This window comes from Leucobacter celer subsp. astrifaciens (assembly GCF_001273835.1).
Lineage (GTDB): Bacteria > Actinomycetota > Actinomycetes > Actinomycetales > Microbacteriaceae > Leucobacter > Leucobacter celer.
The window spans coordinates 111661-225017 of the sequence record NZ_JHEI01000134.1 but is presented as its reverse complement, the minus strand read 5'-3'; the positions used below and the strand labels follow the sequence as shown (position 1 = coordinate 225017).

The following is a 113357-nucleotide window of genomic DNA, read 5'->3' as shown; positions in this document are numbered from 1 at the left end:
TCTTCTTGGCGTCATCGTTCGCGGCACCGATCACGCCAAGGTCGCGCACATCGACCTGTTCACCCCAGGTTGCTTTGAACCCATCGAACGCTGTAACGCGCACCTTCGCCGTAACGTCGCGCACTGTCTCAGCGACATCGGCAGGAGCATCAGCGGGAAGGCGAGTCAGGACGTGCACATGTTGAGTGCCGCGCAGTTGCAGCTCGCGCATCGACACATAGGCAAACTCAGGTAAAGCACGCCGCAGATAGGTGAGCGTGTAACGCCAGAGTTCCCCGCCAGACTCTCGCTTCCAACGAGCCTGCGAACGATAGTCATATCTCTTACTGTCTACCGGGACGCCGCGTAAGTGTCGCTCACGGGAACTATGCACCCGCCTACACCGCAGCGTGCGGGCCGATCATCCCGGCGAGATGGGATGCGGTGAACCCAACCAAATGACGGTGCTGTGAAGGTTGCGAAGAGCAGCCGTGCAGGCGAAGGAAGATCGGTCACTCCGTCTGCGATGATTTGCGACCAGTCGCGTCTGAAGATCAGGGCGCAGTGAGGGCAGGCGAAGAACGAGCGTGTGCGACACGACACCGACGCGCTAGAGGGGGTCAGATACGGACGCACACACCGCGAGGCCGCAACCTCACGAGCGGCGGCCACGCGGGCAGGGGGGAGCGAGTTATCCTGAGGCATGACGTCCCCAGTCGCGCCACCTGAAATACGAAAGGTGAGCGCGAGACAGCCCCCCATCGTGACAACAAACTGACAACACTTCGCGGGGAATTGCCGGAATCGAGGGGCGTTCAAGTCACTGAGGAACGACGTAATCACGCGGCAGAATGACTAAGCCGAGACGATGCATAGGGCCGGGTTCGAGTTCGATTCTCCCAGGATCCACCGACACCGTGAAGACCCCCGCCTCGGCGGGGGTCTTCACGTCTTTCCGGGGGTGTCGCCGCCGGGAGCGGCGAAGCCTGAGACTTCTGCCGGCCCCGCTCGGATCCGATTTACAATGAAGTCATGAGGGCTCAGCGGAGTGGCGGTGCGGTCCTCGCCGCGCTCGCGCTGACCGCGCCAGTGCTCCTCTCCGCCTGCACGAGCAATACTCCCCGCAATGAGCAGGGAGGGATCGAGGGCACCGTCGAGAGTCTTCGCGAAGACTCCCTTGTCCTCCGCGTCGGCGATGACACGATCCGCGTCGACACCTGGGCGGTCTGCGGCGACGACACCCGCAGGCACATCTCGGAGGGTGATCAGATCACCGTCTTCGGCGAACTCGACGTGATCACCTACGACGCCTCGGAGATCCTTGACGCCGTCGGCGAGTCGGCCTGCCCCTGAGCGTCAGGTCACCCGGATCACCGGAGCACCGGTTCACCGGATCACCCGGAGCGCCGGGCCCCTACGGGTGCGGCAGGTATTCCTCCGCCCACCCCAGTGCGGTCCGGCACGTGGCGAGACCGTACTGCAGCGTCGCCAGCTGGAACCGGGCGACGTCCTCGAACCCGCCGGGCACCTCGGCGCGCGAAACCTGAGCTTCGAGATGCTCCAAGCGGCCGAGCTCATCCCGAATGCGATCTCGGATGTGGGCGGCGACGATCGGTCGCTCAGCAGCATCCAGCAGCCCGAGGAAGAACGCGCGGGCGAGCATCGCGGTCTCGGCATCGCTCCCGGACAGGTCGTCGAGCATCCAGCGGCGGAACTCGGCCCGTCCCGCATCCGTGACCGCGTACACCTTCTTGCCCCGGCGCCCGCCCGAGGACTCGACGGCGATCCGCTCATCCGCGAGCAGACGGTCGATCGCACGTTTGATGCTCCCGGTGCTGGCGCTGTAGAACAGCGAGACTCCCGCCTCGAAGTTCTTCGTCAGCTCGTAGAGGCTCTGCGGCCACAGCATGAGAAGTCCGAGAATGACGTGGGCCATACGGTCGAGTCTAGTTCTTGACGTCGCTCGCACTATCTACTAGACATATCTATGAGATATATAACCATCGAGGATCGCCGCGAGGTCGCCATGAACATCGAAGCTCCCATCGTCCCTGCCGGAGTGAGGCTGCCGTGAGTGTCGATGCCGCCATCCGGAAGTCGCTCGAGCGGATACAGCGGCCGGTCGGCCGAGGCTTCCCCGTCCCGCCCATCGCGCTCGTGACCGGCCCGAGGCTCGAGCTGGTCGCCGGCGATCCCGACCAGCCGTTCTGGATCGCGAGCATCGACAAGGTATTCATCGCGACCCTCATCGCGCAGCTGTTCGACGACGGGCACTGCCACCCGGACACGCCGCTCGGCGAGCTCCTGCCCGCAGACGAGGTCGCTCCGCTCCCAGCGGCGGCCGGTATCGACAATGCGCGTGACGTGACGGTGCAGCACCTGCTCTCGCACACCTCCGGCCTGCCCGATGTCATGCTTCCGCCGCGCGGGTTCACTACGGAGTGCTCGATCGACGCGGTGGGGGCGAACCCCGCCCGGGTGTGGACCGTCCCGGAGTTCCTGAGACAGGCCGATCATCTCCCGCCGTTCGCCAGACCGGGGGAGCGGTTCCTCTACAGCGACACCGCCTACCTGCTGCTGATCCGGATCATCGAGGAGGCGCGAGGCGGCGGTTTCGGGGAGCAGCTGCGGGACCGGATCCTCGATCCCTGCGGGATGGCCGATTCCGCTGCGTGGGTGGACGCCGGCGCCGAGGAGATCGACGATCTCGTTCCGAGGCTCGCGCCGTTCTGGCTCGGGGATCCCGGACGCGACGACCGGCGAGCGTTCGCGCCCAGCCTCACCTGGGGGAGCGGCATGGGCGGCCCGTCGACGGCGAACGATCTCGTGCGGTTCCAGCGCGAGCTGCACGGCGGACGGCTCTGCGATCCCGCGTGGATCCGTCTCTTCGGGGCGCCGCGCAGCAGGTTCCGCCCCGGCATCCACTACGGGACGGGAATGGTCGCCCTGCGATTCGGGGGTTTCTTCCCGCTGCTGCGCGGCTACCCGGAACCCGTGGGCGGCCTGGGGTACACGGCCACGCACATGTTCTACTACCCGGAGCAGCAGACCCACGTGGTGCTGAACTACCACGCCCATCGGAGGATGCAGGCGAGCTTCCAGACCCACATCCGCCTCGCGGGCATCATCAACCGCTACGGATAGCCCGCCTTCGTCACGCCGACCGAGCCCGGTGGCGCCGCACCGCAGCCCTGTTCGCGCATCGCACCGAGCAGTAGCGTTGCCGGCCGTTGCGGGTGACATCGACCACGACGGCCGAACAGGGATCCCCCGGATCCTCGCCCGCCGCGCAGCGCGCCAGGCGGTGCATGCCGCGGGTGGCGAGGTGCAGCGAGGTGCCGACGCTGATGACGGCTGAGAGCACGTGCGCCAGGGAGCGCGCGTCGTCGTCGCGGTAGTGCAGGTGCCATCCCTCGTCGTCGTGGTCGGTCAGGCGGGGGTAGGCGGCGGCCTCGGCCATGAGCGCGTTCAGGATGCGGGCCCGCTCGCGGGGCTCCGCGGCGTCCACGGCACCGAGCCAGTCGTCGATGACACGGCGTACGCGATCGTGATCCTCGGGCTCCTCGGGGAACCCCACCGTCATGCCGAACTCGCGCGTGCGGGCGACGATGCCGCCGCGGTCGGCGGGCCAGTCGTTGGCGAGGGAGGCTGCCAGGAGCACGGCGTACTCTCCGTAAGGGTTGAGATGCATAAGACCATTACAGCACAGTGGAAGCATGATCAGGAGAGACAGCGATTCCCGTCACCGCGGCAGTGTCGTTGCCGGAACCCACGAGCACGGCTGGTACGTCGAGTCGCGGCACGCCACTTCGACCGGATACGTGCTCTACGTGCGCTGCGGCGACTGCGGCACACGACGCGTCGACGTCCAGGAGCGTTTCGAGGCGCCCCCAGGGGCGCTCAGCGTCGAACTGCGGTCGCTCGGCTGACCCTCACGCGAAAGCCCGCTTGAGGTGCAGCAGATGCGAGCGACTCAGGGCCATCGCGCGATGCGCATCGCGGTCGGCGATCGCCCGGGCCAGGTCGGCGTGCAGATCGTGATCGGCGTCGTCGGCGTGATCTGCGCGGAAGCGGAGCAGATCCATCATCGCCTGACGCAGCCGAGGCGTGAACCCGTCGAACAGCTCGGCGAGGATCGGGTTATGCGCAGCGGCGACGATCGCGCGGTGGAAGGCGGTGTCGGCGTCGACGAGACCCTCGGATTCCGTGCGCAGCCGATCCCGGTGCTCGAGTGCGCGACGGATCGCCCGGAGATCGGCGGGGGTGCGCCGATCCGCGGCGAGACCCGCAGCCTCGGTCTCGATGGCGATCCGCGCCTCGATCACCGCCACGATGTCGGCCCTGCGCAGCACGGCGTCCCAGTCCTCCGGGGCGTCGAGCGCGGTGACGAACACCCCGGACCCCTGGCGGGAGGCGAGCACACCGCGCCCGGCGAGCTGGCGAACGGCCTCGCGGAGCGTGGAGCGGCCGACGCCGAGCTGGGGGGCGAGCGTCGTCTCGCCGGGAAGCCGCTCGCCGAGGGCCCACTCGCCGGCCCTGATGCGCTCCAGAAGCAGATCCGCCGCCTGGTCCGCCAGGGGTGCCCGCACCACTCGACTCATCATCCCGCCCGTCCACTCGCGCATCCGTCTGCCTCAACTCATCAGCTTGTCTGAGGAGTTGTGTTACAGTCTAGCCGTGATCTCATTCGGGTTCCTCCTTCTTCGCCGCCACGGCGGGGCGTAGCCAGACCGGCTCCCCGACGTGGAGTCGAAGCCTGTGCCGGTCGCACGAATCGAACTCGAAGGAATCGCCTTGACCGTCACCGCTTCTCACACCGCCCACACCGCTTCGCCCGCTGCCGCGGCTGCCCACGCCGGCGCTGCCTCGCCGCCCCACGCGGCTCCGTTCTGGAACGGGCAGCGCCCCTCTCGGATGCCCTCGCACCGCTACTCGGATGTCTACTCCCGAGTCGAGGTGCCGCTGGTCGACCGCGCCTGGCCGACCCGCAGACTCGACGCCGCGCCCCTGTGGGTGCCGGTCGACCTGCGCGACGGCAACCAGGCGCTCGCCGAGCCGATGGACCCGGCGCGCAAGCGCCGCTTCTTCGAACTCATGGTCGCGATGGGGTACAAGGAGATCGAGGTCGGGTATCCCTCGGCCTCCCGCACCGACTACGACTTCGTGCGCTTGATCGCCGAGACGGATATCGCCCCCGAGGACGTCACGATCGTGGTGTTCACCCCGGCACGGCGCGACCTCATCGAGCGGACGGTCGCCTCGATCCGGGGCATCCGCAACCCCGTCGTGATCCACATGTACACCGCGACCGCGCCGCTCTGGCGGAGTCTCGTGCTGGGACGGGATCGCGAGGAGCTGCTGGAGCTGATCCTCGCGGGCGGACGCGACGTGCTCGAGTTCGCCGGTGACCTGGACCGCGTGCGCTTCGAGTTCAGCCCGGAGGTGTTCAACCTCACGGAGCCCGACTTCGCACTCGAGGTGTGCGATGCGATGACCGGGCTCTGGGAGGCGACGCCCGAACGGCCGGTCATCGTGAACCTCCCCGCCACGGTCGAGATCGCCACGCCGAACGTGTACGCCGATCAGATCGAGTACATGCACCGCAACCTGGCGCGTCGGGACGGTGTGATCCTCTCGGTGCATCCTCACAACGATCGAGGGACGGGGATCGCGTGCGCCGAGCTGGCCGTGCTGGCCGGAGCGCAGCGCGTGGAGGGCTGCATCTTCGGCAACGGGGAGCGCACCGGCAACGTCGACATCGCCACGCTCGCGCTCAATCTGCACGCGCAGGGGATCGACCCGATGATCGACTTCTCCGACATCGACGAGGTGCGTCGCACGGTCGAGTACTGCAACCGGATCGAGGTGCACCCGCGTCACCCCTACGTCGGCGATCTCGTGCACACCGCGTTCAGCGGCACCCACCAGGACGCCATCAAGAAGGGCTTCGCCGCCCACCGGCGTCGCGCGGCCTCGGAGGGACGCGAGGAGCGGGAGATCACCTGGGACGTGCCCTATCTGCCTATCGACCCCGCGGACATCGGTCGCGACTACGAGGCCGTCATCCGGGTGAACTCGCAATCGGGCAAGGGCGGCATCGCCTATCTGCTGGAGACGGAGTACGGCATCGAGCTGCCCCGTCGGCTGCAGATCGACCTCGCCGGCCGGGTCCAGGCCCACACCGACGACTCCGGCGATGAGGTCTCGGCCGCGCAGATCTGGGACATCTTCGCACGCCACTACCTGTCGGATCCGGCGGAGGCTGCCGCGGAGCTCGTCGCCTGCGAGACCTTCGAGGCGGGAGAGACCACGCGCACGCGCATCGTGCTGCGCGCACGCGGAGAGGAACGCTCCACGACGCACGAGGGGGTCGGGCCCGTGGAGGCGCTCGCCGCTGCACTGGCCGGACTCGGCATCGGGATCGAGGTGCTCGAACTGCACCAGACGAGCATCGGGCCGGGAAGCGGCAGCGAGGCGCTGACCCTGATCGAGTACCGACGGGACGGACGGACCGGCTGGGCAGCCGGTCGCGCGGGATCGGTGCTCGCCGCGAGCCTGGCCGCCCTGATGCGGGCGGCCACCGCGAGTCGCGAAGCAGGGGAGGGATCGCTCAGAGCCGGATGAGGCCGCGTTTGATCGCCGTGGCGATCGCCGTCTGGCGATTGTCGGCGCCGAGCTTGGTGAAGGCGTGGTGCAGGTGCGTCTTGACGGTGGCCTCGCTCACCAGCAGCGTTCGTGCGAGGTCCCGGTTCGACAAGCCGGAGGCCGCGAGCTCGAGCACCTCCAGCTCGCGAGCCGTGAGGGCGTCGTCGGGGCGCTGCAGCCGCTCGAGAAGCCGCGCCGCGATGGGGCCGGCGATCGCGGCGGATCCGCCCGCCGCCGACCGGATCGCGCTGAAGAGCGCGGCCGGTCGGCTGTCCTTCACGAGGTAGCCGACGGCACCCGCCTCGACCATCCGCACGATGTCGGCGTCGGAGTCGAACGCCGTGAACGCGATGATCCGCGCTTCGGGACGTGCGCGCAGGATCAGTCTCGTCGTCGCCGCGCCGTCCTCCTGGTCGGGCCCGAGGTCGAGATCGATGAGCACCACCTCGGCGCGCTGTTCGACGGCGAGTTCGACGGCCTCGCGCGGATCCCCCGTTTCAGCGACGACCTCCAGATCGGGTTGGGTGTCGAGCAGCGCCCGAATGCCGTGGCGCAGCACGGGATGATCGTCGACGAGCAGGATCCGGATCATTCGGCGCCCCCGGGCGATGGCGGTGAGGAGGCTGAGGGAGCCGAGAGCGGCGAGGATCCCGGTGGCGTCGACGGCGCAGCGGGGACGACCCCGGCGATGACGGTGCCCTGTCCGGGAGCGGATTCGAGGCTGAACGAGCCACCGAGATTCTCGACCCGCCAGGCCATGGCGCGCAGGCCGTATCCGCCCGCGTCGGCGGAGAGATCCGCCGGTGCGAACCCGACGCCGTCGTCCGCGACGTCGATGCCGACCGCGTCCTCGAAGAAGGTGAGTGTCACGCGGACCGACGACGCCCGCGCGTGCTTGCCCGCGTTGACCAGCGCCTCCTGCGCGACTCGCAGCAGGGCGTGGTCGACCTCGTCACCCGGGTCGTGCTCGTCGCCGATGACCGAGAGCGTCGCCCCGTGCCGTTCGGTCAGCTCGCCGAGCGCGTCTGCGAGCGAACGGTGGTCGCTCCGGGGCCGGGAGAGCCCATGGAGCAGCCGGCGGGTCTCGGCGAGCGCCTCCCGCAGCACCTCCCGGGCCTCGGCGACGGCTGCGGGAGTGCGACCCGTCGCCTCCTCGTCCGATTCGAGCAGCAGCAGCGCGCTCGCGGTGCGCTGCACCACGGTGTCGTGCAGCTCGCCGGCGACCCGGTTGCGCTCGGCGAGGGCGCCTGCCTCGCGCTCGGAACGGGCGAGCTGCTCGCGTGCGTCGACGAGTTCCTCGATGAGGCGACGCCGGTTCTCGAGCGCTCGATCGAGTGCATCGTAGGCGAACGACAGCACGAGGCCGCCGAAGAACGGACCGAGCACGAGCCCGAGATCCTCGCCGTTCGACATGAGGAAGAGCCCCGTGCTGACGGCGACCACGATCGCGCCCGAGGCGATCGTGGCGAGTCCGCGGCGCAGCACGCGGTGCACGGCGAAGAAGAGGGCGAACGCGCACCACCCGAAGGAGGGGGCGATGACGGCGAGGGGAAGCCAGAGCCCGGTGGCCACGAGCACGCCGACGCTCCGCCTGACGGGGTGCGGCGGTCCGATCGCCGCGACGGCGTAGGCGGCACCCGATCCCAGAGCGAGTAGCAGCACCGGCACTCCGTCGTCCGCGAGAGGGTGGTAACTGAAGTACTGCGTCGCGCAGACGATCAGCAGCACTGCGAACCCGATGTCGACCGTGAGGCGCATCCACGCGAGCGGACGATCGGGAGCGACGTGATTCGGAACGGGATGAGCTGGCATTACAGCCAGTATCGTGCACGGCATCGCGGGGCGCCTCAACCGATCGATTGAATGGAGAGCAGCCGAATCGTCGATGCGCCTCGGCGCGGTGCGCGGAACGCTGGATGGTACGAGGGGCACGGCCGTCGAATCCGCGGCACCGCCCCGAACCGTATACGCAAGGAGCACCGCATGAACACCACCCGTCGTCTCGCCATCGTCCTCGCCGTCGCACTGGGCGGCGCGACCGCCCTCGCGGGCTGCACCGCGCAGTCCGGGGGTCCGGCGCCCTCCGCCGCGGCGCCTTCCGCGAAAGCGGCCGTCGAGGTGAACGAGCAGAACACCGTGGCGGCGAGCCGTCTCGCAGCCGAGACCGCGGCCACCGCCGCAGAGGCGGCGCTGGCGCAGTGCGCGGCGGACGGACTCGGTTTCGTGTCGGTGGCGGTCGTGGATCGCAACGGGGATCTGCAGGCCTTCGTGCGGGGCGACAACGCCGCGGCCCACACGATCGAGGCGGCCCGCCAGAAGGCATACACCGCCGCCGCTTTCGGCGCGAACACGAGCGACCTGGTGGAGCGAGCGGACGAGAACGGTCTGCACCGGCTGCCCGGCACGCTCTTCATGCCCGGAGGTGTCTCGGTGAAGCTCGGGGAGGCCTCGATCGCGGGGATCGGCGTGGGCGGGGCCCCGTCGGGCATGGACGATCAGACGTGCGCGGCGGCCGGTCTCGCCGCGATCGAACACGAGATCGCCGGCTGAGCATGGAGCTCAGCGGCCGTATGCGCCCGAAACCCGCTCGACGGAGCGGAGTTCGTCGCCCGGCGATTGCGGGCAGCCTCCTCATCGCGGCGGCGCTGACGCTCTCGGCCTGCGCGGCCGAGGGCCCCGGTGCACCGGTGGTGGAGGGCACAATGGAGGCACCCGCTCAGAAGGAGGATCCCCCGATGCCGCAGAACGAGCAGACCGCACCCACCGATGCCGAGCGCGACGCGGCGACCGCCGCCCTGTTCGAGGCGGTGGCGGCGGGCGATCGCGGGGCGGCTGCGGCGGCCCTCGACGCCGGCGCCGATCTCGAACGGCGAGGCGAGCTGGGGCGCACTCCGCTCGTGGCCGCGACGAAGGAGGAGCGGGTCGAGATCGCGGTGCTGCTGCTCGAGCGCGGCGCGGATCCGAACGCGCAGGACGATCTCGAGGATTCGGCCTTCCTGTACGCGGGTGCGGAGGGTCTCGACGAGATCCTCCGGGCGACCCTTGAGCGCGGTGCAGATGTGGCATCGACGAACCGCTACGGCGGTACGGCGCTGATCCCGGCCTCGGAGCACGGGCACGTGAGCACCGTCGAGATCCTCATCGCGGCGGGCGTGCCCCTGGACCACGTGAACAATCTCGGGTGGACGGCTCTGCACGAGGCGATCGTGCTGGGCACGGGCAGCGAGGATCACGTCAGCGTGGTCCGGGCTCTGCTGGAGGCGGGCGCCGACCCGACCCTTCCCGACGGCAACGGCGTCGCGCCGCGCGATCTCGCGGTCGCCCGCGGGCACTGGAATCTCGTCGGCGAGATCGATCGGGCGCTCGCCGGGTAGCCCTGGTGTCGGGAGCGGGTGGCGGGTGGCGCGGGGGTAAGGGGGCGGGGGTAGGCGGCGGAGAGCGGGTGGATCCGGATCCACCGTCTGAGCCTGTCGCGATCGGGATCCGCCGTCGCGCATCGGCCCGCGGAAGCGCGGCGGGAGCGCCTATCTGCGCGATCCCGTGCTCAGATCGAGTCGCGGGCCGGCCAGTTGTCGGCGAGTTTCACGAGCAGGCGAGCGAGTTCGTGCTGCTCGGCCTCGGTGAACCCCTCCAGCGCGCGGGTGAGCGACTCGCGCCGTCGCCCGCGCAGTCCGCTGGCGAAGCGCCGCCCGGTTTCGGTGAGCGCGATGCGGGTGCGACGGGCGTCCTCGGGATCCGCCTCGCGGCGCACGAGCTCGCGGGCGGCGCCCTGCTTCACGAGCCGAGAGGCTCTGGGCTGATCGACGCCGATCGCCTCGCCGATCGCGCTCACGCTGAGGGGGGCATCGGCGGCCGCGAGGGCTTCGAGCATGCGAACGATGGCGGGTGCTCCGGTGCCGGGTCCGGCCATGGCGGCGGCCCAGTCCGGATGCTGCGGGCCGCCCGGGGGGAGGCCGTGCGGCCCTGGGCCATGGGGGCCGGCGCCTCGCCACGGTCCGCCGCCGTGCGGCCCGCGGCCCATACCGCCGTGCCCGCGGCGCGGCCCGCGGATGCGGGAGAGGGCATTCGCGATGGCGTCCGCGGGGTCGTTCGTCTGTGGTTCCACGTGGAACATTTTACATGCCACTTGACATGCATCGGCAGTCCATGTCACTATACATATACATGTAACGTGACAAGTAAGGAACGCAGATGAACACGCAGAATACGCAGAACACGCCCCAGGACGACGAGCGAGCAGAGGATCCCGCCGACCGCGCCGAAGCGCGGCCGCTCGGATACTGGTTGCGCACGGTCGACCGACTGCTGTCGGATCGCTTCGCACGCGCTTTCGAGAGCGAGGGGCTGACCCGCCGCGACTGGCGGCTCATGAACCTCATCGATGGCACAGTGCCGGGCCGACGTCTCGGGGAGGGCCGGGGGCCGAGCCCCGATCCTGACGGCGGCCACGATCGCGACTTCCGTCGAGACTTCTCCCACGACTCCGATCACAGCCGTGGGCACCGTCGCGCGAAGCGGCTCCGGCGGCTCGCCGAGCGAGGGTGGATCGAGGAGTTCGAGGGAGACTGGCGTCTCACCGACTCCGGCCGCGAGGCCAAGAAGCGCCTCGCCGTCGAGGTGGACGGCATCCGGGCGATGGTCGCAGAGGCCGTGGGGCCCGATGACTACACGGCTACCGTGCGCTCACTCGAGCAGATCGCCGTGGCGCTCGGGTGGGATCCCGACGCCCCCGTACCGCCGCGACGCGGCACGGGCCGCAAGCACCACCCCCGGTGGGGGAGCGAGCGAGGCGGATCCTGGGGCGAGGCACCCGGCTTCGGCCGAGACCGAAACCGCGACCGCCGCGAGCGCTGGGACCACTTCGGCCACCCCGGCCTCCCCGGTTACCCCGGCGATTGCGACCGCCGAGGACCCGCCCGATTCGCGCAGCAGGCGTACGAGCGGGGTTTCGAAGCGGGCTTCACCAGCGGCCGTCGCTTCTGAGCGGAGTTGACCCTTCGCTGCCGGAGGGCACCGCGGTCCCGTTGCCGCGGTGCCCTCCGGGGCATGCCCTCCAAGGGTGTGCTTTCCCCAGTGCGTGCTTCCTCCGTGCGTGCTCTTCAGCAACGAGGCCGAGAACCCGAGCGGCAGCTCCGGCCTACTCCCGTCCCTCGGCGATCGATCGCAGGAACTCGTCTGTGCACTCGAACTCCAGCGATCGAGCACCAGCGCAGTGGCCTCGGCGTCGTAGCCGGGTCCGCTCGAGTCGATGAAGAAGCGGCCGGATCCGGGGTGGAGGAGAAGCTCGAACCCGGTACGCGAGGACGGCACGGCTCGGCCGCCGCCATGGCCGGCAGCTTGCGGCAGGGCGCCGGATCGTGCTGGGCGGCCCTGGAGCCGCTCGGCACCGCCGATAGGCTGGGCCGCATGTCTCAGCATGCTGCCGATGCGTCATCCGTCTTCCGCGGCCTGAAGTGGCCGCTGCGGACGCAGCGCCTGATCCTGCGTCCCGCCGAGCTCGACGATGCAGAGGCGCTGTGGGTGCATCGGGGCCTGCCCGAGGTGGGCCGGTGGCTGGGGTGGCACCCCGTCGACCGGGCCGACTGGCGCATCACCTATCCGGAGAAATACCGCGACTATCTCGTCGTGGAGCACGAGGGGCGTGTGATCGGCGACCTCATGCTGCGGATCGGCGACGGGTGGGGCCAGCGCGAGGTCAAGGCGCACACGGTCGGGGTGCAGGCCGAGCTGGGCTGGACCTTCGCTCCCGAAGCGGGCGGTCGCGGCTTGGCCACCGAGGCCGTCGAGGCCCTGCTCGCCGTCTGTTTCGAGGATCTGGGCCTGCGCCGCGTGGAGGCCGGCGCCTTCGCGGCGAACGAGCCGTCCTGGAAGCTGATGGAGCGTGTGGGCATGCGTCGCGAGTCCTATTCCGTGAAGGAGTCGCTGCACCGCGAACTCGGCTGGCTGGACGGGGTGCTGTACGCCCTGCTCGCCGACGAGTGGCGCGCTCGCCGCGACGCTGCTCCGGCGAACGGCGAGGGATCCCGCGCCGGCGGCACCCTCCAATAGATCGCGGTGCGTTCGGGAAACCCCGAAGGTTTCTCTCCGGGCCCCCGGCTGACCCGGGGAGTCGGCCACCGCTTAGCGTAGAGGCATGATCAGTTCAGTAGAGAACGGCGCCGCGCCGGGAGCAGCCACCGGGTCGGCCCCGGACGCCGCCCCGGTCGACGCCGCCGCGACGGCGCCCACCGTGCCGCTCGCGCCGCAGTCGTCGACCGTGCCGCTGCCGCCGCCCGCCGCGGGGCAGCCGCCCGCCGCCGCGCCGCTGCCGCCCTTCGCCGCCGGCCAGCAGCCCGCGCCGCAGCAGCCCGCGGGCGATCCGTCAGGCCCGGCCCCCGCCGCTGCCGGCGCGAAGCCGCCGTTCCGCATCCCGCTCACGATCCTGCACCTCGCGGCGCTCGGCGTGATCGGCTTCACCATCATCGGCCTGCTGTTCGCGGTGCTCGGCGCCGGGATCGGCCTCCTGTTCATCCTGGGCATCGGCTTGGTGGTGCTGGTCGCGCTCGTCTACGCCCTCTACGGCATCGCCTGGTTCGAGACCCGGCGCGTCGACGGCCTGTACCGCCTCGGCGCGACCCCGCCCCGCTGGAGCCCCCAGACCGAGCCCGGTTTCAAGGCCTGGTTGCGGTCGCTCGGCAGGCAGTCGATCGACGGCCGCATGTGGCGCGCGCTCGCCAGCTTCGGAATCGCGAGCCTGCTGGGCGCGGGAGTCCTCGGGCTCGCACAGTGGTTCGTCGGCTCGATCATCTCGATCTTCACCTCGTTCTCGGTGTGGTGGCAGCCCGGCATTCTCGGGGCCCTGCTGAGCCTGGCCGGGATCGTGGGTCTCGCGCTGCTGCACCGCGTGGTGACGGTGGCCATCATCGGCGCCGGAGCGAACGAGGCCGAGCTCACCGAGCGCGCGCAGGTCTCCGCACGGCAGCGCGAGGGAGCGGTGCGAGCCGCCGACGTGGAGCGCACGCGCATCGAGCGGGATCTGCACGACGGCGTGCAGCCGCGCCTCGTGTCGGTGGCGATGACGCTCGGGCTCGCGCAGCAGCAGATCGACACCGATCCCGACTCCGCGAAGGCGCTCATCGCCGAGGCCCACACCTCGACCAAGGCCGCCATCACTGAGCTGCGCCAGCTCGCACGCGGCATCTACGCCTCCGTACTCGACGATCGCGGCCTCGACGCCGCACTCTCGGCGCTCGCGGCCAGATCCCACATCCCCGTGCAGCTGGACGTGCGTCTGCAGCAGCGCTGCGGCCGCGACGCCGAGGCCGCGGTCTACTTCGCCATCGCGGAGTCGCTCACCAACGCGGCCAAGCACTCGCGAGCGAGCGAGTGCCGTGTGGTGGTGCGCGTGCGCGAGGACGGCATGCTCTGGGCCCGCGTGGAGGACAACGGCATCGGAGGCGCCCGGGTCACGCCCGGCGGAGGCCTCGACGGCGTGATGAACCGCGTGCTCGCCGCCGGCGGCTCCACCCGACTCGACAGCCCGCAGGGCGGGCCCACAGCGCTGGAGGTGAGTGTGCCGTGCGCATCCTGATCTGCGAGGACTCCGTGCTGCTGCGCGAGGGGCTCGTCCGCCTGCTCGAGCACGGCGGCCACGAGGTGGTCGCGGCGCTCCCCGACGCCGACGAGCTGCTGGAGCGGGTGGCCGCCACGGACCCGGAGCTCTGCATCCTCGACGTGCGCCTGCCGCCCGGCTACACCGACGAGGGGATCCGTGCGGCGCTCGAACTGCGCCGCATCCGCCCCGGGCTGCCCCTGCTCGTGCTCTCGCAGTACGTCGAGGAGCGTTACGCGAGCGAGCTCATCGCCGCCCAGGGCGGGGCCTTCGGCTATCTGCTGAAGGACCGGGTGGCCGACGTGGGCGAGTTCATCGAGTCGATCGAGCGGATCGCCTCCGGGGCCACCGTGCTCGACCCCGAGGTCGTGGCGCAGCTGCTCACGAGGCGGGGCCGCGACGACCGCATGCGATCCCTCACCGACCGCGAGCGCACCGTGCTGGCCGCACTCGCCGAGGGCCGTTCCAATCAGGCCATCGCCGCGATGCTCTACCTCTCGGAGGCGAGCGTCGAGAAGCACATCACCGCGATCTTCCAGAAGCTCGGCCTCGAGCCCGATGGGAGCGGCAACCGGCGCGTGCTGGCCGCCATCGCGCACCTCGAGAGCACGGGCGGCATACCGGCGCCGGGATCCGGTGCCGCCGATCACACCACACAGACGGGAACAGCATCATGACCACGCCAGCATCGGGCACGAGAAGCGCCGCGACCACCGCCATCGTCGTCGCCACGGCGGTGGCGGGAGGCCTCGCACTGCTCGCGGTGGGAGTGTCGACTGCGGCGCGGGCGCTCGCCCCGAGCGTCATGGAGGCCCAGGTGGAGTACGGGGACGTCGACTTCATGCCCATCGGCTCCGACTACGAACTCGTGGAGTGGGATCTGGAGGATCTCGAGGGCATCGAGATCGACGCCGCAGCGACCTCGTTCACCCTGGTCCCGGGCGATGTCGAGGAGGCGGTGCTCACCGTCAGCGGCACCGATTTCGCCGGGGAATGGTCGATGTACCGGGAGGAGGGGGAGCTCGTGATCGAGCACCCCGACCTCGCCTCGGGTGCGCGTACGGGCGGCTGCCTGTTCGGCTGCGGCCTCAACGGTTCGGCGAGCGTCACGCTGACCCTGCCGCGCAGTATCGTCGAGGGCGGTCGCCTGAACGCCGACATCTCGCTCTCCGGGGGAGAACTGCGCGGTGAGGGCAGCTTCGGCGACCTCGACCTCGACGTGAACGCCGGCAGCCTGCGCTTCACGGGAGCGGCTCGCTCGCTCGACCTCGACGTGCGCGTGGGGGATGCGAGGATCGAGCTCGCCGATGTGGGCGAGGCCGACATCGAGGTGCAGACCGGCGACGCGACGGTGACGCTCACGGGCGACGCTCCGCGGACCGTCGATGCGACGGCGAAGATGGGGGCGCTCACGCTGCAGCTGCCCGATGAGGAGTACCGCGTCGATCTGCGCGGCACGCTCGGAGAGGTGGACAACCGGCTCGCCGAGAACAAGGAGTCCCCGCACACGGTGCGCGTGCAGGCGACGGCGGCCGAGGTCGTGCTGCGCTGAGGCCCCTCGCCTCACCCCCACCCCTCGCCCCAAATCTTCGCGCGTCAGTAGATGTCACCAAACCGGCGGTGGTTTCAGGGGGTTAGTGCAACACCGGTGAGTAGTGCTTCTAGCTTCTCACGTGGTGTCGCCCATCCGAGTGTGTTGCGGGGGCGGTCGTTGAGGAGGTCCTGCATCAGAGCGATCTCTTCACCAGTGACCTGGTTGAAGTTGATGCCCTTGGGGTAGAAGTCCCGGATCAGGCCGTTGAGGTTCTCGTTCGATCCCCGTTGCCAGGGTGAGTGCGGATCACAGAAATACATCTCGCATCCCGTCGCGATGGTGAATCTGCGATGCTGCGCCATCTCTGGCCCCTGATCCCAGGTGACCGTCTTCACGAACTCGGAGGGCAAGGAACGGATCATGCGCTGCATCAACTCGATCACCGTCATCGATTCCCGTGTTCCGGGAAGCCTCCCGATCAGCGCGAACCTGGTCTGCCGCTCCACTAACGTCACCAGGCCAGAGTTCTGAGGACCGACGACGAGATCACCTTCCCAATGCCCGGGGACCGCCCGGTCTTCCACCTCAGCGGGACGATCCGATAACCGTGCTCCTGCGAGCCAGGGCCTGTTCGAACGGCGGGGAAGTTTCGACTGCGGAACCCTGCCCGTGCGCCCGGACCGGAGTGCTTTCTCAACCGTGCGCCCGGACCGGAGTGCTTTCTCAACCGTGAGCTCGTGCCGGAGCGCACCTTTGCCCTGCACGTAGAGCGCTTGATAGATCGTTTCGTGTGACACCTGCAGCTCCGGATGATCGGGATAGTCCACGCGGAGCCTGTGAGCGACTTGCTGCGGGGAGTGCTTCTGATTCAACCCTGCCACCACTCGCGCCCGTAACACAGGATCGGAGAGCTTCCCCGGACGCGGGCGCGGGCGCGCGGCAAGGGCCCGGTAATGGGCAACCTCGGCGACATACTGGCGGTCGGACCCGTGACGCACACCATGCGCGGTGATCTCTCGCGACACGGTCGAGGGAGCCACCCCCAACTCAGACGCGATCCCCCGAACCGAGAGGGGCGACGCGAGCGATCTCGCGGCCTGAATGAAGGCCCGGTCTGAGAGCGTCAACCTCCGGTACTTGCGCGACCCGTTCTCCGGCACGACACCCCTCAAATCAACCGGGTACGCTCCACCGTGATAGCCCTGAACGAATTCCATACCCACACGCTTACCCCACCCCGCGACCGTGGTCCTGGGCACACCAGTCCTACGACTGACCTCAAGCGTGGAACAGCCCTGCGCTAGAAGCTGCAAGAGCGGTTCGAGGGCAGACCAAGGCAACAACGTCATGACAGCACCTCCAGGGTAAGAGGCGTTGCGCTAACACCCTGAAACCGCCGGCCGCGAGGCAGCAACTACTGGCGCGCGTACAGAGTCTCGGAGCGCCCATTCAGGGCGCGAATCGGGGCGATCTGCGAACTACGGATCGGGTGACGGGCGTGGGGGCGACTGCGGGATGGGACCGTGGGGGTGGTCCTAGACTGGCGGTATGACGGAGTGGCGGGGGGACGTTCTCGGGTCCGGCTTCGAGTGCACCGACATCGATCTCGGCGCCGACGAGGAGGGCCCGCTCGTCGCGACCCTCGTGCGCTCCCTCCCCGCCAGGCGGCCTCTCCTCGACCGTCTGCTCGGGTGGGAGCGGACGCTCGAGAACGTCGATGTGCTCTACGTGCACGGATGGTCCGACTACTTCTTCCAGCGCGAACTCGCGGCATTCTGGACACAGCGGGGAGCCAGGTTCTTCGCCCTCGATCTGCGCAAGTACGGGCGCAGCCTGCGCGAGGGGCAGACGGCGGGCTACATCGAGGATCTCGACGACTACCACGAGGAGATCGACCGCGCGCTCGAGGTGATGGAGGAGGAGCGGCCGGCGGGGGCGCGGCGCCTCGTGCTGCTCGGCCACTCGACCGGCGGGCTCGTGCTGAGCCTGTGGGCGGACACGCACCCGGGGCGCGCGGACGCGCTCGTGCTCAACAGCCCGTGGCTCGAGTTCCAGCTGGCCAGTGCCGGCAGACAGGTGCTCATGCCGCTCATCAACCTGAGCGCGCGCTTCAACCCGCGAGAGGTGGCGCCGCAGCTCGACTACGGCTTCTACACCCGCGCTCAGCGCGAGGTCGGCCCGCAGGACGAGCTCGCCCTGGTCGACGCCGCGTGGCGGCCCGAGCGCACGCACGCGGTGCTCAACGGCTGGTTGCGGGCGATCCTCGACGGTCACGCGCGGGTGAATCGGGGGCTCGATATCGGAGCGCCGATCGAGGTGCTGCTCTCGGCCCGCTTCGCGATCCCGATGAAGTGGAGCGAGGATCTGACGAGCGCCGACACCGTGCTCGACGTCGACGAGGTGGCGAAGGCCGCGCTGAAGCTCGGTTCCACCGTGACGGTGGAGCGGATCGACGGCGCGCTGCACGACGTCTTCCTCTCGCGCGAGGGGGCGCGACGCGAGGCGTACGCCAGACTCGAGCGGTGGCTGCTGGGCTGGCAGGCCGGGGGAGGCGTCGGCCCCGTTGCAGCGGAACGAGACATGGATCGGACCTCCGGCCCGACAGGCTAGGCTCGTAACATGGATCTGAGGGTGGCTGCCTATGCGGTGGTGGAGCGGCGGGGCAAGGTCCTGCTGACGCACTGGCGCCGCGGCCACCTGCACGGATGGACGCTTCCCGGAGGCGGGATCGAGGGCGGCGAGGATCCCCGCGACGCGGTGGTGCGCGAGGTGCTCGAGGAGACCGGGCTCGAAGCGCGCGTGGGCAAGCTGCTCGGGGTCGACTCGCGGGTGATGGTGCGCGAGGAGGTGCCCGAGGGCAAGGATCCCGAGCTGCACACGATCCGGATCGTCTACCGCGCCACCGTCAAGGAGGGGCCGCTGCGCCACGAGGTCGGCGGGTCATCCGATGAGGCGCGCTGGGTGCCCATTCGCGAGATCCGGTCGCTGCGCACGCTCTCGCTCGTGCAGACCGGCCTGCGCATGGCGGGAATCAACGGCCGCCGTCCTCCCGGGAAGCAGGGCGGCAAGCCCACGGGCAAGCAGACCAAACCCCGGAAGTAGTCGCGCTGCCGCCGGTTGAGCGAAGCGGCGGAGTCGAAACCCGGTGCATGAGGCGCGGTTTCGACTCCTCGCAGGCTCGTCGCTCCACCGGCGGCGCAGAACTGCCGGAGGGTGCCGCGCCTTCCGGCTGCGGCACCCTCCGGCAATCGGCGGGGCTCCGATCAGTTCTCGGGGGCGACCCAGAGATCGTCGTCGGTGCGGAACGCCTGCCAGAGGGCGTAGCCCACCCCGGCTGCCGCGGCGATGCCGAGCCCCAGCGCGATGATGCCGCCGGCGCGCTTCTTCTTCTCGGGCTTGAGGTAGCCGGTGCGCTCGCCGAAGCCGCGCACCTGCTTGGCAGCGTCCTTGTTGTCGAGCTCGTCGAGCGTGCGGATGGTGCGTGCGAGTGCACTCGCGACGAACGGCGCGGTGAAGCGGCGCACGTTGTCCGCCGCACGGCGGGCCGAGTCCACCCCGCGATCGATCGTGGGCCGCACGGCCTCGAGGGTCTCGTCGACGCGAGGCGCCAGGTGCTCATCACTCAGGTGCCTGGCCTGGCGGCCGGCCTGGTTCAGTACGTCCCCGGCGTGACCGAGTACGAAGCGCTGCTGATCGAGCAGCTCCTGCGCATCGTTCCGCAGACGGCGGAGTTCACGGCGGCGCTTGCGTGAGAGTTTCATACCTGTCCTCCTAGCTCGGCGAGGCAATGCTCTGAGCGACATCGCTCGTACACTCCACGCTACACCGAACCGTCCGTCTCGCGCCGACCGGACGGACCCCGTTGCGAGCGATTCACAGCCTGGTAGTATCCGCGTCCGCCGTTTCGCGTGCAGCGATCGTGCTGCAGGCCCGGCCTACACTAGTGCCTATGAGCATTCACACCTCGGTAGCCACCATCCACACCAACCACGGCGACATCGTGCTGAACCTCTTCGGCAACCACGCGCCCAAGACGGTCAAGAACTTCGTCGATCTCGCTGAGAAGGGCTTCTACGACGGGGTCATCTTCCACCGCATCATTCCGAACTTCATGATCCAGGGCGGCGACCCCACCGGCACCGGCACCGGCGGCCCGGGGTACACCTTCGACGACGAGATCCACCCCGAGCTCGTCTTCAACGAGCCCTACCAGCTGGCGATGGCCAACGCGGGCAAGCGTCCCGACATGACCGGTCGCCTCGCGGGCACCAACGGCTCGCAGTTCTTCATCACCACCACCGCTCCCGACTGGCTCAACGGCAAGCACACCATCTTCGGCGTGGTGGCCGATGACGCCTCGAAGGCCGTCGTCGACGCGATCTCGGCCGTGCAGACCGCGGCGGCGGATCGCCCCGTCGAGGACGTGGTGATCTCCGGCGTAGACGTCGTCGAGGCGTAGGCAACCGGTGGCGAACGGAACGGGGCCGGCGTTCGGCGAGCGCGTCGAGTACGGGCCCGACGACGTCTGCTATCGCCACCCGCAGGTGCACAGCTTCACGCTGTGCCAGCGCTGCGGCCGCACCATCTGCCCGGACTGCCAGGTGGTGTCGGCCGTCGGCGTGCTGTGCTCGGAGTGCGTCAAGCAGACGCAGCCGGGCGCGGCGCAGCGCGCCGGACGCTCGGCCCGGGTGACGGGCCGGCGCATCGCCGCACTCGATACGCCCGTCACCTACGGCATCATGATCCTTTGCGCGATCGTGTTCGCCGCGCAGACGCTCAGCCACTACTTCGGCGCGGACGAGGTCACGCGCACGATCTGGTACGCGCCCCTGTACTCGCTGCCCGCCTCGGTGCTGCCGCCGGGTCTCGACTTCGAGCCGTGGCGCATGATCACGTCGATGTTCACGCACTCGACGGGGTTCCTGTTCCACATCCTGTTCAACATGTATGCGCTGTGGCTGTTCGGCCGCAACCTCGAGCAGATGATCGGCCGCTGGACCTTCCTGACGCTGTACCTCTTCGCCGGCGTCGGAGGCTCGCTGGGCGTCATGTTCTGGGGCTACGCGGCGCCCGAGAGCGTGCTCGTGCCGACGGTGGGCGCCTCGGGAGCGATCTTCGGCGTGCTCGCGGCGACGCTCGTGGCCTTCAAGGCGGCCAGGGTCAACATCACGTCGCTGGCGGTGCTCATCGCGATCAACTTCGGGATCGGGCTCATCCCGGGCGCGAACATCTCGTGGCAGGCCCACCTCGGCGGCATGGTGGTCGGCGCGCTCACGATGTGGCTGCTGCTCGCGACGCGCGGACCGCGTCGCAGGACGCAGCGGCTCGCCGGGCTCGTGGGCCTCGGAGCGGTGCTGGTCGCCCTCGGGTTCGCCTACTTCGTCGCGATGCCGGCGATCTTCTAACGCATTCCGCGCCGCCCGGCGCCGCGGAGCGCGTCGAAACCCGGGATCCTCGATTTCGACTCGCTCCGCTCGCTCAATCAGCGGAGAGTCGCGGTGGCGCTGCATGGCCACCCCGAGATTCCAAGAACGTCAGGCGTTCATCCTGGAGGATCCTGCGCACGCAGGATGACGAAAGCCCCGGCGGTGCCGGGGCTTTCGTCGGTTATCCACAGGCTTCTCCCCAGCTGGGGAGGAATTACACGCGTGTGATTCGCGGCGCGTCGGGACCCCGCTCGGGGCGGTTCGCGCGGCTCGGGAGCGGGCGACCGTCAGGCGGCTACTTCCACCACGGGGTCATGAGGAAGCCGACGAGCACGAGGCCGAACCCGACGAAGATGTTGGCCTGGCCGAGCGCCGGGATGGGGAGGGGCAGCGCGGTGGCGCTCGTGATGTAGTAGAGCACGATCCACACGAGGCCGAGCAGCATGAAGCCGAACATGACCGGCTTGAACCACACCGGATTGGGTGCGTCCTTACGAGCGGAAGAGATCGCGGCCTGATCCTGCGTCAGCTCCGTCGACTTGCGCTTGCTTACATTCTTCCCAGCTGCTGCCATGACTACGAGTCTACCGGGATTCCGGCCGAGTCTCAGCGCCCGAGTCGTAGAATGTGAGAGTGATGGAGTCTCGTAGCGCGCGCGGACGACGCCAGCGGGCCCGCCTGAGCCCGCTCACGGTGATCGGAGAGCTGCTGCTGCTCGGTGGACTGGGGGTCCTCGGCTACATCGTGTGGCAGCCCTGGCACACCGGCGTCACGGTGACCGCGAAGCAGACCGAGCTCTCGGCGCAGCAGTCGGCGCGCTGGGCCGAGGAGTCGAGGACGGTCGAGCCGGGCGTGATCCCCGTCACGGCGAAGCCCGCCCCGGCCGAGGCCTTCGCGGTGCTGCACGTGCCGGCCTTCGGCACGACCTACGCGAATGTCGTCGCCGAGACCACCGACTGGTGGACGGTGCTCAACCTCGACGAGAAGGGCATCGGGCGCTACGAGAGCACGCAGCTGCCGGGTGAGCCGGGCAACTTCGCGCTGGCCGGGCACCGATCCGGGCCGCTCATCAACTCCTTCCGCGAGGTGATGAACCTGCGTGTCGGCGATCCGCTCTTCGTCGAGACCGCCGACGGCTGGTACACCTACCGCTTCCGCTCGATCGAGTACGTGCTGCCCGACGCCGTCGACGTGCTCAACCCGTTCCCCCGGCTCGAGGGGGTGCCCGGCGAGGACCGGATCCTCACGCTGACCACCTGCCACCCGAAGTGGGCGGGCAGCGACGAGCGCGCCATCGCTTACTCCGTCTTCGAGGGCTTCCAGCCCCGCAGCGACGGGCCGCCCGCCGAGCTGATCGAACTCAACCCGACCATGGAGGGCACGCAGGCGCCCAGAGGGGATCAGGAAAGCTGATGTTCTCGCTGCTCTGGCGATTCTTCCCCGGCCCGGCCTGGCTCCGGGTGATCGTGCTGCTGCTCGTCGCGGCCGCGCTGGTCTACGTGCTCATCGCCTACGTGTATCCGTGGGCGGCCCTGTACTTCCAAGCAGAGGAGGCGACGGTCGGACCATGACGAACATTCTGATCATCGACAACTACGACAGCTTCGTGTACACGCTGAACGGCTACCTGCAGCAGCTGGGCGCCTCGACGCGGGTGATCCGCAACGACGAGGTGAGCACGGGAGAGCTCGAGCGCCTCGTCGCCGAATACGACGGCGTGCTCATCTCGCCGGGACCCGGCACGCCGACGGACGCGGGGGTCTCCGTGTCCATGGTCGGTATCGCGCTGCGCACCGGGGTGCCGCTGCTGGGCGTGTGCCTCGGACACCAGGCGATCGCCGAGGCGCTCGGCGCCACGGTGACCCACGCCGAGGAGCTGATGCACGGCAAGGTCTCGCGAGTGCATCACACCGACGATCCCTTCTTCGAGGGTGTCGCCTCCGAGTTCAACGCGACCCGCTACCACTCGCTGGCCGTCGTGCGCGACACGGTGCCCGAGACACTGGTCATCACCGCCGAGACGGCGAGCGGAATCGTCATGGCGCTGCGCCACCGCGAGCTGCCCATCTACGGAGTGCAGTACCATCCCGAGTCGGTGCTCACGGAGGGCGGCTACCGTCAGCTGGGCAACTGGCTGGGTGTGGTGGGCCTCGCCAACGCGGCGCAGATCGCGCAGTCGCTGTCGCCCCTCATCAAGAGCTGAGCGGGCGCGGCTGCGGAGCCGCGGGGCCGGTCTGAACGCCCGCCCCCTTCGACACGCTCAGGGGACGGGAGCGACGGCCTCGGGAGCCCGGGACGGTCGCGTCGTCAGGCGGCGCAGTACTTGACCTCGAGCGCGGCGCCCTGCTTCTGCTCGCCGACGATCGACTGCCAGGTCACCGGGTAGTTGCCCTCCGCGGGGCACTGATCGGGCGTGTAGGTGATCTCGAGTCCGCGGCCGTCGAGGAGGGATCGAGCGGCCTCGAGCGGGTGTCCCACGACCTCGGGCACCTTCACCTTGCCGCTCGCCACCTGCACGGCCACGCTCTCGCCGGAGGCGAGTTCGGTGCCGGGGCCGGGCGAGACCTCGAGCACACGGCCCTCGGGTGCGATGGGGTCGTCGACGCTGGTCTCGACCCCGACGGTGAGACCCAGATCGGCGAGCGCCTGCTTGTAGGCGTCGAGCGACATGTTGTCGGGTTCGGGTACCTTCGCGACCTCCGGCCCCGTCGAGATGTAGAGGGTGACGTTCTCGCCGACGGTGAGCACGGTGCCCTCCTCCGGGTCGCTCGAGACCACGTGCCCCGCGGCGATCTCCTCGCTGGTCTGCTCGACCGTCACCGGGAACAGCCCCTGCTTCTGCAGCAGCTCGAAGGCCTCGGTGCGCTCCATGTCGACGAGGTTCGGGATCTCGCGCGAGTTGTCGGGCACGAACTGCTGCGGGGCGAGTGTGACCAGCCAGAAGACGACGGCCACGATCACGGCTCCGACGGTGAGGATCGCCGCCCAGGTCCACATGACGGGCGGGCGGTTCTGTGTGCGTGCGGCACCCCCGCCCTCCGAGAGCTGACGCAGCGCGAGATCCGACTCGGAGACCTCTTCGCCGCCCGAGAACAGCACCGTCTCCTGCTGCTGCACCGAGAGCTTGGGCATCTTGCCGCTGGCGGCGATCCGCAGCGCCTCGCGGAACTCCGAGGCGGACTGGAAGCGCTTGGAGCGATCCTTCGCGAGCCCGTAGAGCACCACGCGGTCGAGCTCGGGCGGCACCTCGGGGTTGCGTTCGCTCGGCGGCTTCGGCCGCTCGCTCACGTGCTGGTAGGCCACGGCCACGGCCGTGTCGCCGCGGAACGGCACATCGCCCGTGAGCAGTTCGTACAGCAGCACCGACGTCGAGTAGAGGTCGGTACGCGCGTCGATCGCCTCGCCCTTGGCCTGCTCCGGCGAGAAGTAGGCCGCGGTGCCCAGAATGGCGGTGGTCTGCTGCAGGGTCGACGAGGTCTCGGAGACGGCGCGGGCGATGCCGAAGTCCATCACCTTCACCTGGCCGCCCTTGGTGATCATGATGTTCGCGGGCTTGATGTCGCGGTGCACGATGCCGGCGCGGTGCGAGTACTCGAGCGCGGTGAGCACGGAGTCGACCACGCGGCAGGCTTCAGTCTGGGACAGCCCGCCCTCGGCGACGAGCTGGCGGAGGTTGGTGCCCTCGACGTACTCCATGACGATGAAGGGCAGCCGCTTGGGGCCGTCCGCCGTCTGGATGAGGTCGTCGCCCGCGTCGAAGACGCGCACCACGGTGGGGTGCGCCATGCGCGAGGCGGACTGCGCCTCCTGCCGGAAGCGGGAGCGGAACTGCTCGTCCCCGGCGAGATCGGCCTTCATCACCTTGATGGCGACCTGGCGCCCGAGCTTCGTGTCGGTGCCGCGGTACACGGTGGCCATCCCGCCCTGACCGACGAACTCGCCGATGGCGTAGCGGCCGGCGAGGATGCGCTGCTCACCGCCGCCATCGGTCGTTTCGGGCATGATCACCTCTTCCGTGCTCAAGGATTGCCTCCAAGTTTATCGGGATCGAAGCTGGACGATCCCGTGTCCGCTAGTTGTCGTCCCCGTTGTCGTCCGGGTTCGTGTCGTTCTCCGGGGGCGCGGCGACGGTGATCGTCTTCGCGGCGGACTCGGGGGAGACCCGATCGACTCCGCTGGCCTGGCAGGTGGCCGTGTAGACGACCGTGATCGTGCCGTCGGGGTCACCCGGGTTCAGCGTTGCGGCCTGCAGATTCGCCGTCGATCCCGAGACGCTGGCAAGGCTGCCATCGCCGGTGACGGTGACCACGTATCCCTGCAGCGTGAGTCCGGCCGGGCAGATGTTGCTGGAGAGCTGCAGCGTGAACGCCTGGCCGGAGTCGACGCTGTCGACGCCGCTCGGGGCGGCCGGCGGATCCGTGATCTCGCCGAATGCCACGTTGACCGTGAGCACGATCGCCTGGTCGAAGGGCACGCGGGATCCGCTGGGGTTCACCTCGGTGACGATGTCGACGTCCTCGTCGGAGGACTGGTTGCCCGGCTGGGTGGAGACGTTCGGGAAACCGAGCTCGTTCAGGTAGGCGATCGCGTCCGCGGCTTTCTTGCCGACGATCTCGCTCCGGTCGATCGCGCCGGTCGTGGCCGGAGGCGGTGTCGTGGGCGTCTGGGTCGGCGTCGTGGGCGGCGGGGTCGTCGTCCGCACCGGATCGCCGCCGCCACCGCTCAGCAGCGCGTAGGCGGTGCCGACGCCGATGATGAGCAGCAGCGCGGCCAGCGTGATGAGCGGCCAGGTCCACGGGCTGCGCTTCTTCTTGACCGGCTCTTCGCCATCCGCGGTCTCGTCGTCCTGCGCCGGCTGCTCGGCCGTCTGGCCCGCCAGTGCGGTCGTCTGCGGCAGCGCCGTGGTCGCGGCGTCCGACACCAGCGTCTGCTGCGGCATCACCGTGGTGGCCGGCAGCGAGCCGCCGAGCACCTGCGGCACATAGCTCGCCGCCAGCTGCACGTCGCCGCGGTGCAGCGCGGTCGCGGCCTGCGCGAGCTTCGCGGCGGTCGCGGGGCGACCCGCGGCGTCCTTCGCGAGGCACGCCATCACGAGATTGCGCACCGGCTCCGGCACGTCGCTCGGCAGATCCGGCGGGGTGTCGTTGATCTGCGCCATCGCGATCGCCACCTGCGACTCGCCCGTGAACGGGCGCCTGCCCGCGAGGCACTCGTAGGCCACGACGCCGAGGGAGTAGATGTCGGTGGTCGCGGTGGCGGTGTGCCCGCTCGCCTGCTCGGGCGCGAGGTACTGCACGGTGCCCATGACCTGGCCGGTGGCGGTGAGCGGCACCTGGTCCGCGATCCGCGCAATGCCGAAGTCGGTGATCTTCACGCGCCCCTCGGGCGTGATCAGCAGGTTGCCGGGCTTGATGTCGCGGTGCACGAGGCCGGCGTCGTGCGCGGCCTGCAGCGACGTGGCGGTCTGCGCCACGATCCCGAGCACCCGGTTCGCCGGGAGACGCCCTTCGCGCTCGATGATCGCCGACAGCGGCTCACCCGGCACCAGCTCCATCACGATGTACGCGGAGCCCTGCTCCTCGCCGTAGTCGAAGACGTTCGCGATGCCCTCGTGGTTGACGAGCGCGGCGTGCCTCGCCTCGGCGCGGAAGCGCTCGAGGAAGCCCGGATCCCCCATGTACTCGTCCTTGAGGATCTTGATGGCGACGGTGCGGCCGATGATGCTGTCGGTCGCCCTCCATACCTCGCCCATGCCTCCGACGGCGATCCTCGAGCTGAGCTCGTAGCGTCCGCCGAATGTGATCCCTGCCGATGGCCTCATTCGCTCAACACCGCTTCCATTACTCGTTTTCCGACTGCCGTGGGGAGGTCGAACGACCCGCCCTCGAATCCAAATGCCTCGCCGCCGCCGTCCTCGATCACGACGGCGATGGCCACCTCGGGGTCGTCGACCGGCGCGAACCCCGTGAACCACAGCGTAAAGGGAAGGTCATTCCCGTTCTCGTCCGTACCGTTCTCGGCGGTGCCCGTCTTGCCCGCGACCCGCACCCCATCGATGCCCGCGTTCTGCGCGAGACCCTCGGGGTTGGAGACTCCGTGCTCCATCATGCCAGCGACCGCGTCCGCCGTCTTCTTCGAGATGGGCTTCGAGAACTCCTCGGGCGAGTAGTCCTTCTCGACGCGCAGATCCGGGGTGATCACGCGGTCGACGAGGTAGGGCTTCATGACGGTGCCGCCGTTGGCGATGCCGGCCGACACCATCGCGATCTGGAGCGGCGTGACGCGCACGTCGAGCTGGCCGATCGAGGAGAGCGCCACCTGCGCGTCGTCCTCGGGCAGCGGGGAGGCGCTGGGCGTGACCGTCAGCGGAACCGAGAGATCCTGGCCGAAGCCGAAGGCGTGCGCCATGTCGGGCACGGCGTTGCTGTCCATGTCCATCGCCATCTCGGCGATCGGGATGTTGCACGACAGCACGATCGCCTGCTCGAGCGTGGCCTTCGAATCGGGGCCGCAGGTGGTGCGCGAGGCGTTCTGCATCTCGTGTGTCGACTGCGGCAGCTTGAGCCGGTCGGGGTTCGCGTACTCGGTGGAGGGGGTGGCCTCGCCCGCCTCGATCGCGGCCGCCGCGGCGACGAGCTTGTAGACGGATCCCGGGTGGTACAGATCGCCCGCGATGGCGCGGTTCTGCAGCGGCTGCGAGGGATCCTCCTCGAGCTGGCGGTAGTTCGCGATGATCTCCGCGTCGCTGTTCGTCGAGAGCACGTTGGGGTCGAAGCTGGGGGTCGAGACGAGCGCCAGGATCTTGCCGGTCTTGGGCGCGATGGCCACCACGGCCCCTTCGAAGCCGCTCTCGGTCATCGCCGCCTCCGCGGCCGCCTGCGCCGCGGGGTCGATCGTGGTCTGCACGGAGCTGCCCTGGGGCGCGACGCCGTTGAGGGTGTTCATGATCCGGGTGAAGAACTGCGCGTTGCCGATGCCGGAGAGATCCTGGTTCATCGCGGCCTCGAGCCCGGTCATGCCCTGCGTGTGCGAGAAGTAGCCGGTGATCGGGGCGTAGAGGGGGCCGTCGGAGTACTGCCGCACGAAGCGGAACGAGTCGCCCGTGGGGGTGGAGTACGCCACGGGATCCCCGTCGACGAGGATCGATCCTCGTTCCACCTTGTAGCCGTTCTTCACCGTGCGGCCGTTCAGCTCGTTGGCGCGGAGGTCGTCGGCCGACACGAACTGGATCATGGTGACGGCGAAGAACAGCACCAGGAACATGGCGAACACGGTGCGGGTGAGGAACTTCAGCTGCTTGTTCATGTGCGGATCACCAGCTTCGGTCGATTGCGCACCGAGTTGGAGAGCAGGATGAGCAGGGCGATGATGATCCAGTTCGAGACGAGCGAGGATCCGCCTGCGGCGAGGAAGGGTGCGGTGAGGCCGGTGAGCGGGATCACGCGGGTCACGCCGCCGACCACGATGAACACCTGCAGCGCGATGGCGAAGGCGAGGCCCGAGGCGAGCAGCTTGCCGAAGTCGTCCTGCCCGGCGAAGCCGATGCGCAGGCCGCGGCCCACGAGCAGCAGGTAGGCCGCGAGGATCACGAACAGCCCGATGAGCCCGAGCTCCTCGCCGAGGCTCGCGAAGATGTAGTCGCTGCGCGACTCGGGGGTGTCGAACGGATAGCCCTGGCCGAGGCCCGTGCCGGTCATGCCGCCGTTGGCCATGCCGAACAGCCCCTGCACCATCTGGTAGCTGCCGCCGTGCGGATCGGCGAAGGGATCGAGCCAGTTCGCGAAGCGCACGTTGACGTAGGCGAGGGTCTGGCTCGCCACGAGCCCGCCCACGACGAACAGCCCGACGCCCAGGATGATCCAGCCGATGCGCCCCGTCGCGAGGTAGAGCATCGACAGGAAGAGCCCGAAGTACAGCAGGGAGGTGCCGAGATCGCGCTGGAACACGAGCACCGACATCGCCGCGAGCCAGAACACGAGCAGCGGGCCGAGATCCCGTGCGCGCGGGAACCGGATGCCCAGGATCTTCTTGCCCACCATGGCGAGCGAATCCCGATTGCGCACGAGGTAGCCGGCGAAGAAGATCGCGAGCAGGATCTTCGCGATCTCACCCGGCTGGAACGAGAAGCCGCCGACGTGGATCCAGACGCGCGCGCCGTTGATGGTCTGGCCGATGCCCGGGAGCATCGGCAGCAGCAGCAGGATCACGGCGCCGAGTCCGGCGAGGTAGGTGTAGCGGAACAGCACCATGTGATTGCGGATCACGAGCAGCACCACGATCGCCGCGACCACGGCGATCGTCGACCAGACCAGCTGGCGCACGGCCCACGCATCCCAGCCCGAGAGCTCCTGGGCGAGGTCGATGCGGTAGATCATGGCGATGCCGATGACGTTCAGGAACGCCGCGATCGGCATGATCAGCGGATCGCCGTCCGGGGCGATGCGCCGGATGGCGATGTGCAGGGCGAACAGGGCGATGACGAACAGCGCGCCTGTTGGCGCCAACGCCGTGGTGGGCTCGCCCACCACGGTCAGGTCGATGATGACGACCGCGGCGATGCCCACGGCGATCGAGAAGAGCAGCAGCGACAGCTCGAGTCCCAGCAGCTTGCGGGGGGCGCGCAGCGCGGTGATGCGCTGCAGCACCGTTTCGCTGGTGCGGGTCTTGTCGAAGGTGCGGGCGTCGCCGTTCTGGGGGCTAGTCATCGTGCACCCCCAGTCGCAGCACGATCTCGCGGGCCTCCTCGATCGAGCCGGCGCCGAGGGTGCGCTTCACCTGGCGCTGCTCGAGGCCGTCGAGCTCGGAGAGCGGGATCTCGGTGTCCTCGGCGACCGAGTGCAGCGAGATGGAGCCGATGTTCTGCTGCACGCCGCGGTAGATGATGACGGTCTCGCCGTCGGTTCCGACGAAGTAGCGGCTCTGCGTCCACTGGTAGCCGAAGAGCAGGGTGCCGCCGATCGCGAGCAGCACGGCCACCACGCCGAGCGCCCACAGCAGGCGGCGGCGGCGATTGCGTCGGCGGGTCTCGGCGATGAGCTCGGCCAGGTACTCGTCGACGCGGGGCTCGAACTGGCTCTCGGCGACCACCGGCGGGCGGCGCACGAGCCGGCGGCGGCCCATGAGGCGGGTGCGGGCGGTCGAGGTGTCGCCGTCCCGCAGATCCGGGGTGGTGGCGGCCGAACCGGCGAACCGGCGGTTCGGCGGCTCGGGCAGCTCGCTGGTGGAGTGCGGATCGGACTCGGGGGCGAGCTCGGTCTCCACGAGCACGACCGTGACGTTGTCGGGCGCTCCGTGGGCGAGGCTCTTGTCGATGAGCGAGTCCACCGCGCCCTGCAGCGACGTGCGGCGGCGCAGGATCTTCTCGATGTCGTGGTCCTCGACGTAGCCGCAGAGGCCGTCGGAGCAGAGCAGCCAGACGTCGCCCGGCCGGGTGTCGAGCACGTCGGTGTCGACCTGCGGCGAGGAGTCGACGTCGCCCAGCACGCGCATCAGCACCGAACGGCGGGGGTGGGTCTTCGCCTCCTCCTCGGTGATCTTGCCGCTGTCGACGAGGCGCTGCACGAAGGTGTGATCCTTGGTGATCTGCTGCAGATGGTTGTCGCGCAGCAGGTAGAGGCGCGAGTCGCCGATGTGGGCGAGGGCGAGCCGGTCGCCGACCGGGATGAAACCGGTGAAGGTGGTGCCGAGGCCCGCGAGCTCCGGGCGGTCCTTGACGGTGCCGCGCAGCTTCGCGTTGGTCTCGAGGATCGCCGTGCGCAGCGTGTTGGTGGTGGCCTCGGGGCTGCTGGTCGGCGGTACGTCGAGCGCGGCCATCTCCTTGGCGGCGATCGCGGAGGCGACGTCGCCTCCCGCGTGTCCGCCCATGCCGTCGGCGACGAGGAAGAGGTGTGCGCCTGCGAAGCCGGAGTCCTGGTTGTTCGAGCGCACCATGCCGACGTGGGAGCCGATGGCGCTGTCGTACTTCACCCGCACGCTCAGGGCCTCAACTCGAAGGTGGTCGTGCCGATGGTGACGGGCGTGAACGGCGGAACCGGGGTCGGTTTCGAGATGCGCTCGCCGTCGACGCGGGTGCCGTTGGTCGAGTCGAGGTCGGTGAGGATCCACTGCTCGCCGCTGCGGGAGAGGCGCGCGTGGTAGGTGGAGGTGTAGTCGTCGACGATGACGAGTGTCGAGTCGCTGCTGCGGCCGATCGTGATCAGGTCGTCGTCGAGGTTGATCGAGGTGCCGTCGGCGACGCCGGAGGTGATGACGAGGTGGCGGACTCCGCCGGCTCCGCCCACTCCGCCTGCCGATGGGAGCGCGCCGCCGCTCGGGGTGATGGTGGGGCCGGAGTGCGTCTGGGCCGGGGCGCTCGGGGGCGAGACCACGGCCGAGACCTGTGGCGCCGCCTGCGGCGCCGATCCGGCATCGCCGCCGTTGCGCAGACGCCGCACGGGGGCGCCGAAGAGATCGCTGCGCAGCGCGTACACGATGGCGAAGATGAAGAACCAGAGCAGCAGAAGGAATCCGCTGCGCAGGATGAGCAGGGTGAGTTCGCTCACAGCCCCCTCCAGAAGTCCTGGTCGATGCTCGGAGGATCTCCGGGCGTCGAGGTCTGCGCCGGGTAGGCGCGTGTCGGCGGTGTGGTGGGTCTGTTCGTGGCCGCGGGAGGCTGGGGGGTGCGGTTGCGCCCCGGCACGAGCTGGAAGCTGAGTGCGGTCTGCCCGATGGTGATGACGATGCCGGGGGCGAGTGCGGCCTCGCGGAAGCGCTCCCCGTTGATCTTGGAGCCGTTGGTCGATCCGAGGTCGCGCGCGATGCCGGCGCCGCCGTCCCAGATGATCTCGAGGTGCTTGCGAGACGCGGCGTTGTCGGTGATGCGGATGCCGCAGTCGCTGCCGCGCCCCACCGTGGTGGTGCCGCGGCGCAGCTCGTGGCGGGTGCCGTCGACGTCGATCACCGCGACCCAGTCGACCGCTCCCTCCACGCGGGAGGAATCGATCTCGAGCACACCGACGGTGAGCGACTGGTCGGCGCGGATCTCGACGTCGGGATCGCCCAGCAGCTGGTAGTTCTGGCGCTTCGCGTGCTTCACCACGACGCCGCGCAGCTCCTGCTCCAGCGTCTCGCCGAGGCTGCGCAGGCGATCCGCGTCCTTGGACGCCACGCGCACCGTGAAGCGGTTGGGGGCGAGCACCCGGTCGCGGTCGACGATGACGGCGCCGATGTCGAGCTCGCGCTTCAGCGCCGAGGCGATCTCGACAGGCTGCACGCCGGATCGGAACGTGCGGGCGAAAGCGCCGTTGACGGCGCGCTCGAGCCCGCGCTCGACGCTGTCCAGAATGCCCACGTGCCGTCCCTTCCTCTTCTGCTCGGTTTCTCGCTGCTACTGCCCGCGCGTCGAATCGGCACGCGGCTACGGCTTTAGTTTAGCCAGCAGTTTAGCCCGCTTTGGTGTGAGGGCTCCCGTGCTGCTAAGCTTGTGGAGTTGTCTGGTGCTCCGGTGCCGGACGGCGACTCGCGCGAGTGGCGGAATTGGCAGACGCGCTGGCTTCAGGTGCCAGTGCCCGCAAGGGCGTGGGGGTTCAAGTCCCCCCTCGCGCACGCGAACGAAATGGCCCCTGACCTGGGATTTTATCTCTCAGGTTGGGGGTCTTTCGCATCGGAAGTGCTAGAAAAAGTGCTAAGCCTTGCCGAACTGGGCGGCGAAACGGTCTACTGCCGACCTCTGCATGGTCGGCGTGACGTGGGAGTAGATGTTCATCGTCGTCGTGATCGTTGAGTGACCAAGGCGCTCTTGGACGACCTTGGGGTGCTCGCCGAGTTCGAGCAGCAGGGTCGCGTGGGTGTGACGCAGCCCCTTGATGGTGACGCGGGTCATGCTGTCGTACTTCGCGGTGATCCATTTGAGGCGGCGATCCCATCTGCTCGTCATGGCATCGGGTGAGCGCAGCTTCCCGTCGTCGTCTCCAAAAACGTAGGCATCGGCTTTCGCCAGCTCGAACGACACTTCGGCGCGGGCAACCTTGTACGAGGCGAGTACCTTCAACGTCTCGGCGTCCACGTCGATGACGCGGGCTTGCCCGGTCTTGGTGGTCTTCGTCTTCGTCCAGTCGTCGGTATCGACGGCGCGGCGGATGCTGATCCGCATCGTCTTCGTGTTGATATCCGACCACTTGAGAGCGAGCGCTTCGGAGCGGCGCATGCCGGTGTAGGCGATGAGTCGCCATAGCGGGAACAGTTCGTCTTCCAGTTCGTCGCGGTTCCAGGTGAGGAAGGTCTGCAACTGGTCGGCTGTCCACGTCGCAATCTCGGGCTTCTGCGCCCGCACCTCGCTCGTGGTCGGTGCTTTGACGGTGCGCTTCTTCTTCGCCGGGTTCACGGTCAAGTGCCCGTCGTCTATCGCGGCGTCGAGGACCACACCGAGCACGACATGCACCTTGTGAACCGAGTTCGCAGACAGCGGCTTGCCCTTGCCGTAGGTGTCTTTGCGGCCGGACTTCTCCAAGTCGCGGTAGTGGCGGGCAATCCTCGTGGCGGTGAGCTTGTCGAGCCGGATGCTGCCGAGCTGCGGCTTGATGTGGTTGCGGATGATCTTCTTGTAGCCCTTGATCGTGGACGCCGCGAGCTTCAATCCTGCCGCCCATTCGTCGGCGTATGCGCCGAGCGTGGGTATCTTGTTCCCGAACTTCTCGTTCTGCTTGCGCTGCTTCAACGCCTCCTGCAAGGCATCGTTCGCCTCGTCGGTGCTGGTAAACCCGGAGCGGGTGAGGCGGCGCATTCCCATCTCGGGGTACTCAGGGTCTTTCAGGACGTAGATCTGGAACCGCCACCGCTTCCCCTTGTCGGTGTCGTAGCCCTGGATTGAACCGGGCTGCCGGGAGCGCGAGCGCCGCTGTTGCTTCTCACCCCCGTCGCTGTGTTCGGCGGGCTGCTTGGTCGTGGTCATGACAGGCTGCCCCTTGCCGTGGGCTTGCCGGGCTGGTGGGTCTGGGCGTAGTTGTCGATGTAGTCGGCGGCGTTGAACACGCGCCCCTCGGGATCGAGCTGCACACCCCGTTCTCGGATCACCCGCGCGCGTGCCCGCGCCGTATCCAAACGCTCTTGATAGGCGGCGATGGTCTTGGGATGCGCCTGAGTCTTCTCGGGATCGTCCTTGCTCGGTGCGGTCATGCCCGCGAGGGTGGTTTCGAGGTAGTGAATACGGTCGGTGCAGATCACCCATTCTTGCTGCCAGTAGTTGAACAACCCCTCGTCGGTGAGGACGAGTTCCCCACGCATCCACCGGTCGATCTCTTCCGGCTCGTACCCCTCGGGCACGCCCGTGAGGGTCGTCTGTTCGTCCGGCGGGGTCAGGAGGGCGGCCGGGGTGGTGCGCAGGAGGTAGGCGATGACGGTGAGGTCGTCCACGTCGACGCGGCGATCCCCGGCTTCGAGTTTGCTGATCCCTGACGGGGAGAGCTTCCGCCCGGTGGCGGCGATTCCGTCGGAGAGGGTGCGCAAGTCCATGCCGATCGCCTGGCGGGCGGTGCGGATGTTGTTCGCGACGTGCGTGTTCGTGATTCCTGCGGGGTTGCCCCGCACCCGTTTTGTTTCCATAGAAGAAATCTACAACGCGGTGATTGACATCGCAAGCCCCGTCGTTCTATCTTGGTATGCACCCCTCGCGCGCGTAACTGGAACGGATGGTGTGATGATGCGGCAGAGCACTCTCGATATGGAAGACCTGCGCAGGCGGCGCAGCCTGGTCATCACCCGCAAGGAAGCCGCCGAAGCCCTCGGCGTCGATCCGCGCACGATCACCACGAGCATCAACGAGGGCACCATCCCGCATGTGAAGCTCGGCCGTCGCATCGTGATCCCGCGCGAGAAGTTCCTCGCCCTGTTCGCCGACACCGCACCCGAGAACGACGGGTCGTAGGCGGCGCTCTGCGGCGGTGCCGATTCGGCACCCCCGTGCCGAGTTCCCGGAGGAATGTCGGCGGCACGACGTAGACTAAACCCACCGACGCCGACCACAAGGAGGCACCCCGCATGGCTACGAAGACTCGCGTATCTGAGGCGCACGTTCAGCGCGTCATCGCGGAAGTGCAGGCCGGGCAGCAGACCGCGGGCGAGGAAATGACCCCCGAGGGCGTGGAGCTGTTGGCTCGCCAGGTGCGCGGTGAAATCACGGTAGACGAAGCCGTTGAAGTGATCGCCGCTCGTACCCGCGCACGCCTGGCTGCTCGCACCGTCTGAACCCAGTAGCGCCTCTATGCCTGATCGGTACACCTACCCGGGCAGCGATGTTCTCGTCAACAAGTTCGGCGTTACCGACTACGACGACTGGAAAGACGCCGAGGCGGACTTCATCGGTGCACGCATGGGTGCCTTGCGTGAGCATCCGATCCTCGGCCGGTACGACCTTGAACACCTGCAAGCCATTCACGCCTATTTGACGCAGGACATGTACTCGTGGGGCGGCGAGATACGCGACACCGACACCCACCCCGGCGGTACCGGGATCGCGCACTGTCGCCCACCGTTCATCGTGCCCGAGGCTGAGCGCGTCTCCGGCATGCTTGCTGGGCGCAACTATCTGCGCCGCTTGGATGCGGACGAGTTCTCTGAGGGGCTGGCCTGGGTGTGGGGCGAGACGACCGCGATCCACCCGTTCCGCGACGTGAATACGAGAACCCAGCATGTCTTCTTCAATCAGCTCGCCCGCGATGCCGGATGGGTCATCGACTGGTCACAGATTCCCGGCGACGTGTTCGCCCACGCCCGCACCCTCGCCATCGTTCAAGACCCCTCGGGCCTGGACGCGCTGATCCGCCCGAACCTCGTCACCGTCGAGGACGCCGCACAGCACGACCGACTGATGGGGCTATTGGACGAGCACGCTCGGGGCTTCACGACACGCCAGACCGTCCGGGATCCTGCGGTGCTCGACCGGGAGCTGGACGCCGCGCGCGAACGCCGCCGTGCCCTGCCTCCGCTGGATGCGTTCGGATACGATGCCCCGCCCGGCGGCGACCGGGGCAGCCCGAGTCTCGGTCTGTAACGGTTGAACAAGCGCCGGGCTTTATTCTGCGAGGGCGCTGAGTTCCTAGGCCTTACCTGAGACCTGCGATAATGAGCATATGCAGTCTCCGTCGCGTCTCCCGCACTTGGTGCGCGGATCGAGCGCGGCCGGGATTGCGACGTTCGCGGCATTGTTCTCGCATGTCGTCGGCGGTGGCGCGATGCCTGGGCCGCTGGGTATCGCTGTGCCGTTGCTGCTGTCGTTGATGGTGTGCATCCTGCTTGCTGGGCGGAAGCTGTCGCTTGCTCGGCTGTCGGTGTCGGTGGTCGCGAGCCAGATGCTGTTTCACACGCTTTTCGTGCTTGGCACCCCTACCGCGGGCGCGCAGATGAATATGTCCGCCGGTCACCATCACGGTCACGGGATGATGCAGATGCCGGTGGTGTCGGAGCAGACGATCACGCTGGTGCATGGCGATGCCACGATGTGGGTGTCGCACTTCATCGGTGCCGCCGTCACCGTCTTCTTCCTGTACCGGGGCGAGCAGGCGATTCATCGTCTCCGCGCCTTGGCGGAGCAGTTCGTCGCATGGGTGCGGCATCGTCTCGTGGTGCCGCTGCGTCTCCCGGCCGCGACGGCCCCGGCGCGGGTGCCGGTCACCGTTGAGACGAGCGGTTGGTCGGTGCTGTCGCAGCTTCACGCATCGACGCTGAGCAGGCGCGGCCCGCCTCGTGTCTTTCGGATCGCTCACTAACTCTCCCAGTGTCGCCGCTTTCCGGCTGGCGATTCGTGTGCTGTAGCCGGCTGTCGCCGCCCACGCACGCATATCCTGCGTGCGCTGTCGCTTGCGTGAACCCTGCGGCCGCGTAGCAAAGAGCGTTCGAGCGTTTCCGTACGGCAGTTCGTATTGATCTGACCGCATCCCCGTACAGGCGGGTGCGGTGCCGACCCCGCGCACGAGTGCGCCTGGTGGTCGGGAGTATGCATGTTTGAGAGGCACAAGAAACCAATGATGAAGATTCGCAATCGCGCCGCGCGCGCCGGGGCCGTGTTCGGGGTGGCGCTGCTGGCGCTGACCGGATGCGCGACCGGGGCCACCGGCGGCACGAACACGCAGCAGGAGGAATCTGCCGCGCAGGTGACCCAGGCGGACTCGGTCACGATCGAGGACGCGTGGGTGAAGACCGCGACGCCGGGCGAGATGACGGCCGCGTTCGGCACGCTCGAGAACGCCTCAGACCAGGACGTGACGGTGGTGTCGGTGGAATCGTCGGCGTCGCCGATGATGGAACTCCACGAGACCGTCGAGAACGATTCGGGGCAGATGGTGATGCGGGAGGTCGAGGGCGGCTTCACGATCCCCGCGAACGACCACCTGCACCTGGAACCCGGCGGGAACCATCTCATGCTGATGGAACTCCCGGAGGCGATCCAGGCCGGTCAAGAGGTGACGTTCACCCTCACGTTCTCCGACGGCTCCACGTTCGAGTTCACGGCCGTCGCGAAGGACTACGCGGGCGCAAACGAGACGTATGAGGGCGACATGGATCATGGCGACATGAACCACGACGACGCCGACCACAGCGAGCACTGATGAGCGCCCCCGACCGGGGCGAGCCGTCCGGCAAGGCGTCGTCGACCCGGCGGCAGTTTCTCCTCGGAGGGGCCGCCGCCGGGGTCGGTGCGGCCGCCGCACTCGGCATCGACTACGCCCTCACCCCACGCGGCGGTGATGCGCCTGCGTTGATGCCGCTGAACGGTAGCGAGAGGGTGCCGTTCTACGGTGCACATCAGGCCGGGGTGGATACCGATGCGCAGGCGCACGCCATGTTCATCGGCCTCGACCTACGCCCCGAGACTGACCGGGATGGGCTGCGGCGCATGATGGGAATCCTCACGGATGATGCGGCACGGCTCACACAGGGTGTGCCGCCGCTCGCGGATTCCGAACCGGAACTCGCGGTCGCACCGGCCCGCCTGACGGTGACGTTCGGGTTCGGGCCGGGCCTCGTCGCCCGCGCGGGCGGCCCCAGCCCAGAGTGGTTGGGGCCGTTGCCCGCGTTCGGCATCGACCAGCTCCAACCGGAGTACGGTGACGGGGATCTGCTGATCCAGGTCGCCTCGGACGACCCGGTCACGGTCGCGCACGCGACCCGGATGCTCCTCAAGGACACGCGCAGCTTCGCGGCTGTGCGGTGGACGCAGGCCGGGTTCCGGCGCGCGCACGGTTCGGTGAAGCCGGGCACGACGATGCGGAACCTGTTCGGGCAGGTCGACGGCACCACCAACCCCGCCCCCGGTACCGCCGACTTCGACGAGGTCGTGTGGGCCACGGGGGGCTGGCTTTCAGGCGGCACGGGGGCGGTGATCCGTAGGATCCGGATGGATCTGGACAAGTGGGATCGTCTCGACCGTTCCGGACGCGACCAATCCATCGGCCGGTTCCAGTCCAACGGCGCACCGCTCACGAGCAGCCCGCACGGGGCGGCGGCTGAGTTCGATGAACCTGACTTCGAGGCGAAGACCCCGATCGGGTTCACGGTGATCCCGGAGTTCTCCCATATGGCGAGGGCCCGCCCGGTCGAGGCTCACGAGCGGATCTTCCGTCGTGCCTACAACTATCAGGGCCCGCCTGCGGGTGATGAGCTGTCGGAGTCGGGGTTGATCTTCGTCTCCTACCAGGCCGACGTGGAGCGGCAGTTCGTGCCGATCCAGCGCCGTCTGGACGAGCTCGATCTGCTCAACGAGTGGACGACCCCGATCGGGTCGGCGGTGTTCGCGATCCCGCCCGGCTGTGCGGAGGGCGGCTTCATCGGCGATACCCTGCTGCGCTGACCCATGGCGGCATCTCCGCGAGGTCGCAGCGCACCAAGAATACACATCACACACATCATTTGAAAGAAAGAAATCATGAACATGAACACCAACACCGATTCCAAGAAGCGCCCCCTCCTCGTGAGCGGTGCGGCCCTGCTCGGCGCAGTCGCGCTCACGCTCGGGGGCGCGGCAAGTGCTCACGCGCATGTCGGTGCGAGCCCGAACACGAACGAGGCAGGCGCATACGCGGTCGTGACCCTCAGCGTTCCTCACGGCTGCGACGCCTCGCCGACGACGAAGGTTGCGATCCAGATCCCGGACGGGATCAACGCGGTCACCCCGACCCGCAACAGCTTCTACACGGTCGAGAAGACCATGGAGCAGTTGGACACCCCGATCACCGACGCGCACGGCAACGAGGTCACCGAGCGGGTCGCCGAGGTCGTCTACACGGCCTCGACGCCGCTGCCTGCCGATCAGCGCGACGTGTTCGAGCTGTCGCTGCAGCTCCCCGAGGAGGCGGCAGGTTCGATGCTGTATTTCCCAGCGGTGCAGACCTGTGAAGAGGGCGAGTTGGCGTGGGTGCAGATCCCCGCAGACGGGCAGGATCCCCATGAACTCGAGCTGCCCGCACCCGGCTTCGAGGTCGTCGCAGCAAGCGGCGACAGCCACGGCCATGGGGATGAGGCCTCCGAAGCGAACACCGGGGAGGCTGCGGCGCACAACGAGGAGACGGCCGCGAGCAATGACCAGACGCCGCTCGTGACTACCGCGCTCGTCATCGGTGGGCTGGGCCTGATCGCGGGTGTGATCGCGCTGATCCGGGGGCGCAAGCAGGCATGACCCTCACCGTCGCCGGGGAGCTCCCACCGCACGCAGGGCGCATGATCCTGCGTGCGGTGGGAGCGCTGCTGCTCGGGCTGCTGTTCGTGTTCGGGGCCGGGGTCGCACCCGCGCAGGCGCACGCCGAACTGCTGAGCACGAATCCCGAGGACGCTGCCGTGCTCGACGCGGCACCGGACACCGTGGAGCTGCGGTTCAATGAGCCCGTGCAGCTGATCGAAGACGCGATGCGTCTCTTCCCCGGCGACGGCACCCCCGTGGTGCTCACTGCTCGCACGGTCGATACGACCGTCACGATCACCTTGCCCGACGATCTCGGTGAGGGCGCGTATGCGCTCGCCTACCGGGTCGTGTCTGCTGACGGGCATCCCATCGGCGGGGCGCTCACATTCCAGATCGGTGAAGGCGACTACACTGCCCCGGACACGAGCACGGCCCCCGCCGATCCGGTCGTGACCGACACCATCGTGTCATTGCTTACTGTCGCGCAGTACCTCGGACTGCTCCTCCTGGCGGGACTCTTGTGCTTCGACCGCATCGTGCTCCGCCGCGACGAAGCCCCGACCCGAGGCACCCGCCGGATCCTGCACTATGCCATTGGCACAGCGGTGGTCGCGTCGCTGCTGCTCATTCCAGCGTCGGGGTCGCGCGTCACCGGCCGCGAGTTCATCACTTACCTGCCCGAGAGGGGCGACCTCGTGCTCCTCCCCGTAAGCACTTGGATGCCTGGTGTCTCCTGGCAACTTCTCGCCGCCGCTACTCTCGTCACCGTGCTCGGCCTCGCCGCCACGATTCTGGGATCCCGCTCGCGAGGTGCTGCGGGCAGGGCCTGGGCGCTCGGGTGCGCGGCCCTCGCGCTTGCCGCACCGCTCCTGGTTGGGCACACCCAGACCGTTCAACCCGTGTGGGTGATGCTCGTCGCAGACTACGGTCACCTCGTCACTGGGGCGTTCTGGCTCGGCGGCGTCACCGGACTCCTGCTGTATCTTCGTGCCGCGCGCCCGGCAGTGCGTGGTGGACGCCCGCGCATTCCGCCCAGTGACGTGGCCGGGGTGGTCGCCCGGTTCTCGCGGTTCGCACTGTACAGCGTGATCCTGCTCGCGGTCAGCGGCACCATCATGGCCGTGCTCATCGTCGGTTCCTGGCAGGCCCTCGTCAGCAGCGGGTACGGCCTGCTCCTCACGATCAAGCTCATCATCGTCGGAGCGGTCATCGCGGTCGCCGCATGGAACCGCAACGACCTCCTGCCCCGCATCACCCGGCACCTGGCCGACGAGCGGCAGTGGGTGAGCTTGCGCCGCACTCTCACTGCCGAGGCCGTACTGCTGGTCGCGGTGCTTGCGGTCACCGGGTTCCTCACCAATACCAGCCCCACCACGACTCCCGAGCACTCGCACGGCACCGACGAGACCACCGCACCCTCGGCGCAAGAGACGGCCGTGCATGCCGAGTCGCAAGGGCTGACCGTCGACGGTACGGTCACGCCGGCCACCACCGGCAAGAACACGGTCACGTTCCGTCTGGAATACAAGGGTGAACCCATCACTACCGAAGAGGTAACCGTCGAGGCGCGCTTACCCGAGCAGGAACTCGGCCCGTTCAACGCAACCCCGCGGTTCGACGCGACCACTGGCGAGTATGAGGCGGTGCTCACGATGCCCGTGGCGGGCGAGTGGCAGATCCAGGTCACAACCCGCATCGACACCTACACCCAACCCATCGCGATGATCCCCGTTACCGTTCGTTAGGGTGTAGGGCGGCTTCTAGCGGCGCATTGTACTGCGCTTTGACCCCACTAGAGCCCGCGCGCCGGGCCATCGTACCGGGGTGCGTTCCGATGCTGCTCCTCGTAGTCGTGCGACATGGCCCGCTCCCGCTTGGCACGCTGAGCTTCCCGCACGGACTGCGCTGCGCGGGTCTGCTCCATCCTCTCTGCGGCCTCGGCCGGGGTGAGCGAGCGCAGCAGCTCGGCTTCCTCCCGCGCCTGCCTCGCGGTGTTCGTTGCTCGTGCGGCTTGTTGCGCGGGACTGGTGGTGAGGTACGCCTGCTGATTGCGGATCACCCGCTCCGAGCCGAACACTCGCGCGAACGCGACGAGTCGTTCGGTCTGTGCGCGCTCTGGCCGGTGCAGCAGCGCGTCGCGTGCCGCCCGGTGCTCTTGCTCGGCGTCGATCACGCGCGGGTCGTTCTCGATCCTGGGCTTGGTGACTCGCTCCACCCACGCATCCGCGCGTTCGTTCCACCTCGGCAGCTCACCCCACTCGCCGGTCACCTGCTGGCGTGCCGCGGCGGTGCGCGCTTGGGCGTTCTGGTGCTTGTCGCGGGCGCGGCGCTTCCCGAACCACGCCGCCGCCCGCACCTGCTCGCTGGCTTCCTGTTCAGCGGCGTCGGCCTGCTCCCAGTCGGTGAGTGCCCCTCTCGCCGAGGAGACGACGGGCGCGGCGACCTCGACACGCACTTGCTCAGCATGCTGCCGTGCGGTCTGCTCGGCCGCTCGCGCCCTCGCCCGTACCTCGGCCTCACTGGCGCTGAGGTCGGCAAGAGCGGCGCTGACCTGTTGCCAGCGTGCCGCCTGCGCCTCAGCCGTTGCCGCACACTTGTCGAGCGCCGCTATCTCGTCGTTCACGAACCGCACGGGGCCGTTCTCAGTCAGCCCGGCCACTTCCTCGACGGCGCGGCGGGTGGCATCAGCAAGTCCGCGGTCGGCGCGGTCGCGCTCCATCGCCTCGATGAACTGCGCCCTGGCGTCAGCCTGGCTCTCGGCGACGACGTGCAGCACGTTCGACTCCCGCCCACGGGTCATGCCGACATACACGCCTGCGGCGCTGGTCGCGTCGGTGAGGATCGTGTGCGACCCTGCGACGGTCGCGCCCTGCACCCCGTAGGCGGTCGCCGCATACGACAGGTGCGCGTGCTCGGCCACATACTCGGCGGGGAGGCGCAGGGTGCGCTGCCGCTTCCGCCCGCTCCCGGCCTCGCGCACGGAGAGCGCGCCGTCGTCCTCGACGTGCTGCACGACCCACTGCTGCCGATTCGCCACGCCCACATCGGTGTTGTTCTTCCGCGTCTGAATCACATCCCCGGCCCCGATAGGCAGGCCGTCGTTCCCGTACACGGTCGTCGTGTCGTCGACGACACCTTGCGAGACTCGTTCCTCACGGATGCGGGCGTTGACGGTGCGGGCCTCGTCGTTCGTGCTGACGGTGATCGCTTCGCTGTCCTGCCGCTGCTGGGCGATGTGCTCGCGCGCCTCGTCGCCGCTGTCGTGCAGACGGATGAGACCGAGCCCGGCGAGCTGGTCGAACACATCGCCGGGGTTTCTGCCGTCGCGCATCCGCAGCGTGACTTCGGCGTAGGCGGGGTCGGTGAAGCGGTGCACCTCGGCCATATCGAACGTGCGCCCCCGAATGTGCGCGGCCATATCGAGCACCCCGCCACGACCGACCGCGGCGAGCTGCGCGCGATCCCCGACCAGTGCGACCGTCGCGCCCGCCTCGGCGGTGACGGTCAGGAGGGCGATTGCGGTGTCTTGGTCGAGCATCCCGGCCTCGTCCACGATCACCCGCTCACCCCGCACGAGCCGCGCATTCTCGGTCGGGCCGCGATAGGTGCGGCCCGTCTCGGGGTCGGTGTCGCCGGGTGCGAGGCGCGTCCATACGCCGTCATCGTTCCAGCGCCAGCCGTGCGCGTGCACGAGCGCCGCAACACTGCTCGCGGGCACCCCGAGTTCCTGCTGCGCGACCTGCGCGGCGCGCAACGTCGGCGCAACCACCCGCGACACCCGGCCATGCTGCGCCGCGACCTCGATAGCGACACCGAGCATCGTGGTCTTGCCCGCACCCGCGGCACCCTCCACGACCACGAGCGGATCGTGCGATGCGACCGCGGCGGCGGCGCGCTCCTGCCCGGCATCCAGGCCCCGCGCCTGCGCCGCGCCCTGCACGTCGAGGTGCTTCGGCTCCCGCTTCGGCACTCGTGCGGTCAGGAGGTCGCGCAGTTCCGTCTCGGCCTGCACCACGCACAGGCTCGTCAGGTGCGCCACATGCTCCGGCGTCGGTGCGCCAGGCGGGAGGATCGAGAAGCAATCCTCCATCGCCAGCACGGTTGCGATGCGCACGAACTCGCGTACCTCGGCGGGTGCGGCTTGCACGCCGTACTCGGTCATGATCCTGGTCGCGTGCTCCTGCACCGTGTGCCGCGTCCACGCCGAACCACCGGCGGCGCACCGATCCAATGCACGGGTCGCCACGGTCTGCACGGACAGGTCATCCAGCAACACCGGCGCACGGCGCACAGGCCGGCGCAACGTCTCCGGGTCGTAGCCGGCGTCGCGCAGCTCAGTCACCCACGCCTGCTCTTCGTGCAGGGTGGTGGGCTTCTTCGCGGGCCGCTCGTGCGCCCACGCTTTCGCCGCGAGCAGGGCCGAGACGACCGGCCCCATCGCCTCGCCCGGATGCGCCGCCTCCCACTCGGCCTCGAAGCGTTCCAGGTGCTTGCGCACCTGCTCGCCGCGCTTGCTCATCACCCCGTTGAACCGCTCGAGCTCGACCACCTCGCCCGATACCGGATCAAGGGTCAGACCGTGCCGATCCAGCACCTCCGCAAGCTCCGGGTGCGCGGCGATCACGGCGGTGCCGAGCGCGCGGATCGCGCCCTGCTGCCGGAACAACGCCGCCGTATCCAGCGCCCGCCACTTCCCGGCCGCCCACACGCGGGTGCCGATCTGGAAGTGGATATGCCGGTGCGGATCGCCCGCACGCGATGTGCGGTGCGAGACCGCGACCGTCTGCAACTGCTGGACGGGCACGACCTCCTGCTTGCCGCGCGGCCCGACACGGGTCACGGAGTGCTGGGCGAGCCACGCCTGAATTTCTGCCACCGCGTCCTGCTGCGCCGCATCGAGCGCTTCGGAGACCTCCGGGTGGAGCGTTGCGGCAATCGAGAGCGACTTCGGGGCGTTCACCACCATTTCCGCGAACCGCGGCGACCCCTGTTTCCCGACACCCGGGAGACGGGGCGTGCCCATCGACTCGCCCGTGACCGGGTTCACCGAATCCACCCACGCCGCATACGCCTCCGGGTCGAGCCCGAGCGCGACGGTCACGTTCCCGGCGCTATCGAGCGCGGTGAACGCGGCCACAGACGCATCTGAGCCGAGGTAGTAGTCATCGGCGCGGGAGCGGTCGGCCTCGACGTACCGGCGCGCGTCGGCTCCGGTTCCCCGGAACAGGATCACGCCGCCGTGCATGAGGATCACCACCTGGTGTTTCTACTACAGAAACCAACGTATCTACCACGGTAGCATACGTTCATTCAGAAGAATAGGGCAGGGTGAGGTGTCGCTTGGTGACGTCGGCCGAGCACTGGAAGTCGGAGTTGCGGCGCTCTGGAAAGCGGGCGGGGGTATCGGCTAGACGAGTGACCCGACTGGTTGGAGCCTGTCGCGGGCATCTTTCCAGGGCTTGACCCATGTCATCTGCTCTGCAACGAGGACCTTGCCGCAGGCGCTACACACCTGTCCCTGGGTCGTCTCGTTCCCGCATGTCTCGTGGATCATCGCCATGTGCGCGCCACCCTCGGGCATCGCCGTGTGCTTCTCGCCCCAAAGGGCGAGCTGCTGGAGGATCGGCAGCAGCTCGGTCGCCGCCTCCGTCGCCGCATACCCCTGACGGGTGCGGCCGCCGTCCTGATAGTCGACCCGGACGAGCAGCCCCGCCCCGACCATCGCGCGCAGGCGGCGGCTGAGCACTGCCTCGGAGATCCGGAGGTTGTCGCGCAGCGCGTCGAAGCGGCCCCGGCCGTGGAGGACGTCGCGGACGATGACGAGCACCCAGGGGTCCCCGAGCACGTCGAGGGAGCGCTTGATGGGGCAGAACTCGCCGGTCCAGTCAGATCGCAGAGGCATGTCTCGGGTCCTTTCGTCCTTGCTCGACGCTACCCCCTAGTGTAACTTCGTTGAAGAAAGTTATCTGCACGATAGGAGCGTCCGTTGCCTACGATTCCCGCACCCCCCACGAGCGTGAAGCACTATCGGGTGCACCCGGCATGGTGGGTCGCTGCCGTCGCGTTCCTCGCGCTGCTGGCCGCCGCTGGGTTCCGCGCGGCTCCGGGCGCGCTCATGGTGCCGCTGCATGAGGAGTTCGGCTGGTCGACGAGCATCATGTCGCTGGCCGTCAGCGTGAACCTCGTGCTCTACGGTTTGACCGCGCCGTTCGCCGCGGCGCTGATGGACCGCTTCGGGATCCGTCAGGTCGTAGCCGCAGCACTGGTGCTCGTCGCCGCCGGGGCCGGGGGCAGCGTGTTGATGACTGCTTCCTGGCAGCTGCTGATCTTCTGGGGCCTGCTGATCGGTCTGGGCACGGGGTCAATGGCGCTCGTGTTCGCGGCCACGATCGCGAATCGGTGGTTCGTCCAGCGCCGCGGACTGGTGATGGGTATTCTCACCGCAGGCTCGGCCACGGGACAGCTGATCTTCCTCCCGCCGGTCGCCGCCCTGGCAGAGTCCACAGGGTGGCGACCGGCGTCCCTGCTCATCGGGGCCGCTGCGCTGATTGTGGTGCCGATCGTGTGGTTGGTGCTGCGGGACCGCCCCGAGGACCGCGGCGTGCTGCCCTACGGAGCAGTCCCGGAAACGCATGTCCCCCCGGTCAGAGCTGCGGGTGGGGCGACCCGGCGCGCACTGGAGGGTCTCGCCTTCGCGGCCCGGCATCGCTCGTTCTGGGCGCTGGCGATCGCGTTCGCGATCTGCGGCGCGACGACCAACGGGCTCATCGGCATCCACTTCATCCCCTCCGCCCACGATCACGGTATGCCCACCACGACCGCCGCCGGTCTCCTCGCCGTCGTCGGGATCTTCGACATCGCCGGTACCGTGGTATCCGGTTGGCTAACCGACAAGTTCGACCCTCGCAAGTTGCTGGTCGCCTACTACGGCTTCCGTGGCGTCGGTCTGTTGCTGTTGCCGTGGCTGCTGTCGGATGCCGTGCACCCGAGCATGGTGCTGTTCATTGTCATCTATGGCCTCGACTGGGTCGCCACCGTGCCGCCGACCTCGGCGCTGTGCCGGGAGATCTTCGGGGAGCGCGGCACGATCGTCTTCGGCTGGGTATTCGCCGCCCACCAGCTCGGAGCCGCTGCGGCGGCCTTCGGCGCGGGCGTCATCCGTGACGTCTTCGGCGAGTACACCTACGCCTGGTGGGGCGGAGCCGTCATGTGCGGTGTCGCGGCCGTGCTGTCCATAGCGGTCAAGCGCCGTCGCGATAGCACGCTGCAGAGCGCCGTGCCCGCAGCGTCCCAATGACCGCTACATCCGATCGAAAGAAGGACCCTATGATCGACCTGCGTTCCGATACCTGTTCCCGTCCCACCGATGCCATGCGCCAGGCGATCGCGACGGCAGTCGTCGGAGACGACGTCTACAGCGACGACCCCACCGTCAAGGAGCTCGAAGCCGAGACCGCACGCCTGCTGGGCAAGGAGGACGCGGTCTACATGCCCACCGGCACGATGACCAACCAGGTCGGCATCCGCGCCCACACCGAGCCCGGCGACGCCGTCCTGTTCGAGCAGTCCGCCCACGTCTACGCCCTCGAAGGCGGCGCGCCCTCGGCGATCTCCGGCGTCCTACCCCGCCTCATCCCCGGGCAGCAGGGCCTGTTTACCGCCGACCAGGTGACGGAGTTCGTCGGGGCCCCACACCCGTTCTTCCCCTCCACGATCCCGTCGCCGGTGACGTTGCTGTGCGCGGAGAACACCCACAACAACGGCGGCGGTACGATCTGGCCCCTCGATCAGCTCACCGACGTCGCCGAGACCGCCAAGCATCTCGGCCTCGCCGCCCATCTCGACGGAGCACGGCTCTGGCATGCGACCGCAGCGACCGGCATCCTGGAGGCCGACTATGCGGCCCCGTTCGACACCGTGAGCGTCTGCTTCTCCAAGGCCCTCGGCGCGCCGATCGGCTCCTGCCTCGCCGGCCCGAAGGAACTGATGGACCGGGCGCGCCGCTTCAAGCAGGGCTTCGGCGGCGGGTTTCGCCAGGCTGGCATCATCGCCGCCGGAGCGCTGCACGCGCTCTACCACCACCGGGAGCTCCTACCGCGCACGCACGAGCTGGCCCAGCGCTTCGCCACCGGCCTCACAGACATCGACGGAGTCGTGATCGACCCGGCAGCCGTGCACACCAACATCGTTCGCTACCGGCTAGACCGCGCATCCGCTGCGACCTTTGTCGATCAACTCCACGAGCGGGGGCTGTGGATGCTGCCCACCGGGGCCGACAGCGTCCGCGCCGTGTTCTACCTCGATATCACCGAGCAGGACGTCGACCAGTCGCTGGGCATCATCCGCGACGTCATGGCCACCATCGACCGCACGGGCGCAACCGCTCCCGTCACCGGATACTGAGGAGCCCTCAGCGTGCGAAACGTCGTCGACGTCCCGGTCCTGACAGAGACTTTCCAGAAGCTCGGCGTGCCGCTGACCCTGGTCAACATCGCCGGACCCACCGTCTTCGTCTCCGGGCTCCCGCCATACGACCCCGAGACCGGCGAGCTTGTCCGAGGCGATATCGCCGTGCAGACCGAGACCTGCATGCGCGCCCTCACCGCATGCCTCGCCGCGGCCGACGCGACGCTCGACGACGTGGTGAACGTGCGGATCTACGCAGCGAACTCCGGCCACTACGCGACGATCAATGAGGTCTACACGCGATTCTTTCCCGGCACCGCGCCGACAAGAGTGTTCGTTCCGATCGCGTCCTGGTCCGGCCCCTTCGACATCGAGATTGACGCGGTAGCCTACCGGACCGGGGCACTAACGAGATAGTGAGGTCACTTCGGCTTGGCCCACTGCGAGAGTCACTGAAGTGAGAATCGATGGCTTCCACGGCCGCGAGAGTGCTAACGAAAGTGCTAACGAAAGTGCTAAGCAACCCTTAGGTCGGGGTATCGCGGTGGAGTTATCCACAGGTCAGATGCCGTAGATCGTTGATTTTATGCGGCTAAACGCCCGGTGCAGATTCGCGGCGCGCGGGGGTCGAGGTCAGTTCAAGTCCCCCCTCGCGCACGAGGGGTATCCCGCGAAATGTGAGGCCTCGATTTCACGGAATACAGAAGCGGGCCGGATCTTTACGGAGATCCGGCCCGCTTCGTCGTGAGAGCGCCTCTGTGCGAGCTCGGGGGAGCAAATGTGCCCTCGCGGCGAGTGCTGCTCCAGCACGAATAGCCCCTGGCGGGGCTGGTCGGTTTTGTGTTCAGCTCAGGGGCAGCGAGAGACTATTCGCGACTGACGCCAGGTGGTTCGTCGGTGCAGGACTCGACGGGTTCCTCAACGCGGGGCAGAGGATTGCCGGTGCCGTCGGTACGGCGGCGCCTGCTGCTGCCCGGGCCGGAAGTCCGCGCGGTCTTCTTCGCGAGCCTCGTGAAGCCAGCGACGATGCGGGTGAGGTTGGTGACAGCGACGCCGAGTGTGGTGATCAGGGAAGTGAAAGCGAAGCCGCGTGCGCTGCGGCTTTTCGCGTCTCCGAGGTTTGCGCCTGGTCGGTCTTTGAGGATCCTATTTGCTGACCCGCCGGATGAAGCGAACGCGGTGATTTCGAAGCGCATACGGAAACACGGACTCGAAGCCGACGATGAGACGCTCTCGGATTTGCGCTTCTGCACTGTCTCGGCAGGTAGGAATCAGGGCTAGCGGCGCATCTTAGGAGCGCATACCAGCCTCCCCACAGAAGGAGAGCGAGGTCTGCTGGGGCAGCGACCATCCAGGTTGTGCTGCCGCTGGTTTTCGCAAGCTCTGCAGGAATCCGTACCGTTGTCTCCTCGACTGAGGTCGGTTCGCCCGTTCCGGGTGTGATGACCGAGGTCGGAGGATTCACTGTTGCTGGGAGTGTCACGATTGGTGGCTTGGGCTTGTTCTCGCCCCCTCCGCTGCTACATCTCATCGAGAGTGCGGTGCGTCTATTGATCAACGGTAATCGGTGGTGGGCGCCCAGGGTCCAGGGCGTCCACCACCGGAGGGAACTAGAAGCGGACCTTGTCGGCAGTGAAGACGATTTCGCCGCCAGCATGAATCTGGGCTGCGTACTCGCTCAGCTCCGGATCTGTCAGGTCGCCGTCGTGCTGCTGAAAGATGCGACGCAACGCGGGCTTGATCTCTTCAACAGGGCGACCTGTGTAGCGGGTCGTGAGAGCTTTCAGGTCTCGCGTGTACTCCGCAGCCATATCGTCTACCGTCGACTGGACCTCATCCTCCATGAGGCGCTTGAACTCTCGCTCGTTCCACTGAATCTTCATTGCAACTTACTCCTTCTCCGGATTCCCGGAGCCGATCGGAAGTGCGATCAGAGACGAATGCGGATAAGGAAAGCGGGGCCGCCAAGATTCTCGGCGGCCCCACGGGCACTATCCCTTACCTAGGGTTGAGCCGGCCTTCGATTTTGCGGGCTTGCTTGACTGGGGTGACTGCAAAGTCCTCCCTGCTGCGCTCAGCGCCTTCTTCGACGGCTTTCCCGATCCTTCGGCCTTCGCCATGATGATCGTCCTTTCCATTTCGATAAAAGTAGGCCGTCACTTGCATAGCGCTCGCAAAAGAGGCATCTGGCCTCTAGAGTCGACTTGTCGTACCAAGACAGTCAGCCCCGACCTACTGCAACCAGACACCTGACCAGTAGGTCGGGGCTTCTTGCTGCGCATACAACGCTAGCTGACACCGCCGACATTTGCCCAACGGAATAATTCCAGGTCAGGGGCATCTTGTGGACAACTTGACTCTCATCTGTGGAGAGTTCCTGTGGTTCTGTCGTGTGATTTATGCGCTGACCAGGTTCGAAAGTGTGTTCGAGAATTACACATCTGTGATTTGTTCTCGGACGGAGCTGTGGACAACTTCGTGCATGTAGTCGTCTAATGGGTACCCACAGGAATCACTTATGGCCCCATCCATGCTGATACTGCCACGCGAAAGCGACAACGATCTGGCGTGGGAAATTCAGGAGGAGCGGCCATCGTGGTGACTCCATTCGAAAGGGCTATGGCAGATCCATCGAAAGATCGCACTGTAACCGCACCCATCTTCACGAAGAGGGCAGCCATCGAGCGGTTGCACCATTCCCGCTCGTGGGATCCGTGTGATTTTGTACCGCTTAACCTGTGATCCTGTCCTTAGAGGTCTCCCCGGTCCTTTGTGAGACAAGGGTTGTGGGATTTCGTCAAGTACCCCACGAGGGGTGTCCCGCTTAATGTGAAGTTCCCTGTTCAGGAATTCAGGAGCGGGTCGGACCTCCGCGGAGATCCGGCCCGCTTCGTCGTTGGGGTGGCGCTGGCCGAGCTGAGCCGGGGGCCGGTTCCCGATCGGGGCCTATAGGACAGAACGTGTGGATGTGGTCGTGCGTGTCAGCCTCGTCCGGCCCAGCCTTGGCGTAGCTAGAGACCAATCGGGTGTATCGACAGTAAGCTGATCGCATCGATCCGGTTTGCTGGCTGAGTCTCGGTAGGGCCGTGGGAGTGATTTACCGCAGTTGTCCGAGCCACTCTTCTCTGGACAGTACTTTCTGTCGAACATCCGAGGAGGCCGCGGTCCGGCCATCTGTCCACGAGCGCGGCACGGGGAGCATGCTGATGCATTTCTGCGCATGCTGTAGGACCCGTGGAGAGAGATCGCTGACCAGGCAGTTCCATACTGGCGGGAATGTGTTTTGCAGGAGGCGTGGATCCCAAGTTCGACCGACCAACTGGCACCAATCATTAATTTCGAACACGCGACTTGATGCCGGTTCTTCAGAAGAAATCCATAGGAGCTGATCCCCAGGAATGAGGCGCTCAATCGCGACCATCGTGCCGTTGAATACACGTTGATCCCGGTCCAGATACGGAACCGGATCGCGCAACAGGCCCTCTCCAGGGTCACTAAGCCCCGGGATCTGCTCCGCGCCACCGATCCCGTAGAGTTCGAGTTGGCTACGTGGATCATGCACCTGGAAAACATCGAGAATATCTGGAGAAGAAGATGAACTGAGAAACGGATTGCTGTGGCGAAGCAGGAGCAAGATCTCGCCCGGCTCCGCGGGAACCGCTATTCGATCCCCGCGTCGAATTCTCGTGACATTTCCTTCAGTACAGCCCACGACTCCGTTGAGGTTCCGATTCGCTTGCTCAACCGCCTCGACCGCAGCTTCAGGTTCAGCGCGGAAGTACTCTCTCCTCACCGTAACTCGGTGACCCGCGAGGAATTCGTGCGCCAAATGCTCGACGGCTTCTGGTTGCATTGTCAGGCAACGGTACTCGACGTCAAAAGGTAATGGTACGCCGGTGGTGTACAGCTTTGCAGTGCGGTCCTCCGGCAACTTCGAAGTGAACCCGACTTTGACGAGCCCAGGCATTGCCTCATTTGTCATCACGTAGACGAATCCGGTGGTGTGGCGCTCCATCTGAAAACTTTAACCTTTGCCCTCAAACGACCGTCCACAGGTGTACCTGCCTACCGCTGTGTGATTTTGTACCGCTTAACCTGTGATCCTGTACTTGGGCGTCCTCGATCTCTTACGTGGCAAGGCCTCCGCGGTTTCCTGAAACACCCACGAGGGGTATTTCACGAAATGTGAGGCCCCGGGTTCACGAAATGCAGAAGCGGGCCGGATCTCTACGGAGATCCGGCCCGCTTTGTCGTTCGCGGCGCTGGTGTGGACGTGGTGACGCTGTCATCCTGCGCCTCCCTCGGTCATCCCCCGCGTCCTTTAGGTCATCCTGCGCGAAGTCGCAGGATCCACCCGTACCGCTCCAGTGCGAGTAGCCCCCTGACGGTCCAGCGCGCGACGTGCGCGGTTGTCGGGGCCGGCCGGTCGAGCGTTTGAGTTCCTTATAGTCGCGCTCTGTTCGAACGGGAGTCCTGTCTTTGCTGACTTCGGCTCAGTGATCGTCACTTTGTCTCAGTCGTGGCGACGGGCCTTCACTGATAGGAAGTGACGTACACTGATCGAGAGTGACGTACACTGATCGAGAGTGACGTACACTGATCGAGAGTGACGTACACTGATCGAGAGTGATCTGCACTGATTGAGAGTGATCTGCACTGGTGAGAAGTTGAGGTGCGTTGATGTCGGCAACGTTTGACGAGACGATTGCTCGGTTGCGCGCACAAGGAACAGACGATGCCTTGGTCGAAGTGAAGAGCAGTGAAAAGAAGCTCAGCTCTGATGTCTGGGATAGCGTCAGCGCTTTCGCCAACACGTCAGGTGGACTCATTGTGCTCGGACTTTCCGAGAACGACGGGTTCGTGCCCGTCGAGGGATTCGCGATCGACATCGTGCGAGACCAGTTCGTCCAGGGCATCGGCGACGGCGGTGCGCAGGGAGTCAAAGTAACGAATCCGCCTGCCTACGGGATGGTGCGTGAAGTGATCGACGACCATCCGGTGCTCGTCATTACGATTGCGCCGAATCAGCCTGGACATAAACCGTGCTTCGTGACGGCGAAGGGGCTGGTAGGGGGTGCCTACAAGCGAGTAGACGACAAAGACATCAAACTCACTGCAACTGAGATCTTTGCAATGCAGCATGAACTCGTCGTGTCGAAAGCCGACCGGCAGATTGTAGATGAGGCCGACGAAACCGACCTCGACGATCGAGTGCTTGACGCGCTCATTACGCGGCGGTCTGACTCCAAGGCGCTGCACGGTGCGAAGACGCGGGCCGAGCAGTTGATCAGCCTCAATGTCCTCGACAAACATGGCGGAGTTCGCCTCGCGGGTCTGCTCGCGACCGGAACGTACCCGCAGCAGTTCTACCCGCGACTGCTCGTCGACGTCGCGGTGCACCCGGGCAATGAAAAGTCCTTGCCGGGGGACGAGCTCAGGTTTCTCGACCGTGTGGAGTGCATGGGGAAGCTCGCAGATGTGGTGGACGAGGCCGTGGGGGCCGTTGTTCGGAACCTGCGAACCCACGCAGTAGTCGAGGGGACGACCCGCCGCGAGGTGCCCGAGATCCCGATCAAGGTGATTCGTGAAGCTGTGGCCAATGCGGTGCTGCACCGCGAATATTCAGAGATGTTCATTGGGCAGCCGGTCACCGTCGACGTGTTCGCGGACCGCGTGGAGATCACGAACCCTGGCGGTCTTTGGGGAGGTGTGACGCCGAGCAATCTGGGCGACGGGACTTCTCGATGCCGCAACCAGGTGCTGCTACCGCTCATGCAGCATGTGGCTCCGCAGAACCAGGCGGGCTTCACCGTTGAAGGACAGGGCGGCGGAGTGCGGCTGATGAAGTCTGAGATGGTGGCTCACGCACTCCGAGAGCCAGAGTTCACGGTGAGCCCCGACCAGGTCAAGGTGACGCTCTTTCGGCATGGAGCTGAGATACCCGAGCATCGAGAGTGGCTGAGAGATCTCACGGACCGAGACCTTGCGCCTCGTGAGGACGCCGCGCTGCTCATCGCTCGTCGAGCGGGCCGGGTCTCGGTTGACGATCTGCGTGAGACCCTGCGCATCGATTCGGACGAGGCCAGGCTGATTCTGAGTGATCTACGAGGCGAAGGAGTGTTGCGCGGGATCGGAAACGAAACCTACGTGCTTGCCGATGGCGCACCGCTTCCTGACGAGATCGACACTGGGATCATCCGGGGGCTGGCAGGGAAGGATCCCCAGAGCATTCACCAGATCGTCGAATGGAGTGGACTCGCGCTCGGAACTGCTCGCGCGCGGCTGCGGCGGCTCGTTGATGAGGGATGGGTGCATGCGACTGCACCCCCGCAGAGCCGGCACCGCAAGTACGTCGTGAGAGGTGAGGTCCCAGAAGAACCACGAATGCCTGACCTCCTCCAGATCTTCGATTGAGGCGTTGAATCTAAGACCCAGATCTCATCGCCGAAGGCGCGCGACGATGGATGGCGTTGAAGAGTTCGTCGTCAGCCTCGAGGGCGCGTTGCAGGTGTCGTGCCCTGCAGCCGCGGTCAGCCGGTCAGCCCACCAGCCCCACTGCGGCGAGGCGCCGCGAAGCCCAGGCCCAGTCGATGCGCTCCTGTTCGAGGCGCACAGCGTGCCCGAGGCGATCCGTCACCAGGTCCGAGTACAGCTCGGTCTCCGTATCGGTCAGGCCCGGCAGCGCGCGGTTCGTCGGCGAGGGCTCGGTGACCCAGCGCTGCTCGTGGGCGAGCAGCGTCTCTCGATCCATCAGCACGGATCGCACACGCGGAAGGTGACTCCGCACGCGGCTCAGGATCTCGAAGCCGTGGGTATCGAGGTCGCCCCAGTAGTACGCATCGCCGCGCTCGGAGACATCGGTGAAGAGCTCGAGCGCGGCGGGTGATCCTGCCTCGTAGCCGCGACCCCACAGCACGATGCTGCGCTCGGGTACCGGGGCGCTGAGGAACGTGATCTCGTTCTCGACGATCAGCAACCGGGAGACGGTCTTTCGCATCGACGCCAACTCATCGATGCGGAGCGTCGCCTCGGTGATTGCGGGAGGTAGGCCGAGGGCGGATGGATCGAAGCGCAGTCGCGCCAGGCAGGGTTTGCCGGCGAAACCGAGCGCCGTACGGAACGCCTCGGCACCTCCCGGAACGCCGAGCATCTTCGCGAGCACCGCGCGGTGCCGCTCGATGAACTTGGTGTCGACGCCGGGCGCGTCGACCTGGCGGAGGTAGAGCTGCGAGTCGCGGTGCCAGTCGAGCCAGTCGAGGGCGGCGAGCATCGCCGGCCACTCGTCGAAGAGCTCGATCGCCTTGAGCGGCTGCGCCAGAACCCATTCCCGAGCCGCCAGTGCATTCGCGCTGAGCTGCAGCAGCTCATCGAAGCGCTCGACGTCGCCGGCCACGCCGAGCAGCCGCCATGCCTGTGCCTCGCGGTCGAGGCGCACACGAACCGGAATCGTGCTGCGCCCCAGGTGCTTGCCGCCCACGACACCCGAGATGATGTCGAAGCTGCGCCCGCCGTCAGAAGCACGCTCGATCTCCGCGGCCCAGCGTCTCGCCTCCTCAAGGTGCTCGGAGAGTTCGGCGCCGGAGGGCGCACGCAGCGGCATCTCGATCGGCGTGAACGCCGATCCCTGTGCATGGGCGCGCAGCAGGTCTCCGCGTGCCCATGCTCGCCGCACCCGCGCGACGATGTCTGCGGGGTGGGTCCAACCGGCGGGGCCGGCGCTGCTCCGGGCGCTCAAGCCGATCCTGCCCTGCGGCGTTCGCGGAACTCCTCGACGGTGAGCGTATGGACGCGTGAAGCCGATCCCAGTGGATTGTCGACGAAGCCGATCGAGCTGACATACGGCTCGATGACGTGCACCTTCTGCAGCGGCGTGACGATGAGCAGTTGCAGGCCGAGCCGTTCGAAGAGCTCGAGCGCGTAGCGGGTCGATTGGTCGGATCCTCGCCCGAATGCCTCGTCGATCACTGCGAAACGGAAGTCCTTCGACTTCTCGACACCCCACTCGAGTCCGAACTGGTAGGCGAGCGACGCCGCGAGGATCGTGTAGGCGAGCTTCTCCTTCTGCCCACCCGATTTGCCGTCGGAGTCGGTGTAGTGCTCGTGCTCCTCGCCGGTCTCACGGTCGCGCTCGGAAGCCGCGAAGGTGTACCAGTTCCGCACGTCGGTGACCCGCGCGGTCCAGTTGCGGTCGCTCTCGCTGCGTCCCTCGCGCCCCCGGAACTTCTCGATGATCACGCGCACCAGATTGAAACGCTGTTCGGGATCGTCGACGCCGATGAGATCGCTGGTCGCGGCGCGCAGATCGGTCTGGAACTCGCGGATCTCGGTGTTCACCGTGCGCTCGGCGACGAGTGTGATGATACGCCCCGGGTTGTAGTCGATTGCGCCGAGGGCCTCGTTGATCGTCGCGACGCGCCCGCGGATATCCTCGGCCTGACGGGCGAGCCAGCTGTTGAAGCCAGCGAGATCCTTCACCGCTTCGGTGTTGAGCTGACGCCTGAACTCGGCTTCGAAGCGCGGCAGGTCGTCGTTCTTCACCTGCTCGTACAGGCGGCGGAATTCGCTGATGGAGGCGATGCTCGCGTCCATTTCGGCCGCGAACTCCGGCCAGCGCCGCAGCATCTCGCCCATCTGGTGCTGCACACTCGTGGTGTGACCGTTCATCTCCCGCTGCGCCGCCTCGATGCCACCGGTGAGTTCTGCGACGAGGCGGGTGCGCAGTTCGTCGCACTGGTCGACCGTGGCCGGCTGGCGGCGGCCGATGCGCCCCTCCAAGCCGGGGTAGAGTTGCCGTGATGCCGTGATCACCTCCTCGGGCACAGCATCGAGCGTGTCGTGTTCGCGCTGCAGCCGTCCACGCAGTCGCGCTGTTTCGGCCTTCAGTCCGCCGAGGCGTTCGGTGATCGCGGTGTGCTCCTGCTCGAGTTGCCGCTCCTGCTCGTCGAGCGCCAAGAGACGACGGTCGATCTCGGCGAGGCGGGACGAGCCGGCGAGTATTCGCGTCCGTTCCTCTTGCAGCGCCTGCAGGTCGGCTTCCGCGCCGACGAAGTCGAGCTCGACCCAGCTCGTGTACTCCTCGAGTTTGCCGAATACGTCGAGCGCGCTACGCAGCGCCTCGTCGCGTCGACCGAGCTCGTCGATTTGCTCCGTCGCCTCGTCGATGCGGATCTGCAACTCGGCCCCTTCTGCCTGCAGAGCCGCTATCTTCCGCTCGCTGCTGCGCCCGAGTATCCATCTGCGGGCGTCGTCGATTCGGAAGCGATCGCGCTTGTCGTGGCGTTCGCGATCCCTCACCAGACCCTCGCGGGTGACCGCGCGATCCTCTCGCTGCAGGGCCTCGACATCGGGGACCAGGCGATGCTCGGCGCGCCGCGCCAGCTCTCCGATCAGATAATCGGAGAAGTCGCCGGGCTCGACCTCGAGCACATCTCGCAGGCGGAGCGTTCCCTCGGCCTCAGCCGGGACCACGCGTACGCTACGCTCGGGCACCCGCAGGTAGCTGAGATCCACGCCGCGGCTCTTGCCATTCCCGAGCCGGGCCTCGAGGCGACGGCCGTTCACCCAGGCCGACACGCGGGAGTAGTGCGCATGCGGAACCAGCAGGCTGAGAGCGAAGGGGCGTAGCACGCGTTCGGCCGCGCCCCGCCAGTCGGAGTGCTCGGGGGCTACATCGATCAGCTCGCCTGCGAACGGCAGTTCCGATTCGGGCAGACGCAGCGCGGTGCACAGTTCGTCGCGCACGACGACGAGTTCTTCCGGCAGGTTGTTGCGGCGGGCTTCGAGGCTCTTGACCTCACCGTCGATCTCGCGGGCGCGTGTCCGGTTCCTGCCGCACGCCAGCGAGATCGGGTCCTTCTCCTGCTGCACGAGCTCGCGTTCTGCCTCGGCCCGCGGTCGCGCGTCTGCGATGGCGAGCGATCTGGCGTGGAAATCCTCGGGCCCGGTGACCGGTTCGAGGCCGACGGCCGTCAGCAGTTCGGAGTAGCGCTGGTGCTTGCGCGTGCGCTCGGCGACGAGAGCTTCGGCCGCCGGTAGTGCTGCTTCGATGCGCGTGAGCCGGTCGCCGCCGGCCTCGAGGCGCTCCGCGTGCAGGGCCGCGCGTTGCGGCGGCACTTCGGCGCGACGCTGGGCGACTTCCTGCTGCAGTTGCTGGACAATCTCCACTTCGCCTTCGGCAAGGCCTATCGCGGTGTCGAGCACGCTGATCGTGAGCTCCGAGACGAAGACGGTGAGCGCCTGGCGCTCCGCCTCTTGTTCGATCTTGCGCCGAGCGGCCTCTTCATATCTATCGGCGCCGGCGATGAGAGGGTCGAGGATCGCGAGTTGAGCGGTTGCTCGTTGCACAGCTTCGTGCGAGCGGGTGAGATTCTCGAAGTGGTCCACGATCGTCGTGACTCGGCGGCTGGCGTCGACGGGTTCGAGCATGTGGCTGCGCACGAAATCGTTGAGATTGCCGACGGCCTTCATCGAGACAGTCTGATGGAACAGCTCCATCGCCTGCTCTGACGTGATGCCGAGCAGGCGGCGCATGCGCCTGGCGTACTCCGGGAAGGTGGTGTCGATCGCGGCGCCGCCGTGTCGCAGGCGGGCGCGCAGCTGTTTGAGGTCGCTGCCGAAATCGCTGAAGTCGTCGGCGATGGTGAGGCGTCGGTCGACGCACACGTAGAAACGCTCGGGCTGGCCCGCGCGATCCTTCTGGTGGAACACCTGGGCGAGCGTCACGGTCTCGTCGTAGCCCTCGTTCACGAATACCCCGAGCACCACCGAGTAGGAGTGATGATCGCGCAACCCGACCGGCCGTGAAGTTCCCGTCGCCTCGTTGCGCTCCGACCGATAGTGCCCTTCGACGTAGCTGCGAAGACTGCGCTCTTTCGTGCCAGCTCCCGCGGCCTTGTTGTAGGAGATCTTGTTGGCGGGCAGCAGCAGGGTCGTGACCGCGTCGACGAGCGTCGATTTACCGCTGCCGATATCGCCCGTCAGCAGCGAGGTGCGCCCGTCGGGGCGCAGAGACCATACACGTTTGTCGAAGGTGCCCCAGTTGTAGACCTCGATGGCGTGCAAGCGGTAGCCGGTGCGTGAGGTGCCGGTGCTGTCGAATTCGAGCACCGGGAGTAGTGCGTCAGTCATCGTCTCCGTCGCCTTCTGCTTCTTTCCCGTTCGCGTACTCGCTGAGTTTGCCCGCGAAGTCGCTCATCGTCTCGGCGTCGACGTATGCCTTGAGGATGCGCCGTACCTCCCAGGTGCCGCTTGCCCGCTGCCGTCCGAGCTCGCGCATGAAGCCGAGCTTCGCAACCGCTGAGATGGTCTGGTCGACCTGCTGGAGCACGCGTGCTTCGTTCGTGGAGTCGGCGAGGAAGAGCCGCAGCATCTCGACGATCTGCTCGCGTTCGAGTACGAGTTTGCCCTCGCCGCCGGCGGCCTCGAACTCTGCGAGCCGCTTGCGCAGGAGCAGCAGCAGAAGGCTCACGGGATAGGTGAGTGCGCGGCGCTTGACGAGGCGGGGCAGTGGATCCTCATCGGGGCCGGGGTCGGTCGTCTTGAGGAAGGCGTAACCCTCGAGCGGGTCGACGATCACCCGGACGCCGATGCGGGCGAAGTGATCCTGCACAGGCGCCTCGTAGCGTTCGAGCGTACGCCAGATGTCTTCATGCGTCTCTCGGTAGACGGTTCCCTGCATCAGCTTCACGATGGCAGTGGCGATCGCGTGTTCTTCCGGGCTCGTCATCGTCTGGTCACCGTCACTTTCGGCAGGGTCGCGCGTTTCGGGCGTCCGTCGGCGTCCGTGTAGTCGATGCTGGTGTGTTCGCTGTCGTCGAGCCAGATCTCGAGGTCTTCATCACTGAGCGCGAGGTAGCCGAGGATCTCGGCGATGCCCTCCTCCACGGGATACAGCTCGACGATGTCGATGAGGTCTGCGGTGGACTGCGGCGGCACGATGGCCCGGATGTTCTCCGCGAGTCGTGCGGCGTCGACGAAGCGCTGCGCGAACAGCACCTCGGCGTCGGGGGTCTCTCCGTCCTCGGGTGAGATGAAGCTGTCGACTCGGGTTGCGGGTTGCGGGTTATACAGGGGGCGTTCGAAGGGGAGCGCGATCGGCAGGCCCGGCTCATCGATTTCGATGCCGAGATGAGCGGGTGGGTCGGCGCGGATCTGGATGGCGGCCTGCTCGACGGAGCGTATGAGGTCGAGCACGCGACGGTTCTCGAGCCAGGCCTGCTCCTCCAGGAAGCGGCGCAGCTGCTCGGAGAGGTTGCGCACGGTCTGCTGCGTGCGTTCGGCGGCATCAGCCCAGTCGTGGTGTATGAAGCGCAGACGGCGATCCACCTGCACGGCCGGTATCTCCTGCACCGAGGCGATCAGCTCGGCGAGTTCTGTCTGCTGCTGGCCGGAGAGTAGAAAGTCGTAGAAGGCCTGAAAGCTGCGGCCCTGGTCGGAGGCGGCGATGTCGGTGCGGCTCGTGACGAGTTCGTCGAGCAACGCCCCCTTGCTGCCGTCCCACCCCGCGATCCGTTCGCGTGCGGAGCGGTCGAGGCTGCGGAAATTCTCCTCGACCTCTCGGAAATCGGAGAGCAGCTCACGCGCCGTAGTCGAGAAGAGCTGATAGCGATCCCTCACCGACGTCTCGTCGAGCAGTTCTGAGCGCCCTTCGCGCACCGCATCGATCTGAGCGTCGATCTCGGCGCGGCGCTTCTCGAGCTCCGCGATGCGGATCTCGGGATCGGCCTCGCTGCCGTGCACGATCTGCCGCAGCAGTTCGATGAGGGTGTGGAGCCGTGATTCGGTGCCAACGAAGCTGCGGCGCTGCAGGTCTTCGACGAAGCGATACGCCTTCTCGACCGCCGGCGTCGCATCATAGTGCACCTCGTCGGAATCGACCGGGTAGAACTTGCGCAGCCAGCCGCGCTCGGGATCGGCCCAGTCATCGAGGTAGGCCTGCGGTTCGCGCGGATACAGGTCTGCGTCGCCGTCCCTGACCCGGTAGAGATGCTCGTCGAGTGCATCGATGAGTCGAGTCGCGGGGGTCGCACCCTCGTTCTGCGCGACGAAATGCTGCCCGAGAAACGACAGCATGAGCGGGGCGCTCGTCGCGCGCAGCAGGCGCCACGCGGGGTGCTGATCCCGCAGCGCGTTGATGTCGTCGATGTTCACGCTCCCAGCGTAGTGGCGGCATCCGACATTCCAGGATGCTCTGCTCCCTGATTGCCGGGAGTGCTCCTGGGGAGAACGACCATCGCAGACGTTCATGTTCCACTTCTCGGTGAGCGTCCTCCTTCTCAAGGACGCCGAGGGCGGAGATGGGCATGAAATACCTGCTGATCCTTGCGGTCGATGAGTCCTGAGGTATGCCGAACCCGGCTCGCCTGAAGCGGAGGTGGCGGGTCGCGCGGCACACAGATCCCTGTGCTCTCTTCCGAGGCGTTGAGCGGCCGGGTCCGTGCTCCACGCCCTCGAGGGCCCTCGAGGGCCACCCATCAGGGACTCGCGGCATCCCGTGTTTCGGCTCTCACCGATATTTCGGCTGAAATCGCCCTCTTCGGTCCGAAACAACGGCGAGAGCCGAAACATCGGTGGGGTTCGTCGCGCGGAAGAGAGGCCGCGCAACACTCGGATCCCCGAACCCTCTTCCGAGGGTCCGGGGATCCGAGCGATCGTGCCGGCCGCGACTGCTCAAAGCATCAGCCCTTGAAGGTCTCGAAGATCTTCGTGTAGTTCGTCATCTCCTCGTTGTTGCAGGGCTGCACCGGCCGCGCGAGATCGTAGCCCTCGGGCACGACGATCGCCGCGCTGTTGGCGAGCTCCTCGCTCATCAGCTCCTGGGTGCCCTCGACGCCCGATGCGTAGGCCTGGTAGTTGACCGCCACGGCCATGTTCTCGGGATCGAGCATCCAGTTGAGGAACGTCTTCGCCTGGTCGACGTTCTTCGCCCCGATCGGGATCGTGAAGTTGTCCTGCCAGAGCGCGATGCCCTCCTCCGGGTAGACGTAGGTCAGTGACGGCCGCTCCTGCGCGGCGCGGTGCGCGGCGCCGTTCCAGATCATCGCCATCGCCTGCTCGCCGTTCGCGAGTCGCTCGAGGATGCCGTCGCTGTTGATGGTGCCCACGCGCGGCTTGAAGTCGACGAGCAGATCCTGCGCCGCCTGCAGCTCGGCGCCGTCGGTGGTGCAGAACTCGCCGCCGGTCACCCGGAGCGCCGAGTTCACGACCTCGGTCTGGTCGTTCATGGTGCCGACCTTGCCGGCCGATGCCGGCGGGTTGAAGTAGTCGGCCCAGGAGGTGATCTCCTCGGTGATGACATCGGAGTCGTAGGCGAACGACGTGGTGCCGTAGAGGTACGGCGTCGAGTACATGCGGCCCTCGTCGAAGTAGACGTCCATGAAGTCGTCCTGGATGTTGCCGCCGTTCGGCAGGCTCGACGCGTCGAACTCGAGCAGCAGTCCGTCGTTCTTCAGGATCTCCACCATGTAGTCGGTGGGCACGATCACGTCGTATCCGGCGCCGTCCGACGCCCGCAGCTTGGCTTCGAGGCTCTCATTGCTGTCGTAGTAGTCGACGTTGAGCGAGATCCCCGTGTCGTCGGTGAACTTCTTGACGAGATCCTCCGGGAAGTAGTCGCTCCAGGTGTAGAGGTTCACCTCGCCGCTCGTCGCCTCGACGAACTCGGTCGATGCTGCGCCGTCGCCGCCCGCATCGCCGCCGGAATCGGTGACCCCGCCGCCGCAGGCGGTCAGCGCCAGCGCGCCGGCCGCGGTGAGCGCGATCGCGGCTCCGATGCGGGCACTGCGTCGTGCACTGCTGTGTGTTCTACGCATGCTGTTTGCTCCTTCGTTGTGATTGCAGGAATGTGATGGTCGTGACGACGATGGCGAGGACGAGCAGCAGCGTCGCGATGACGTTGACCGCCGGGCTCGCCCCGCGCCGGATCAGGCTGAAGAGGAACACCGGCAGCGGGGTCGCTCCCGAGGCCGACAGGAAGTTCGAGATGATGAAGTCGTCGAGCGAGATCACGAACGCCAGTACGGCGCCGGAGATGATCCCGGGCACGAGCAGCGGCAGCGTGATCCGGCGGAACATCTGCCAGGTGCTCGCCCCGAGATCCGTCGCCGCCTCGAAGTACGAGGTGCCGAGGCTCTTCAGGCGCGCCCGCACTGGCATCAGGGCGAACGGGATGCAGAACGAGGTGTGAGCGAGCATCAGCGCGAGCATGCCGGGTTGCAGTCCGATCATGCGGATGAAACCGAGCGTCGCAACCGCGAGAACGATCTCGGGGATCACGAGGGGCGCGGTGAGGATCGCGGTCGCGATGCCGCTGCCCTTGGCCCGCAGCTGATCGACGGAGAGCGCGAACAGGATCGAGAAGATGGTCGACACGACGGTCGCCACCACCGCGATCTGCAGCGACACCATCAGCGCGTTCAGCAGGTTGGCGTTCTGGGCGACCTCGCCGAACCAGCGCACGCTGAAGCCCTTCCAGACCAGCGCGGAGTCGCCGTCGTTGAAGGCATAGATCGTCGTGATGAGGATCGGGAGGTAGAGGAACACGATGCCGAACACCGCGATCGGGGCGATGGCCGGGAAGTCGCGCAGGCGGAGGGCGCGCGCGGGCTTGCGGATCACGGGCGCGGTGCCGCCGGACCTGTCGGACGGGCGTGCGCTCGAGTGGGCGGGAGCGGTCATAGCGAGATCTCCACCTTCTTCCCGGATTTCCGGGAGTAGAGCGCGATCGCGATGAGCGCGATCATGAGCACGATGAGGATGATCACCGAGAGCGCCGCGCCGAACGGCCAGTTGCGGGAGTCGCCGAACTGCGAGGCGATCAGGTTGCCGATGAGGAGCACCTTGCCGCCGCCGAGCAGCACCGGCTGCACGTACGAGCCGAACGCCGGCATGAACACCAGCAGCACGCCGGAGACGATGCCCGGTGTCGCGAGGGGCAGGATGATGCGCCGCACGACGGTCGACTTGCGCGCGCCGAGGTCGTACGCCGCCTCGGCGAGCCGGAAGTCGAAGCCGGCGAGCGAGGCGTAGATCGGCAGCACCATGAACGGCAGGAAGGTGTAGATGAGGCCGAGCTGCGACGCCATCGGGGTGTAGAGGAGCTCGAGCTTCGGGAGGCCGAAGAGGTTCAGCCCGCTGTTCACGATGCCGTTGTCGTTGAGGATCAGCATCCACGCGTAGGTGCGCACCAGCAGGTTGGTCCAGAACGGGATCGTGATGAGCAGCACGAGCATGTTCTGCATCTTCTCGGGCCGGGTCGCGATCCACAGTGCGATCGGGAAGGCCAGCAGCAGACACACGATCGTGGTGATCGCACCCTGCATCAGGGAATCGCCGAAGACCGACAGGTAGCGCGGATCGAACGTCGTGTTGCCCAGGAAGTCGGTCTGGAACAGGAAGTTGACGTACGGCTCGAGCGTGAACTCGTAGATCACGCCGCCGCCCTGCGGCGGGCGCGACATGAACGAGAAGACGACGATGACGACGAGCGGGCCGAGCGTGAACAGCGCGGCGACGATCAGCGCGGGAATGACCCAGGGCCACGGGAATCGGCCGTGCGCGCGCTGAGGGCGCTTCGCGGTCGACACCGGCACCATGTTCACCCCGGTGCGGTCGTCGAGCTGCGTGCTCATGCGCCGGCCGCCGGTTCCGGGGCGAGGGGGCGCAGCGCCTCGGTCTCGGTGTACAGCGAGACTTCGGCGTCGGGGCGGATCCCCGCGTCGAACGGGGGCGGCACGCGCACCGCGAGCTCCGCGCCGTTCGCGAGCCGCACCGTGCACCGCAGGTCGGTGCCCATGTACACGAGCTTCGTGATGCGCCCGGAGGCGAAGCGCTCGCCGCCGGGGGAGAGGTGGATGCGTTCGGGACGGATGGTGAGGGTGACGGTGCCGTCGGGAGTCGGAACGGTCTTCGGCAGCCGCACCGGGTCGCCCCCGGGGAGCGTGGCGACGAGGTGCTCGTTCGCACCCTCGCCTGAGCGGACGACCGGCGCGTCGACGAAGTTCGTCTCGCCGATGAAGTCGGCGACGAAGCGGCTCGTCGGCCGCTCGTAGATGTCTTCCGGTGTGCCGATCTGCTCGGGCCGCCCCTGGTTGAAGACCGCGATCCGGTCGCCCATGCTGAGGGCCTCCTCCTGATCGTGCGTGACGAACACGAAGGTGATGCCGGTGGTGCGCTGCAGGCGCTTGAGCTCCGACTGCATACCGCGCCGCAGCTTCAGGTCGAGGGCGGCGAGCGGTTCGTCGAGCAGCAGCACCTCCGGCTCCTTCGCGAGCGCTCGGGCCAGCGCGACGCGCTGCTGCTGGCCGCCGGAGAGCTGGGCCGGCTTGCGGTTGGCCATGTTCTGCAGCTGCACGAGCTCGAGCATCTCGGTGACGCGGGCCTTCACCTGCTGCTTCGAGCGGCGCTCCATCTCGAGCCCGAACGCGATGTTCTCGGCGATCGTCAGGTGCGGGAAGAGCGCGTAGGACTGGAAGACGGTGTTCACGGGCCGGGCGTGGGGCGCCAGCTGGTCGATGCGGGTGCTGCCGAGGCGGATCTCGCCTCCGTCGAGCGTCTCGAGCCCCGCGATGCCGCGCAGCAGGGTGGTCTTGCCGCATCCCGAGGGGCCGAGCATCACGAAGAACTCGCCCTGCTCGATGGTGAAGGAGACGTCGTCGATGGCGTTGACGAAGGTCTTCTCGGGAGTGACGAAGGTCTTCCGCACGCCGGAGATGGTGAGCGCCTGCGACGGCGAGGTTCCGGATCCGCTGCGGTCGGGGTCGGTGACGGTGGTGCTTGGCAGAGTCATGCAAGGCCTTCTTCCTGCTTCTTTGCAAGGTCTTGTCGGATAAAGCTAACGGCATTAGATTTGACGCGCAAGGGTCGTTATCGAAGCGTTTCCGTTGCTTCTCGAACTCGAAATCTCGAGGCGCGATCATCGGCACAACGGAGAAAGGGCGGGCCATGGATCGGACCGGCGATCTCGATCGCACGCGGCGCCGGCCCGGACGTCCGTCGCGGCCGCCGCTCACCGAGGAGGACATCGCGCGCGAGGCGCTCGCCGTCATCGACGAGCGCGGCTGGCCGGCCTGCACGATGAAGCTCCTGGCGGAGCGCCTCGGCGTGCGCGCGCCGTCGCTCTACCACCACGTCGATGGCCAGCGCGGCATCATCGAGCTCGTCCGGGGTCTCATCGTGCGGGAGATCCACGACCCGGCGATCCTCGATCTGCCCTGGCGCGAGGCGATCCAGGAGTTCGGGCTCGCCTACTACCGCGCCTTCGCCCGGCACCCGAACACGATCCAGGTACTGAGCACGACCCCCGTGCGCAACGCGGAGACGCTGCGGATGTACGAGTCGTTCATGCGGGCGCTGGTGCGCGACGGCTGGGAACTGCCGCGCGCCTTCGAGGCGATGGTCGGCCTCGAGTACCTGGCCCTCGGCTTCGCCTACGACTGGAGCGCCGGCGATCTCCTGCTGGATCACGAGCTCATCGCGAGCCAGAGCCTTCCGCTGCTCGCCGAGGTGACGCGCGGCCAGAGCGATCAGCGCGCGGTCGCCGAGACGACGTTCCTGAGCCTGCTCGAGCACTACGGGGACATGTTCCAGCCGCTCGAGGCGCCTACCGCCCCGTCGACGTAGGCGCTCGCGGCCGCAGCCGTGGCCTCGCGGAGCGCAAGGTACAGTTCGGCGCTGCGTGCGCCCGGCCAGTCGTGCGGCAGGAGCGCGGGCGGCAGCCCGGGGTCGAGATAGGGGATCGGGCGCCAGGAGTCCAGTGCCCCGATCCACAGCCGGAACGCCGTGGCCTCCGCGGGATCCGCGTTCCATGCCGCAAGGTCGGCGGTATGCGCCGCGAGGAACCCCTCGTGCAGTTCTCGGATCGCGCCCAGATCCCACCACTGCGCGGCGAGCTCCCGCGGCGCAACCGCACCGCGCACCTCGTGGGTGACGAACAGCGTCGCGCGATCCGCCAGCCCCGAGCGGCGCACGATGTCCTCGGCCTCCTCGAGCAGGAAGGCCGGCAGGATCCACAGGCCCTGCGATACGTGGCCCGCACCGATCCAGGAGAGCTGTCGGCGCAGCTGGTGCCGCTCCTGCCGCCGGTTCTCCGGCACGCTGAACGAGACGAGGCACCACGCGTCGCCGTCGTCCATGCTGCGCGGCTGGTGGATGCGGCGGTCGCCGCGCGCGAGCATGGCCTCGGCCGCGGGGGTGAGGGCGTAGCCGGGTTGCCGCTCCCGCGGCTGGGAGGCGAGCAGCCCCTTCGCCCGCACCCGAGCCAGCGCCGTCCGGGTGCGCTCCGGGCTGACGCCCGCGGTGCGCAGCAGCTCGACGAACACCGCGGTGGGCAGCCAGCCGCCGTGATCCCGCAGCACGGCCCCGATGACGGTGCGCAGCAGCGAGGTCGCGCTCCCGGGGCGGGAGTCGAGGTCGTCGAGCACCTCCATCAGGCGTCCGTCGCCGCGGCGGCCCCGCGCTCCAGCAGCTCGGTCAGCACACCGAGACCGGTCGCCACCTCGGCGAACGAGGTGCTGAGCGGGGAGAGGCCGATGCGCATCCCCTGCGGCGGACGGAAGTCGGGGATCACGCCCCGCTCCCAGAGCTCGGCGGTGAGTCGGCGGAAGTCGGGGTGCTCGAGGGTCACGTGGCTGCCGCGCACCGCCGGATCGCGGGGGCTGATCACCCGCACCCCGAATCGGGCCAGGTGCTCGTCGGCGTAGTCGATCACGAACTCGGTCAGTGCGAGCGACTTGCGGCGGATCGCTTCGATGCCGGTTTCGCCGCTGCGCTCGTCGCCGGCCTCATCGATCAGCTCGAGCATGTCCTGCATCGGCTGCATCCCCAGAATCGGCGGGGTGCCCGAGATGACCTGTCGGATTCCCGCGGAGGGCGCGTAGGTGTCGGTCATCGCGAAGGGGTCGGCCGTGCCCAGCCACCCCTGGATGGGCTGGCGCAGTGCGCCGTGCAGCCCCTCGGCGACGTAGGCGAACGCGGGTGCGCCCGGGCCGCCGTTGAGGTACTTGTACGTGCAGCCCACCGCGAGGTCGGCGCCGGCCTCGTCCAGGCGCACGTCGATCGAGCCCGCCGAGTGGCACAGATCCCACAGCACCAGCGCGCCGGCCTCGTGGGCGACGGCCGTGATCGCCGTCATGTCGGCGATGTAGCCCGACTTGAAGGCGACGTGGCTGAGCAGCACGAGGGCGGTATCCGAGCCGACGACCGCGCGCACCTCATCGACGGTGACTCCCGCTGCGGGGTCGGGGGTGATCCACCGGATCGAGCGCCCCGTCTCGGCGGCGACGCCCTCCAGGATGAAGCGATCGGTGGGGAAGTTCTCGGTGTCGGCGACGATCTCGCCGCGATCCGGGCGCGCGTCGAGCGCGGCGCGCACGAGCTTGTACAGCAGCACCGTGGTCGAGTCGGCCACCACCGTCTGGCCGGGGGCCGCCCCGATGGCCACGCGGCCGATCGTGTCGCCGAGGCGCGTCGGCTCGTCCATCCAGGTCTCGTCCCAGGCGCGGATGAGGCGTCCGGCCCAGGTGGTCTCCACGAGCTGCGCCAGACGGTCGCGGGTGGCCTCGAGCGGACGGCCGAGCGAGTTGCCGTCGAGGTAGGAGACGACGTCGGGGTGCTGCACGAAGCGGTCGTGGAAGCGGGCGAGCGAGTCGGCGGCGTCGAGCGCGGCGGCGCGCTCGGCCGCGGAAGTCGGGGTGGTCGGGTTCGGGATCACGGGTGCTCCTTCGTCGTGGAGTGGGTCAGGGGCTCGTCGTCATTCTGCGCGCGGCGAAGCCGGTCATGCTGCGCGAGCGGAGCGAGTCGCAGTGCGCAGAATCCATCGTGTGGATCCTGCGACTCCTTCGTCGCGCAGGATGACGGGTGAGCCGTGCGAGAAGGCGAGGGATCGATGCGGTGCGCCGCGCGCAGCCAGGCGATGAGCTCGGCCGCGGTGCGTGGCGGGGGTTCGGGGGAGGCGAGGAATCCGGCGGGATCCGCGGCGGGCATCACGGCCTCGAGCAGACGCTCGCCGTTGAGGCCGATCTCGCCGAGCAGCTCGATCTCGCGCTCGTTCACGCCGACCGGTGCGGGGCCGTTGCCGAGGTCGGTGCCGTACGACACGCGTCCGCCGAGCGCCGCGTACCGCCGGGCGTTGTCGAGCGCGCGCTCGAGGTCGTCGCCCGAGTGGATCGCGAGCGTCGAGATCCACTCGACGCCTCGAGCGGCGGAGAGCGCCAGCACCTCGTCGGGAAGTCGCTCCGTCCAGGGTGCGTGCACGAGCGCCGCGGCGCCCGCCTCGATCGCGCGCCGCGCCTGGCCCGCGCCCTCGGCGTGCACGACGGCGGGCAGTCCGGCCGCGCGGGCGGCCGAGACCAGCGCCGCGAGCAGCTCGTCGCTCAGGGCGGGGAAATCGGCGTGCAGCGTGATCTTGATCGCCGAGGATCCCGCTGCCAGCGCCTCGCTCACCGCGTCGGCGGCGTCGGCGACGGTCTCGATCCCGCGCACGCACGCGGTCGGAGCCCAGCTGCGTCCGCTCGGGTATCCGCCGGGCGCCGCGTGGAAGGGGCCGGCGTAGCGCACCCGCACGGCACGCACCCGCCGATTGAGCGAGCGGAGCGAGTCGACATCACCCCGCGGCCGATCGGAAGGGTGCGTCTCCGACCCTCCAGGGCTGCGCCGGTCGACCGTGCCGCCGCCCAGTTCCGCCGCGATCCCGCGGATCTCGGCCGGGTCCCACCCGAGATCGTGCACCTCGACGACCGGCGAGCCGGCGAGCTTCCGGTGCGCCACGAGCCCGAGGTGCACGTGGCGATCCACCACCCCGGGCAGTACGGTCGGATCCGGAGCCGACGCGCCGGCCCGGTCGCCGGCACGCGTGCCGCTCTCAGCCACGCAGATCCTCGATCTCCGTGCGCACGGAGATGAGCTCGGGGAAGAAGGTGAGATCGAGCGCGCGCTTCAGGAAGCCGACGCCGCTCGATCCGCCCGTGCCGCGCTTGAAGCCGATGGTGCGCTGCACCGTGCTCATGTGGCGGAAGCGCCAGAACTGGAAGGCGTCCTCGATGTCGACCAGGGTCTCGCACGCCTCGTACACGTCCCAGTGCCCGTCGACGTCCTCATAGATCGTCTTCAGCACCGGGAGCAGCTCGGGGTGCTCGACCCACGCCTCGGAGACGTCGCGCTGCAGCACGGAGTCGGGGATCGGGTAGCCGCGGCGGGCGAGCAGGCGCAGGAAGCTGTCGTAGACCGTGGGCTCGTGCAGCAGCGCCTCGAGCTCCGCGTGCTGCGGCTTGCCCGCGAACACCTCGAGCATGCGGGCGTTCTTGTTGCCGAGGAGGAACTCGATCGCCCGGTACTGGTACGACTGGAAACCGCTCGACGGCCCGAGCACGCTGCGGAACTCGGCGTACTCCGCGGGAGTGAGCGTGGCGAGCACCGACCACTGCTCGGCCAGCGTGCGCTGGATGTGCTTGACGCGCGATAGCGTCTTCAGCGCGCGGGTCAGCCGATCCGCGTCCAGGTACTCGCGCACCGCCCGCAGCTCGTGCAGCACCAGCTTCAGCCAGAGCTCGGTGGTCTGGTGCTGGATGATGAAGAGCAGCTCGTCGTGGTGCTCGGGGCGGCTCACCGGGGACTGCGCCGAGAGCAGGGTCTCCAGGTCGAGGTACGTGCCGTAGTCCATCGACTTGCTGAAGTCGGTCTTGATCTCGCCCTCGAGGTCGCGAACGCCGTCCTGGATCGTCATCGCAGCTCCTTCATGTGCCCGGATGTCGCGTTGATCGTATCAAAATCCTGACGTTCGTCGCAATCATGAAATGCGAGGGATGCCGCTCAGTCGCTGAGCCTGCGATAGCGGTGCAGCTGTCGCAGACCCGGAGCCTCGACCCGCTCGGTCGGGGCCCGGCGCACGGCGTCCAGGCGCGTCCGGGTCTCCGCGGCGTCGAGGCGCATGCCGATCGCCACCAGCTCGCCGGGCTGCGGGGGCTCAGCAAGCGGGGCGACGTGGATCGCGGTGCCGACGAGGTTCACCAGGTAGCCGCGGTCGCCGTGCGGACCCCGCACCCGGATCCTCCCCTTGACCCGGTAGGCCCCGGCGGGCGGGTGCTCGAGGAGCTCCACGAGCGCGGACGGCGACACGGCGCCGGGCAGATCCATCGCCACCGCCGTCGCGTGCTCGTGCGTGCGCGATTCCGCCGGCTGCTCCCGCATCAGCCGTCCGATGGGGAGCTGGTCGGCGGGATCCTCGTCGTCGTCGGTGTCGAACACCAGCGCGGGATCGACCCGGCCGTGATGGGCGACGACGATGTGCGCGTGCGGGCCCAGCCGCCGCACGCGCTCCGCGATGCGGGCGACTGCGCGGTCTCGCTCGGGTGCGGGGAGGGCGTCGGTCTTGCCGATCACGACCAGCGTGGCGGCGGCGTAGCGGGCCGGGGGATCGGGTCGGACGTCGACGGTCCGGAAGTGCTCGACGGCGTCGATGACCTCGACCACGCCGCCCGGGCGCACGCGCTCGACGCCGCTGTAGCGGAGGACGCGGGCGAGGGCCATCGGGTCGGCGGCGCCGCTCGCCTCGACGATGATCGCATCGAGTCCGAGGCGCGGGTGCGAGAGTCGCTCGAGGGCGTCATCGAGGCCGCCGGCGTCGGGGAGGCAGCAGAGGCACCCGCCCGAGATCGAGGCTGCCTCGTCGATCTGGCCCGCCACGAGCGCGGCGTCGACGTTGAGTGCGCCGAAGTCGTTCACCACTACCCCGAGGCGCGCGCCCGGGCGGCGCAGCAGATGGTTGAGCAGGGTCGTCTTGCCCGCGCCGAGGTGGCCGGTGATGGCGATCACCGGTACGCGGCGCGAGGTGTTCACCCCTGGCGGCCCTTGAAGCGCGGGTTGCGCTTGTTGATCACGTACACCCGTCCCCGGCGGCGCACCACCTGCGCGCCGGGCTGGTTCTTGAGCGACTTGAGCGATGCTCGGACCTTCATGGCGTCTCCCTGCCTGTCTTCATTGTTGAGAATGATTATCATATAAGATGATCCGTGCGAGCCGCATCCGTGGAGCGCGCCACCGACGAACGGAGGAACAGCCGTGGACCCCATCGACGTGATCGCCGTCGTCGGCTCGTGCGGGCCGGAGCGGCGCCGCGCGGCCGAGCGCCTGGCGGGCGAGACGCGATCCGTGCTCCTGCCCGCGGCGCGCATCGCAGTGTCTCCCGACCCCATCGCCGAGGCCGGGGCGCTCGTGCCGTGGGCCTACCGGGAGGGGCGCGCCGTCGTGGAGTTCCCCGCGCGCGTCTCGATGACGGAGCTCATCGGCACGCTCTGCGAGGCCGAGGAGAGCACGCGGCTGATCGGGATCACCTGCGTCGTCGACGCCGCGCACGTGCTCGACGACCTGCGCCGCGACGACTACTTCGTGCGGTACGGCCCGGAGGGAGAGACGGGATACGCGCGCGCTCTCGTGGCCGTGGAGCAGATCGAGTTCGCGTCGACCGTGCTGCTGGTGAACTGGGCGCCGCTCTCCACACCGGATCTCTCGACGGTGATGGCGCTCGTCAGCCACCTCAGTCCGCACGCCAGACTGCGCCTCGACCGCGGTGCGGAGGGCGGTGCCGAGCGCCCCGGCGAGCATCCCGGCGAGCCGGTGGCCTACTCCGTCGGGCAGGAGCGCCCCGGGTGGGTCGGGATCCTCAACGAGGATTTCGATCCGCACATCACCGATCCACGGGTCGCGTTCTTCCGCTACGAGCAGCTGCGCCCCATGCACCCGGGACGGCTCTCGCGCCTCCTCGACGGCGACTTCTCGCGCGGTGCGTTCGGAACCGTCCTCCGTTCGGCCGGATTCTGCCGCCTCGCCTCGCGGCCGCGCGTCACGGCGAAGTGGGAGCACGTGGGGCAGATGTTCTCCATGCATCCGCTGGTCGCCGACGACGAGTACGAGGACGACGACGAGGTGCTGGGCTTCGGGCAGGACATCGCCGGTATCGGCCTCGATCTCGACCGGCCGGCTCTGGTCGCGGCGCTCGACGAGGCCGCGCTCACCGACGAGGAGTTCGCCGCGGGGCCGGCGGCCTGGGCGGGCTTCGCCGACCCGTTCCCCGTGTCGCGCACCTCTGCCCGCTGAGGCGGCCCGCTGCAGCGCCCGGATCAGTGCCGCGCTGATCCGCCCCGCCGATCCGGGACGCTGATCCGCCCCGTCCGCGGCTTGTCATGGCGAAGGCCTGGCCGTAGCGTGAAGGCATGCCCGAACTGCCAGAGGTGGCCGCGCTGGTGAGCGACCTGCGACGACGGATCGGCGGCCGTGTCGTCGGGCGCCTCGATGTCTACGCGTTCGCCGCGCTGAAGACGGTGGCGATCCAGCCGGCGGCGCTCAGCGGCCGCACGGTCGAAGAGGCGAGCCGCCACGGCAAGTTCCTGGATCTGCGCATCGGCTCCGATCACCTGATCATCCACCTGGCGCGCGCGGGCTGGATCACGTGGCGCGGCGATCCTCCGAAGACCGTCGTGCGCCCGGGCCGCGGGCCGCTGGCGGCGCGGCTCACGATCCTCGACGAGGAGGGATCCGGATTCGGCGGCTGCCTCGACATCACCGAGGCCGGCACGAAGAAGAACCTCGCCCTCTATCTCGTGACCGACCCGGCCGAGGTTGCGGGCATCGCGCGCCTCGGGCCCGACCCGCTCGACGCGGCCTTCACCTTCGAGGTGTTCGAGGGCATCCTCGCTGCGGCGGGCCGATCGCAGATCAAGGGGGTGCTGCGCAACCAGTCGCTCATCGCCGGGATCGGCAACGCCTACTCCGACGAGATCCTGCACGTCGCCCGCATGTCTCCGTTCAAGCCGGCTGCGATGCCCCGCGACGATGCGCTGCGGTTGTACGGCGCCCTCGAATCGATGCTGCGAGAGGCGGTGGATCGCGCCGATGGGCTCCCGGCCGCCGAGCTCAAGCGCGAGAAGAAGTCGACGATGCGGGTGCACGGCCGGTTCGGGGAGCCGTGTCCGGTCTGCGGCGACACGATCCGGCAGGTGATCTTCAGCGATTCCACGCTGCAGTACTGTCCCACCTGCCAGACCGGGGGAAAACCGCTCGCGGATCGGGTGCTGTCGAGGCTGCTCAAGTAGGCACTCCGGGGCGGGCGATTCCGTCGCTGTCTAGGATGTGCGCATGGGCTCACGGGTGAGGGTGCGAGCCGCTCGGGCGGAGGACGTGCCGGCGATGGCGCGGATGCATGTGCAATCGTGGCGCGACACCTACCGCGGTCTCATGCGCGACGAAGTGCTCGACGATCCGACCCTCGTGCAACGGCGCGAGGAGTTCTGGATCACGGCGCTGACTGACGAGCGGTACGCCGGAAATCGTGCCGCGGTTGCCGAGCACGACGGCGAGATCGTCGGCGTCGCGATGGCAGGACCTCCCCTCGAGGAGACGAGTTCGGCCGTGCAGCTCTACATCCTCTATGTCTCCGTCGCTCACCTGGGGGAGGGCGTGGGCCTGGACCTGCTGAACGCCGTCGTCCGGCCTTCCGAGGGCGTGTGCCTCTGGGTGGCCGACCCGAATCCCCGCGCACAGGCGTTCTACGTCAAGCACGGGTTCTGCCCGGATGGCGCAGACACCGTTGCGGACGGTGTGCGCGAGATCCGGATGACGCGTTCGGCGCGCTCCGAGCGCTGATCCGCGCGATCGATCAGGAATCGAGAAGTACCGCGCGTCCCGCGGTGACTACTCTGACTGCAATGGGCTTCGCGCCCGCGTCATCACGGTGAGGAGAGGTGTCATGGCAGAGCGAGCATCCGCGGCGCACGCGATCGCGTTCGATGGGCGGCTGCAGCGGATCGGCGACCGGATCATCCTGCGGTTTCCCGAGGAGGCGAGTGCGGCGCTGCCCTCCCGGGGCCAGGTCGCCGTCGAGGGCCTGCTGAACGGGCATGCGTTCGAGGCCGTGGTCGAGCCCGACGGCCTGCGCGGCCACTGGATCTCGATCGACGAGCGCTTGGCGGGCATCCTGGCCGATGACTCGGGGGAGGGACCCGCCGAGGGCGACGCGGTGGCGCTCGAGGTCGAGCCCGTGCGGCAGTGGCCTGAGCCCGAGCTTCCCGATGACTTCACCACAGCACTGCGGGCGGCTCCGGATCTCGCCGACGTCTGGCCGGGCCTCACGCCGATGGCGCGCTGGGAGTGGGTGCGCTGGATCAACGCCACCAAGAACCCCGATACGCGCGACCGCCGTGTCGAGGTCAGCATCTCGAAGCTGCGGGACGGCAAGCGGCGCCCGTGCTGCTTCGACTTGTCGTCGTGCACCGACCCCGAGGTCTCGAAGAGCGGCAAGCTCGCCGCCGGCTGACTCGCGCTCTTCCCTTCTTCCCCATCCGGGGAGTTCGAGCACTTCTGGCACGGTGCGGGCGGGAGCCACCCTGCCGGAAGCGCTCGAACTTCTCGACGGCTCGGCTTGACCCTGACACGGTGTCAGGCGCTTCACTCGGAGACGAGAGGAGGCGACATGACATCCCTCGACCATGCGCTCGATCGCGCGCTCAGCGCCCCCGACCCGTCTGCGCGGCTCCAGGCCGCGCTCACCGCGGGCACCCGCCCGCACCCGGACGATCTCCGGGTGCTGATCCGCCGCTGCGGCGAGGAGCCCGACTTCTTCGTGCGCGACATGTTGACCTGGGCGATCACCCGGCACCCGCGCGACGAGACCGTGCCGCTGCTGCTCGCGGAGCTGCACTCGCCGACCGCGCAGGCGCGCGCCCAGGCGCTCCACACGCTCTCCAAGATCGGCGATGCCCGCGCCTGGCCCGCGATCACCGACGCGATGCTGCGGGATCCCGATGACGAGCTCGCCCGCACCGCCTGGCGCACCGCCGCCGCGGTGGTGCCCGAGGTGGAGCAGGCGCAGCTCGCCCGCCGGCTGGCGACGCAGCTGGGGCGCGGCGATCGTGAGATGCAGCGCAGCCTGGGGCGCGCCTTCGTCGATCTCGGCGATGCGGCGGACCCGGTGCTCGCCGATGCGCAGCGAGGCGAGGATCCCGAGGCGCGGCTGCACGCGGCCGTCATCCGGCTGCTGCTGCGCGATCCCGAGCTGGGTTTCGAGGCGGCGGTGCACGATGCCGCGGAGGAGTGAGGCCTCCGACGGGCGGGTAGGCTCCGAGCAGAGCTGGGGCGGGAGCCGCGGAAGGAGGCGCGCATGCTGATCGGGGAGTTGTCTCGGCGCTCCGGCGTGAGCGTGCGCATGCTGCGGCACTACGATCGCATCGGCCTGGTGTCCCCCTCGGCCCGCAGTGGGGCCGGGTATCGCGAGTACGACGCCGAGGATGTGCGCAGGCTGTTCCAGGCGGAGGCGCTGCGCACCCTCGGGTTGTCGCTCGGGCAGGCCGCGGCTGCGCTCGACGACCCGGGCTTCGATGCGGCGGAGGTGATCGCCGGCCTGCGCCGCGACGCCGAGGATCGCATCGCGCGCGATCGGGCGTTGCTGGAGCGCCTGCAGGGCATCGAGGCGGCGACGCCGGAGAGCTGGGAGGGGGTGCTCGACGTGGTCGGGCTGCTCTCGGCGCTGCGGTCGGGCACGCCGCGGGACCGCCAGGCCGCCGCGCTGCGATCGGGATCAGACGCGCCGCGCATCGTGGCGCAGCTGGTCGACGCCTACCTGGCCGAGGCCGAGCCGAACGCAGCCGGTGCCCTGCGCTGGGCGATCGTGCGGGCGGGGGATTCTGCGGTGGCCCAGCTCGTGGCGCGCGTGCGGGATCCCGACGTGCGCGTCAGGCGGCGTGCGGTGCGGGCGCTCGCGGCTCTCGAGGGTGCGGAGGCCGCTGCGGCGCTCGCCGAGTGCCTCGCTGACGGAGACGCCGAGGTCGCGGATCTCGCTGCGCTCGCGCTCGCTGCAGCGGGGCGCGAGGCGGAGCGATCCCCGCGGGTGCAACGGGCGGTGACGGCCCGGCTCGTCGCGATGATCGTCGCGGGATCCCGCGACGTCGAAGCCGCCGAGGCCCTGGGTGCGCTCTCGGCCCGATCCGCCGCCGCGGAGGGGGAGATCGTGCGCCTGCTCGCGGACGGGCTCCACGGCTCGGCCGCATCCGAGCCGGGTGCGCGCAGCCGGCTCGTCCAGGCGCTCGGCGAGATCCCGGGAGAGGCCGCGCTCGCGGTACTGCGGGAGCGGCTCGCCGATCCGGATCCCGCCGTCGTGCGCGTGGCCCGGTACCTGGTGGATCGCGAGCGCTGAGCGCCCGCCGCAACCCGCCGCTCGTGCGTACCGCCCCCGATCGCTTTCGGCCGAAACCCGACCTCGCGCGTCAGTTCTTGTCGCCTCACCCGCGGTGAGGCGACAAGAACTGACGCGCGAAGTCGGGTCCGAAGGTTCGTGTGGGGGGCGGTGCATGCCGCGACCGGATACGTCGAACCGACGCAAACCGTTGTCATCACGACGCACGGCGATAATTTGCGTCGGTCCGAGCTGAGAGCGGGTGCGGGATCCGCAGCAGAAGTGCTCGCGGAGAGGCACCCGAGATGCGACGATAGAAAGTGCGCCGCGCACACGCGCGTCGATCATCAAGACAGGAAACGATAAATAATGGCGAAGTATCGAGTTCAGAACCCCGCGACGGGGGAGATTGTCGAGACCTTCGAATCAGCGACGGACGCGCAGGTCGAGCAGCAGCTCGACGCGGCCGACGCCGCATACCGCGAGTGGCGCGAGCGGAGCGTGCAGGAGCGCGCCGCGGTCGTCAAGCGCGTTGCCGAGATCTTCGCGGAGCGCCGCGAGGAGCTCGCCGAGATCATCGCGATCGAGATGGGCAAGTCGATCGCCGAGAGCCTCGACGAGGTCGATTTCGCGACCGACATCATCGAGTACTACGCGGTCTACGGGCCGGGTCTCATCACCGACTACGAGATCCCGAGCACCATCCCCGGCAAGGCCGTCATCGAGCACCTGCCGGTGGGAGCGCTGCTCGGCGTGATGCCGTGGAACTTCCCGTACTACCAGGTCGCCCGCTTCGCCGCCCCGAACCTGGTGCTCGGCAACACGATCCTGCTCAAGCACGCCGACATCTGCGCCAAGTCCAACCTCGTGATCCAGGAGATCATGGAGCAGGCCGGCGTGCCGGTCGGCGGCTACCAGGCGCTCTTCACCTCCCACGACCAGATCGCCACCATGATCGCCGACCCCCGGGTGCAGGGCGTCTCGCTCACCGGTTCCGAGCGTGCCGGCGCGATCATCGGCGCGCAGGCCGGCACCCACCTCAAGAAGTGCGTGCTCGAGCTCGGCGGGATCGACCCGATGGTGGTGCTCGACTCCGACGACGTGGCCGAGGTCGCCAAGACGGCCTGGGACTTCCGCGTCTACAACGCGGGTCAGGTCTGCAACTCGAACAAGCGCCTCATCGTCATGGCCGACATCTACGACGAGTTCGTGGCCGAGCTGGTGAAGCTCGCCGAGGGGCTCGAGCCGGGCGATCAGCTCGCGCTCGAGGAGGGGCAGTACGTGCCGCTGTCGACCCGTGCTGCGGCCGAGACCGTGCACGCGCAGGTGCAGAAGGCCGTCTCGGAGGGTGCGCGTCTGCTCGCGGGTGGCGTGTTGTCGGAGGGCCCGGGTGCGCACTACTCGCCCGCGGTGCTCGTCGACGTGCCCCGCGACTCCGAGTCGTACGGCGAGGAGATCTTCGGCCCGGTCGCGACGGTGTACAAGGTGCACAGCGACGAGGAGGCGCTCGAACTCGCCAACGACTGCGCGCTGGGACTGGGCGGCTCGGTGTTCTCGACCGACGAGGCGCGTGCCGCGCGCGTGGCCTCGCGGCTCGAGGTGGGCATGTCGCACGTCAACACGATCGCGGCGGAGGCGGCCGAGCTGCCCTTCGGCGGCGTGAAGCGTTCGGGCTTCGGCCGCGAGATGGGTCCGGTCGGCATCGGCGAGTTCGCCAACAAGCGCCTCTACTTCGCAGCCAAGTAACCGACAGCCGCCGGCTGAGCGAGTGATCCCATCCGCTGATTGAGCGAGCGAGCGTCCCCCCCCAACCGTTCAACAGGCGGCGGGCGGGGGGATCCGCGCTGCTTCCCTCGAGCCCGAGCGAATTGTTCGAGCCCGAGCCTTCCAGCGTCGATATTTCTATCGGTCTCGGACAATTCACTCGTTTTCACCGGGGGCGGGCCGGAGCGGGCCGACTACTGCCGCGCGGCCCGATGCCGCCGCGTCGCGAGGCGCTTGCCGAGCAGTCCGTGCCGGGGGCTCAGCAGGTAGACGAGGGCGAAGGCGCAGCCCTGCACCACCACGACGAGGCCGCCGGGCGAGGCGTCGAGCCAGTAGCTGAGGTAGATGCCCACGACCGAGCAGAACGCCGACACGGTCGGCGCGATGACGAGCATGCGGCCGAAGCGATCCGTGAGCAGGTACGCGGTCGCGCCCGGGATGATGAGCATGGCGACGACCAGGATGACGCCGACGACCTGGAGCGCGACGACCGAGGTGAGGGCGAGCAGGCCGAGCAGCAGGGCCCCCAGGAAGCGCGGCGAGAGGCCGATCGCGTGGGCGTGCGTCGGATCGAAGGCGTAGAGGGTCAGGTCGCGGCGCTTGAGCACGAGAATCGCGAAGGCCACGGCTGCGAGCACGCCGATCTGCATCAGATCGCCGTTCGAGACCCCCAGGATGTTGCCGAAGATGATGTGGTTGAGGTCGGTCTGGCTGGGCGTCACGGAGATGAGCACGAGGCCGAGGGCGAAGAGGGTGGTGAAGACGATGCCGATGGCGGCGTCCTCCTTGACCCGGCTCGTGCCGCGGATCGCGCCGATGAGAGCGACCGAGAGGAAGCCGAACACCAGTGCGCCGAGCGCGAAGGGCGCGCCGAAGATGTAGGCGATGACCACGCCGGGCAGCACCGCGTGCGAGACGGCGTCGCCCATCAGCGACCACCCGACCAGCACGAGCCAGCACGACAGCAGGGCGCAGACGATCGCGGCGACGACGGTGGTGATGAGGGCCCGCAGCATGAAGTCGTACTGCAGGGGCTCGAGGATCAGGTCGAGGGTGTTCACGCGGCGTCCCCCTCGACGTTCCGCTCATCATGCTGCGCTTCCCGCGGTCCCTGCTCGAGTACATCGAGGCCGAAGGTGAGCGCGAGGTTCTCAGGCTGCAGCGCCTCGGCGACCGAGCCGTGGAAGAGCACCCTGCGCAGCAGCAGCACGGCCTCGTCGGCCAGCTGCGGCAGCGCGTGCAGGTCGTGGGTGGAGACGAGGATCGTGCGGCCGTCATCGGCGAGCTCGCGCAGCAGTTGGACGAGCGTGGCCTCGCTGCGCTTGTCGACCCCGGCGAACGGCTCGTCGAGCAGCATGATCCGCGCGTCCTGCGCGATGCCGCGCGCGACGAAGGCCCGCTTCTTCTGACCGCCCGAGAGCTGCCCGATCTGGCGGTCGGCGTAGTCGGTCAGCTCGACTCGCTCGAGCGCCTCGGCGACGGCGGCGTGGTCGGCGGCGCGCGCGCGTCGGGTCGGCCCCTGGTGGCCGTAGCGGCCCATCATCACGACGTCGCGCACCGAGACCGGGAAGGCCCAGTCCACGTCCTCGCTCTGCGGCACGTATCCGATCAGCCCCTGCTTGCGGGCGGCCGCCGGGCCGGCGCCGTCGAGCAGTACGCTGCCGCGGTCGGGCCGCACCATGCCCATGATCGTCTTGAACAGCGTCGACTTGCCCGAGCCGTTCATGCCGATCAGGCCGGTGACCCGGCCCACCGGCACCTCGAGGCTCACACCCTCGAGCGCGACGACCTCGCCGTAGCGCACGGCGAGGTCGCGCACCTGGATCGCGGCGGTCACGGGGCGCCCCCGGTCAGGCCGGCGATGATCGTGTCGGCGTCGTGGCGGATCAGTTCGAGATAGCTCGGCACGGGGCCGTCTGCCGCGGAGAGCGAGTCGACGTAGAGCACCCCGCCGAACTCGGCGTCCGTCGCCGCGACCACCTGCTGCATCGGCTTGTCCGAAACGGTCGACTCGCAGAACACCGCGGGCACGTCGTTGTCGCGCACGAACTCGATCGCCGAGGCGATCTGCTGGGGGGTGGCCTGCTGCTCGGCGTTGACGGGCCAGATGTAGCGTTCCGTGAGCCCCGCGTCGCGCGCGAGGTACGAGAAGGCTCCCTCGCAGGTGACGAGCGCTCGCTGGCGCTGCGGCAACCCGGCGAGGTCTGCGGCGAGCTGCTTCTGGATCTGATGCAGCTCGGACTGGTAGGCATCGCCGTTCGCCCGGTAGTCGGCGGCGTGCTGCGGGTCGAGCTCGCTGAACGCCTCGACCATGTTGTCCACGTAGATCTGAACGTTCCCGGGGCTCATCCAGGCGTGGGGGTTCGGTTTGCCCGCGTAGGCGTCCTCCGTGATGTCCATCACCTCGATGCCGTCGGAGACGACCGCGTGGGGCACGTCGACGGACTCGACGAACCGCTCGAACCAGAGCTCCAGGCCCAGACCGTTGTCGAGGATCAGGTCTGCCCTCGACGCTTTCGCGATATCGCCCGGTGTGGGCTCGTAGCCGTGGATCTCGGCTCCCACCTTCGTGATCGACGCCACCTCGAGGTGATCGCCCGCGACGTTCTGCGCGATGTCGGCCAGCACGGTGAAGGTGGTGAGCACCACCGGCTTGCCCTCGTCCGCACGCCCTTCGGACGCACTGCTTCCGGTGGGTCCGGAGCAGGCCGAGCAGGCGAGCGCGAGCGCAGCGGCGACGAGCAGGCTTGTCGTGGTGAGCAGTCGGGAACGGCGGTGCATCGAGATCCTTTCGAGGTGGGGTGAAGATAAAAGTTCGTCTAGCCGAACTTTTATAACTATAGGCCCGTACTTCGGCTCGTTGCAAGCCGATCCCAGTTGAATCGACCCCGCATCAGGCCTGCAGAAGATATGCGATCTGCAGAAGATCTGGGATCCCGGGCGGAAACCGGGACATCTCGTGCAGATCGCATATCTTTCGCCGGGTCGCGCGAGCGACGCGCCCCGAGTGATTCCGGCCGAAACACGACTTCGCGCGCCAGTTCTTGTCGCCAAACCTCGTGTGAGGCGACAAGAACTGGCGCGCGAAGATGGGGGCGGGGGAGACGGCGCTCCGAGGCTGTGGGCGAAGCGCCGGGGCAGCGCCGACGCTCGCGCTGCCGCCGGCTCAGCGCCGCAGGCGCGGGATCCAGCACGCGACGCGATCCCGATACGCCGCGAACTCGGCGCCGAAGCGCGCCTGCAGATCGGCCTCCTCGAGCGGGCGCACGATCCGGTTCCAGAACAGCGAGCCGCTGAGCGCGTAGAGCACCACGAGCCAGGACCCGAGCATCAGCCCGACCGCCACGCCCTGCGCGATGCCCGCGAGCGCCATGGGGTTGCGTACGTAGAGGTACGGTCCGCTCACCACGAGCCGGTGCGCCATGGCCGAGGGCAGGGGAGTGCCCGCACCGCGCAGCGACATGGCGAGCGCCGACCAGATGCCGAGTGCGCTCGCCGCGACGAGGATCACCGCCCCCGCGACGCGCACTGCCGCCGGTGCGGCGAGCTGCAGGCCCCAGCGCTGCTCGACCGCTGCGATGACGACCGGGATCACCACCAGGAAGAGCCCCCAGAAGACGACGACCTGCGCTCCGGTGCGCCCGACGTTGTCGCGAGCCGCGGTGGACCGCGCCGTGCGGAACGCGAACGGGCCCACGAGGATCCGCTCCGCGGGGATGCGCCCGGTCAGCACGAGCATCGCCGCGCCCGCGCTGCCGATCGCGGCGGCCGTCATGAGGAGCGCACCCCACCCCGCTCGCTCGGCGACGGTCGCGTAGACCGCCATGCCCGCGGCGACGAGCGCGGTCCACGGCGCCGCGATCCACACGGCGAACCGCACACCGGCAGCTGCGAGTGCCGAGGCCCCGACGAACAGCGGGAGGTCGAACGCCGCGACGAGCACCGGGTCGAGGTCTCCGAGCGTGGCCTCGCGCACGACCGACGTCGTGAAGACCGCGACCCACCACGCACCGCCGGCCGCCGCCTGCAGCGCGAAGTACAGGCGCCCGGCTCCCCTCGTCAGCATGGGCACGAGTCTAGAGCGGGATCGGGGGATCGGGGATCGCTGGCCCGCTGGCCCGCCGGCCCGCGAAAGATCTGCGATCTGCAGAAGATATGGGCTCCCGGGCTGGACCCGGCATATCTGGTGCAGATCGCAGATCTTTCGCAGGGGTGTTTCAACCTGGCCGTGCCCAGGCCGGGAGCCGTGCGCAGCCCGGGAGCGGTTCGCGCAGGATCGGGCGAGGGCTACACTGACCGCATGACGACGCTCGACGAGGTGCGCCGGATCGCCCTGGCGCTGCCCGAGGTCTTCGAGCAGATCGACGGGCACCGCGGCGGCGCCGTCTGGCGCACGAAGCGCGGAACCGTGGTCTGGGAGCGCCCGCCGGGCAAGACCGACCTCGCGCAACTGGCAGCCCTGGGGCGCGAGTGGCCGCCCGGGGTCGTGCTGGGGATCCGCGTCGACGGCGCGGAGACGAAGGCGGCGCTGCTCGAGGGCTTCCCCGAATTGCTGTTCACGATCCCGCACTTCGACGGGTATCCGGCGGTGCTGGCCCGCCTCGACGTCATCGATCCCGAGCTGCTGCGCGAGCTGATCGTCGATGCCTGGCTGAGCCGGATCCCGAAGCGCCTCGCGCGGCAGTGGCTCGCCGAGCACGGGCTCGCCGAGGAGGACTCAGGTGCGTGACTCCGCGTCGGTGCTCGGATCCTCGCCCGGTTCCTCGCTCAGCGCCTCGCGCACCTGCTCGCCCAGGGGGTCGGCGAGCATCTCGGCATAGGCCCAGCTGAGGTGGTGCGAATCGCGGAACGCGAGCACGCCGCCGATCACGGGCGGCACCGCGTCCTCGACCACGAAGTAGCCGCTCAGGTCGACCAGCTCCACCTGTTCCGCCGCGCCCGCCGCCTCCGCGAGCGGATCCTCGGGGATCGCCTCCGCGGCGGTCACCGCGCACTCCTGCGCCGCTCGCTCACCCTGCTCGGTGACGCACTGCAGCACATCCTTCGGCAGCTGGGGAGTGTCTCGGATCGCGATCACCTGCTCCACTGAAGCCGGCAGCTCGTCCCACTGCTCCTCGTAGGCGAGCGCCGCGGTTTCGCGCCAGCTCCTGCCGTCCCGCGGCACCACGCGGTTGGTCGACTTGGCGGAGGTGATCACGGTGTCGATACTCGGGTCGCTCGCCAACTGCTCGAGCACCCGGTCGTTCCACTCGGAGCAGTCTGCGCGCAGCTTCTCGTTCTCGGCCTCCGGCGAGGTCACGAAATCGCGTTCCGCCGCGGTGAAGGGGCACGAGGCCTTCGCCATCACCACGAGCCTCCAGTTCTGCTGCCGCGCGACGCGGTCGAGCGGCAGCAGCCACTGCTCGGCGTGCGAGTCGCCCACCAGGGCGACGGTGCGCGCGGCGTCGGGCCGGTCGCTGCCGTACTCGCAGACCTCGGGCTCGCTGCCCTCCTGGTCGCCCAGGCAGCGTTCGGGAGCCTTATCGGCGAGCGCCGGCTCCGGGATCGGCAGCTGCTCGGGTGTCGCCTCGCAGCCGGAGCCGGGTTCGAGCGCCGTGGCGCCGAGGCAGGGATCCGGATCCTGCAGCGCCGCGGCGATCCGGACCCGCTCCGCCTCCACCGCGCGGTCGGCGGCCTGCACTCCGGCGAGCGAGAAGAGCAGCATCGCCGCCATGCCGGCCGAGGTGATGGCGATGGCGCGGCCGTTGGGCCAGGTGCGCGAGAAGCCGGTGCGGAACGGATCCTCGACGAGCACCTTCGACCCCCAGGCCAGCAGCAGCGTCGCCGCGATCACCGCCGCGGCACCGGCGAGGCCGAGGCTCCTGCCGAGTGCGAACGGCAGCAGCACGATGAGCGGGAAGTGCCAGAGGTAGACGCCGTAGGAGACGTCGCCGAGCCACTGCATGGGGCGCATCGCCAGGAACGCGCGCGGCGACCAGGCGGTCTCCGGCTCCTGCGCGGCGATGACGAGTGCGGTGGCGAGCACGGGGAGCAGCGCGGTGTAGCCCGGGAATGGCGTCGTGTCGGTGTAGAGGATCGCGGCGGCCGCGATGCCCGCCAGGCCGATCCAGGCCGTCAGTGCGCGCAGGCGCGGATCGAGGCGATCGAGAGGACGAGTTGGCGAGGCGGCGAGGCAGGCCAGGAGCCCGCCCGCAGCGAACTCCCACGCGCGGGTCGTGGTGACGAAGTAGGCGCGCGAGGGATCGCTCGCCGTGGTGACCACCGAGAGCACCAGGGAGGCGACGGCGATGCCGCCCACCAGCAGTGCGAGGACGGTGCGGAAGCACGGTGCTGAGCCGTGCCGGGCCGCGGCTCGCGCGGCGATTCGTGCCGTGAGCACCGCCGCGAGCACGGCGATGAGCGGCCAGAGGATGTAGAACTGCTCCTCGACCGACAGCGACCAGTAGTGCTGCACCGGCGACACCTGCGCCTCGGCGGCCATGTAGTCGACGGACTGCCCCGCGAGCACCCAGTTCTGCACGTAGGCGGCCGACGCGGCGACCTGCACGAGGAAGGAGGGGAGGAAGCCCCGCGGTGCGACGAGCCACACCGCGAGCAGCGTGACCGTGAGCACCAGCAGTGCGGCCGGCAGCAGGCGCCGCGCGCGCCGCGCCCAGAAGCGGGGCAGGTCGATGCGTCCGCTCGCCTCGGCCTCGCGCAGCAGCTGCCCCGTGATGAGGAAGCCCGAGATGACGAAGAACACGTCGACGCCGACGTAGCCGCCCGAGAGGCTCTGGGGTGAGAGGTGGTAGACGAGCACCAGCGCCACGGCGATCGCTCGGAGCCCTTGGATGTCGCGGCGCACAGCGCGGGGGCCGGGCTGCCGGGAGGAGGAGCCCGGGCCGCTGCCTCGAGCGGGCTCGCTCCCTCGGCGCTCCCGGTCGGCCGGGGTCGCCGTGGGGCGGGGGTGATCCGTGCTGCTCATGGTCTTCGCGTGCTCGTCGTATATTCGTCGTGCGCTGTCGCGTCCAGGTGACGCTTCCAGCTTAGGTAACGATTTGGTATCGGCGCCAGGGCTTGACAGGCGAGCAAGCGCTCGGTACTCGGATGGGACTGAGAAGCGCTGTCCGCGAGCACCGCGACAAGGCCGAAGCACTGTCGCCCGGTCCGCGGACCCGATACAAAGGACACGGGGAGGCGATCCCCGCTGACGAGAGGACGGTGTCCGATGGCGGATCCGACGACGCGCTACTTCACCGGACGCTTCGTGCGCACCGATCTCGATTGCGTCGGCGAGCACGCCGACCCCGCGTCAGCGCCGGAGGCGATGCTGGTCGAGAACGGCCGGATCACGGCGATCGGATCGCGCGACGAGGTGCCGGCGCCGGCGCACGCCGAGCGGGTCGATCTCGGCGAGGGGTGGGCCGTGCCCGGCCTCATCGAACCTCATGGCCACCCCTCCGAGTCGGCGCAGCTGCTCGGTGAGGGGGTGATCGACATCCGGCCGGTGACGGTCGAGAGCGCCGACGCCGTGTGGCAGGGCATCAGGGCCGCGCTCGCCGCCGACCCCCGGCCCGCGCGGGTGCTGGCCAACGGTTGGGACCCGCTGCTGCAGCGGGGGCTCGTGCCGCCGACGATCGACGAGCTGGACGCGGTCGCGGGCGAGACCCCGCTGGTCATCGTGCACAACTCCCTGCACTCGGCGTACTTCAACACCGCGGCGGCGCGGGAGGCCGGGATCGATCGGGACACGCCGGATCCTGCCGGTGCGTCGTACGGCAGGACCGCTGCGGGCGGGTTGAGCGGCGTGGCCTACGAGGCCGCGGCGGTGATGCGGATCGCGGGTCCGGTGCTGGGCGCCGCGCAGGCTCAGCTGCCGCAGCGGATGGCGGCGCACCTGGCGGATCTGCGCGGCCGCGGTATTACGACGATCGCCGATCTCACCTGGACCGAGGATCTGGGCCCGCTGCTCGCGGGGCTGCACGCGGAGGGCCGGCTGCCCGCGCGCGTGCGCGGCTACGAGATGTCGCGTCCCGGTGCGCGGGCGACGGCACCGCTCGACAACGGCGACGCCTGGGTGCGCCAGGTGGGGGCGAAGGTGTGGAGCGACGGCTCGCCCTGGGTGGGCAACATCGCCGCTTCGTTCCCCTACCTCGATAACGCCGTCACCCGAGCCCTGGGTCTCGAACCGGGGCACGTCGGCCGTGCGAACTACACGACGGAGCAGCTCATCGACATCGGTGCGCAGTACGCGGGGGAGGGCTGGCAGCTGGCCTGCCACTCCCACGGCGACGTGGCCGTCGCCAGCACGCTCGACGCCTACGAGGAGCTGATCGGGCGCTTCGGACTGCGGGATCATCGCTTCCGCATCGAGCACTGCGGGCTGATGACCCCCGCCCAGTTCCGCCGCGCCGCGGAGCTCGGGGTGACCGTGAGCCTCTTCGTCGACCACATCACCTACTGGGGTGACGTGCTCGTCGACGACCTCTTCGGCGAGCGGGGTTCGGCCTGGGCCGACGCGGGAGCCGCGTTCGCGGCCGGACACCGGGCGACGTTCCACAACGACGGCACTGTCACGCCCTGCGAGCCGCTGCGCAACATGGCCGTGGCCGAGACCCGCACCTCCCGCACCGGCCGCCGCCTCGACGGCGGCACCGGTGTCACCCGCCTCGACGCGCTGCGGGCGCACACCTCGAACGCGGCGTGGCAGCTGCGCAGCGAGCACGAGGTCGGTGCACTGCGCCCGGGCCTGCTGGCCGACTTCGCGGTGGTCGACGTCGATCCGTGCCGCGCAGACGCGGAAACGCTCGGCGCTGCACGTGTACTGGCGACCGCCGTCGACGGCCTGCTCGACGGGCATTGATCCTCCCGCCGATCTCAGCGGCACCAGCCTTAATCGGAACGTTACCTTTCCTGCCCGGCGCGCGGCTGCGCGGAAATCCGCGGCCGTGACGAGTCGGCTCCAGTGCAGGTATGGACCCGGGTAGAGACTCTGTAACTGATCCGATACTTCCGCACAGTACACTCGGAGCGAGATTGCAAGACCGCACACCGGGTTCCTGCCCGCTCTTCCCAACTGGAGGGATCAATGAAGATTCGATACGCGCTTCCCGCGCTCGCCGCTGCCGCCGTGCTCGCACTGACCGGATGCGTCAACAACGCAGAGTCCGAGGGGGGAACAACTGGCGGTTCCACCGGTGAGGGCTCCGGCTCGAGCGCGATCCAGCCGGATCAGGCTGCGGTCGACCTGCTGCCCGAGGAGGTCAAGGACTCCGGTGTGCTGCGCATCGGCACCGACGCCGAGTACCCGCCCAACGAGTACAAGGACGCCGACGGCAACCCTGTCGGCTGGGGCGTCGAGCTGGCCGAGGCGGTATCCGCCAAGCTCGGTCTCGAACCCGACTGGGAGATCCTCGGCTTCGACAGCATCCTGCCCCGCATCGAGGAGGGCGTGCTCGAGATGGGATCCTCCTCGTTCACCGACACCGTCGAGCGTCAGAAGACCGTCGACTTCGTCAACTTCCTGAACGCGGGCAGCCTGTGGGCGGCCCCCATCGGCTCGGATGTCGACCCCGACAACGCCTGCGGTCTCACCATCGCGGTCCAGGCGACCACCGTGCAGCACACCGACGAGCTGCCCGCCAAGTCGCAGGCCTGCGTCGACGCGGGTGAGGATCCCATCGAGATCCTGCCCTACGACGGGCAGCCCGAGGTGACCAACGCGGTCATCAGCGGTTCGGCCGACGCCTTCTCCGCCGATCTCCCCGTGACGGGTGACGCGGTCGCGAAGCTGTCGGATCAGCTCGAGTCGGTCGGCGAGGTCTTCGACGCCGCGCCCTACGGTTTCGCCACGGCGAAGGGCAGCGACATGACGAAGGCCGTTCAGGCCGCGCTGCAGTCGCTGATGGACGACGGCACCTACCTCGAGATCCTCGAGGGTGCCGGCGTCGAGTCGGGTGCGCTCGACGAGGCCACGGTCAACGCGGCGACCGAGTAGGCACTGCCATGAGCAGTGCAGGATCGCAGGCTGCGGGGCACGGCGCCCCGCAGCCTGAGGGCCACGCCGAGTCGGAGCCGATCAAGGCGATCAAGCTGCGGCACCCGGGGCGCACCGTGCTTGCCGTGGTGCTGGTTCTCGCCGCTGGCCTCTTCATCTACGACGCGGCGTTCAACCGTCCGCTGTATTCGTGGGATGTCGTGGCGCAGTACCTCTTCGACAGCCGCGTGATCTCGGCGGTCGGCTACACGCTGCAGCTGACGGTGTACTCGATGATCATCGCGATCATCCTGGGCGTCTCGCTCGCGGTGATGCGCTTGTCGCCGAACCCCGTGGTGCGCTCGGTGTCGTGGGTGTACCTGTGGATCTTCCGCGGCACCCCGGTGTACGTGCAGCTGGTGTTCTGGGGCATGGTCCCGGTGGTGTACAAGACCATCGATCTGGGGATCCCGTTCACCGAGGCGATGATCTCGCTCACCACGAAGGATCTGCTGAGCTACTTCACGCTCGCGATCATCGGTCTTGCGCTCAACGAGGCGGCCTACATGGCCGAGATCGTGCGCGCCGGTCTGCTCTCGGTCGACAAGGGCCAGGAGGAGGCGTCGATCGCCCTCGGCCTCGGCTGGGGGCACACGATGACCCGCGTCATCCTGCCGCAGGCCATGCGCGTGATCATCCCGCCGACGGGCAACGAGGTGATCTCGATGCTGAAGACCACCTCGCTGGTCACGGCGGTGCCGTTCACGCTCGAGCTCTACACCCGCACGCGCGACATCGCTGCGGTCACGTACAAGCCGGTGCCGATGCTCATCGTGGCGTCCATCTGGTACCTGGTTGTGACCTCGATCCTCATGGTGGGCCAGTACTACATCGAGAAGCACTTCTCGCGAGGTGTGGCGCAGCGGCCCGATGTGATGAAGCCGACTGTTGAGACCGCGGCGATCGGCGTGGTCGGTGTCTCCGGAGACGAGGGTGAGCACCCCACGTACCCCGAATCCGGAGGCGGAGACACGATCGTTCCACCGCACCGTCGACCCGGAGGGGGTGGCGCATGAACATCCACGCGACTGACACGCCGATGGTGAAGGCCGAGGCCGTCTCGAAGGCGTACGGCTCGAATCTGGTGCTGAAGTCCATCTCGCTCGAGGTGCAGCGCGGCGAAGTGCTCTGCCTCGTCGGGCCCTCGGGCTCCGGCAAGTCGACCTTCCTGCGGTGCATCAACCACCTCGAGAGCGTCAGCGCCGGACGGCTCGCGGTCGACGGCGAGGTGGTGGGCTATCGCCAGAAGGACGACAAGCTCTACGAGATGCGTCAGAGCGAGGCCTCGAAGCAGCGCCGCGACATCGGCATGGTGTTCCAGCGTTTCAACCTGTTCCCGCACATGACGGCGCTCGAGAACGTGATGCTCGCGCCGTCGCTGCTGAAGAAGGGCTCCAAGGCCCAGCTCAAGGCGCGCGCAATGGAACTGCTCGCGCGCGTGGGGCTCGCGGAGCGCTACGACTACTACCCGGCGCACCTGTCGGGCGGTCAGCAGCAGCGCGTGGCCATCGCACGCGCGCTGGCCATGGAGCCCGAAGCTGATGCTCTTCGACGAGCCCACCTCGGCGCTCGACCCCGAGCTCGTGGGTGAGGTGCTGGAAGTGATGAAGGGGCTCGCCGAGAGCGGCATGACGATGATCGTCGTGACGCACGAGATGGGCTTCGCGCGCGAGGTGGCCGACAAGCTGGTGTTCATGGACGGCGGCGTGGTGGTGGAGGCCGGCGATCCCGCCGAGGTGCTCTCCAACCCGCAGCGCGAGCGCACCAAGGCGTTCCTCTCGAAGGTGCTGTAGGGGTCACGCCCTGGGGTGCGCGTTCGGTAAGCGAACCCCTCCATCCGCGGCCGATGAGATCGTGAACGATCTCATCGGCCGCTCCCGCCAGACCCGGCCAGGGTTCGCTTACCGAACGCGCCCCCGGAGCTCGCTCAACCGGCAGTAGCGAGGCCTCGACCCCCGCGCTCGTGAAGCGAACAGTGATCTCTCGCTGTTCGCAGGGTGCGCCGCAGCCGTCTCGGCCGCGGCCGGCCTCCGACGCCGTTACGCGTTGACCCCCAGATCCTTCTTGATCTTGGTGGTGGAGACGCCCTCCGTGCGATCGAGGTAGACGACCTCGCAGTAGTCGCGCAGGATCTCGAAGCGCGGATCGCCCTCCCAGTCGCCGCCCATCACCACAGCGTCGATCTCGTACCGCTGCACGTCGCGGATCTTCTGGTCCCAGGCCTCTTCGGGGATCACGAGGTCGACGTACCGCACGGCCTCGAGCATGTTCTTGCGCGTCTCGAAGTCGTGATAGGTCTTCTTGCCCTTGCCGGCGTTGAACTCCTCGGTGGACGCCGCGACCACGAGGTAGTCGCCGAGCGCGCGAGCGCGACGCAGCAGGCGGATGTGCCCCCAGTGCAGGAGGTCGAAGGTGCCGTAGGTCAGGATCCGCTTCATCCCTCTATCGTAAGCCGCACCGCACGCGTACCCTGGAAACAGAGGGGCCGCGTTCGCGTGGCCCGCGAATGCAGGGAGGCATGATGCAGACCGACGGCGATCGCAGGCTTCCGGATCACGAATCGGATCCGGCCCACAACGACGAACTCGGCCACGAGTGGGTGGACGAGGGCGGCGCCTCGCATCTCGGTCCGGCCACCCACCTCGAATCGGGGCGGCCGCACGGAGACGATGACGACGACTCGGACGATTAAGAGCGCCCCTGGTCTCGAGCGGAGGCGCGCACCGGCGCGCACCGGCCCGCTCAGACGACGAGGAGCATGACCCCCGCCACGGCGGACACGAGGGCGATCAGCAGCGCGATCCCGATCAGCACGGCGTGCACCGTGAGGAAGCGGGTGGGGCGGCCCTGCTCGTCGCGCGCCCGGGGATCCTTGGCCACGCGGGTCCAGAAGCGCGGCCACACGACGGCGTTGTAGACGGCGTTCACCAGCAGCAGGATTCCCGCGAAGACGACCATGCGCACCAGTCTACGCGCGGCCGGTGCGCTCCTCGCCGGTCGACGCGCGTGCGCTGATCACGCCGAACACCAGCTCGCCCGCCGAGGCCACCGCGAGCAGCAGCACGATGCACGACCAGTTGAGGCCGGCGTGGGCGAGCACCCCGAGGAGGAGCGGGCCGAGCGCGGCGACGGCGTACCCGATCCCCTGGCTCGTCGCCGAGAAGGCGGCGGTCTGCGCAACGCTCGGCGCGGTGAACACGATGAGCGCGATCGCCAGCCCGAACGCCGCGCTCTGCGCGATGCCGAGCACGGCCACCATGAGGGGGGCGAGCGGGAGCGGGCCGAGCGCGAGCCCCACGATCCCGAGCAGCGACAGCACCCCGACGGCGACGATCAGCTTGGTGCGCAGCCGGGGGCGACCGGCGAGCGTGGGTGCGATCAGCGAGGCGGGGAGACCGGCGACGCTCATCCAGGCGAGCAGCAGGCCGGCCTCGGACGCCGGCATTCCGCGGTCGGCCGCGATGGTGGGCAGCCACGCGGTGAGCGAGAAGTAGATGAACGCCTGGCACCCGAAGAAGCCGGTGACCGGCCAGATGCCCCTGGCGCGGAACACGGAACCGTGCCCGAGCTTCTTCGCGGCCCCGCGCGCGATCGGTCCGGCCTCGAGCCGTGGGCCGAGCGCGAGTGCGAGCCCGAGCGCGATGAGCAGGGGGATGCCCCAGCTCATGAGCGCCACGGCCACCCGGTCGCCGAGCAGGTGCAGCAGGGGCACCGCGAGGGCGGCGCCGGCCGCCGCGCTGACCCCGAACGAGGTGGTGTACACCCCGGTCCAGAAGCCGCCCCTGGCGGGCAGCGAGTGCCGGATGATCTGGGGTGCGAGGATGCCGAGGATCGCGATGGCGCCGCCGATCACGACGGTGCCGGCGAAGAGCAGCGGCGCCGACAGCGGCCGCAGCAGCGTCGCCGCCGCGAGCACCGCGAGCAGCAGCGAGATCGCGCGCGTGAGCCCGAACCGCGATACGAGCAGCGGGGCGAGGGGGGAGGCGAGGCCGAAGAGCAGCACCGGGATCGCGCTGAGCACGGCGAGGCCCGCGGCCGGCAGGCGGTAGGCGGCGGCGATGTCGCCGAGGAGCGGTGAGACGGAGGTGATCGGGAAGCGGACGCTGAGGCCGACTGCGAGGATCAGAACGCCTGCGGCGATACCCTGACGGCGCTCAGGGGTGCTCATCGAGCAACCGCTCCTGCTGCTCGAGCACACCGAGGGCCGCGGCCTGCGCCGCGTCGGGGTCTCTCGCATCGATCGCTCGGAAGAGCGCCTCGTGCAGGTCTGCGCGGTCTGGGTCGCCTCCCTGCGCAAGGCAGGAGGCATCTGCGACCGACTCGCGGATCGAGCCGTCGAAGCTCGCGTAGATATCGGTGAGCAGGCGGTTGCCGGAGGCCTCGGCGATACCGAGGTGGTAGGCGAGGTCGGCCTCGGCGAAGGCGGCGGTGTCGGCGGCCTCGACGGCGGCGCGCCGCAGGCGCAGCTGCTCGGCGAGGTACGCGAGGTCGGTCTCGCCGCGGAACTCCGCCGCTTCGCGTGCCGCGAGCGCGTCGAGGGCGCGCCGCACGCGAATCACCTCGCGGCTGTCGGCCGAGCGCAGCGCGCGGCGCAGTGCGACCTGCGTGGCGTCGGTGGCCACGACGTAGGTGCCGTCGCCCTGCCGGGTCTCGAGCAGGCCGAGCTGCACGAGCGATCGCACCGCCTCGCGCACCGAGGGGCGGCTGACGCCGAGGGTCGCGGTGAGTTCGGCCTCCGAGGGAATCCGGTCGCCGACCCCCCAGCTTCCCTGGGCGATTTCGCGCTTCAACTCGTCGACGACGGTGTCGACGAGAGATCGTCGTTGAATCTGGCGCACGTGTACATCCTTGCAGATCGGGTAGCTTGTATGGTTATCATATGTCTGACGAGTCGTTCGGCGCCACCCCCAGCGCCGCATCGACGGCGATCGACACGAGAAAGGCTCACCAATGACGGCGACCCCCGCGCGGCAGACCCTCTGCACCCCAGGTCTGGTCGATGCCCACATCCACCCCGACAAGACGACGTGGGGCGGCCCCTGGATGTCGCGGCGTCCCGCGGCCACGCTGCAGGACCTCATCGACAACGATCGCGCGACGCAGTTCGCGTTCGAGAGGAGCGTCGAGGATCGCGCTCACGCGCTGCTGTCGCACGCGCTCGAGAACGGCACGCTCGCGATGCGCGCCCACGTCGACGTGTCGAGCGAGCTCGGCACCGCGAACGTCGAGGGGGTGCGCGCGGCGGCCGAGCGCCTGGCCCCGCACCTCACGGTGCAGATCGTGGCCTTCCCCCAGTTCGGCCTGCTCACCAACCCCGGCACGCTCGAGGCCATGGCCGCGGCGCTCGAGAGCGGCGCGGATCTGGTCGGCGGCATCGATCCCGGCGGGCTCGAGGGCGATCTCCACGGCCACCTCGACGCCGTCTTCGGTCTCGCCGATCGTGCCGGTCGCGACCTCGACATCCACCTGCACGACGGCGGAGAGGACGGTCTCGCTCAGATCCGCGAGATCGCCGCGCGCACGATCGCGGGCGGACGGCAGGGGCGCGTCACCATCGGGCACGCCTTCGCGCTCTGCGACCCCGGGCTGCCGAGCCTCGGGGAGACCCTCGACCGCGTAGCCGAGGCCGGGATCTGGATCGCGAGCTGCGCGCTCGGCCCCGATCCCGTGCCCGATATCGACCTGTTCGAGCGCCACGGGGTGCGCCTCGCGCTCGGATCCGACGGCGTGCGCGACTCGTGGAGTCCGTTCGGCACGGGCAGCATGGTCGATCGCGCGCACCTGCTCGCCTACCGCACCGGCGCGATCACCGATGCCGAGCTGGAGCGCGCCCTCCGCCTGGCCGGCACCGCCGGCGGTGAGATGCTCGGGCTTCCCGAGATCTCCGACTGGGCGGGGCCCGAGAGCGGTACGCGCCTCGAGTTCGCCGCGGAGAGCCTCGCGCAGCTCGTCGTGGACCGCCCCGCCCCGCTGCGTGTGATCCGCAACGGGCGCGACGTCGCCCGCGCCTCCTGACCCACCACCCCGTCCCCGACCCGAACCACACCGAACCGCACCACCCGACCTCCGAAACGAAGGAGTTTCCCGTGTCCCAACGATCACTCACCCTCATCGGCGCCGCGGCAGCCGCCGCGCTCGCCCTCACCGCCTGCTCGGGCGGCGGAGGCGGAAGCGCCGGCGCGGGTTCCGGCTCGGGCGGTGCCGCCGCCGCGTTCGACGTCGACCGCGGCAGCCTCGCCACCACGACCGAGCCCGGCACCCAGCCGGTGGAGCGAGTCACCTGGAACCTGCCCTACGAGCCGATGTCCATCGACCCGATGTTCACCTTCAACTACGCGGAGAACACGGTCGTCGCCAACCTCTGCGAGGGCCTCACCCGCATCACCCCGGATCTCGAGATCGAGAACGCGCTCGCCGAGTCGGTCGAGACCCCCGACGACACCACCTACGTCTACACGCTGCGCGCGGACGCCACCTTCTGGGACGGCACCCCCGTCACGGCCGACGATGTCGCCTTCTCGCTGGGCCGCCAGGTCGGCGCCGATTCGCCCACCTACTGGGCCGACTACTTCGAGAACGTCGCATCGGTCGAGAAGACCGGCGACGCGCAGGTCACCGTGAAAATGACGCAGCCCGACGCGCTCTTCGCCCAGGGCATGTCGAGCGCGGCCGGGGCGATCGTCTCCCAGGCGGCCGCCGAGGCGGCCGGCGAGCAGTTCGGCACCCCGCAGGGCGGCCTCATGTGCTCGGGGGCGTTCGCGCTCGACAGCTGGGAGCCGGGCAAGGCCATCACCCTCGTCAAGAACGAGAACTACTGGGACGAGGACCTGATCCCCCAGGTCGAGCAGCTCTCCTTCGGCTTCATCGCCGACGAGTCGACCGCCATCAACGCGCTCCGCTCGGGCGACGTCGACGGTCAGTTCTTCTACCTGCCGCCGGCCGGCCTCAGCCAGCTCGAGGGCAGCGAGGCGAGCATCACCTTCGGCGAGTCCTACATCTTCTGGTCGCTCCGCGCGATCCAGCCCGAGGGCACGTTCTCGAACCCCAAGGTGCGCGAGGCGCTCCTCGCGGCCATCGACCAGCACGCCATCTCCGACGTCGTCTTCCAGGGCACGTCGATCCCGTCGCCGGTGCTCACGGGCCCCTCGTACTTCGGAACCGGCGAGGCCGCCGAGCTCTTCCAGGCGGCCTATGAGGGCTTCGAGGTGCAGCCCGATATCGAGCGCGCCAAGGAGCTCCTCGCCGAGGCGGGCGATGTCTCCGCGCCCATCGTGCTCGGCGTGCAGGGCTCGTCGGCCGTGCACGAGCAGACCGCGAACCTGATCCAGGCGGCGGGCCAGGCCATCGGCCTCACCATCGAGACGAAGGTCATCCCGGTCGAGCAGTTCGGCAACCTCTACTTCGATCCCACCGCGCGCGAGGGGCTCGACGGCTTCTTCACCACCTACTACGGCAACGTGACGGACCCGCTGGACGTGCTCACCACCTTCACGCCCGACAGCTCGAACAACTTCATCAAGTACGACGGGGCCGCTCAGGAGCTCGCCGACGCGCGGAAGACGCTCGACCCGGTCGAGCGGGCGGGCTACACGATCGCCGCGCAGGAGAAGGTCATGCGCGACCTGCCGTGGATGCCGATGGGCGACCTGCCGGTGATCCTCGTGCAGAACGACCGCATCTCGGGCGCGATCGCCTCCTCGGCCTACCTCGGCTACCCGTGGGCCGCCACCATCGGAGGCGTGGAGTAAGCGTGTCCATCCCGTCATTCCTCCTGCGGCGCACGGGCAGCCTGCTGCTCGTCCTGCTGGTGACCTCCTTCGCGGTCTTCGGACTGATGTATCTCGCCCCGGGCAGCCCGCTGAGCTTCGTGCTCGGGCCCCGGGGCGGGACCCCGGAGCAGGTCGCGCGGGTCACCGCGCAGTACCGCCTCGACGACCCGTTCTTCCTGCGGTACTTCGCCTGGCTCGGCGATGTGGTGCAGGGCAATCTCGGCCACTCGATCGTGTACCGGCAGGATGTGACCGACCTCATCGGCGGACGCATCGGCACCACCGCCGGGCTCATCGCGCTCGCGACCATCATCATCGCGATCGTCGGGATCGGCCTCGGCCTGATCGCCTCCCTGAAGGGCGGCTGGGCCGATCAGGTGGTGACGACGCTCGCGACGCTCGGACTCGCGACCCCGTCGTTCGTGATCGGCGTCGTGCTCATCAGCGTCTTCGCGGTGGGGCTCGGGTGGTTCCCCACGAACGGCAGCGGTCGCGGCGGCTTCGACACGCTCGTGCATCTGACGCTTCCCGCGGTCGCGCTCGCGGTGGCGAGCTCCGCGTATCTCGCGCGGATCACGCGGGCCTCGGTGCTCGAGGAGGAGGGCCGGGAGCACGTGCAGACAGCCGTCGCGCGCGGCCTGCGCTCCGACATCATCATCCGCCGGCACGTGCTGCGCAACGCGCTGATCCCGATCACCACGGTGCTCGGCCTCACGATCGCCACGCTCATCGCGGGCGCCGTCGTGATCGAGAACGTGTTCGCCCTCGACGGGCTGGGCTCGCTGCTCGTGCGCGCCATCCTGCAGCGCGACTTCGCCGTCGTGCAGGCGGTCATCCTCGTGCTGGTCGTCGCCTTCGTGGTGATCAACGCGCTCGTCGACTTCCTCTACACCCTCATCGATCCGCGCATCCAGCTGGGGAGCAAGCAATGACCGCGCCGCGCACCACACAGATCGCGCTCACCCGAGCCGCTGCTCAGGATCCGGGCCGCCTGACCCTGCTCGCACGCAGGCTCGGAGTCCCCGGCATCGTCGCGTCCGGCGTACTGGCGGTCTTCGTACTCGTCGCCGTCTTCGCGCCGGTGCTCGCTCCCTACGATCCCGACTACCCGGATCTGCTGTCGTCGCTGTCGGGTCCCAGCCCCGAGCATCTGCTCGGCGCGGACGCGCTCGGCCGGGACCTGCTGTCGCGCCTCATGTGGGGAGCCCGGATCACGCTGCTCGGGCCGACCCTGGTGATCCTCATCTCGACCGTGATCGGCACGGCGCTCGCGCTGATCGCGGCCTGGAACCGGGGCCGCGTCGACACCGTCATCTCCTGGGTGCTCGACGTGCTCTTCTCGGTGCCCGGCATCGTGTTCGGCCTCATCGCCGTCGCGATCTTCGGCCCGAACCTGATGACCGTGGTCGTCGGCCTCTCCATCGGCTACATCCCCTACGTCGCCCGCGTCGTGCGGGGTGCGGCCCTCCGCGAGCGCGGCATGCCCTACGTGCAGGCCGCCTGGCTGCAGGGGCAGTCCGGGATCGGGATCAGCCTGCGGCAGATCCTGCCCAACGTGCAGCCGATCGTGGTCGCGCAGGCCGTGTCGTCGCTCGGCTTCGCCGTGATCGATCTCGCCGCCGTGTCGTTCCTGGGACTCGGCGTGCAGCCGCCGACCGCCGACCTCGGCCTCATGGTGAAGAGCGGTTTCGACTCGGTGCTGCGGGGTCAGCCCCTCGAAGCGGTCAGCGCCGGCCTCGCGATCGTGCTGATCGTCTGGAGCATCACGGTGATCGGCGACCGCCTCACCTCGAACGCAAGGAGCATCCGATGAGCGCGCCGCTGCTCGAGATCGAGGATCTGCACGCCAGCCTCGTCACCAAGTACCGCCGGCTCGACCTGCTGAACGGGGTGAGCCTGACCCTCGACCGGGGCGAGGCGCTCGGCCTCGTCGGCGAGTCCGGCTCGGGCAAGTCGCTCACCACCCGCGCGGTGATGCGGATGCTGGCCAAGGGCTTCCAGATGCGGGGAGATATCCGCTTCGACGGGGAATCCGTGCTCGGCATGAACCGCGATCGTCTGCGCCGGTACCGGGCCGCCGACGTCGGCATGATCTTCCAGGATCCGCGGGCGCACGTGAACCCCGTGCACACCGTGGGCGACTTCCTCACCGAAGCGCTGGTGCGGGATCGGGGGGTCGCCAGGGACGCGGCCGAGCGGCGGGCCGTGCAACTGCTCGACGAGGTGGGCGTGCGCAACCCCGAGAGCCGCCTGCGGCAGTACCCGCACGAGCTGTCGGGCGGCCTGCTGCAGCGGGTGATGATCGCGAGCGTGCTGCTCGCCGAGCCGAAGCTGATCCTCGCCGATGAGCCGACCACCGCGCTCGACGTCACCGCCCAGTCCGACGTCATGGCGATCCTCGACGAGCAGCGCCGCGCCCGCGGACTGTCGCTGCTCTTCATCACACACGACCTCGAGCTCGCGAACGCCTGCTGCGATCGGCTCGCGGTGATGTACGCGGGCGAGATCGTCGAGCAGGGCGCGCACGTGTACGAGGCGCCCGATCACCCCTACACGATCGAGCTGCTGGGGGCCCGCCCGAGCATCGACGAGCGGCTGCACCGGCTGCCCGTGCTCGAGTACAACCTGGAACTGCACGAAGAACTGAAGGCGAGGAACGCGCAATGACGAGTGGAACCCGCGGGGGAGCCGCGCCCGCGACCGGCTCGGATCCGGTCATCAGCGTCACCGATCTGCGCAAGGTGTTTCCCGCCCCGCGCGGGGCCAGGACCGGCGACGTCGTCGCGGTCGACGGCGTGACCTTCGATCTCTTCGGCGACGAGTGCCTCGCGATCGTGGGCGAATCGGGATCGGGCAAGACCACCGTCGCGCGCATGATCGTGGGCCTGGAGCGGGTGACCTCCGGCACCGTGACGGTCGGGGGCGAGGATCGCTCCGCGCCGCCGAAGCACCTGCGGGATCGCAGACGCCGGGCCCGCGAGGTGCAGTACGTGTTCCAGGATCCGTACTCGTCGCTCAACGGCCGACAGCGGATCGGCGACGTCATCCTCTCGAATCTCCGGCTGCACAGCGATGGTCGCGCCACCGCGAGCGAGTTGCGGGCCCGCGCCCAGGAGATCCTGGACTCGGTCGGGCTGCCGCACCGCTTCCTCGACCGCTATCCGCGCGAGCTCTCGGGCGGGCAGCGGCAGCGGGTGGCGATCGCCCGCGCGCTCGCCGCCGACCCGAGTGTGATCGTGCTCGACGAGGCGGTGGCCGCGCTCGACGTGTCGATCCAGGCGCAGATCCTCAACCTGCTCGCCGATATCAAGGTGCAGCGGCGGATCAGCTACCTGTTCATCTCGCACGACCTCGCCGTGGTCAACCAGATCTCGGATCGCATGATCGTGATGGAGAACGGCCGGGTGGTCGACGCGGGCGTCACCGCCGAGCTGCTCGCGAACCCGACCCACCCGTACACGCGTGCGCTGCGCGCGGCGGTGCCCGGGCCGGGATGGAAGCCGGTGCGCCGGGAGAAGCTCGCATCGTGAGCGAGGATCCCGGCCCTCCGCGCACGGCGGCCCTCCGCGCGGCCTTCGTCATCGCGTTCGACGAGCACCGGCCGGGCGGGCCGGGCTTCGTCGAACTGCGCGACGGCGTGGTGCTGGTGCGCGGCTCGCGGATCGAGGCGGTCGCCGAGGGGCCGGCCGCGACCGACCTCGCGGCCGGGGCCGACGAGACGATCGACCTGGGCGAGAGCCTGCTCATGCCCGGGCTCATCGATCTCGAGGGGCTCGTCGACATCGATCACCTGCTGCTCGACTCCTGGTGGGGGCCGCAGCACGAGGCCCGCCTGGAGTGGTCCGAGGCGTACGCGCAGGCGCCGCGCGAGGTGCTGACGCCGGCCGAGCGCAGCACGCTGCGGCGGTACGGGCTCGTGCAGCTGATCCTGCACGGCATCACGAGCGCGATGCCGATCTCGACCGAGATCCACGGCGCCTGGGCCGAGACCCACGACGACCTGCTCGACACCGCCCGCACCGCGAGCGGGCTCGGGATCCGCACCTTCCTCGGCCCCTCCTACCGCTCGGGCGTGCACGTGACCCGCGCCGACGGGTCGCGCGGCATCCACTGGGACGAGGCGAAGGGCGAGGCGGCGTTCGCCGACGCCGTGCGCTTCCTCGACACGGCCGCGGCGCTCGACGATCCGCTCGTCACCGGCGTGCTCGTGCCGTGCCGCGTCGAGACCGTGAGCGACTCGATCCTCGCCGAGACCGGGCGCGTCTCCGCCGAGCGCGACGTGCTCGTGCGCGTGCACGCGACGCAGGGGCTCGACTCCGAGATCGGCATCCTGCGGCGCGAGCGCGGCGCCACCCCGCTCGGTCTGCTCGAGCGCAGCGGCCTGCTGAACGACCGGCTGATCCTGGCCCACGGCGTCTACCTCGACGTGCATCCGGACGTGCACGGCGAGGATCGCGGCGACCTCGCCCGGCTCGCCGCGGCCGGCGCCAGCATCGTGCACTGCCCGCTCACCAATGCGCGCTACGCGTTCTGGCTCGAGAAGCTGTCGCAGTATCTCGATGCCGGGGTGAACACGGCGCTCGGCACCGACTCGTTCCCGCCCGACCTCATCCGCGCGATCGACACCGGGGTGCAGCTCTCCAAGGCGCAGTACGGCGATCTCGGCCGGGGCCTGCTCGCCGAGTACGTGGAGGCGGCCACGCTGGGCGGTGCGCGGGCACTGCGGCGCCCCGACCTCGGCCGCATCGCGCCGGGGGCCGCGGCCGATCTCGTCGCCTTCTCGCTGGTGGATCTGCGCACGGGCGCGATCGACGACCCGGTGCGCACGCTCACGCTCGCGGGCACCGCGCGCGACGCGCACTTCAGCATGGTCGCGGGCCGCACGGTGATGCGCGACGGGGAGATCCCGGGGCTCGACGCTCGGATGCTGCGCGCTGAGGGGCAGCGCATCTTCGAGAAGCTGCGCGCCGCCTACCCCGAGCGCGACGCGCTCGCCGGACCCGGCGGCTCGACCGAGGCGGAGCTGTTCCCGCCCGTGTTCCCGCGCGGCTGAGCAGGGTCATCGCTGCCGCGACGCGTAGGCTTGCCGGCATGAGCGACTACCGGCACATCGTGCGCAAGTGGGTCAAACCCGAGGATCTCAACCAGCACGGTGCGCTCTTCGGCGGGCGCCTGCTGCAGTGGGTCGACGAGGAGGCCGCGATCGTCGCGGTGACGCAGCTCGGCACGATCGACGTGGTGACGCGGCACATGTCCGAGATCGACTTCTCGGCGCGCGCCGACCGCGGCGACCTGCTCGAGCTCGAGTACCGGGTTGTCGGCTTCGGGCGCACCTCGATCACCCTCGCGTGCCGCGTGGAAAACGCGGTCACCGGGCAGGAGGTGCTGACGCTCGAGAGCATCGTGTTCGTGGCCGTCGACGGGGAGGGCCGCCCCATCGTGCACGGCCGCACGGCGGCCACCGGGGGCACCGAGCGCCTGCGCGGGTGAGCGCGTCCCCCCGCCGCCGCCGGTTGAGCGAGCGGAGCGAGTCGAAACCGACGCGCCTCGGGGTTTCGACTCCGCTGCGCTTCGCTCAACCGGCTTCGACCTCGCCCCGCGTGCTCGACCGGCGCTCGCCCCGCGAGATCTACTCGGCCGGCCGCAGATCGTAGGTGACCCAGGGGGTCTGCGCGGCGAGGCGGTCGTAGAGGCTGCGTGCGGTGGTGTTGCTCTCGGCGGTGATCCAGCGCACCAGGGCCGCCCCCTCGTCGCGGGCGATCTCGGCGAGGCGGAGCAGGATCGCGGAGGCGGCGCCCGTGCCGCGCGCCTCGGGCGCGGTGAAGAGGTCGTCGAGATACAGGCCGTGCCCGCCATCGATGGGGCGGGCGAAACGGCGGAAGTGCCCGAGCCCCACGGGTGCGCCGTCGACCTCCGCGATGAGGCCCCGGCTCTCGTGCGCGGGATCCATGAGCCAGGCCCACACGGTCTCGTAGACCGCGGGATCGTGCGGCTTCCCGTAGAAGTCCCGGTAGCCGCGGTAGAGCGACTCCCACGCCTCGCGATCGCTCTCGGCCACGAACCTGACCGAGGCGCCGACCCGACCCGTCGTCGTGTCCCCGCTCATGCGAGCCGCTCCACCTCGACGAAGACCACGGGTGCCGAGGAGTCCCGGTTCTCCACCTGGTGCTCCGAGCCGGCGGGCCGCGTGTAGCTCTGCCCGGCGGTGAGCCGGGCCGCGATCTCGCTGCCGTCGGCGTTCACCACGTGCATGGTGTCGGTCACGAGCGGCACCACCACGTACTCGTGGTCGTGCCGGTGCATCGGGATCACCCCGCCCGGCTGGATGGTCCACTGCGTGACGCGGAAGTGCTCGTTCTCGAGCTGAATGTCTCCCTGAGATCCGGTGCTCATGATCCTCCTCGACGTTGTCCTGGATGTACGGTGCCGGTCCTCAGCTTACGGGGCCGCCTGTTCGGAGGGGCTCCTCCTCAGCTCCGCCGAGCGGCCGATGAGCTCGGGGTGGAGCGCGAGGGCCAGGTTGGTCAGCGCCAGCGCCGAGGTGATGGGCATGCCGATCGCATCCTCGATGCGGCCGAGGCGATACCGCACGGTGTTGGGGTGCACGAAGAGCGTTTCGGCGGTGCGGGCGATGTTCTGCTCGGCGGCCAGGTAGGTGGTGAGGGTGTCGCGCAGCTGCCGGGAGGCGATCGGTGCGAGCGTGCGCGCGATGCGCTCCTCGAGCTGGCGGGGGTCGACGTGCGACAGCAGCCACGTCGTCAGGTCGATGCGATCGATGAGCACGGGTCCCAGCGTCGAGGGCGATTCGGAGGCGGAGGCCCACTGGCGGGCGATGCCGAGCCCGGTCTCGGCCTCCCGCACGCAGACGGGTACCTGGGACAGGGCGGAGAACGGCGCCGAGGCGCCGACGAGAAAGTGCCGCGAGACGGCCTCGATCCACTGCTCGCTCGCCGTCGAGTCGGGAACGATCGCCGCGATGGTCGAGGGCGAATCCATATCGACGCGTCGCAGCATGGTCAGGAACGGCAGATCGTCCGAGCGGGCGCGGACGACCAGCTGCGTCACGTGCGCCTCGCTCGCGGAGGGCACTTCGGCGGGCGCGAGCTCGAGTGCGCGCACGGGAGCGTAGGCGGGGAAGCGGAACTGCGCGAGCTGGCTCCAGAAGCGGTGCTCGCGCGCGGGCAGGATGCCGTCGTGGAGCGAGGCGATGAGCTGCTCGTTGTCGCGGCGGTCGCGCTGCGTCGCGCCGTACTGGATGCCGTGCACGGCGCCGAGCAGGCGCTCGGCGGTGTCGAGCAGGAGCTCGCCGATCTGGTCGAGGGTCTCGGCGCCGCGGCTGGCCAGCGCGATGACGTGGACGCCGTCGCGCAGGGAGACGCGGCGGGTGCGCACGTGCCACCGCCCGATCGGGATGGACAGCTCGCGTCGGTGCGTGGCCGAGACCTCGTTCCAGATGAGTTGCGCCGGAGCCTCGCCGACGCTCGCGACCATCGTGCCCTCGAAGTCGTAGATGATCGCGGTACCCCGGCAGAGGGTGCTGAGGCGGGACGTCAGCGCGTGCACGGGATCGGCTGAGGAGACGGCCGAGAGCAGGGCGTTCGTGATGTCGAGGGTGGTGCGGAGGCGCTCGACCTCCGTGAGCGTCGTGGGCTGAGCAGTCACGGTAATCCTCGGGGTCTTGTGTGAACAGGAGGTTTCGAACTCGGATACCATCCGATTTTTGGAGATTCTACAATGGGATCCGCGGAAAGCTTCGCATTCTCTAGTGACCCTGCTGATGCGGAGGGCGAATCTGGAAGGCATCCGGAACTCAACGACGAACTCCAGGAGGAGCCCATGAGCAGTGTCCGTGTCGCAGTCGACGTCGGAGGGACGTTCACCGACGTCTGCATCTTCGACGATGACACCCAGCAGATGCGCGTGACCAAGGTCCCGTCGACCCCAGACGATCCGATGATCGCGGTGATGAACGGCGTGGATCGCGGAGAGATCGACCTCAGCGAGGTGGCGCTGTTCTCGCACGGCACCACGGTCGCCACCAACGCGCTCATCACCCGCAACTTCCCCGCTGCGGCCCTGGTGACCACCCGCGGATTCCGCGACGTGCTCGAGATCCGCGACGGCACCAAGGACGACCTGTGGGACGCCTACAACGACGTGTCCGCACCGTACATCCGGCGCCGCGACCGGTTCGAGGTCTCCGAGCGCGTCGACTACGACGGCAAGACCATCACGCCCCTCGATGACGGCGAGGCCCGCCGCGTCGCCGAACTGCTGAAGCGCCGGGGCGTGAAGACGATCGCCGTCTGCTTCCTCAACTCGTACGCCAATGCGGCGCACGAGACCCGCATGCGGGAGATCCTCGAGGAGGTGATCCCGGACGCGACGGTCTCGACCTCCGCCGAGGTGCTGCCCGAGATCTTCGAGTACCCGCGCTTCAACACGGCAGTGGCCAACGCGGTGCTCGCGCCGCTCGTCTCCGGCTACGTGAACCGGCTCGCCGGCCGTCTGCGCGAGGGCGGCTACCAGGGCGATCTGCTGCTGCTCCACTCCGGCGGCGGGTCGATGACGCCGCGCCTCGTCGAGAAGTTCCCGGTGCGCCTCGCCGCCTCGGGCATCGCCGCGGGAGCGATCTCGGCGAAGCACATCGCGCAGCAGTGCGGGTACGAGAACGCCGTGAGTCTCGACATGGGCGGGACCTCCACCGACATCGCCCTCGTCGCCGACGGAGAGCTGCGCGTCTCGCAGGAGTGGCAGGTCGAGTACGGCCACCCCATCATCTTCCCCTCGATCGAGGTGCTCACCATCGGCGCCGGAGGCGGATCTCTCGCTCACATCGACATCGCGGGCTCGCTGCGCAACGGTCCCCAGTCGGCGGGCGCCGATCCCGGACCCGCCTGCTACGGCACCGGCGGCGACCAGCCCACCAACACCGATGCCAACGTCGTGCTCGGGCGCCTCGGCACGTCGCTCGCGGGAGGCGTGAAGCAGCTCGACCGGTCGCTCTCGGAGAGCGCCATCCGCCGGGTCATCGCGGAGCCGCTCGGGATGGGTCTCGAGGAAGCGGCCCAGGCCGTCGTCGCCGTCGCCAACGCGAACATGGCCGACGCCGTGCGGCTGGTGTCGATCCGCCGCGGATACGATCCCCGCGACTTCGCGCTGCTGGCCTTCGGCGGCGCGGGCGCCCTCCACGGCGCCGACGTGGCCCGCGAGCTCGGCATTCCCACCGTCGTCGTACCGCCGAACCCCGGTGTCACCTCGGCTATGGGCTGCCTGCTCGTCGACATTCAGCACGACTTCGCGCAGATGTATGCGGGCCTCGCCTCGGGAGCCGACGAGGAGGGCATCGAGCAGGCGTTCGTGACGCTCGAGACCGAGGCGTCCGCGCGGCTGCGTCACGAGGGCGTCACCGAGGAGAACGCGATGCTGCAGCGCAAGATCTCCATGCGCTACCAGGGGCAGTGGCGTTCGCTGCAGGTGCCGATGGGATCGGGGCCCGGCGCACTCGCGCAGGCCGTGCGCACCTTCCACGAGCAGTACGAGCGCGAGTTCGCGTTCCGCCAGGATGACGCTCCCGTCGAGGTGTACCAGCTGCATCTGGGTGCGGTCGGCAAGATTCCGAAGCCCTCGTTCCGGCCGGCCGAACCGGTGCAGCAGAGCCCCGGTGCCCCCGCCGAGCGCCGCCCCGTCTACTTCGGCGTCACGGGCTGGCTCGACACTCCGGTCTACGATCGCGACGCTCTCGCCGCAGGAACCGAGTTCAGCGGCCCGGCGATCATCAATCAGCTCGACTCGACCACGGTGGTGCCTCCGTACACCCGGGCCGAGATCGACGAATGGCTCAACATCCGCATCCATCTCGAGGAGATCCACTGATGAGCGACACCACCACGCTGACCCGCGCCTCCGAGCGGCAGACCGCACTCGACCCGGTGACGTTCGAGGTGCTCAAGAACGCCTTCGCCACGAGCGTCGACCTGATGAGCGAGCAGATCCTGCGCACCTGCTACTCCTTCGTCATCTACTCCCGCGACTTCTCGTCGGCGCTGTGCGACGCCTCGGGCAACACCGTCATGCAGGGATCGGGCGATATCGCCGTGCACGTCGGCACCCTGCATTTCCAGGCGAAGGCTGTGATCGAGCAGTTCGGCGACGACATCAACCCGGGCGACGTGTTCGCCATCAACGACCCGTACCGCGGCGGCACCCACTTCAACGACGTCTCGTTCGTGCGCCCCATCTTCTCCCAGGGCCGGATCATCGCCTTCGCGCAGAACAAGGGCCACTGGGCCGACATCGGGGGCAAGGTGCCCGGCTCCTTCGACGTCTCGGCGTCGGAGCACTTCGGCGAGGGGCTGCGGATCACCCCGATCCGCGTCTGGTCGAAGGGGATCTTCCTGCACGACGTCGCCCAGCTGCTCGTCGCCAACACCCGCGCCCCCGAGCAAGCGCTCGGCGATCTGCACGCGCAGTCCGAGGCGACGGCGGTCTGCGAGAGGGAGGTGCTGCGTCTCGTCGACCGCTACGGCACGGAGACGGTCGAACTCGCCATGCAGGAGACCCAGGACTATGTGGAGCGAACGGTGCGCCGCCGCCTCGCAGAGCTGCCTCAGGGGACCTGGGAGACGGTCGACTACCTCGACCTCGATCCGGGCAAGCCTGAGGGGCTGGTGCCGATCAAGATCCGGATGACGCTCGACGGGGAGGGGATCCACTACAACCTCGAGGGCAGCGCCGACGTGGTCGATACCTTCCTCAACTCCGGGTACGGCACCACCTTCTCGGCTATCTACGCAGGCACGAAGACGTTCTTCCCGGATGTGCCCCTCAACTCGGGCTTCTACGCCGCTGTCACCGCGGAGATCGGCCCCGAGGGCACGGTCGTCAACGCCGGCTGGCCCTACGCCGTGACCGGTTTCTGCTCGGGGCCGTACGAGAAGCTCATGAACGGCATCTTCGAGATCTGGTCGCAGCTGATGCCCGAGCGGGCCATGGCCTGCGCCTTCAACCTGGAGTATCTGCTCGTCGGCGGGCGCGATGCCCGCAGCGAGAGCAAGCCGTACTTCATGTGGTACGACTGGATGGCCGGCGGTTGGGGCGGCCGCTCCTCGAAGGACGGCTCGAGCGCCACCGCCCCGGTGTTCGGGGTCGGCCTCGCGGTGCAGGCCTGCGAGGGCCAGGAGCGCCTCACGCCGGTGCTCACCACGATGCACCGCATCGGTACGGACTCCGGTGGCCCAGGCCGTTTCCGCGGTGGTTGCGGCGTCGAGAAGGGCGGCACGCTCACCGATGCCGAAACCTCGGTGATGAGCTACTGCTGCGACCGGGCGCGATCCATCACCTGGGGCATCGAGGGAGGCCTGCCGTCGATTCCCCACGGCGTCTGGCTCAATCGCGACACGGAGAGCGAGCAGTTCCTCGGCTCGATCTTCTCCTCGGTGCCGGTGCAGCCCGGCGACACCTTCTACCGCCCCTCCGCGGGTGGCGGCGGGTTCGGCGATCCGCTCGACCGTACGCCGGAGGAGGTGCTCGAGGACGTCATCGACGAGTACGTCTCGCTCGAGCGCGCCGCCGAGGACTACGGCGTGGTGATCGTGCCGATCGATCCCGAACTCGATCAGTACGAGATCGATCGTGAAGCGACCGAGGCGAAGCGCGCCTGGATCCGCGAGCATCGCGCAGCCTGGCTCGAGGCCGATCCCGAGGAGATCGCCGAGAGATATCGCGCCGGCGGGCTCGACCTGCTCGACGTGATCCGCAGACACGGCGTCATCCTCGATTGGGGCACCGGTGAGCTCTTCGAGGAGACCACCCGCCAGCACCGCGAGCAGATGGTGCGCCGCTCGGCGGGCCACTGGGGCTGACGCCCCGGCCGATGAGCGGGGATCCGCTGGCAAGTATTGTGCATGCGACAGAGAGGTCGACCCGTTTTCCGGCCCTTGCACAATACTTTTCAGCGGTCCCGCTCTTCAGAATGAATTGTCGGTGCGGCGCAAGTGGCGCACCGGCTCGGTATCGCCCGGCCCCAGCCGACGCGAATTCCCCTCGACTGCCGCGCTCGAACCCGTGCATCGCCGCGCGCTCGAACCGCTGAGCAGCCTTCGAATACCAATGGAGGTATGAATCGTGAGTCTCAATCTCACTGGGAGCAACGACGACGTCGAAGCGACCGACGCACTCGCCCGCCAAGGGCAGGATGAAGACCAGATGGGTCGCGGCTCGCTCGCGATGGCCTGGTACGGAGTCGCCAGCGCGTTCTTCTTCGTCTACATCGGCGCGGCGATGGCCGTCGCGTACGGCACGGTCAACGCCATCATCGGCATCGTGCTGACCATCATCTGCTACGGCATCATCAACTCGGTGCTCTCGAAGTACGCGATCAACAACCGCACCACGGTCGCGCAGTTCTCGCGCACCATTCTCGGCACCGCGGGCTCGTCGATCGCCACGATCATCTTCGCCCTCGTCGCCATCTACTACGCGGTGTTCGAGGGCTCGATCGTGGCCTACGCCTTCATGGCGGCGTTCGGCGGCGAGATGTGGATGTGGAGCCTGATCGTGGTGATCTACTCCACCCCGCTCATCCTCGGCGGCGCCCGTCGATTCATGGACAAGCTCAACGGCTGGCTCATGCCGCTCTACTTCTTCGGCCTGGTCGCAGCCGTGATCTGGGCCGGTGTCGTCTACGGCTTCGGCGATGCCTGGCTGACCCACGCCCCCGAGGTGCCGCTGCCCTTCGTGCAGGGCGGTCCCGGCTGGCTCGCCACCTTCGCCGGCTACATGGGCGTGTGGATCCTGATGATGTTCACGATGGACTACGCGGCGCTCGGCAAGCGCAAGGACACGAAGTTCCACCAGCGCTTCACCTTCGGCTGGCTCTTCTACGTGCTCGCGTACGGCTTCGCGGCACTCGTGGGCATCTTCCTCACCTTCACCATCCCCGGCATCGAGGCCTCCGAGACCGGTCTCGCCGGCGGCCTCGTCTCGCTCATGGGCGTCTTCGGACTCATCGTGATCATCGCATCGCAGACCCGCATCAACACGGCGAACTACTACCTCGGCGCGGCCAACCTGAAGTCGTTCGGCGAGCGCGTGCTGCGGCTGCGCATGCCGAACATCGTGTGGGTGCTGGTCTCGTCGCTGATCATCTTCCTGCTGATGCTGCTCCCGATCGTGCAGTACATCTTGCTGGCGCTCGCCTGGCAGGGCGTGCTCGTGACGGCCTGGGTGGCCATCGCGCTCACCCACGTGCTGCTCGACCGGGGTCGCAACCAGGAGCACGCCGCGATCGACGACAAGCACTACCGGGCGTTCAACAGCAACGGCCTCATCGCCTGGATCATCGCCACCGTGATCGGCATCCTGATGCTGCAGCTCGCTTCGATCAACCCGGATCTCGCGGGCATCGGCGCCACCTGGGGACCGATCCTCACCGCGCTCTCCGCGGGTGTCATCTACGCGATCCTGTGGAAGACGCACCCGACGAGCCGCACCGGTCTCATCAAGGTGGTCGGGTCGGCGCAGTAGCGCTGGGAGAGCGTCCCCTCCGCCGATTGAGCGAGCGCAGCGGATACCCCGCTGACTGAGCGAGCGCGGCGATCCTGTCCGCTGATTGAGCGAGCGCAGCGAGTCGAAATCGAGGATCGATCCTCGCGCCGATTCGCTGCGCTCGCCCGCGCCGTGCGTCATCAGTACGGCTCGAGTTCGACCAACCGGAGGGCCATGAGGCACGTCGCCTTGCCGTCGAGGGTTTCGAGGGAGAGGCCGAGGATCTGCTCGATCCGACGCAGCCGGTAGCTGAGCGAGTTCCGGTGGATGAAGAGCTCCTCGCAGGTGCGCGACGGCTGCGCGTCATTGCGCAGCCAGGCGCGCAGCGTGGGGAGCAGTTCGGTGCTGCGCTGCTCGTCGTGCTCGATGAGCGGTGCGAGGAAGCGGTGCGCCGACTCCCGGGCGCCTCTGCCCGCGGCGGCCGCGACGACGGCGCTCAGACCGAGGGCCGGTGCGATGACCGGCGCCTCGGTGTGGCGCACCAGATCGAGGGCGTGCACGAGGGAGATGCGCAGCTCGTCGATGGTGCGCGTAGGCTCCCGGAAGACGAGGGGCAGGTCGGCGCGCACGCCCAGCAGTTGCGCCGCGGCGTCGGCGGCCGTGTCGCGGGGGAACTGCATCAGCGCGATGAGGCGCTCGTCGATCTCGGCGATGCGCACGTCGTGGAACGCGTCGTGCAGGGCCAGACGCAGCTGCCAGGCCGCCGCCGCGTGCTCGCCGCTGAGGTCGGCGACGAGCAGCGAGGTCTCGGCGCCGCGGCCGAGGCCGAGCTCGTGGAACGCGCCGGCGACGTCGTTGCGGGTCGCCTCCGACCACGAGACGCAGCGGTTGACGAATCGCAGCATGTCCTGGTGGCTGCTCGCGTCGACCGTGATCGACCGGTTGAGCTGCAGGGCGAGGATCGAGGTGGCCGGGGTCAGCAGCGTCTCGAGCTCGTCGGAGGACCGGTGCAGGCGCACGGCCAGCTGGCAGGAGTTGCGCAGGCCCATGGGCAGCGTCATGTTGAACACGTCCGGCTGGGAGGTGCGGGCCGCGCCGGTGCGCCAGGTGGCCGTGGCCGGGTACTGCGCGATGATCGAGTCGAACGCGTCGTAGACGGCGATCGGCAGCTCGAGCACGGCGTGGATGGCGGCGAGCAGCGTCGAGATCTCGGCCCCCTGGTTGGCGAGCCGGGCGCACTCGTCGGCGAGGCGCCAGCCCCGGTCGGTGAGCGCGATGCGCTCGGCCTGCAGCATGTACTCGACGTGCTGGTTGATCTTGAACAGCGGCACGGTGGTGGGCACCTCGAGCAGCGGCACGTCGTGGCGGATGCACGCTTCGATGAGTCCCTTCGGCAGTTCGCGGTGGGCGACTCCGACGGCGAAGGCGAGCGCCGAGACCGGCACGCGGGTGAGGCGCTCGACGTAGCCGTCCCAGATGCTGGGCTCGGTGAAGTTCATGCCGATGCCCGAGGTCAGCACGAGCACGTTGGGCTCGAGATACGGGGTCGGGTCGAGATGCTCGGCGGGTGCGCAGCGGGCGATCTCGCAGCCGAGACGCTTCAAGCTCGAGGGCGTTTCGAGGCGCAGCTGCAGCGAGTGCTCGGTGAGCAGATCGGTCACGCGCATCGGAACCTCTTTCGCATGTGCACAATGCAAGGAGAAATATTCTTGCGTTTGCATAATAACGCTGGATCGACGCAGCGCGTAGCTTTGAGGCCATGACAGCACAACGTGGTGATGCGATCTCAGTCAACTCCGATATGGGCGAGGCCTTCGGCCTGCATGCCTTCGGCAACGACCCGGCGCTCATGGAGATCATCGACGTCGCCAACGTCGCCTGCGGCTTCCACGCCGGCGACCCCGGTGCCATGGAGACCACCGTCGCGCTCGCGCAGCGGAACGGCGTGCGCGTCGGCGCCCACCCCGGTCTGCCCGACCTCGTCGGGTTCGGGCGCCGCGAGATGAAGCTGACCCCGCAGGAGGTCGAGGACATCATCCGCTACCAGGTCGGTGCGCTCAGCGGCTTCCTCGCGAAGCACCGCCTGCCGCTCAACCACATCAAGCCGCACGGCTCGCTCTACGGCATGCTCGCCCGCGACGAGGACCTGATGCTCGGCGCCGTGCGCGTCGCCGGCGACTACGGGGTGCCCCTCTTCGGCATCGCGGGCACGGCGCACCAGCGCGTCGCCGAGCGCGAGGGCGTCGAATTCGTGGGCGAGCTCTACGTGGATCTCGACTACAACGCCGAGGGCGGCCTCATCATTCTGCGCCAGCCCCACGCCACCGATCCGCGGCGGGCAGCGGAGCGCGCCCGCCGCGCCATCGAGGAGGGCACCGTGCTCTCGGTGGACGGCACCGAGCTGCCCATCGAGTTCGGCAGCATCTGCGTGCACTCCGACACCCCGAACGCGGCCGAGGTCGCCGCCGCCGTGCGCGCGGTCGTCGACGCATAGCCGGTCCACCGCTTCACGCACCATCCCACTCAATCCCACCCCACTCATCCCCACCCACTCAGCCCCACCATCGGAGAACAAGAGCACATGAGTTCACAGGTCATCGCGCCCATCCCGGGTATCTTCTACCGCCGCCCCGCACCCGATAAGCCCCCGTTCGTCGAGGCCGGCGACACCGTCGAGGCGGGCCAGACCATCGGCGTCATCGAGATCATGAAGCAGTTCACGGAGGTGCGCAGCGAGGCCGCGGGTGTCATCGCGTCGTTCGAGGCCGAGGACCTCGGCATGGTCGGTCCCGGCGACGTGATCGCCATCATCGAGTAGTCCCCAGCACCGATCCCCGTCACTTCCAGGCTCGAAGGAGCGCCACTTTGAAGAAATTGCTGATCGCCAACCGCGGCGAGATCGCGGTCCGGATCATCCGGGCCGCCCGCGACATGGG

The 113357-nt window shown here is 68.7% G+C and carries 108 protein-coding genes, 1 tRNA gene and 1 pseudogene (2 of these 110 only partly in view); 59 read left to right on the top strand and 51 right to left on the bottom strand.

Annotated features, from left to right (window positions below; all coding sequences use genetic code 11):
- Positions 1-373: the start of a replication initiator gene (locus tag AMS65_RS20625; RefSeq protein ID WP_368664696.1), read on the bottom strand. 434 nt of this gene lie to the left of the window's left edge; 373 of the gene's 807 nt are visible here — the first part of the coding sequence; its start codon is at positions 371-373; its stop codon lies off the left edge, out of view.
- A gap of 638 nt (positions 374-1011) precedes the next feature.
- On the opposite strand from AMS65_RS20625, the gene AMS65_RS05110 reads away from it, so the two are divergent.
- Positions 1012-1332 (top strand): preprotein translocase subunit YajC, encoded by a 321-nt coding sequence (locus tag AMS65_RS05110; RefSeq protein WP_053383075.1) that lies wholly within the window; start codon positions 1012-1014, stop codon positions 1330-1332.
- Between the two features lie 61 nt (positions 1333-1393).
- Here AMS65_RS05110 and AMS65_RS05105 read toward each other — a convergent pair whose 3' ends face one another.
- Positions 1394-1915, bottom strand: a complete 522-nt coding sequence (locus AMS65_RS05105) for a PadR family transcriptional regulator (RefSeq protein ID WP_053383074.1) — start codon at positions 1913-1915, stop codon at positions 1394-1396.
- Positions 1916-2049: 134 nt separating this feature from the next.
- Here AMS65_RS05105 and AMS65_RS05100 point away from each other — a divergent pair, with 134 nt between their 5' ends.
- Positions 2050-3123 carry a serine hydrolase domain-containing protein gene (locus AMS65_RS05100; RefSeq protein ID WP_053383073.1) on the top strand — a complete coding sequence of 358 codons (1074 nt, stop codon included), beginning with the start codon at positions 2050-2052 and terminating at the stop codon, positions 3121-3123.
- A gap of 10 nt (positions 3124-3133) precedes the next feature.
- Here AMS65_RS05100 and AMS65_RS05095 read toward each other — a convergent pair whose 3' ends face one another.
- On the bottom strand, positions 3134-3670 hold the full coding sequence (locus AMS65_RS05095) for a CGNR zinc finger domain-containing protein (protein ID WP_053383072.1): 537 nt from the start codon (positions 3668-3670) through the stop codon (positions 3134-3136).
- A 25-nt stretch (positions 3671-3695) separates the two neighbouring features.
- Here AMS65_RS05095 and AMS65_RS05090 point away from each other — a divergent pair, with 25 nt between their 5' ends.
- A complete protein-coding gene (locus AMS65_RS05090; RefSeq protein WP_053383071.1) occupies positions 3696-3908 on the top strand; it encodes a hypothetical protein in 213 nt (70 codons plus the stop codon).
- A 3-nt stretch (positions 3909-3911) separates the two neighbouring features.
- On the opposite strand, the gene AMS65_RS05085 is transcribed toward AMS65_RS05090, so the two are convergent.
- Positions 3912-4580, bottom strand: a complete 669-nt coding sequence (locus AMS65_RS05085; protein ID WP_053383353.1) for a FadR/GntR family transcriptional regulator — start codon at positions 4578-4580, stop codon at positions 3912-3914.
- Positions 4581-4893: 313 nt separating this feature from the next.
- On the opposite strand from AMS65_RS05085, the gene AMS65_RS05080 reads away from it, so the two are divergent.
- A complete protein-coding gene (locus AMS65_RS05080) occupies positions 4894-6603 on the top strand; it encodes a 2-isopropylmalate synthase (RefSeq protein WP_053383070.1) in 1710 nt (569 codons plus the stop codon).
- Here AMS65_RS05080 and AMS65_RS05075 read toward each other — a convergent pair.
- Positions 6590-7216, bottom strand: a complete 627-nt coding sequence (locus AMS65_RS05075) for a response regulator (protein WP_053383069.1) — start codon at positions 7214-7216, stop codon at positions 6590-6592. The two genes, AMS65_RS05080 and AMS65_RS05075, sit on opposite strands and share 14 nt — an antisense overlap.
- Positions 7213-8436 carry a sensor histidine kinase gene (locus AMS65_RS05070; RefSeq protein WP_053383068.1) on the bottom strand — a complete coding sequence of 408 codons (1224 nt, stop codon included), beginning with the start codon at positions 8434-8436 and terminating at the stop codon, positions 7213-7215. The genes AMS65_RS05075 and AMS65_RS05070 overlap by 4 nt, the downstream gene beginning before the upstream one ends.
- A 171-nt stretch (positions 8437-8607) precedes the next feature.
- Here AMS65_RS05070 and AMS65_RS05065 point away from each other — a divergent pair, with 171 nt between their 5' ends.
- Both AMS65_RS05065 and AMS65_RS05060 read left to right on the top strand, forming a co-directional pair.
- Positions 8608-9174: a GlcG/HbpS family heme-binding protein gene (locus tag AMS65_RS05065; RefSeq protein ID WP_053383067.1), complete on the top strand. Its 567-nt coding sequence runs from the start codon at positions 8608-8610 to the stop codon at positions 9172-9174.
- Positions 9175-9359: 185 nt separating this feature from the next.
- Positions 9360-9998: an ankyrin repeat domain-containing protein gene (locus tag AMS65_RS05060; RefSeq protein ID WP_241489342.1), complete on the top strand. Its 639-nt coding sequence runs from the start codon at positions 9360-9362 to the stop codon at positions 9996-9998.
- Positions 9999-10168: 170 nt separating this feature from the next.
- Here the strand turns inward: AMS65_RS05060 and AMS65_RS05055 are convergent, their stop codons facing one another.
- Positions 10169-10729: a MarR family winged helix-turn-helix transcriptional regulator gene (locus tag AMS65_RS05055; protein ID WP_241489341.1), complete on the bottom strand. Its 561-nt coding sequence runs from the start codon at positions 10727-10729 to the stop codon at positions 10169-10171.
- Between the two features lie 86 nt (positions 10730-10815).
- Here AMS65_RS05055 and AMS65_RS05050 point away from each other — a divergent pair, with 86 nt between their 5' ends.
- The 5 genes from AMS65_RS05050 (at position 10816) to AMS65_RS05030 (ending at position 15767) form a co-directional block, all read left to right on the top strand.
- Positions 10816-11607 (top strand): hypothetical protein, encoded by a 792-nt coding sequence (locus AMS65_RS05050; protein WP_053383065.1) that lies wholly within the window; start codon positions 10816-10818, stop codon positions 11605-11607.
- 423 nt (positions 11608-12030) lie between these two features.
- Positions 12031-12672 (top strand): GNAT family N-acetyltransferase, encoded by a 642-nt coding sequence (locus tag AMS65_RS05045; protein ID WP_053383351.1) that lies wholly within the window; start codon positions 12031-12033, stop codon positions 12670-12672.
- Positions 12673-12757: 85 nt separating this feature from the next.
- Positions 12758-14194: a sensor histidine kinase gene (locus tag AMS65_RS05040; RefSeq protein WP_083451496.1), complete on the top strand. Its 1437-nt coding sequence runs from the start codon at positions 12758-12760 to the stop codon at positions 14192-14194.
- Complete coding sequence (locus AMS65_RS05035) at positions 14182-14892, top strand: response regulator transcription factor (protein WP_053383064.1); 711 nt, start codon at positions 14182-14184, stop codon at positions 14890-14892. Before AMS65_RS05040 ends, AMS65_RS05035 begins: the two co-directional genes overlap by 13 nt.
- Entirely contained in the window at positions 14889-15767 is an 879-nt protein-coding gene (locus AMS65_RS05030) for a DUF4097 family beta strand repeat-containing protein (RefSeq protein ID WP_053383063.1), read from the top strand. The genes AMS65_RS05035 and AMS65_RS05030 overlap by 4 nt, the downstream gene beginning before the upstream one ends.
- A gap of 74 nt (positions 15768-15841) precedes the next feature.
- Here the strand turns inward: AMS65_RS05030 and AMS65_RS05025 are convergent, their stop codons facing one another.
- Positions 15842-17098 carry an IS30 family transposase gene (locus AMS65_RS05025; protein ID WP_075200851.1) on the bottom strand — a complete coding sequence of 419 codons (1257 nt, stop codon included), beginning with the start codon at positions 17096-17098 and terminating at the stop codon, positions 15842-15844.
- A gap of 199 nt (positions 17099-17297) precedes the next feature.
- On the opposite strand from AMS65_RS05025, the gene AMS65_RS05020 reads away from it, so the two are divergent.
- Both AMS65_RS05020 and AMS65_RS05015 read left to right on the top strand, forming a co-directional pair.
- A complete protein-coding gene (locus tag AMS65_RS05020) occupies positions 17298-18359 on the top strand; it encodes an alpha/beta hydrolase (protein ID WP_053383062.1) in 1062 nt (353 codons plus the stop codon).
- 9 nt (positions 18360-18368) lie between these two features.
- The gene (locus tag AMS65_RS05015; RefSeq protein ID WP_193787005.1) at positions 18369-18851 is read left to right on the top strand and encodes an NUDIX hydrolase; all 483 of its coding nucleotides are present in this window, start codon (positions 18369-18371) and stop codon (positions 18849-18851) included.
- Between the two features lie 161 nt (positions 18852-19012).
- Here AMS65_RS05015 and AMS65_RS05010 read toward each other — a convergent pair whose 3' ends face one another.
- Positions 19013-19510, bottom strand: coding sequence for a hypothetical protein (locus AMS65_RS05010; RefSeq protein WP_053383061.1), 498 nt, complete (start codon positions 19508-19510; stop codon positions 19013-19015).
- 188 nt (positions 19511-19698) lie between these two features.
- Here AMS65_RS05010 and AMS65_RS05005 point away from each other — a divergent pair, with 188 nt between their 5' ends.
- Positions 19699-20208, top strand: coding sequence for a peptidylprolyl isomerase (locus AMS65_RS05005; protein ID WP_053383060.1), 510 nt, complete (start codon positions 19699-19701; stop codon positions 20206-20208).
- Positions 20209-20215: 7 nt separating this feature from the next.
- The gene (locus tag AMS65_RS05000; RefSeq protein WP_053383059.1) at positions 20216-21154 is read left to right on the top strand and encodes a rhomboid family intramembrane serine protease; all 939 of its coding nucleotides are present in this window, start codon (positions 20216-20218) and stop codon (positions 21152-21154) included.
- 316 nt (positions 21155-21470) lie between these two features.
- Here AMS65_RS05000 and AMS65_RS04995 read toward each other — a convergent pair whose 3' ends face one another.
- Positions 21471-21749, bottom strand: coding sequence for a cell division protein CrgA (locus tag AMS65_RS04995; RefSeq protein ID WP_053383058.1), 279 nt, complete (start codon positions 21747-21749; stop codon positions 21471-21473).
- Positions 21750-21811: 62 nt separating this feature from the next.
- Between AMS65_RS04995 and AMS65_RS04990 the strand changes: the two genes are divergently transcribed.
- From AMS65_RS04990 to AMS65_RS04985, 3 genes are read left to right on the top strand one after another with little or no spacing between them, the layout of a single operon-like run.
- Complete coding sequence (locus AMS65_RS04990) at positions 21812-22588, top strand: class E sortase (RefSeq protein WP_053383057.1); 777 nt, start codon at positions 21812-21814, stop codon at positions 22586-22588.
- Positions 22588-22746, top strand: coding sequence for a hypothetical protein (locus tag AMS65_RS19955; RefSeq protein WP_169787570.1), 159 nt, complete (start codon positions 22588-22590; stop codon positions 22744-22746). The genes AMS65_RS04990 and AMS65_RS19955 overlap by 1 nt, the downstream gene beginning before the upstream one ends.
- The gene (locus AMS65_RS04985; protein WP_053383056.1) at positions 22743-23378 is read left to right on the top strand and encodes an anthranilate synthase component II; all 636 of its coding nucleotides are present in this window, start codon (positions 22743-22745) and stop codon (positions 23376-23378) included. Before AMS65_RS19955 ends, AMS65_RS04985 begins: the two co-directional genes overlap by 4 nt.
- 104 nt (positions 23379-23482) lie before the next feature.
- Here AMS65_RS04985 and pknB read toward each other — a convergent pair whose 3' ends face one another.
- The 7 genes from pknB to AMS65_RS04950 are packed head-to-tail and all read right to left on the bottom strand — an operon-like array spanning position 23483 to position 32504.
- Entirely contained in the window at positions 23483-25198 is a 1716-nt protein-coding gene (gene pknB, locus AMS65_RS04980; RefSeq protein WP_053383055.1) for a Stk1 family PASTA domain-containing Ser/Thr kinase, read from the bottom strand.
- A gap of 49 nt (positions 25199-25247) precedes the next feature.
- Positions 25248-26996, bottom strand: coding sequence for a protein kinase domain-containing protein (locus tag AMS65_RS04975; protein ID WP_075200850.1), 1749 nt, complete (start codon positions 26994-26996; stop codon positions 25248-25250).
- The gene (locus AMS65_RS04970) at positions 26993-28480 is read right to left on the bottom strand and encodes a penicillin-binding transpeptidase domain-containing protein (protein ID WP_053383054.1); all 1488 of its coding nucleotides are present in this window, start codon (positions 28478-28480) and stop codon (positions 26993-26995) included. Before AMS65_RS04970 ends, AMS65_RS04975 begins: the two co-directional genes overlap by 4 nt.
- On the bottom strand, positions 28477-29880 hold the full coding sequence (locus tag AMS65_RS04965; protein WP_053383053.1) for an FtsW/RodA/SpoVE family cell cycle protein: 1404 nt from the start codon (positions 29878-29880) through the stop codon (positions 28477-28479). Before AMS65_RS04965 ends, AMS65_RS04970 begins: the two co-directional genes overlap by 4 nt.
- Entirely contained in the window at positions 29873-31147 is a 1275-nt protein-coding gene (locus AMS65_RS04960) for a PP2C family protein-serine/threonine phosphatase (protein ID WP_193787004.1), read from the bottom strand. The genes AMS65_RS04965 and AMS65_RS04960 overlap by 8 nt, the downstream gene beginning before the upstream one ends.
- Positions 31148-31149: 2 nt before the next feature.
- A complete protein-coding gene (locus tag AMS65_RS04955; protein ID WP_053383052.1) occupies positions 31150-31716 on the bottom strand; it encodes an FHA domain-containing protein FhaB/FipA in 567 nt (188 codons plus the stop codon).
- The gene (locus tag AMS65_RS04950) at positions 31713-32504 is read right to left on the bottom strand and encodes an FhaA domain-containing protein (protein ID WP_053383051.1); all 792 of its coding nucleotides are present in this window, start codon (positions 32502-32504) and stop codon (positions 31713-31715) included. The genes AMS65_RS04955 and AMS65_RS04950 overlap by 4 nt, the downstream gene beginning before the upstream one ends.
- Positions 32505-32674: 170 nt before the next feature.
- Between AMS65_RS04950 and AMS65_RS04945 the strand changes: the two genes are divergently transcribed.
- Positions 32675-32758: transfer RNA gene (locus AMS65_RS04945), tRNA-Leu, on the top strand.
- Between the two features lie 79 nt (positions 32759-32837).
- On the opposite strand, the gene AMS65_RS04940 is transcribed toward AMS65_RS04945, so the two are convergent.
- Both AMS65_RS04940 and AMS65_RS19770 read right to left on the bottom strand, forming a co-directional pair.
- Entirely contained in the window at positions 32838-34103 is a 1266-nt protein-coding gene (locus AMS65_RS04940) for a tyrosine-type recombinase/integrase (protein ID WP_053383050.1), read from the bottom strand.
- Positions 34100-34753, bottom strand: coding sequence for a helix-turn-helix domain-containing protein (locus AMS65_RS19770; RefSeq protein ID WP_162231751.1), 654 nt, complete (start codon positions 34751-34753; stop codon positions 34100-34102). Before AMS65_RS19770 ends, AMS65_RS04940 begins: the two co-directional genes overlap by 4 nt.
- A gap of 97 nt (positions 34754-34850) precedes the next feature.
- Here AMS65_RS19770 and AMS65_RS04930 point away from each other — a divergent pair, with 97 nt between their 5' ends.
- The 8 genes from AMS65_RS04930 (at position 34851) to AMS65_RS04895 (ending at position 41569) form a co-directional block, all read left to right on the top strand.
- Positions 34851-35075: a helix-turn-helix domain-containing protein gene (locus AMS65_RS04930; protein WP_053383345.1), complete on the top strand. Its 225-nt coding sequence runs from the start codon at positions 34851-34853 to the stop codon at positions 35073-35075.
- Between the two features lie 113 nt (positions 35076-35188).
- A complete protein-coding gene (locus tag AMS65_RS04925) occupies positions 35189-35395 on the top strand; it encodes a hypothetical protein (protein ID WP_053383048.1) in 207 nt (68 codons plus the stop codon).
- A 16-nt stretch (positions 35396-35411) separates the two neighbouring features.
- On the top strand, positions 35412-36200 hold the full coding sequence (locus AMS65_RS04920; RefSeq protein ID WP_053383047.1) for a Fic/DOC family protein: 789 nt from the start codon (positions 35412-35414) through the stop codon (positions 36198-36200).
- Positions 36201-36279: 79 nt separating this feature from the next.
- Positions 36280-36915, top strand: a complete 636-nt coding sequence (locus tag AMS65_RS04915) for a hypothetical protein (protein WP_053383046.1) — start codon at positions 36280-36282, stop codon at positions 36913-36915.
- Between the two features lie 258 nt (positions 36916-37173).
- Positions 37174-37755, top strand: coding sequence for a copper chaperone PCu(A)C (locus AMS65_RS04910; RefSeq protein WP_053383045.1), 582 nt, complete (start codon positions 37174-37176; stop codon positions 37753-37755).
- Positions 37755-38996 carry a Dyp-type peroxidase gene (locus AMS65_RS04905; RefSeq protein WP_053383044.1) on the top strand — a complete coding sequence of 414 codons (1242 nt, stop codon included), beginning with the start codon at positions 37755-37757 and terminating at the stop codon, positions 38994-38996. Before AMS65_RS04910 ends, AMS65_RS04905 begins: the two co-directional genes overlap by 1 nt.
- Positions 38997-39071: 75 nt before the next feature.
- Positions 39072-39821 carry a YcnI family copper-binding membrane protein gene (locus AMS65_RS04900; RefSeq protein WP_083451493.1) on the top strand — a complete coding sequence of 250 codons (750 nt, stop codon included), beginning with the start codon at positions 39072-39074 and terminating at the stop codon, positions 39819-39821.
- Positions 39818-41569 (top strand): copper resistance protein CopC, encoded by a 1752-nt coding sequence (locus AMS65_RS04895; protein WP_053383043.1) that lies wholly within the window; start codon positions 39818-39820, stop codon positions 41567-41569. The genes AMS65_RS04900 and AMS65_RS04895 overlap by 4 nt, the downstream gene beginning before the upstream one ends.
- 47 nt (positions 41570-41616) lie before the next feature.
- On the opposite strand, the gene mobF is transcribed toward AMS65_RS04895, so the two are convergent.
- Positions 41617-45081, bottom strand: a complete 3465-nt coding sequence (gene mobF / locus AMS65_RS04890; protein ID WP_241489340.1) for a MobF family relaxase — start codon at positions 45079-45081, stop codon at positions 41617-41619.
- Between the two features lie 150 nt (positions 45082-45231).
- On the bottom strand, positions 45232-45726 hold the full coding sequence (locus AMS65_RS04885) for a winged helix-turn-helix transcriptional regulator (RefSeq protein ID WP_053383042.1): 495 nt from the start codon (positions 45724-45726) through the stop codon (positions 45232-45234).
- 84 nt (positions 45727-45810) lie between these two features.
- Here AMS65_RS04885 and AMS65_RS04880 point away from each other — a divergent pair, with 84 nt between their 5' ends.
- The 3 genes from AMS65_RS04880 to AMS65_RS04870 are packed head-to-tail and all read left to right on the top strand — an operon-like array spanning position 45811 to position 48647.
- The gene (locus tag AMS65_RS04880; RefSeq protein WP_157502087.1) at positions 45811-47121 is read left to right on the top strand and encodes an MFS transporter; all 1311 of its coding nucleotides are present in this window, start codon (positions 45811-45813) and stop codon (positions 47119-47121) included.
- A gap of 29 nt (positions 47122-47150) precedes the next feature.
- Positions 47151-48227, top strand: coding sequence for a threonine aldolase family protein (locus AMS65_RS04875; RefSeq protein WP_053383041.1), 1077 nt, complete (start codon positions 47151-47153; stop codon positions 48225-48227).
- A gap of 12 nt (positions 48228-48239) precedes the next feature.
- Entirely contained in the window at positions 48240-48647 is a 408-nt protein-coding gene (locus tag AMS65_RS04870) for a Rid family hydrolase (RefSeq protein WP_053383040.1), read from the top strand.
- A gap of 449 nt (positions 48648-49096) precedes the next feature.
- Here the strand turns inward: AMS65_RS04870 and AMS65_RS19335 are convergent, their stop codons facing one another.
- The 3 genes from AMS65_RS19335 to AMS65_RS18660 form a co-directional block, all read right to left on the bottom strand.
- On the bottom strand, positions 49097-49426 hold the full coding sequence (locus AMS65_RS19335; protein ID WP_157502085.1) for a hypothetical protein: 330 nt from the start codon (positions 49424-49426) through the stop codon (positions 49097-49099).
- 414 nt (positions 49427-49840) lie between these two features.
- A complete protein-coding gene (locus AMS65_RS04865; protein ID WP_053383039.1) occupies positions 49841-50113 on the bottom strand; it encodes a hypothetical protein in 273 nt (90 codons plus the stop codon).
- Between the two features lie 1214 nt (positions 50114-51327).
- Complete coding sequence (locus AMS65_RS18660; protein WP_075200849.1) at positions 51328-52245, bottom strand: GIY-YIG nuclease family protein; 918 nt, start codon at positions 52243-52245, stop codon at positions 51328-51330.
- Between the two features lie 665 nt (positions 52246-52910).
- Here AMS65_RS18660 and AMS65_RS04855 point away from each other — a divergent pair.
- Entirely contained in the window at positions 52911-54644 is a 1734-nt protein-coding gene (locus tag AMS65_RS04855) for an ATP-binding protein (RefSeq protein ID WP_083451492.1), read from the top strand.
- 124 nt (positions 54645-54768) lie between these two features.
- Here the strand turns inward: AMS65_RS04855 and AMS65_RS04850 are convergent, their stop codons facing one another.
- The 8 genes from AMS65_RS04850 to AMS65_RS04815 form a co-directional block, all read right to left on the bottom strand.
- Positions 54769-55965: a Wadjet anti-phage system protein JetD domain-containing protein gene (locus AMS65_RS04850; protein ID WP_053383036.1), complete on the bottom strand. Its 1197-nt coding sequence runs from the start codon at positions 55963-55965 to the stop codon at positions 54769-54771.
- Positions 55962-59357, bottom strand: coding sequence for an ATP-binding protein (locus tag AMS65_RS04845; RefSeq protein WP_053383035.1), 3396 nt, complete (start codon positions 59355-59357; stop codon positions 55962-55964). Before AMS65_RS04845 ends, AMS65_RS04850 begins: the two co-directional genes overlap by 4 nt.
- Positions 59350-59955: a DUF4194 domain-containing protein gene (locus AMS65_RS04840; RefSeq protein WP_053383034.1), complete on the bottom strand. Its 606-nt coding sequence runs from the start codon at positions 59953-59955 to the stop codon at positions 59350-59352. The genes AMS65_RS04845 and AMS65_RS04840 overlap by 8 nt, the downstream gene beginning before the upstream one ends.
- Positions 59952-61379: a DUF3375 domain-containing protein gene (locus AMS65_RS04835; protein ID WP_053383033.1), complete on the bottom strand. Its 1428-nt coding sequence runs from the start codon at positions 61377-61379 to the stop codon at positions 59952-59954. The genes AMS65_RS04840 and AMS65_RS04835 overlap by 4 nt, the downstream gene beginning before the upstream one ends.
- 527 nt (positions 61380-61906) lie before the next feature.
- A complete protein-coding gene (locus tag AMS65_RS04830; protein WP_053383032.1) occupies positions 61907-63040 on the bottom strand; it encodes an ABC transporter substrate-binding protein in 1134 nt (377 codons plus the stop codon).
- Positions 63033-63905 (bottom strand): ABC transporter permease, encoded by an 873-nt coding sequence (locus AMS65_RS04825; RefSeq protein WP_053383031.1) that lies wholly within the window; start codon positions 63903-63905, stop codon positions 63033-63035. The genes AMS65_RS04830 and AMS65_RS04825 overlap by 8 nt, the downstream gene beginning before the upstream one ends.
- A complete protein-coding gene (locus AMS65_RS04820; protein ID WP_053383030.1) occupies positions 63902-64858 on the bottom strand; it encodes an ABC transporter permease in 957 nt (318 codons plus the stop codon). Before AMS65_RS04820 ends, AMS65_RS04825 begins: the two co-directional genes overlap by 4 nt.
- Complete coding sequence (locus AMS65_RS04815; protein ID WP_083451491.1) at positions 64855-66015, bottom strand: ABC transporter ATP-binding protein; 1161 nt, start codon at positions 66013-66015, stop codon at positions 64855-64857. The genes AMS65_RS04820 and AMS65_RS04815 overlap by 4 nt, the downstream gene beginning before the upstream one ends.
- Before the next feature lie 155 nt (positions 66016-66170).
- Between AMS65_RS04815 and AMS65_RS04810 the strand changes: the two genes are divergently transcribed.
- Positions 66171-66848 (top strand): TetR/AcrR family transcriptional regulator, encoded by a 678-nt coding sequence (locus AMS65_RS04810; protein WP_053383029.1) that lies wholly within the window; start codon positions 66171-66173, stop codon positions 66846-66848.
- On the opposite strand, the gene AMS65_RS04805 is transcribed toward AMS65_RS04810, so the two are convergent.
- From AMS65_RS04805 to ykgO, 6 genes are all read right to left on the bottom strand, one after another.
- Positions 66797-67654, bottom strand: coding sequence for a PaaX family transcriptional regulator (locus AMS65_RS04805; protein WP_053383028.1), 858 nt, complete (start codon positions 67652-67654; stop codon positions 66797-66799). The genes AMS65_RS04810 and AMS65_RS04805 overlap by 52 nt on opposite strands.
- Positions 67654-68937 carry a kynureninase gene (locus tag AMS65_RS04800; RefSeq protein ID WP_241489339.1) on the bottom strand — a complete coding sequence of 428 codons (1284 nt, stop codon included), beginning with the start codon at positions 68935-68937 and terminating at the stop codon, positions 67654-67656. Before AMS65_RS04800 ends, AMS65_RS04805 begins: the two co-directional genes overlap by 1 nt.
- Positions 68934-70094: an amidohydrolase family protein gene (locus AMS65_RS04795; protein WP_075200847.1), complete on the bottom strand. Its 1161-nt coding sequence runs from the start codon at positions 70092-70094 to the stop codon at positions 68934-68936. Before AMS65_RS04795 ends, AMS65_RS04800 begins: the two co-directional genes overlap by 4 nt.
- Complete coding sequence (locus AMS65_RS04790) at positions 70087-70947, bottom strand: tryptophan 2,3-dioxygenase (RefSeq protein WP_053383027.1); 861 nt, start codon at positions 70945-70947, stop codon at positions 70087-70089. Before AMS65_RS04790 ends, AMS65_RS04795 begins: the two co-directional genes overlap by 8 nt.
- 86 nt (positions 70948-71033) lie before the next feature.
- On the bottom strand, positions 71034-72059 hold the full coding sequence (locus AMS65_RS04785; protein ID WP_053383026.1) for a CobW family GTP-binding protein: 1026 nt from the start codon (positions 72057-72059) through the stop codon (positions 71034-71036).
- Complete coding sequence (gene ykgO, locus AMS65_RS04780; RefSeq protein ID WP_053383025.1) at positions 72056-72178, bottom strand: type B 50S ribosomal protein L36; 123 nt, start codon at positions 72176-72178, stop codon at positions 72056-72058. The genes AMS65_RS04785 and ykgO overlap by 4 nt, the downstream gene beginning before the upstream one ends.
- A gap of 103 nt (positions 72179-72281) precedes the next feature.
- Here ykgO and AMS65_RS04775 point away from each other — a divergent pair, with 103 nt between their 5' ends.
- From AMS65_RS04775 to AMS65_RS04745, 7 genes are all read left to right on the top strand, one after another.
- Positions 72282-73316, top strand: a complete 1035-nt coding sequence (locus AMS65_RS04775) for a GTP-binding protein (protein ID WP_053383024.1) — start codon at positions 72282-72284, stop codon at positions 73314-73316.
- A gap of 116 nt (positions 73317-73432) precedes the next feature.
- A complete protein-coding gene (locus tag AMS65_RS04770; protein WP_053383023.1) occupies positions 73433-74311 on the top strand; it encodes a DNA-formamidopyrimidine glycosylase family protein in 879 nt (292 codons plus the stop codon).
- 43 nt (positions 74312-74354) lie between these two features.
- Positions 74355-74861, top strand: a complete 507-nt coding sequence (locus AMS65_RS04765) for a GNAT family N-acetyltransferase (protein WP_053383022.1) — start codon at positions 74355-74357, stop codon at positions 74859-74861.
- A 103-nt stretch (positions 74862-74964) separates the two neighbouring features.
- Entirely contained in the window at positions 74965-75531 is a 567-nt protein-coding gene (locus AMS65_RS04760) for a YdeI/OmpD-associated family protein (protein WP_053383021.1), read from the top strand.
- A 156-nt stretch (positions 75532-75687) separates the two neighbouring features.
- Positions 75688-76311: a HEAT repeat domain-containing protein gene (locus AMS65_RS04755; RefSeq protein ID WP_053383020.1), complete on the top strand. Its 624-nt coding sequence runs from the start codon at positions 75688-75690 to the stop codon at positions 76309-76311.
- Between the two features lie 63 nt (positions 76312-76374).
- The gene (locus AMS65_RS04750; RefSeq protein ID WP_053383019.1) at positions 76375-77406 is read left to right on the top strand and encodes a MerR family transcriptional regulator; all 1032 of its coding nucleotides are present in this window, start codon (positions 76375-76377) and stop codon (positions 77404-77406) included.
- Between the two features lie 348 nt (positions 77407-77754).
- On the top strand, positions 77755-79131 hold the full coding sequence (locus AMS65_RS04745; protein WP_053383018.1) for an NAD-dependent succinate-semialdehyde dehydrogenase: 1377 nt from the start codon (positions 77755-77757) through the stop codon (positions 79129-79131).
- 212 nt (positions 79132-79343) lie between these two features.
- Here AMS65_RS04745 and AMS65_RS04740 read toward each other — a convergent pair whose 3' ends face one another.
- The 4 genes from AMS65_RS04740 to AMS65_RS04725 form a co-directional block, all read right to left on the bottom strand.
- The gene (locus tag AMS65_RS04740) at positions 79344-80210 is read right to left on the bottom strand and encodes a metal ABC transporter permease (protein WP_053383017.1); all 867 of its coding nucleotides are present in this window, start codon (positions 80208-80210) and stop codon (positions 79344-79346) included.
- On the bottom strand, positions 80207-80986 hold the full coding sequence (locus AMS65_RS04735; RefSeq protein WP_053383016.1) for a metal ABC transporter ATP-binding protein: 780 nt from the start codon (positions 80984-80986) through the stop codon (positions 80207-80209). Before AMS65_RS04735 ends, AMS65_RS04740 begins: the two co-directional genes overlap by 4 nt.
- Positions 80983-81930, bottom strand: a complete 948-nt coding sequence (locus tag AMS65_RS04730) for a metal ABC transporter substrate-binding protein (protein WP_053383015.1) — start codon at positions 81928-81930, stop codon at positions 80983-80985. Before AMS65_RS04730 ends, AMS65_RS04735 begins: the two co-directional genes overlap by 4 nt.
- Positions 81931-82315: 385 nt before the next feature.
- The gene (locus AMS65_RS04725) at positions 82316-83215 is read right to left on the bottom strand and encodes a methyltransferase family protein (RefSeq protein WP_053383014.1); all 900 of its coding nucleotides are present in this window, start codon (positions 83213-83215) and stop codon (positions 82316-82318) included.
- Between the two features lie 234 nt (positions 83216-83449).
- Here AMS65_RS04725 and AMS65_RS04720 point away from each other — a divergent pair, with 234 nt between their 5' ends.
- Positions 83450-83878: an MmcQ/YjbR family DNA-binding protein gene (locus tag AMS65_RS04720; protein ID WP_053383013.1), complete on the top strand. Its 429-nt coding sequence runs from the start codon at positions 83450-83452 to the stop codon at positions 83876-83878.
- Here AMS65_RS04720 and AMS65_RS04715 read toward each other — a convergent pair.
- Positions 83867-86113: an acyltransferase family protein gene (locus tag AMS65_RS04715; protein WP_083451490.1), complete on the bottom strand. Its 2247-nt coding sequence runs from the start codon at positions 86111-86113 to the stop codon at positions 83867-83869. The genes AMS65_RS04720 and AMS65_RS04715 overlap by 12 nt on opposite strands.
- A 243-nt stretch (positions 86114-86356) precedes the next feature.
- On the opposite strand from AMS65_RS04715, the gene AMS65_RS04710 reads away from it, so the two are divergent.
- The 4 genes and pseudogenes from AMS65_RS04710 to AMS65_RS04695 all read left to right on the top strand — a co-directional run bounded on the left by AMS65_RS04710 (position 86357) and on the right by AMS65_RS04695 (position 90957).
- Positions 86357-87991, top strand: a complete 1635-nt coding sequence (locus AMS65_RS04710) for an amidohydrolase (RefSeq protein WP_083451489.1) — start codon at positions 86357-86359, stop codon at positions 87989-87991.
- 225 nt (positions 87992-88216) lie between these two features.
- Positions 88217-89125, top strand: a complete 909-nt coding sequence (locus AMS65_RS04705) for an ABC transporter substrate-binding protein (RefSeq protein ID WP_053383011.1) — start codon at positions 88217-88219, stop codon at positions 89123-89125.
- An 8-nt stretch (positions 89126-89133) separates the two neighbouring features.
- Entirely contained in the window at positions 89134-90180 is a 1047-nt protein-coding gene (locus AMS65_RS04700; RefSeq protein ID WP_053383010.1) for an amino acid ABC transporter permease, read from the top strand.
- Positions 90177-90957: pseudogene (locus AMS65_RS04695) on the top strand (amino acid ABC transporter ATP-binding protein). Before AMS65_RS04700 ends, AMS65_RS04695 begins: the two are co-directional and overlap by 4 nt.
- Positions 90958-91203: 246 nt before the next feature.
- Here the strand turns inward: AMS65_RS04695 and tagD are convergent.
- Positions 91204-91602, bottom strand: coding sequence for a glycerol-3-phosphate cytidylyltransferase (gene tagD, locus AMS65_RS04690; RefSeq protein WP_053383009.1), 399 nt, complete (start codon positions 91600-91602; stop codon positions 91204-91206).
- 80 nt (positions 91603-91682) lie between these two features.
- On the opposite strand from tagD, the gene AMS65_RS04685 reads away from it, so the two are divergent.
- The gene (locus tag AMS65_RS04685; RefSeq protein ID WP_157502083.1) at positions 91683-91856 is read left to right on the top strand and encodes a hypothetical protein; all 174 of its coding nucleotides are present in this window, start codon (positions 91683-91685) and stop codon (positions 91854-91856) included.
- A 50-nt stretch (positions 91857-91906) separates the two neighbouring features.
- Here the strand turns inward: AMS65_RS04685 and AMS65_RS04680 are convergent, their stop codons facing one another.
- From AMS65_RS04680 to AMS65_RS04670, 3 genes are read right to left on the bottom strand one after another with little or no spacing between them, the layout of a single operon-like run.
- Positions 91907-92122, bottom strand: a complete 216-nt coding sequence (locus AMS65_RS04680; protein ID WP_053383007.1) for an SCO4848 family membrane protein — start codon at positions 92120-92122, stop codon at positions 91907-91909.
- A 10-nt stretch (positions 92123-92132) separates the two neighbouring features.
- Positions 92133-93332: an MFS transporter gene (locus tag AMS65_RS04675; protein ID WP_053383006.1), complete on the bottom strand. Its 1200-nt coding sequence runs from the start codon at positions 93330-93332 to the stop codon at positions 92133-92135.
- On the bottom strand, positions 93319-94002 hold the full coding sequence (locus AMS65_RS04670; protein WP_053383005.1) for a FadR/GntR family transcriptional regulator: 684 nt from the start codon (positions 94000-94002) through the stop codon (positions 93319-93321). The genes AMS65_RS04675 and AMS65_RS04670 overlap by 14 nt, the downstream gene beginning before the upstream one ends.
- Before the next feature lie 112 nt (positions 94003-94114).
- Between AMS65_RS04670 and AMS65_RS04665 the strand changes: the two genes are divergently transcribed.
- The 8 genes from AMS65_RS04665 (at position 94115) to AMS65_RS04630 (ending at position 102423) form a co-directional block, all read left to right on the top strand.
- Positions 94115-95179: an amidohydrolase family protein gene (locus AMS65_RS04665; RefSeq protein ID WP_053383004.1), complete on the top strand. Its 1065-nt coding sequence runs from the start codon at positions 94115-94117 to the stop codon at positions 95177-95179.
- Positions 95180-95250: 71 nt separating this feature from the next.
- A complete protein-coding gene (locus AMS65_RS04660; protein WP_053383003.1) occupies positions 95251-96912 on the top strand; it encodes an ABC transporter substrate-binding protein in 1662 nt (553 codons plus the stop codon).
- Between the two features lie 2 nt (positions 96913-96914).
- On the top strand, positions 96915-97865 hold the full coding sequence (locus AMS65_RS04655) for an ABC transporter permease (protein ID WP_241489338.1): 951 nt from the start codon (positions 96915-96917) through the stop codon (positions 97863-97865).
- Positions 97862-98746 carry an ABC transporter permease gene (locus AMS65_RS04650; protein ID WP_083451487.1) on the top strand — a complete coding sequence of 295 codons (885 nt, stop codon included), beginning with the start codon at positions 97862-97864 and terminating at the stop codon, positions 98744-98746. The genes AMS65_RS04655 and AMS65_RS04650 overlap by 4 nt, the downstream gene beginning before the upstream one ends.
- A complete protein-coding gene (locus tag AMS65_RS04645; protein ID WP_241489337.1) occupies positions 98743-99600 on the top strand; it encodes an ABC transporter ATP-binding protein in 858 nt (285 codons plus the stop codon). Before AMS65_RS04650 ends, AMS65_RS04645 begins: the two co-directional genes overlap by 4 nt.
- Positions 99597-100463 (top strand): ATP-binding cassette domain-containing protein, encoded by an 867-nt coding sequence (locus AMS65_RS04640; protein ID WP_083451486.1) that lies wholly within the window; start codon positions 99597-99599, stop codon positions 100461-100463. The genes AMS65_RS04645 and AMS65_RS04640 overlap by 4 nt, the downstream gene beginning before the upstream one ends.
- Positions 100460-101986, top strand: coding sequence for a chlorohydrolase family protein (locus AMS65_RS04635; protein WP_053383002.1), 1527 nt, complete (start codon positions 100460-100462; stop codon positions 101984-101986). Before AMS65_RS04640 ends, AMS65_RS04635 begins: the two co-directional genes overlap by 4 nt.
- 38 nt (positions 101987-102024) lie before the next feature.
- Positions 102025-102423: an acyl-CoA thioesterase gene (locus AMS65_RS04630; RefSeq protein WP_053383001.1), complete on the top strand. Its 399-nt coding sequence runs from the start codon at positions 102025-102027 to the stop codon at positions 102421-102423.
- Between the two features lie 139 nt (positions 102424-102562).
- Here AMS65_RS04630 and AMS65_RS04625 read toward each other — a convergent pair whose 3' ends face one another.
- From AMS65_RS04625 to AMS65_RS04615, 3 genes are read right to left on the bottom strand one after another with little or no spacing between them, the layout of a single operon-like run.
- Positions 102563-103039, bottom strand: a complete 477-nt coding sequence (locus tag AMS65_RS04625) for a GNAT family N-acetyltransferase (protein ID WP_053383000.1) — start codon at positions 103037-103039, stop codon at positions 102563-102565.
- Positions 103036-103326 (bottom strand): cupin domain-containing protein, encoded by a 291-nt coding sequence (locus AMS65_RS04620; RefSeq protein WP_053382999.1) that lies wholly within the window; start codon positions 103324-103326, stop codon positions 103036-103038. Before AMS65_RS04620 ends, AMS65_RS04625 begins: the two co-directional genes overlap by 4 nt.
- Before the next feature lie 45 nt (positions 103327-103371).
- The gene (locus AMS65_RS04615) at positions 103372-104595 is read right to left on the bottom strand and encodes a PucR family transcriptional regulator (RefSeq protein ID WP_241489336.1); all 1224 of its coding nucleotides are present in this window, start codon (positions 104593-104595) and stop codon (positions 103372-103374) included.
- A gap of 174 nt (positions 104596-104769) precedes the next feature.
- Here AMS65_RS04615 and AMS65_RS04610 point away from each other — a divergent pair, with 174 nt between their 5' ends.
- The 3 genes from AMS65_RS04610 to AMS65_RS04600 all read left to right on the top strand — a co-directional run bounded on the left by AMS65_RS04610 (position 104770) and on the right by AMS65_RS04600 (position 110460).
- Positions 104770-106809 carry a hydantoinase/oxoprolinase family protein gene (locus tag AMS65_RS04610; protein WP_053382998.1) on the top strand — a complete coding sequence of 680 codons (2040 nt, stop codon included), beginning with the start codon at positions 104770-104772 and terminating at the stop codon, positions 106807-106809.
- Entirely contained in the window at positions 106809-108797 is a 1989-nt protein-coding gene (locus AMS65_RS04605; protein WP_157502079.1) for a hydantoinase B/oxoprolinase family protein, read from the top strand. The genes AMS65_RS04610 and AMS65_RS04605 overlap by 1 nt, the downstream gene beginning before the upstream one ends.
- A gap of 262 nt (positions 108798-109059) precedes the next feature.
- A complete protein-coding gene (locus AMS65_RS04600; protein WP_053382997.1) occupies positions 109060-110460 on the top strand; it encodes a purine-cytosine permease family protein in 1401 nt (466 codons plus the stop codon).
- Positions 110461-110621: 161 nt separating this feature from the next.
- Here AMS65_RS04600 and AMS65_RS04595 read toward each other — a convergent pair whose 3' ends face one another.
- Complete coding sequence (locus AMS65_RS04595; RefSeq protein ID WP_053382996.1) at positions 110622-112088, bottom strand: helix-turn-helix domain-containing protein; 1467 nt, start codon at positions 112086-112088, stop codon at positions 110622-110624.
- Between the two features lie 92 nt (positions 112089-112180).
- Here AMS65_RS04595 and pxpA point away from each other — a divergent pair, with 92 nt between their 5' ends.
- The 3 genes from pxpA to AMS65_RS04580 form a co-directional block, all read left to right on the top strand.
- Positions 112181-112915 (top strand): 5-oxoprolinase subunit PxpA, encoded by a 735-nt coding sequence (pxpA, locus tag AMS65_RS04590; protein ID WP_053382995.1) that lies wholly within the window; start codon positions 112181-112183, stop codon positions 112913-112915.
- A gap of 87 nt (positions 112916-113002) precedes the next feature.
- Positions 113003-113239: an acetyl-CoA carboxylase gene (locus AMS65_RS04585; protein ID WP_053382994.1), complete on the top strand. Its 237-nt coding sequence runs from the start codon at positions 113003-113005 to the stop codon at positions 113237-113239.
- A 47-nt stretch (positions 113240-113286) separates the two neighbouring features.
- Positions 113287-113357, top strand: the beginning of a protein-coding gene (locus AMS65_RS04580) for an acetyl-CoA carboxylase biotin carboxylase subunit (RefSeq protein ID WP_053382993.1). 1285 nt of this gene lie beyond the right edge of the window; 71 of the gene's 1356 nt are visible here — the first part of the coding sequence; it begins with the start codon at positions 113287-113289; its stop codon lies beyond the right edge, outside the window.

Bases quoted from the DNA above. Each gene is read 5' to 3' on its own strand.
- AMS65_RS05110 (WP_053383075.1), top strand. From the start codon at position 1,012: ATGAGGGCTCAGCGGAGTGGCGGTGCGGTCCTCGCCGCGCTCGCGCTG.
- AMS65_RS05105 (WP_053383074.1), bottom strand. From the start codon at position 1,915: ATGGCCCACGTCATTCTCGGACTTCTCATGCTGTGGCCGCAGAGCCTC.
- AMS65_RS05095 (WP_053383072.1), bottom strand. From the start codon at position 3,670: ATGCATCTCAACCCTTACGGAGAGTACGCCGTGCTCCTGGCAGCCTCC.
- AMS65_RS05090 (WP_053383071.1), top strand. From the start codon at position 3,696: ATGATCAGGAGAGACAGCGATTCCCGTCACCGCGGCAGTGTCGTTGCC.
- AMS65_RS05085 (WP_053383353.1), bottom strand. From the start codon at position 4,580: ATGAGTCGAGTGGTGCGGGCACCCCTGGCGGACCAGGCGGCGGATCTG.
- AMS65_RS05080 (WP_053383070.1), top strand. From the start codon at position 4,894: ATGCCCTCGCACCGCTACTCGGATGTCTACTCCCGAGTCGAGGTGCCG.
- AMS65_RS05075 (WP_053383069.1), bottom strand. From the start codon at position 7,216: ATGATCCGGATCCTGCTCGTCGACGATCATCCCGTGCTGCGCCACGGC.
- AMS65_RS05070 (WP_053383068.1), bottom strand. From the start codon at position 8,436: ATGCCAGCTCATCCCGTTCCGAATCACGTCGCTCCCGATCGTCCGCTC.
- AMS65_RS05065 (WP_053383067.1), top strand. From the start codon at position 8,608: ATGAACACCACCCGTCGTCTCGCCATCGTCCTCGCCGTCGCACTGGGC.
- AMS65_RS05060 (WP_241489342.1), top strand. From the start codon at position 9,360: ATGCCGCAGAACGAGCAGACCGCACCCACCGATGCCGAGCGCGACGCG.
- AMS65_RS05050 (WP_053383065.1), top strand. From the start codon at position 10,816: ATGAACACGCAGAATACGCAGAACACGCCCCAGGACGACGAGCGAGCA.
- AMS65_RS05045 (WP_053383351.1), top strand. From the start codon at position 12,031: ATGTCTCAGCATGCTGCCGATGCGTCATCCGTCTTCCGCGGCCTGAAG.
- AMS65_RS05040 (WP_083451496.1), top strand. From the start codon at position 12,758: ATGATCAGTTCAGTAGAGAACGGCGCCGCGCCGGGAGCAGCCACCGGG.
- AMS65_RS05030 (WP_053383063.1), top strand. From the start codon at position 14,889: ATGACCACGCCAGCATCGGGCACGAGAAGCGCCGCGACCACCGCCATC.
- AMS65_RS05025 (WP_075200851.1), bottom strand. From the start codon at position 17,098: ATGACGTTGTTGCCTTGGTCTGCCCTCGAACCGCTCTTGCAGCTTCTA.
- AMS65_RS05020 (WP_053383062.1), top strand. From the start codon at position 17,298: ATGACGGAGTGGCGGGGGGACGTTCTCGGGTCCGGCTTCGAGTGCACC.
- AMS65_RS05015 (WP_193787005.1), top strand. From the start codon at position 18,369: ATGGATCTGAGGGTGGCTGCCTATGCGGTGGTGGAGCGGCGGGGCAAG.
- AMS65_RS05010 (WP_053383061.1), bottom strand. From the start codon at position 19,510: ATGAAACTCTCACGCAAGCGCCGCCGTGAACTCCGCCGTCTGCGGAAC.
- AMS65_RS05005 (WP_053383060.1), top strand. From the start codon at position 19,699: ATGAGCATTCACACCTCGGTAGCCACCATCCACACCAACCACGGCGAC.
- AMS65_RS04995 (WP_053383058.1), bottom strand. From the start codon at position 21,749: ATGGCAGCAGCTGGGAAGAATGTAAGCAAGCGCAAGTCGACGGAGCTG.
- AMS65_RS04990 (WP_053383057.1), top strand. From the start codon at position 21,812: ATGGAGTCTCGTAGCGCGCGCGGACGACGCCAGCGGGCCCGCCTGAGC.
- AMS65_RS19955 (WP_169787570.1), top strand. From the start codon at position 22,588: ATGTTCTCGCTGCTCTGGCGATTCTTCCCCGGCCCGGCCTGGCTCCGG.
- AMS65_RS04985 (WP_053383056.1), top strand. From the start codon at position 22,743: ATGACGAACATTCTGATCATCGACAACTACGACAGCTTCGTGTACACG.
- AMS65_RS04975 (WP_075200850.1), bottom strand. From the start codon at position 26,996: ATGAGGCCATCGGCAGGGATCACATTCGGCGGACGCTACGAGCTCAGC.
- AMS65_RS04970 (WP_053383054.1), bottom strand. From the start codon at position 28,480: ATGAACAAGCAGCTGAAGTTCCTCACCCGCACCGTGTTCGCCATGTTC.
- AMS65_RS04965 (WP_053383053.1), bottom strand. From the start codon at position 29,880: ATGACTAGCCCCCAGAACGGCGACGCCCGCACCTTCGACAAGACCCGC.
- AMS65_RS04940 (WP_053383050.1), bottom strand. From the start codon at position 34,103: ATGACCACGACCAAGCAGCCCGCCGAACACAGCGACGGGGGTGAGAAG.
- AMS65_RS19770 (WP_162231751.1), bottom strand. From the start codon at position 34,753: ATGGAAACAAAACGGGTGCGGGGCAACCCCGCAGGAATCACGAACACG.
- AMS65_RS04930 (WP_053383345.1), top strand. From the start codon at position 34,851: ATGCGGCAGAGCACTCTCGATATGGAAGACCTGCGCAGGCGGCGCAGC.
- AMS65_RS04925 (WP_053383048.1), top strand. From the start codon at position 35,189: ATGGCTACGAAGACTCGCGTATCTGAGGCGCACGTTCAGCGCGTCATC.
- AMS65_RS04920 (WP_053383047.1), top strand. From the start codon at position 35,412: ATGCCTGATCGGTACACCTACCCGGGCAGCGATGTTCTCGTCAACAAG.
- AMS65_RS04915 (WP_053383046.1), top strand. From the start codon at position 36,280: ATGCAGTCTCCGTCGCGTCTCCCGCACTTGGTGCGCGGATCGAGCGCG.
- AMS65_RS04910 (WP_053383045.1), top strand. From the start codon at position 37,174: ATGAAGATTCGCAATCGCGCCGCGCGCGCCGGGGCCGTGTTCGGGGTG.
- AMS65_RS04905 (WP_053383044.1), top strand. From the start codon at position 37,755: ATGAGCGCCCCCGACCGGGGCGAGCCGTCCGGCAAGGCGTCGTCGACC.
- AMS65_RS04900 (WP_083451493.1), top strand. From the start codon at position 39,072: ATGAACATGAACACCAACACCGATTCCAAGAAGCGCCCCCTCCTCGTG.
- AMS65_RS04895 (WP_053383043.1), top strand. From the start codon at position 39,818: ATGACCCTCACCGTCGCCGGGGAGCTCCCACCGCACGCAGGGCGCATG.
- AMS65_RS04885 (WP_053383042.1), bottom strand. From the start codon at position 45,726: ATGCCTCTGCGATCTGACTGGACCGGCGAGTTCTGCCCCATCAAGCGC.
- AMS65_RS04875 (WP_053383041.1), top strand. From the start codon at position 47,151: ATGATCGACCTGCGTTCCGATACCTGTTCCCGTCCCACCGATGCCATG.
- AMS65_RS19335 (WP_157502085.1), bottom strand. From the start codon at position 49,426: ATGCGCTTCGAAATCACCGCGTTCGCTTCATCCGGCGGGTCAGCAAAT.
- AMS65_RS04865 (WP_053383039.1), bottom strand. From the start codon at position 50,113: ATGAAGATTCAGTGGAACGAGCGAGAGTTCAAGCGCCTCATGGAGGAT.
- AMS65_RS18660 (WP_075200849.1), bottom strand. From the start codon at position 52,245: ATGGAGCGCCACACCACCGGATTCGTCTACGTGATGACAAATGAGGCA.
- AMS65_RS04855 (WP_083451492.1), top strand. From the start codon at position 52,911: ATGTCGGCAACGTTTGACGAGACGATTGCTCGGTTGCGCGCACAAGGA.
- AMS65_RS04845 (WP_053383035.1), bottom strand. From the start codon at position 59,357: ATGACTGACGCACTACTCCCGGTGCTCGAATTCGACAGCACCGGCACC.
- AMS65_RS04840 (WP_053383034.1), bottom strand. From the start codon at position 59,955: ATGACGAGCCCGGAAGAACACGCGATCGCCACTGCCATCGTGAAGCTG.
- AMS65_RS04830 (WP_053383032.1), bottom strand. From the start codon at position 63,040: ATGCGTAGAACACACAGCAGTGCACGACGCAGTGCCCGCATCGGAGCC.
- AMS65_RS04825 (WP_053383031.1), bottom strand. From the start codon at position 63,905: ATGACCGCTCCCGCCCACTCGAGCGCACGCCCGTCCGACAGGTCCGGC.
- AMS65_RS04820 (WP_053383030.1), bottom strand. From the start codon at position 64,858: ATGAGCACGCAGCTCGACGACCGCACCGGGGTGAACATGGTGCCGGTG.
- AMS65_RS04815 (WP_083451491.1), bottom strand. From the start codon at position 66,015: ATGACTCTGCCAAGCACCACCGTCACCGACCCCGACCGCAGCGGATCC.
- AMS65_RS04810 (WP_053383029.1), top strand. From the start codon at position 66,171: ATGGATCGGACCGGCGATCTCGATCGCACGCGGCGCCGGCCCGGACGT.
- AMS65_RS04805 (WP_053383028.1), bottom strand. From the start codon at position 67,654: ATGGAGGTGCTCGACGACCTCGACTCCCGCCCCGGGAGCGCGACCTCG.
- AMS65_RS04790 (WP_053383027.1), bottom strand. From the start codon at position 70,947: ATGACGATCCAGGACGGCGTTCGCGACCTCGAGGGCGAGATCAAGACC.
- ykgO (WP_053383025.1), bottom strand. From the start codon at position 72,178: ATGAAGGTCCGAGCATCGCTCAAGTCGCTCAAGAACCAGCCCGGCGCG.
- AMS65_RS04770 (WP_053383023.1), top strand. From the start codon at position 73,433: ATGCCCGAACTGCCAGAGGTGGCCGCGCTGGTGAGCGACCTGCGACGA.
- AMS65_RS04765 (WP_053383022.1), top strand. From the start codon at position 74,355: ATGGGCTCACGGGTGAGGGTGCGAGCCGCTCGGGCGGAGGACGTGCCG.
- AMS65_RS04760 (WP_053383021.1), top strand. From the start codon at position 74,965: ATGGCAGAGCGAGCATCCGCGGCGCACGCGATCGCGTTCGATGGGCGG.
- AMS65_RS04755 (WP_053383020.1), top strand. From the start codon at position 75,688: ATGACATCCCTCGACCATGCGCTCGATCGCGCGCTCAGCGCCCCCGAC.
- AMS65_RS04750 (WP_053383019.1), top strand. From the start codon at position 76,375: ATGCTGATCGGGGAGTTGTCTCGGCGCTCCGGCGTGAGCGTGCGCATG.
- AMS65_RS04745 (WP_053383018.1), top strand. From the start codon at position 77,755: ATGGCGAAGTATCGAGTTCAGAACCCCGCGACGGGGGAGATTGTCGAG.
- AMS65_RS04730 (WP_053383015.1), bottom strand. From the start codon at position 81,930: ATGCACCGCCGTTCCCGACTGCTCACCACGACAAGCCTGCTCGTCGCC.
- AMS65_RS04725 (WP_053383014.1), bottom strand. From the start codon at position 83,215: ATGCTGACGAGGGGAGCCGGGCGCCTGTACTTCGCGCTGCAGGCGGCG.
- AMS65_RS04720 (WP_053383013.1), top strand. From the start codon at position 83,450: ATGACGACGCTCGACGAGGTGCGCCGGATCGCCCTGGCGCTGCCCGAG.
- AMS65_RS04715 (WP_083451490.1), bottom strand. From the start codon at position 86,113: ATGAGCAGCACGGATCACCCCCGCCCCACGGCGACCCCGGCCGACCGG.
- AMS65_RS04710 (WP_083451489.1), top strand. From the start codon at position 86,357: ATGGCGGATCCGACGACGCGCTACTTCACCGGACGCTTCGTGCGCACC.
- AMS65_RS04705 (WP_053383011.1), top strand. From the start codon at position 88,217: ATGAAGATTCGATACGCGCTTCCCGCGCTCGCCGCTGCCGCCGTGCTC.
- AMS65_RS04700 (WP_053383010.1), top strand. From the start codon at position 89,134: ATGAGCAGTGCAGGATCGCAGGCTGCGGGGCACGGCGCCCCGCAGCCT.
- tagD (WP_053383009.1), bottom strand. From the start codon at position 91,602: ATGAAGCGGATCCTGACCTACGGCACCTTCGACCTCCTGCACTGGGGG.
- AMS65_RS04685 (WP_157502083.1), top strand. From the start codon at position 91,683: ATGATGCAGACCGACGGCGATCGCAGGCTTCCGGATCACGAATCGGAT.
- AMS65_RS04680 (WP_053383007.1), bottom strand. From the start codon at position 92,122: ATGGTCGTCTTCGCGGGAATCCTGCTGCTGGTGAACGCCGTCTACAAC.
- AMS65_RS04675 (WP_053383006.1), bottom strand. From the start codon at position 93,332: ATGAGCACCCCTGAGCGCCGTCAGGGTATCGCCGCAGGCGTTCTGATC.
- AMS65_RS04665 (WP_053383004.1), top strand. From the start codon at position 94,115: ATGACGGCGACCCCCGCGCGGCAGACCCTCTGCACCCCAGGTCTGGTC.
- AMS65_RS04650 (WP_083451487.1), top strand. From the start codon at position 97,862: ATGACCGCGCCGCGCACCACACAGATCGCGCTCACCCGAGCCGCTGCT.
- AMS65_RS04645 (WP_241489337.1), top strand. From the start codon at position 98,743: ATGAGCGCGCCGCTGCTCGAGATCGAGGATCTGCACGCCAGCCTCGTC.
- AMS65_RS04640 (WP_083451486.1), top strand. From the start codon at position 99,597: ATGACGAGTGGAACCCGCGGGGGAGCCGCGCCCGCGACCGGCTCGGAT.
- AMS65_RS04630 (WP_053383001.1), top strand. From the start codon at position 102,025: ATGAGCGACTACCGGCACATCGTGCGCAAGTGGGTCAAACCCGAGGAT.
- AMS65_RS04625 (WP_053383000.1), bottom strand. From the start codon at position 103,039: ATGAGCGGGGACACGACGACGGGTCGGGTCGGCGCCTCGGTCAGGTTC.
- AMS65_RS04620 (WP_053382999.1), bottom strand. From the start codon at position 103,326: ATGAGCACCGGATCTCAGGGAGACATTCAGCTCGAGAACGAGCACTTC.
- AMS65_RS04610 (WP_053382998.1), top strand. From the start codon at position 104,770: ATGAGCAGTGTCCGTGTCGCAGTCGACGTCGGAGGGACGTTCACCGAC.
- AMS65_RS04605 (WP_157502079.1), top strand. From the start codon at position 106,809: ATGAGCGACACCACCACGCTGACCCGCGCCTCCGAGCGGCAGACCGCA.
- AMS65_RS04595 (WP_053382996.1), bottom strand. From the start codon at position 112,088: ATGCGCGTGACCGATCTGCTCACCGAGCACTCGCTGCAGCTGCGCCTC.
- pxpA (WP_053382995.1), top strand. From the start codon at position 112,181: ATGACAGCACAACGTGGTGATGCGATCTCAGTCAACTCCGATATGGGC.
- AMS65_RS04585 (WP_053382994.1), top strand. From the start codon at position 113,003: ATGAGTTCACAGGTCATCGCGCCCATCCCGGGTATCTTCTACCGCCGC.